Genomic DNA, 115343 nt, shown 5'->3' with positions numbered 1-115343 from the left:
ATAATCTTGAATAATTTGGATGGCTCAATGCACTAAAATTAAAAAACTAAGATTTTAGAATAATGCAAATGACACCAAAAACACCAAAATAAAACCTACAGAAGCTACCAACAAATAACTTAAGTTTAGCAAAATAAATTTTAAAAAAGTTTTGATATAGCCTTGCTGATAAAATTTTTTCATTGCGATAAATAGGTAGAGCAGAAACAACAAAATAAAAATCCATATTTCAGGCCTGAGTGTGCATAATCTTAAAATAAAAAAGATAGAAAACAACATAAAAAAGACCGTTTGAATATGAAACACGAAAATAAGATGGTCTATATAAGTAAATTTTCTTCGGATATAATAAAACCTTAAAAACAAAGTAAAAAATGGAAGCAGTATAAAAAGAGCAATTGAACCATAAGACAAGGCCTGACTCAAAAACTGCTCTTTACTATCATCATCTTTTGTTATAGCGTACAAAGTTTTTGCTCTTGTAAACAAAAATCGATTGGTAAAATTTTTAGTCAATCCTAAAGAATCTAAAGCAACATCAGCTTTAGAACTCGGGTATTTTTTTACAAAAGAAGAAAGCCTGTCTAAATCTGTATCACCAAAATTAAAGTTTACACCATTATTTTTAGTTTTGGTAGTATCTTTTGCGTTTTTTTCTACTTCTTCTAAAATCTTTTTTCTTGCAGATTCTGGGATAAATGATTTTTTTAAATCCTTATCTAGTTCATTTTTTATAGAATCTAATTCTTGTACTGTAGGAATTTTCTTCTCCTCTATTACAGAATCTTTCTGTTCTTCAACAGCTTCTGTTTCTGCATAAGAATCATGTGTTAGCGCTTCGTATTTTTCAATGGTTTTTGTTAGCCCTACTATTAAGAAAAAAATAATTGAGACTGTTAAATAGAATCGAAATGGGTTAGAGTATCGTTGTCTTTTTCCATCAATATAATCTCTAGAAACTTTACCCGGATTTATTAAAAGCGGTATGATTGTTGTCCAAAACTTAGCCTCAAAATTAAACAAACCATTAAAAACCTCATGTACAAAACTCCAAAAAGTAATTTTGTTTCCTTTATTGGCTTGCCCACATTCTGGACAAAATTTTTCAGCGCCAAAAAAAGGATGCCCACAATTTAAACAAGAGGGGTCTTTAATTTTAGCAACTTTATTTTTCTTTTTTATTAGTTTGATAAGATTGGAGTTGAGAGTTGAAAGGTAGGTATAACAACGTTAAAGTTTTCTAAAGTAGTTAGGTTTTTCATTATATAAAAACCTTTCATTGCTCCTATAGTTGATTCTAAGAAACAACCCGAACTGTAAGAATAGGTGTCATTTGGTTTTAATACAGGTGTTTGCCCAACTACCCCCTCACCTTCTACAATTTCTGTTTTATTTAGTGAATCAAAAATCTTCCAGTAACGATCTGTAAGTTTTACGGTTTCTAAAGAGTGATTTTCGATAGTAATAAAATACGCAAAGACATAATATAACCTGTTATTTCTATAACTGGTTCCATTGTATTTTGTTTTTACAGAAATGCGTATTCCTTTTGTAATTTGTTCTACCATTGCTGGTAAATGTAGTTTTTTTGATTAAAAAACGCAAATCAAAAATTAATTATCTGTTTTGGTCAAAAAATGTAGTTCCAACACCTATTACTCTATCATACAAACCGCCAAAAGGCTTAAAATAAGTAATAACTGTATATTGATTTTCTGTTTGAAAAAAAGTACCAGTAATATCTTTCGTATTTACATTTCCATAATTATCTCTTGTTGCAAACGTATAATTGTAAAAACCTTGTTTAAACAAAATAGCAGCTTTATAGCTATTATCTTCAAAATCATAGTCCATTCTAGTTGCATCATCTACTGAAAAATTATTGAAGGCACCATATATAAATACTTCTTTCCCTTCAAAAGGTTTATCAGCATATAACGTAAAATGCATCATTGCATAGTCTGCTTCTGTATTTGCATCTGCACCTTCTAAGGTTCTAATTACAAATTGCCCATTGATATCTGGATTAAATCGATATGTTAAAAATGGGTTATAAGTATAAGGGTATAAATAGTGATGAAAAATATCTTTCATTTCTATCTTAACCACATTTAGACTTTTATTTCTGATGGATTTACTATCAAAATTTAAATATTCATTACCTCCCCAAAAATTAGTTTTGTTGGTATACGTATATTTTAATTGGTTTGGTTTAAAAAAGGTTGGTTGTAAATCTGTAATTTTTTCGTTCCAGTTTTCGTTTTTTAACAATACAACATTTACTTCTTGTGATGGATTATTGATACGCAAATTAGGATGATTAACAGTAAATTCTACTGTTTGTTGGGTATTTACTGTTTTTGCATTTCTACTTCTGGATACTTGCACACCTATTGTTGCAGCATTTTCATAAAGCACAAATTTTCTAGTAAACAACACCTCATCATTATCATTTAAAACAGATAATAAGTAATTACCACTTTTGGTTATGATAGTATTTACATTAGGAATTCGAACTGAATAATGTGTATAACTTTGAAAAGTATTAAAAGAATTGGTAACATTAATAATGGTGTTTTCATCAAAACCATCTATAAATTGACTGGAAAGCAATCTGCTTTTTTTCCAATCATGTGTCATGTGCTCAATTCTATACGCATAATCTTTACTATCAGCATCTAAATCATCAAATGACAATTCTAACACAGTGCCTAAAGGTACTATCGTAGAAAAATTATTTTCTTGTAAAGGTCTTAACTGAACCGATTTTATATTTTGAGCAAAAACTTCTAATGTAATCAGAAAAAAGAAAGATAAAAATGTTTTAAGCATTTCACAAAAATAGGGATTCATTTTTAATGATAATCAAAATTTAAGCCAAAAACAAACCACTACAACGTTTTCCTTATTTTTAATTATTTATAATGATTATAAATAAGATTCTTTCGCAAACATATCAGAAGTTTTATGTCTGAAATATTTGCTAAAAGCCGTAAATTTGCTTGATTTTTTTAGATAACTAAAATTCCGAATTTACTATGTCAAAAGACATTCGTATTAAAAAAGGCTTAGATATTAAGCTTGTTGGTATTGCAGAAAAAACCACTACATCTAGTACTTTGAGTAGTGTTTATGCAATTAAGCCAGAAGACTTTCACGGAATTACACCTAAACTTGTTGCCAAAGAAGGTACAGAAGTAAAAGCTGGAGAAACACTTTTTTATTCAAAAAGTGACGAACGCATTTTATTTCCTAGTCCTGTTGCTGGTAAAGTTTCTGAGGTAATTCGTGGAGCAAGAAGAAAAATATTAGCAATAAAGATTACTGCTGATTCAAAACAAACTTATGCTGACTTTGGTAAAAAAGATGCCTCAAAAATGACTGCTGAAGAAGTGAAAAATCACTTATTTAGTACTGGTTGTTGGCCTTTTATCAAACAACGTCCTTTTGATGTTGTTGCTAACCCAAATCAGGCACCAAAAGCTATTTTTGTTTCTGGGTATGCTAGTGCACCTTTAGCCGCTGATTTAGATTACACTTTGGCTGGTAAAGAGGCTGAATTACAAGCTGCAATTACTGCAGTATCTAAATTAACAGAAGGCAAAGTGCACATTTCTGTTGGTAAAGGAGGAAACTCTCCATTAGCTAACTTAGCAGGTGTAGAAATTCACCATGTTTCTGGACCACATCCTTCAGGGAATGTAGGTACGCAAATTGCCAATATAGACCCTATTAATAAAGGTGAAGTAGTTTGGATTGTAACTCCGCAAGATTTAGTAATCATTGGTGAGCTTTTATTGACAGGTAAATTTAATGCTGAAAGAACTATTGCTTTAACAGGTTCTCAATTTAATACACCTCAATACATCACTGCTATTGCTGGGGCTAATATTTCAGATTTAACAAAAGGGAATTTAAATACCGAAAACACTAGAGTTATTAGTGGAAATGTATTATCTGGAACTCAAGTAAAAGAAGATGGTTTTTTAGGGTATTATGACAATCAAATTACTGCAATACCTGAAGGTGATGATTATGAATTCTTTGGATGGAATAAGCCTGTTTTCAATAAAATCTCAACTTCAAGAGCATTAACATTTTCTTGGTTAAACCCTAAGAAAAAATACGATCTAAATACTAATACTAATGGTGAACATAGAGCATTTGTAGTTACTGGTGCCTATGAAGATGTTTTTCCTTTAGATATTTATCCAATGCAATTGTTGAAAGCATTTATGTATAAAGATTTAGATGAAATGGAAGCTTTAGGAGGTTACGAAGTAGCCCCAGAAGATTTTGCACTGACCGAATTTATTTGTGTATCTAAACAACCACATCAAAAAATTATTCGTGAAGGTTTAGATTTAATGAGAGAAGAATTAGGATAAGATTATGAGCTTAAAACAAAACTTACACAATTTAAAAGAGAAATATAAAGGCACAAAAATGGCTCCTGCGTTTAACGCAATCCATACCTTTTTATATTTACCAAATGAGGTAACTCATGGAGGAACTCATATTAAAGCAGCAGACGATTTAAAGCGTACTATGAATACAGTGATTATGTCTTTAATTCCTGTATTAATTTTTAGTATGTTCAATGCAGGTTTTCAGCATTATGCAGCAATCGATCCAAGCTTAAGAGCAGACGTTTTAGCAAACTTCTTTACTTGGGATAATTTATGGATTGGTATCATAAAAGTGTTACCATTAGTAGTTGTTTCTTATGGAGTTGGTTTAGCTGTAGAGTTTACTTTTGCAGTAATCAAAGGTCATGAAGTAGAAGAAGGCTATTTAGTTACAGGGATGTTAGTTCCGTTAATAGTTCCTGTAGATACTCCATTATGGATGTTATCTGTAGCTGTAATTTTCGGAGTTGTAATCGGAAAAGAAGTATTTGGTGGTACAGGAATGAATATTTTAAATCCTGCATTAACCATTAGAGCTTTCTTATTTTTTGCTTATCCTACTTGGATGTCTGGAGACAAAGTTTGGGTACATGATGCTGTAAATAGAGCTGGAACAGCAGATGCTATTTCTGGTGAAACTATTTTAGGTAGTTATGCTCAAAATCAAGAAGTAATCTATTCTACTTGGGATAAATTTATGGGTTTCATTCCGGGTTCAGTGGGTGAAACATCAACTTTACTAATATTATTAGGTGCTGCATTTTTAATCTTTACCAAAATTGGAAGCTGGAGAATTATCGTATCTACTTTTATAGGTGCTGCAGCAATGGGATTAATTTTTAACTGGGTAGCAAGCTCTGGAATTATTACTGATACTAGTAAATTTTACGGATTAATGAGCGCTCCTTTTTGGGAACATTTAATTATTGGTGGTTTAGCTTTTGGTGCTGTATATATGGCAACAGATCCTGTTACTGCCTCGCAAACTAATAAAGGAAAATGGATTTACGGATTCTTAATCGGTTTTATCTCAATTATGATTCGTGTATTCAATCCAGCATATCCAGAAGGAGTATTCTTAGCAATTTTATTAATGAATGTATTTGCGCCAACAATTGACCATTATGTGGTTCAAGGAAATGTTAAAAAGAGAATGAAACGTGCTAAACTTAAAACTGCCTAGTTATGAGTAAGAAAACAGATAGTAATGGATATACAATGATTTTCGCTGTAGTAATGGTGTTAATTGTTGGTTCTTTATTAGCTTTTATGGCTTCGTCTTTAAAACCTAATATCAAAGAAAATCAAAGAATAGAAAAGCAACAAAACATCCTATATGCAATGGGTGTAAATGAAAATGATGAATCAAGTGCAAATTTTGTATCTACAGATGTTGCTGGTGAGGAATTTAATAAATACATTACAAAGCAAATCGTTATTGAAGGGGATAAAATTTCTGAAAGCGAAGATGCTTATTTAATTGATATTAAAAAGCAAAAAGCCAATGCTAAAGCAGGTAAAACAAGAAAGTTACCTTTGTTTGTTGGCCAAAAAGATGGTAAAACATATTACGTAGCTCCTATTTATGGTAAAGGTTTATGGGATGCTATTTGGGGGTATATTTCTATGGATGAAAATATGGTAGTTCAAGGAGCTTATTTTGATCATAAAGGGGAAACTCCTGGTTTGGGTGCTAATATAAAGCAACGTTATTTTATGGATGATTTTTACGGAGAACATTTATTAACTGAAAACGGAACTTTTAAAGGCATTACTGTTGCTAAAGGTAATAACGATCCAAAAAATGAAGATAAAACAGATTACGAAGTAGATGCAATTGCTGGTGCAACAATTACTGGTGATGGTGTTTCTGCAATGATAAAAACTGATTTATCATTGTATGTACCTTACTTTAAATCATTAAAAAAATAATTTATGGGAATCTTATCAAAAAAAGATGCAGGTTTAATTAAAGACCCATTATTCGACAATAACCCAATTACAATTCAAGTATTAGGAATTTGTTCAGCATTAGCAATTACTGCAGAATTAAAAGCGTCTATTGTAATGGCACTTTCAGTAATGTTTGTGTTAGGTTTAGGTAATGTGGTTATCTCTTTAATGAGAAACATTATTCCATCAAAAATTAGAATTATTGTGCAACTTATTGTAGTGGCTGCACTTGTTATTATTGTAGACTTAGTTTTAAAAGCTTTTGCTTACGAATTAAGTAAAACATTATCCGTTTTTGTAGGGTTAATCATTACAAACTGTATTATTATGGGCCGTTTTGAAGCTTTTGCTTTAGGAAATACGCCTTGGAAATCTTTCTTAGACGGAATTGGAAATGCTTTAGGATATGGTGTTATTTTAGTAATCGTTGGTTTTTTTAGAGAACTTTTAGGATCTGGTACATTATTAGGTTTTAAAGTGTTAGGAGATCCTATTGAAAAAACAGGCTTGTATGCACTTGGTTATGAAAATAACGGCTTTATGTTATTATCACCAATGGCATTAATAGTAGTAGGAATCATCATTTGGGTTCAGAGAACTAAGAACAAAGCATTAATCGAAGAAGCATAGAAATTATGGAACACATTGAATTATTTTTTAAGTCGATTTTTATAGATAATATGGTATTTGCTACATTCTTAGGAATGTGTTCTTACCTTGCCATATCAAAAAAAGTATCTACATCAGTAGGTATGGGAGCTGCTGTTATCTTTGTATTAACAGTAACCGTTCCTTTAAACTGGTTATTAGATCAGTATATTTTACAAGAAGGCGCATTATCTTGGTTAGGTGAAGAATATGCAAGTTACGATTTAAGCTTCTTATCTTTTATCATGTTTATTGCTACTATTGCAACAATGGTACAATTGGTAGAGATAATTGTGGAGAAGTTTTCGCCATCATTATACAATTCTTTAGGTATTTTCTTACCATTAATTGCAGTAAACTGTGCCATTTTGGGGGGTAGTTTATTTATGCAATCTCGTGAAATACCAACATTTGGATTAGCTGTTACTTATGGAGTTGGCTCTGGAATTGGATGGTTTTTAGCCATTTTAGCAATTGCTGCAATTCGCGAAAAGATTAGATATTCTGCTGTGCCACCTGCATTAAGAGGATTAGGGATTACTTTTATTATTACAGGTTTAATGGCAATAGGTTTTATGAGTTTTGGTGGTATGTTAACTGGTGGTGACGAAGAGCAAAAAGAAACTCCAGCTAAAGAAGCTAAAACAGAGGTTAAAAAAGAGTTAGATAAAGAAAAGGATGCTAAAATTGTAGCAGACAATACAAATATAAATAATTAGGCAAATGATATTAGCAGCAGGTACAACAGGTACAGTAATTGCAACAGTAGCAGCTTTTTTATTAATTACGCTGATATTAGTTACATTACTACTATTCGTAAAACAAAAACTATCTCCTTCTGGTCCCGTTAAAATTACCATTAATGGAGAAAAAGAAATAGAAGTAGGTTCTGGTAGCACACTATTAACAACACTTGGTAACGAAAAAATATTCCTACCATCTGCATGTGGTGGTGGTGGATCTTGTATACAGTGTGAATGCCACGTGTTAGAAGGTGGTGGTGAAGCGCTACCAACAGAAGTGCCACACTTTACAAAAAAAGAATTAAAAGCAGGGGCACGTTTGGCATGTCAAGTAAAAGTAAAACAAGATATGAACATTACCATTCCAGAAGAAGTATTTGGAATTAAAAAATGGGATGCAGTTGTTGTTAGAAATTATAATGTAGCTTCATTTATCAAAGAATTTGTTGTTGAAATTCCTGAAGATATGGGCTATAAAGCTGGAGGTTATATTCAGATAGAAATTCCACCATGTGAAGTAAAGTTTTCAGAAATGGATATTACTGCACATCCAGAGGAACACGAAACTCCAGATAAGTTTCAAGCTGAATGGGATAAATTTGGTTTATGGCCATTAGTGATGAAAAATGATGAATTAGTAGAACGTGCTTACTCTATGGCTTCTTATCCAGCAGAAGGTAGAGAAATTATGTTAAACGTTCGTATTGCTACTCCACCTTGGGATAGAGCTAAAAATGGTTGGATGGATGTAAATCCTGGTGTAGCATCATCTTATATTTTCAATTTGAAAAAAGGTGATAAGTGTGTGATTTCAGGTCCTTATGGAGAATTCTTTATCAATGAGTCTGATGCAGAAATGTTATATGTTGGTGGTGGTGCAGGTATGGCTCCAATGCGTTCTCACTTATATCACTTATTCAGAACTTTAAAAACAGGTAGAAAAGTAACCTATTGGTATGGTGGACGATCAAAAAGAGAATTATTTTATTTAGATCACTTTTACAAATTAGAAAAAGACTTTCCTAACTTTAAGTTTTACTTAGCATTATCTGAACCAATGGAAGAAGATAACTGGAAAGTTAAAAAAGATATTGATGATGAAGGTGATGGATTTGTAGGTTTCATTCACAATTGTGTAATTGAAAACTATTTAAATCATCATGATGCTCCAGAGGATATTGAATTGTATTTCTGTGGGCCACCATTAATGAACAAAGCCGTTCAAAAAATGGGAGAAGATTTTGGTATTCCTGATGAAAATATTCGTTTTGACGACTTTGGAGGATAGCAAACTGTCATTCTGAACTTGTTTCAGAATCACATCAAACAAAAAAAAACAAAAACCGATTCAATTTAAATTGAATCGGTTTTTTATTTAAAATTACGAGTAAACAGGACGTAAAATATATTACGCCAAAAATGTTTCGATATGATAAACTGGTGTACCATTTTCTTGCTCAAAAAGTTTAGAATAATCCATAACATTATCAATGTTATCAAACTGACATAAAACATCTACTACAGCAGAAAGTCCATTGAATAATACATCATTTGATGTAGGATTTTTTGGTTTCTGATTATAGTGGCACAGAGGTGTTTTAAATCCACAAGCCTCTAAAAAAACTTTTTCAATATGTAATAATTCCTGTGGCGTATACCCATTAAAAGTTCTACCAAGATTTTGATGAACTTTACCAACATAACTTAATTCTAAAGATCCATGCTGATCTGATAAATGTTTCCAACTATCATAATTGTCTAAAATATTTCCAACTGCACAAGCTGTACAATCCTCTGGATTTAATCTATTTGTATGATATGCATTATATAATTTAATTAACGCTTGTTCTAATCTTTTTGTGGTTTTCATCATCAATTCATTTAAATTCAATCTAAAATAATGAAATATAATGATTTCATCAAATGAAACAACAAATAGCATCATTTTAGAATTAAAACAAATAAGATATCAGTTCGTTTTTTACTAAAGTATTAAATTGTATTTTTGATATTTAGAAGAGTAGATGATGAAAAGTATTGGTAAAAAACTTAAGAAAAAGAAATACGTTAAAATAAAGCTCAAAAAAATTGCTACAAATCATTTAGAGCTTAAGGCTAAAATTAATGGTGTTAAAGGGCATTTTATCTTAGATACTGGGGCTTCTAACTCGTGCGTTGGTTTAGATTCTATATCATATTTTAAATTAGATGCGAAAGATAGTGAAACCAAAGCAGCAGGAGCTGGAGCAATTGATATGGAAACTCAGCAATCTGAGAAGAATTTCTTAAAAATTAAGGACTGGAAAACGAAAGACTTTAATCTTGTTTTGTTTGATTTATCTCACGTAAATACAGCTTTAGTACAGCATAATGCAAAAAAAGTACATGGTATTATTGGCGCAGATATTTTACAAAAAGGAAAGGCCTTTATAGACTATAAAAATAAAATACTCTATTTAAAAAAAACAAAAAAATAATAAATTAAAAGTAATTCAATGAGTTTGCAAAAAGAAGTAATGGACAAAATGAAAGAAGCTATGAAAGCAAAAGATACGGTTGCTTTACAAGCTTTAAGAGCGGTAAAATCAGCTTTTTTATTGGCAAAAACAGAAACTGGTGCTCAAGTAGACCTTACAGCTGATCAAGAAATGAAAATCATTCAAAAACAGGTAAAACAAAGAAAAGATAGTGCAGCTGTTTTTATACAACAAGGTAGACAAGATTTAGCTGATCCTGAATTGGCAGAAATTAAAGTACTCGAAGGCTTTTTACCAGAAGCTTTATCCGAAGAAAAAATCGAAGAAGTTGTTAAAAATACCATTCAAAAAATAGGTGCATCTGGAATGAAAGATATGGGGAAAGTTATGGGTATTGTATCTAAAGAGCTTTCGGGACAAGCTGATGGCAAAACCATATCATCTTTAGTGAAAAAAAATTTAATGGCTTAAACGCTTTAATTAAATAGTAATTGGCTCCATAGTTCAACTGAATAGAATATCAGATTTCGGCTCTGAGGGTTGCAGGTTTGAATCCTGCTGGAGTCACTAAAAACTTACCTAAATCATTTGGGTAAGTTTTTTTGATTTAGTAATTAAAAGGCAAATTATTCTTAATAAAAAGAATTTTTAAAGTTTAACAACTTGAATTCAATAAAACTTATCTGGACAAAAATAGGTTTATTTGTACGATAATCTGTTTTTTGTTATTTAAAACGAAACGTAGTGTAGTTGAAAATTCTCAAAATTGGACTAAGATTTCTCAATTTCAGTCGAAATGACATTCGTTTCAAATAATAAAAAAACGTAATTAGTTACTAAACAGTATTTTTTAAGTCGAACTCACCTTAAATAAATTAACATGTTTACTAAGCAATAAAAAACCCGAGAAATTCTCGAGTTTACTTTAAATATTGTTTAATTGCTATTCTATGTTCGGGTTTACTTTTATCGTAGTTTTCTACTAGTAATTCTAGTATTTCAGGTGACTTAATCCCAATTTCCTTTTTGTTTACATATTTAGAAACATAAAGATTAAAAGTATCCGCATGTTTTTCAAAAATTAAAAAATGTGTGGCATTCAATTCTGAAAAAGCAATTTCATTACTAGAAAATGCATTTGATTTATCTGTAAAAAAATCAGAAAATTCATAATACTTTAGAATGTTTTCCATAGATTAAACCAATTCAGCAGATAAACCAAGTTGCAATAATTTAGAACATCGTGGTTCTAAATCTTTATACTCACCAGATTTTACAGTGCATTTACCTTTGTAATGCACCAAAATTGTACATTGTTCTGCTTGCTCTAAAGTATGATCGCACACACTAATTAAAGATTCAATTACAAAATCGAAAGTATTTACATCATCATTATGTAATACAATTTCATGTTGATGGGTTTCTTGCTCTAAAACGTCAACTTCTTCTTGTATTTTTTCTTTTGTGCTCATAGTACAAAATTACAACTTATTGTATTTCAATGCAACCCAATTGTTTCTTTCTATAGGTAAATCAAGTGTTAAATTATACTTTATAACCTCATTATTAATTATTGGTATATCTTCTTTATAAAAACCACTCAATAGTAAAACACCTTTATCGTTCAAACAGTTTGCGTAGATTTCCATATCGTTTAACAAAATATTTCTATTGATGTTGGCTATGATAACATCATAGGTTTTACCTTCTAATAAAGCTGCATCACCCTCAAAAACAGAAATATTAATGCAATTATTGCGTTCAACGTTTTCTAAAGAATTTTCATAGCACCAATTATCAATATCAATAGCATCAATAAGACTAGCGTTTTTCATTTCAGCAAAAATGGCTAAAATACCTGTACCACATCCCATATCTAAAACAGTTTTATGCGCTAAATCTAGTTGTAGTAAATGTTGAATCATCATGTGTGTAGTTTCATGATGCCCTGTACCAAAACTCATTTTTGGTTCGATTACAATATCGTATTTTAAATTTGGATTTTCATGAAATGGAGCTCTAATACTTACCAAATCATCAACCTGAATAGGCGTAAAATTCTTTTCCCATTCTGCATTCCAATTGGTTTGGGCAACTTCATTTTTACTGTATTCAATTGAAAATTCATCCGATTTTAAAATAAAAATATCCTCTAAAATTGTTTCGTAATGCTCTTGCTTTTGAACGTAAGCAGTAACGCCATTATCATTTTCAACAAAACTTTCAAATCCAACATTGCCCAACTCAGCTATTAAAATTTCAGTGGCAGGTTCTTTTGGCGATATTGTAAAATTGTATTCTATATAAATATTATCCATCATAAAAAAAGCGTCAAGAGTTACATCTCGACGCAAATTTATAGGTTTTATAAGTAACTTGTACTTAAATTGCTTTTATAATTGCAGAAAAATCGGTTGCTTTTAAAGAAGCACCACCAATTAAACCACCATCTACATCTGGTTTAGAGAAAATTTCTTCTGCATTGGTAGGTTTAACACTACCACCGTATAAAATCGAAACGTTATCTGCAATTTCTTGAGTAAAATTTTTAGCTACAACATTTCTAATAAATGCATGCATTTCTTGAGCTTGTTCTGGGCTTGCAGTTTCACCTGTACCAATTGCCCAAACAGGTTCGTAAGCTAAAACAACATTTTTCCAATCTTCTGCAGCAATGTGTAATATTGAGTTTTTTAATTGGCTACCAACTTCTAATAAATGGTTATCTGTTTTTCTTTCTTCTAACTTTTCACCAAAACAGAAAATTACTTCTAAACCATTTGCTAAAGCAGCATCTACTTTTTCTGCAAGAATTTCATCATTTTCGTTAAAGATAGATCTTCTTTCAGAATGGCCAATAATTACAGATTTAATTCCGATAGATTTTAACATGTCTGCAGAAACCTCTCCAGTATAGGCTCCGTTTTTAGTTTGATGCATATTTTGTGCAACAACTTCAATATTAGAATCTTCAGATTGATTTACAGCAGATTCTAAATTTACAAATGAAGGAGCAACAATAACTCTAGTGTTATCTAAAGGTAAGTTTTCGATTTCTTTTTTAAGGCCTTCAATTAAGGTTTTTGTTTCTTCTTTATCATTGTTCATTTTCCAATTTCCAGCTACTATCTTTTGTCTCATAATTATTGATTTATTTTACTGTAAATTTAAGAAATGATAGGTTAATATGCATCAGAAAAAAAAATAGTTACTAAAACGATTTATTTACTGGTTTTGCAAGGCCTTATGTAGTTTTTTATCGGATGCATCTGTAGCTTTAAAAAGTGAAATATCACCTTTTTTATCAATAACCATATACCTTGGAATCCATCCTAAATTAATAAAGTCTGCAAAATTTCCTTCGTTCATACCTTTTGGTAAATTGTAATGCTCACCTTTTAAGTTGTATTTTTTTATAGCTCTTTTCCATGAAGAATTGCTAATATCAACTGATAAAAAAAGAAATACAACATCTGGAAATTCTTGTTGTAAATTCTTTACTTTTGGGAAACCTACAATACAATCTTTACACCAAGAAGCCCAAACATCAATCACAATTTTTTTACCTTTATGTTGATGTAAAACTTCTCTTAAAGTAATTTTCGAATTATCAACACCCACTAACATTTCTAAATTTGCTGGTTCTGAAAATTGCTTAGGATAATTAGTCGTACATCCTAAAAAAATTATAAACAGGAATAAAAATATTTTTTTCATCTAAAATTAGTCTATTAAAAGAGAACAATCTTACAATGCTTACCCCTTAAAAATAGTATTTTTGCAAGACTGAAAACAAAAGTAATGACAACACAAGAACTTGTATCACAAATAAATCTAAAAAAATCGTTTTTATGTATTGGTTTAGATGTGGATTTAACCAAAATACCTCAACATTTACTTCGATTAAACGATCCTATTTATGAATTCAATAAGGCCATTATAGATGCTACTCATCATTTATGTGTAGCATACAAGCCTAATACTGCTTTTTACGAAGCTTATGGTATAAATGGCTGGCAATCATTAGCTAAAACCATCAACTACATTAACGAAAAGTATCCAGAAATTTTTACGATTGCTGATGCAAAACGTGGTGATATTGGAAACACATCTACCATGTATGCAAAAGCTTTTTTTGATGATTTGGCTTTTGATTCTGTAACTGTAGCACCTTATATGGGAAAAGATTCTGTTGAACCTTTTTTAGCCTTTAAAAACAAACATACCATTATGTTAGCTTTAACTTCTAACGAAGGTGCTTTCGATTTTCAAACCAAAAAGGTTGATGATATAGAAATTTATAAACACGTTTTAGAAACTTCTAAAAGTTGGAAAAATTCTGAAAACTTAATGTATGTTGTGGGTGCTACAAAGGCTGAATATTTTAAAGAAATTAGAAAAATTGTACCCAATTCTTTTCTATTAGTTCCTGGTGTTGGTGCTCAAGGAGGTAATTTACAAGATGTTTGTAAATATGGATTATCAGAAAATATTGGTTTATTAATTAATTCTTCGAGAGGTATTATTTATGCTTCTAACTCAGAAAATTTTGCATCTGCAGCAGCTGAAAAAGCAAAAGAATTACAACTACAAATGGAAATTTTATTGCAATAAAATCAATTGAAATAAGTGCCAAACAAATTAAAAATTAAAGTATAATTCTAATTTTCAAGACAGAAAACTGAATGATTTTATGCTATTGGTTCTCTTTCTAAATAACTTAATTTGTTTAATTTTTGCAAAAGCTTCATAGCATTATAAGCTGCCATATCACTTAATGATTCATCTAAATATCTATAATTATCTGATAATTCTATTAATTTAAGATATTGGCTTTGCAAGCGTTGTTTGAATAATAATGACTTTTTATTGTAATACATAATTTTGAGGGAGATTATTTTTTAAATTTAAGTTATTTATTTGTAATTAACAAAAAAATAAAAAAAGTTGATATTCCCTTTTATCACTCAAAATAGCACAAAATTAGTATAGAAGGTTTAATGTTTAAAATTGAATAAAGAAGTACCTTATAGCACTATCTATTATCTTGTAAGGCAAAAACTTTTTGCAACAATGCTGTATTTCTAAGTCCTACTTTTTCTCTAATTCCTTTTTCCTCTACTTCAATCATTGTAAAAACACCTTGTAAAGCTTGTTCTGTAACATATGATGTTAAATCTGGATTTACATTTTTTGTAAATGGAATGGCATTGTATTTTGTGATTAAATTACTCCAAATTTTATCTGCACCAACTTTTGAAAAAGAAGAATTGATTACAGGACGAAAACTTTGGTACAATTTATCATTCGTTTTAGTTTTTAAATAACTGGTAGCCGCATTTTGTTCACCTAACAAAATATTTTTAGCATCATTAAATGTAATTTCTTTTACAGCATCAACAAAAATAGGAGTTGCCGTTTTTACAGCATCTTCTGCTGCCCTATTTAAAACTTTTATACCTTCATCTGCTAAATTACCCAAACCTATTTTGCGTAAACCTTTATCTACTGATTGTAATTCTTTTGGAAGCAAAATTTTAACCAATTCGTTTCTGTAAAAACCATCTTTTGAAGTTAATTTTGTTACTTGGTTTTGAATACCATTATCTAAAGCCTGTCGTAATCCATTACCAATTTGTTCTTGGGTTAAAACACCTCCTGCCCCATTTGGTAGTTGACTTGCTATTTTTTGTAATTCTGCACAACCTGTAAATTGCACTACCATTAACAATACTAAAACTCTTTTTATCATTTTTATTGATTTGTTTATTATTTTATATGACCCTAAAATACGTGAAAAGTCACTATTTAAAACTGTCTGTATTTTTATCGTAACCATAAGCACAATGTTTACAGCCACTTTTACAGCAATACCCTCTTTTTAGGTGATATTTTTCTGTAAAAACTTTGTAGCCTTGTTCATTTATATAAAAATCATCGGGCTCTAATTCTATTCTGTGTTTAAACATGAAGCAAAAATAGTTGATTTATTGAGAAGGTGTAGTGAATTTTTTTACACGTTTTAAATGCATTGCTTTAATCATCCAATTTGGTAGTGGTTTTTTAGGGTTTCTCTTCGTTAAATCTATATTTAAGCCTATTTTTTTTATCAATGGTACTTTATTGGTTTGTACAAATTCTATCAAAGTTCCATCTGCATCTTCTATGTATCCCCAATGGCCATTTGCTTTTCCCATATCAAAAGAAGGTGAACTCATAACTTGAAATGGAAGCTCGATTTCTTTACATTCTTTTGCCAATTGTGTAAGATTCTTAACATCAAAACAAAGGTGAATATATCCTAAATCTCCCCAAAATCGATTTTCAAATATTTTATTTGGTTTATTTTCTATGGCTTGAATTAACTCTATTTCACTTTCTCCAAATAAATTTGCGAACCCACCAACTCGTTTTTGAGAATGTGTAAATAAAATTCTTCTAAACTTTTTTGATCCATTATTTAAATTGGATAAATCTTTGAAAACACCTGTTTTATCATAAATAACTTTATTATAACCTAAAACTGTAGCATATAATTTTAGGGAAATATCGATATTAGAAACTCCAATTACAGCACCAGAAATGCCTGCTAAATTCCCTTTTTTTGCATAAAACTTTTCTGATTCTTTAATTTTTAAAATATTGTTAAATGGATCTTTTAGGTAAAATGATTTCTTATTATCAGGTTCAACTGTAATTTCAGATATAATACGCTCATTATCATATTTTAAACGAGCATAGGTTTTTTGAATATTTTTTGTTTTAATTGTTGGAAAATGAATTCCTAAATCACCTAATTTAAATTCGTTTATGGGTGCTGAAGGTGTTCTATCTTTATATTGCCAAATTTCATATCCTCCACCACCTTTTAAATTTAAAGCCAATAGAGCTCTCTTATTTCTAGGTTTTCCACCCATATATTTTGCCATATAGGTGGCTTCGTTACTATCATCAAAAATTAAAGCATCTGCACCTAATTTTGTAGCATACCATTTAAAAGCCTTGTTAGCATCTTTAACTCCAATACCTATTTGTTGGATGCCATAAATTAATTTCTCTTTCATTAAGATTTAATTTTTTTGCTTTAATTCTCTGCGTCTCATAGGCATTCCATCAATAATAGTAAATAACTTTTCTGTTGATAGCACATTATCTTGTTTTAGTTTTATGCCACCATCTAATCCTATTAACACAACTTTAAAACTTTCTGATTCCTTTTTGAAATTTTGAGTCTTTATAGTTTTTAATGACCAATCCGCCTTAAAATCAGTTGTAAATTCATCTTTCACAAATTGATAAATTTTCAACTTTCTTTCTATGAGTCCTTTTTTATCTTTTGATAAATTAATGATTTGTTGCTGTAACTTTTCATCGGTTTTATCATCAGAAAAAATTAAGAGTACTCTATTTTTCCATTGATATTTTTCCAAATCTTGACTGTTTGTATTTATGCCAAATAAAGAAAAGCATAATAATAAAAAAGTGGTTTTAATCATGCTTTAATTATACTAATCAATTGCCTGTTGAAGTGCTGTTATACCACCAACAATAGGAATGGTAATTGTTGTACTTTCTAAATCTACTGTTAATTCGGTTCCTGGTTCTGGCAACAAGGTGTAGTTATTATCAGAAGAAAAAATCATCAACCCAATTTGTTGCCCTTTTTTGATAATTTGATCATCTGGCTGTAAATTAAATGTCATTTCATAAAACTTGCCTGGTTGTAAAGGCTTACTTTCTGTTAACGATTTGTAATTTTGTAAATCTGCCCAACCACGAGTAATAATATTATCAGTTATTTTTGTTCTTCTACCTTTGTTCCATGGTAAAGAGACCAAATACACAGACAAATTTACGGCTTCTTTAGAGCTGGCTGCTTTTATGGTAATTGAAGAAACGCCAGAAATATGTACATCTTCTTTTAAAGTTGGTGAAACATATAACAATCGATGATTTGTATATTCTGCTTGTGCTAAAGCTTCTGAAGAAAACGAATAATTATCTACCAAAGTTTCCTTTCCTTTAGCATTTGAATTATCTAAAGATAACGCTCCAATTTTAGGAGCTCCTGGATTTAAAAAAAAGGTTACCTCTTTAGCTGCAGGATTTGGATAGTTTTCATAAGCTGTTGGTTCGCTTCTTTTGTCGTTTTCTCTAACAATCCAAGCTTTAGGGTCATTTTCTACTCCATTATCAATACCATGTAAAAAATGAGTAAACCAACGATTCATTATTTTCATAGGTGGGGGACCTCCATGCCCATTTTGGTGATAATAAATTTGTGTTTTCAAGCCCATTTCTGATGCTTTTTTGTAAATTCGATAACTATGTTCTGGCATTACATTCCAATCATTAAAACCATGAGACATTAATAATGCTGCTTTCATTGGTTTCATGTCATTCAAATAATCTCTCCCTGCCCAAAAATCATTATAATCTCCTGTAACCCTATCTAAACCTTTCGCCATTTCTGTATCTCGAACTGTTGCATTGGCATAATCTCTTTTTCTTATAAATTTCTTAGCATCACCATCTTTAAAAATACCTTTATTAGGAATCAAATCTTCACCTCCGCTATTTATAAAATCATACAAAACATCAATATCTTCACCTAAATAACCACCTGGAGAACGTACTAATCCATTTGATCTGTAATAATGATAATAAGATGTATTTGGGGCAACAGGAATTATAGCTTCTAAGCCATCTACACCTGTAGTTGCTGCTGCTAAGGGAATTGTACCATTATAAGAAGTACCTGTCATGCCTACTTTTCCTGTAGACCAAAATGCTTTTACTTCTTCATTTCCGGTTCTAGATTTGTATCCTTTTGCTCTACCATTTAACCAATCTATAACTGCTTTTGGGGCTAAAGATTCATTATCGCCACCAACTGTTGGAGCACCATCAGACAAGCCAGTACCTGGTGATGAGGAATGCACCACAATATACCCTCTTGGCACCCAAGTTTTAATTTGTGAGTTGGAAATAATGGGACGTTTTCCTCTTCTTTTTACTTCAGCGTGATTTCTTGGTTTTGGATTTTCGCCAAGTTCGTGTTTTACATCCCAAAAAATAGGTGCATTACCTGCAGTACCTGCATAATAAGGACTCGATTCATAAACTACGGGTAATTTTAAACCATTTTCGGTTTGTGCTGGTCTTGTAACATCTACATGCATTCTATCCATTTTTCCATCTCCATCTGTATCAAAAGAAGTTTCTACCCATAAATCATGACGAATCCAGGTATTCTCATCTTCAAAAGCCTTTACAATTTGTGCTTCTCCATTTTTAAAAACAGGTTTTGCATCTTGTGCATTAACTTGAAAAACCCATCCTAAAACTAATAATACTATAAAATTTCTCATTTTTTATTTATTTTAAAACTGAAAACTCAATACTAGAATCTGTAAAAACCGTGTGTGTTTGAGTTTTGAAATCATTTTCATCCGCTTTGTAAATATTAGCCACATATGTTTGCGGGTTTAAATCTATTAAAGGAAACCATGTACTTTGTACCTGAATTTGAAGTTTGTGACCTTTTTTAAACGTATGAAAAACGTCTTGTAATTTGATATTTACATCGGTTTTTTTGTTTGGTGTAAAAGGTTCTGGTGTTGAAAAACTATTTCTAAATCGACCTCTTAAAACCTCACTTCTTACCATTAAATGATAATTGCTCATTTTTAAATGATCTTGTAAGCCTTCGTTATCTTCTGCAATATCAGAAGGATGTACATCAATTACTTTAACAATCCAATCTGCTGCAGTACCTGTAGTTGCTACTTTAAGTTTTGCTAAAATATCTCCAGCTAATGTATAATCTTCAGTTAGCACATCAGTTTCAAACACCAAAACATCTGGTCTTCTTGCAGCAAAACGTTGATCGTCTGTCATATATTTTCTTGGCGTAAAAACCGTTTTTATATCTTCAGAGTAAGGTACAGGACGTTTTATATCACTTATAAATTTAATTGGTTCTATTTTATGTTTAAACTCTGTATTCTTATTTACAACTTGTAATTTTTGATTTCCTCTTAAGTAGCCAACTTCTTTAACCACATTTTTTGGTGGCCAAGAATCATAAGATTTCCATTCTTTTTTTCCTGAATCAAAAACATACGCTTCTGGTAATCCTGAATTTTTATCACCTTTACCTTTTAAGAAATGATTAAAAAACTTTGTTTCGATTTCTGATTGAAATTTTAACGAAATAGAATCGCCAAAATAATAATTCCCTACTGTATTTTTCACGGTATTTCTTGCCCATTTTCCATGATCCCAAGGGCCAAAAACCATGGTATTGTAGTTTTCTTTTCCGTTTTTTTCGATTCCTTTATACGTTTCTAAAGGTCCGTATAAATCTTCAGCATCAAACCAACCCCCAACAATCATAGTAGCTACAGAACTTGGCACTTTGTCCATATGCTGAATAATGCCTTTGCTTTGCCACACAGAATCGTAATTTGGATGTTCTACAATTTCTTTCCAGAAAAAATCATCAATCTTATCTTTTGATGCAGTTGAATTTACATCTAACTTATCATATTGAAAATATTCGTTTAAATTCTTTAAAGGTCCTTTGTCTAAGAAAAATTGATACTGATCTTGAGAGTTCATCTTTGGAAAAGAATACCAAGCAGAATCTGTTGGTGTGTCTTTATAAGTTCCGAAAAGTGAAATTGCTCTAAAATAACTTAATAAAAACGCTCCATTATGATGAAAATCATCAAAGAAAAAATCGCCAATACAAGCTTGTGGAGAAGCTGCTTTTAAAGCAGGATGCGCATCTATGGTAGAAACTGTTGCATAATGTCCTGGATAAGAAATTCCCCAAGTACCCACATTTCCATTATTGTTTGCTACATTTTTTACTAACCAATCTATAGTATCATAGGTATCAGAAACTTCATCAGACTCATTTTCTTTTTTATTAGGAATGTAAGCACGCATATTATCATACACACCTTCACTCATCCATCTACCTCTAACATCTTGGTAAACAATAATATTACCTTGTTTCATTAAATGTACATTTGGGCCAATTCTCGTTTTCATTCCTGCTCCATAAGGTCTAGAACTGTAAGGTGTTCTTTGCATGATAATTGGGTACTCTTTTGATGTATCTTTTGGAGAATAGATAGTTGTGTGGAGTTTTACACCATCTCGCATTGCAATAGCTACTTCTTTTTTGGTGTAATTTTCTGCAACATAATTTGACTTCTCTTGAATTTCTTTAGTCGAATTTTTATCACAATTCATCAATAGAAAACAAACACAAAAAGTAGTGATAATATATTTTTTCATTGGTAAGTTGGTTTAAGTTGATGTTAAATCTACGAAACTAAAAAGAGTTGGTAAAAATTCTTTTGTTAAAATGATTTTAACCTACTTCTAAAAATCAATTTAATCATTCAAAAACCTTTTTTTACAAACATCTTTTTAAATTTCTAATCATATTTGGGATAAATCAGCTTCCATTGATAATTTCATCGTTGCACAATCTTTAGCAAGTGGCTTAGGTATTTGTTGAAATTTGAAAACTATCCATCGTTTTATTATCAATGAAATAATTCACCACAATTTTTGGCATTCTTTTTGTTAAAGAAATGTTAATCAAAATCAACTACCTAAACTTTAAAACCTTTTGATGTTTTATCAAAAGAAAACATTTTATAATTTTTAAAAACTAGGTACTATGAGTAGAAAAGAATCTCCAGAAATTAATGCAGGCTCAATGGCAGACATTGCATTTTTATTGTTAATCTTCTTTTTGGTAACCACAACTTTGCAAGTTGATTCAGGAATTAACAGAAAAATTGCTGAAAAACCAAGGGAAAATACAATAATGGATATCAAAGAAAAAAACATTTTAGAGGTACACATCAACTTTAAAAATGAAATTTTTGTTGATAATGAAATCGTGCAACTAGACAATTTGAAACAAATTGCTATTAATTTTATAGATAATGCTGGTGGTTTGGATAACAACCACAAACCTTGTGATTGGTGTGAAGGCAATAAATTGGCAACTTCATCAGATCATCCTTCAAAGGCACTCATAGCAATTAAAACAGATCGAAACACCAATTACGAAACTTACATTGCTACTTTAGATCAACTAAATGCTAGTTATACATTTTTAAGAAATAAAATAGCTGTAAAATTATACCATCAAAATTATGAGAGTTTGTTAGATGCTTACAAAAGTTCGAATAACAAAAACAAAACGTTGCTAAACAAAATAAAAATTGTTCGCGAAAAATACCCGCTATTATTATCAGATGTTGATATCCAAAACTGATGTGGTACTCACAAAATTTATTAGTACTTTTACCTAAAATCATAAGCTATTTTTATGTTAGATTTTGTGCCTTTTTCTATTTTAGATGTGCTAGATATTTTATTGGTAGCCATATTACTTTACTATATTTATAAACTACTAAAAGGCACAGTTGCCATTAACATTTTTATTGGTATTGCACTTATTTTTTTAATTTGGAAAGTTACTCAGGCTTTAAAAATGGAAATGTTAAGTGGTATTTTAGGTTACTTGCTTTCTGGTGGAGTTATTGCACTAATTATTGTTTTTCAGCAAGAAATCAGAAAGTTTTTATTGATGATTGGTACCACAAACTTTTCTAACAAACGAAGTTTTTTAAAGCAATTAAAGTTTTTACAAAATGAAATTGGTTCTGAAGTTGAAGCCGAAAAAATAGTAAAAGCCTGTAGTAATATGTCTAAAACCAAAACTGGTGCTTTAATTGTTATTGAACGTACCAATAGTTTAGATTTTTTAATTAATACTGGCGACCAAATGAATGCTTTAGTTAATGAGGTTATTTTAGAAAGTATCTTCTTTAAAAACAGTCCTTTACACGATGGAGCCACAATTATAAGAGATAATTATGTGGTAGCAACAAGAGTAGTTTTACCTATTTCTGATAGCACAAAAATACCTGCACGCTTTGGTTTAAGACACAGAGCTGCTATTGGAGTTAGTGAAAAAACAGACGCAATTTGCTTATTAGTATCTGAAGAAACTGGAGAAATTTCTTATATTAAAGATGGTGAATTTGTGTTATACACTACTCAAGATGAATTGATTGAAAAAATAAAAAAAGATAGTGTTTAATGTAAAAAAAAGCTCCCTAAATTAGAGAGCTTTATTTTTTATAAATTTTAGAACTTATATAGATTACTCTTCTATATCTGCTTCAATTTCTTTTACTGTTTTATTTATTTTATCTAAAGTTGCTTTATAAGACGCCTTTGCATCAGCTCCTAAATTTTCCATAAACTTTTCACTTTCATCAGCAAATTCTTTGGTTTCCTTAGCAAACTCTGAGTTTTTTATATTTTCTGCACCTTTATCCATTTGTGTTTTAACATAAGCTAAATAAGATTTTAAGTGTGCTTCTGCTTCTTCATCATCAAATTCTGGAATTGAAATATCTTTGAAGGCAGATTTTACTTCTTCTCCAAATTCATCAATCTCCTTTCCGGCTTTGTTTAAACCTTCATTGATTTCATTGCCAATTTCAGTAGTTTCTTCTTTCACCTCTTTTTTTGTCTCGTTTTTACAAGAAGTTGCTATTAAGGTCGTTATTAGTACTATTAATAATCCAAGTTTTTTCATAATTTCTATTTTTATTAGTTCGTAATTTGTTGTACTACAAAAATAGATTTATGCTAGCTTGCATCGTATCTCTAAAAATTGTTTTCTTAACTCTTTTGCTAAGTTAAGTTAGTTTTTAAGATTTTTTAAATGGAATTAAGAAGCAACGTCTAGGCTAAATTGCTTGTCATATAAGTTTTTATAATAGCCACTTTCTTTTTCTAACAATTCTAAATGAGAGCCTTTCTCTACAATCAAACCTTTATCCATCACAATAATTTGATCGGCTTTTTGTATTGTGGCCAATCTGTGTGCAATAACAATTGAGGTTCTATCTTTAGTGATTGTATCTGTAGCATATTGCATCATTTGTTCTGCATGTGCATCTACAGATGATGTAGCTTCATCTAAAATTAAAATACTCGGTTTGCTTACATAAGCTCTTAAAAAGGCAATTAATTGTCTTTGTCCAGAAGATAACATGGCTCCTCTTTCTTTTACGTTATAATGATATCCATTAGGAAGTGTCATTATAAAATCATGGATACCAATTTGTTTCGCTGCCTGTTCTACCTCTTCTAAAGAGATATTTTCATTTTTTAGGGTGATGTTATTTAGGATAGAATCTGAAAATAAAAAAACATCTTGTAACACTATGGCTACTTGATTACGCAAACTTTCTAAAGTATATTCATCTACAGAAACACCATCAATGGCAATAGTACCTGAATCAATTTCATAAAAACGATTAATTAAATTGATAATGGTAGATTTACCTGCTCCAGTTGCACCAACAATTGCAATAGTTTGACCAGACTTGACATCTAAAGAAACACCTTTTAAAACTTCTTCGTCTTTTATGTAACTAAATCTAACATCTTTTAATTTAATATTACCCTGAAGATTCTCGGCTTTTATGGTGCCGTTTTTAGCGATACTACTATCTGTATCTATCACTTTAAAAACACGTTCGCCAGCCACAATGCCCATTTGCAACTGATTGAATTTATCTGCAATTTGACGCAAAGGTCGAAACAACATTTGTGCAAATTGAATGAACCCCATGATCATACCAATGGAAATTCCTGAATCTTGAATTACTTGTCCACCACCAAACCAAACAATTAAACCGATACCAATTGAAGATAAAATTTCTGCAATGGGAAAGAAAATTGAAAAATACCAAATGGTTTTGATATTTGCATTTTTGTGTTTGTCGTTAATTTCTTTAAAATTTTCGTACTCAATTTTTTCTCTGTTAAAAAGTTGCACAATTTTCATACCTGTAACTCTTTCTTGTACAAAACCGTTTAAATTGGCTACTTGATTTCTAACTTCTTGAAAAGTGGCTTTTATGGCTACTTGAAATAATTTTGTGGCATAAATTAAGATGGGTAAAATTGCCAAAGTAATTAGTGCCAACTTCCAGTTTAACACCAACATTACCACAGTAACAGCAATCATTTTTAGTATATCACTCAAAATAGTAAATACACCATTGCTAAAAAAGGCTGCAATTGTTTCAATGTCAGAAACTACTCTTGTAACTAATTTACCTACAGAATTATTATCAAAATAAGTCATTTTAAACTGTAAAATATGTCTAAATATCTTAGCTCTTATGTCTCTAATAATATGTTGCCCTACCCAATTTGCAAAATATATAAATGTAAATTGTAGCAAAACCTCTATCAATAAAATGCCTAACATTAACAAAGTATAATTTAACAATCCTTGTTTATCGTTAGATAAAATATAATCGTTTACGGTATTAATGAGCACCAAAGGCGATAATACCGAAAACATGGCCAAAAGTATGGTTGAGGAAGCTGCAATAAAAAAATACAAGCGATAGCGTTTTGCAAAAGACATGAGTCTTTTAAAAATTTGCATATCGAAAGCATTTCCAGTTTTTTCTGCCAAAATTTAATATTTTATTTTTGTTAAAAATAAGCCTTTTGCAGGAACTGACAGCCCTGCATTACTTCTATTTTTACTTTCTATAATTTTTCGAAAATCTTCTATAGATAATTTGCCTAAGCCCACATCTACTAAAGTACCTACTATAGCTCTTACCATATTTCTTAAAAAACGATTTGCTGAAATATGAAAAGTTAACTCGTTTTCTTTTTGTATCCAATACGCCTCAGTAACCTCACAATTAAAGGTATATACTTCTGTTTTTACTTTAGAAAAGGTTTGAAAGTTTGTGTATTCTAATAATAATTTAGCAGCTTCATTCATTAAATTTACATTCGGTTTTTGTGAGTGAATTTGCCAAGAAACATCTAATAAAAACGGATTTCTACCCAACCATATTTTGTACTCATAACTTCTAGAAATGGCACTGAACCTTGCATGTTTTTCATCATCAACTAAAAAAACATTTTGTACTGCAATATCATGTGGTAAAATTGAGTTTAGTTTGTAAGCTATATTATCATCGAGATTTTTATCGATATCAAAATGTGCAAACATTTGTGTTGCATGTACTCCAGTATCTGTTCTTCCAGCACCAACAACTTGAATTTTTTCTTGTAAAATTGTGCTAATTGCATGATTTAATTTTTCTTGTACAGAAACTGCATCTGGTTGAATTTGCCAGCCGTGATAATTTTTTCCATGATAAGAAAGTTGTACAAAATATCTCAAGAAAATTCATTTTATTGAAGGATTCAAAATTACATAATTTATTTTGTTATCATTACTTTTGATATAAATTGAGACGTTAAATTTTTCTTATTCTTTCTATGAAGAAAATCTTACTATTATCTGATACACATAGTTATATTGATGATCAAATTTTAAAGTTTGTAAAACAAGCTGATGAAGTTTGGCATGCAGGTGATATTGGCAATTTAAAAGTAACAGATGCTATTAAAGCGTTAAAACCTTTGCGTGCAGTTTATGGCAATATTGATGATGCAGTTGCTAGATCAGAATTTCCATTAGACAATAAATTCTCTATTGGAGATGTTTCTGTTTGGATGACTCATATTGGCGGTTATCCAAATAAATATAACCAAAGAATTCGTGAAGATATTACTAAAAATCCTCCCAAAATTTTTATATCTGGACATTCTCATATATTAAAAGTACAGTATGACAAAACTTTAAACTTGTTGCATTTAAACCCAGGGGCTGCAGGGAAACATGGTTTTCATAAAGTAAGAACCATGCTTCGACTACAGATTATAAAGGGGGAAATTAAAAATTTAGAAATTATAGAATTGGCTAAACGAGGTTGAGTTCTTCTATTTCTGATACTGGTATTTCCACAGAAATAGTAGTTCCGTTATTTTTAGATGACTTAATATGAAATTTGCCTTTCATCATTTGTATTCTTGCATCTATTTGGTTTAATCCTAAGCCGTCTTTTGTATGAATTTTTGTTTTATCAAAACCTACTCCATCATCAGAGATCGTGATAAAAAGAATTTTATTTACTTCTTTTAACTGTATCAGTGCATTATTTGCTTTGCTATGCTTTATAATATTGTTTACAAACTCTAAAATAATATTGTGTACCTTAATTTCAAAATTTTGAGAATATCTTCTAATTGCATTGATCTCTGTATCTATAGTTAAATCTGAATTAGAGAATTTTTCTGCAAGATCTCTAACAGCAAAATTTAAACCAAACTTTAACAAAACAGATGAAACTAAATTGTGAGATAAATCTCTTACTTTATGAGATGCCTCTTGAATAATCTGTTGTGTTTTTTTTATTTCTATTGGAGTATCACCATTAAACTGTTTTTTGGTAGCTTGTAAATGCATATTTGCAGACGATAATAATGCACTTACACTATCATGCAAAGTTTCTGCTATTTGTTTTCTTTCTGATTCTTTACCATCAATAGTCGCATTTAAAATTATTGCTTGTGATTCAGCTTTTATTTTTTCGATTTCTTGATTTCTCAATAATTCAGTTTGGGATAATTTAAGTCCTAAATTTTTTTGTTTTAATTTGTTTAGGCTAATGATATAAACTAATGATAAAATAATTAACAAGGCGATAACCCCCACAAACCAAAAGGTACGTTGTTGTTTTAAACGTTTATTTTCCTCTCTCTCTAATAAAATTTCTTTTTTTGAATCAAAATCATATTCTGCATTTATTTTTTTAATTGCACTTCTATATTCACTGTCTCTTAATTCATCTTTAATATCATAAGAAATTTCCTGATAATCATAGGCTTTATAATCCTTTAAGTTTCTTAATGCCCAAGCTAAATTAAAGTATAAACTAGATTTGAACCTTACTCCATTTGAGGTGGTATCATTTTTTATCAATTCTATACCTTCTAAATATGTTTCTTTTGCAAGTTTATATTTTTTTTGAAGCAAATAAATACTAGCTAAATTACCCATTGCTGCAGCCTGATTTACTTTATCGTTTCTTGACTTATGAATATCAATTGATTTATTTGCAAATACTTTTGCTTTATCATAAAGAGTGTCATTAATAAAAAATGCAGCTAAATTATTATATGCTATTGCTTTTTGATCAAGTATTTCTGAACTTAAACCTCTAATATTTACTACTTTTTTGTAGAAAAAAAGTGCGCTATCTTTATAACGTTTGATGGTATCAATTTCCTTTAATTTGTGATATGAGCTACCGAGCTTTAGTAAATTTTGAAGATGAGAAATATTATTTTTTACTGATAAATTGTTGTTATTTTCTAATGGTATTGTATCTCTAGAAATTATATTAATATTTCTTCTAAAGTACTTGATTCCATTTTTATAACTAGATGTTTGATAAAATATCTTACCTATTAAAAAATTCAACTGTAGTTCAATAATAATATTATTATCATCTAAACCGTCTAAAATTTTAAAAGCTTTTGTCAAGGCCTTATCAAATTTCTTTTGCTTAATCAATAAATTTATAGAACTCAGTTCTTTTTCAAAGATACTATCTTGGTTGCTTGAACTTATAGTTGATTGTATAAAAAAATTTAAGTCATATCTTTTCAGTATAGGATAAGCCTGAAAAGATATGACTAAAAAGAATAGTAGCAAGAAAAGTTTAAAAACTGATCTCAATAATATTAATTTATAATTACTTCTGGTTTTCTTGTAACGAGGAATCCTTCTGCATCAAGAGACTTAGCGTTGGTGTTTATTATTCGATCATAATTAACAAAAACAATCTTCAAAGGTTCTCCTTCTAATTTTTCTAAGGTTTTAGTAAATGTCTGTTTAGCACCTGTACCATATTTTAAATGTGCTTCATAAGTTTTGATTTCTTCATTATAGACAAAAGAGACATTTACGTCTTTTCTTACTTCAAAATTTAAATTGAATGTAACATCATCAATACTTTCAACACTGTATGACTTTAATTTACTTTTTATTGCTTTACTTTGAAAATCAACATTATCATCACTTACACTAACTGAATATGTTTTACCAATATTACCATCAATAAAGCTAATATCTAGTTTGTTATTTTTAATTGAAAGATTTTGTGAAGTATTTTTCTTTGATGCAAAATTCGAAGAACTAAATAAAAACTCATTGTAATTATTAGATGTATTTACATTCTTCTCAATTTTAGTGTTTTCTGCAAATTCAAAATCAACTGAATATGCTCCTGTAGCATCTCTTTTCAATTGATAAGTTTTTAACAAGCTAGATGGATTGTTATCTATTGTATTTTCTTCGTTAGAACAAGAAGAAAACACTAGCGAAACTGCTGCTACCAATGCAAATACATTAATTTTTTTCATGACTTTTTTAATTTAATTATAGTTGGGTTTGTAATTAATCTCATTAAAAGTAGGTTTTACAGTGCATACAATAAAGCTAGATAATATTGGGGAAAACTTATCAAATCTTTTAGGGATTAACTAAAAAAATAGTCAAAGTTTTGAAATAATAATTTAGACGATTTTGTGTTTTACTGCATACATTGCTAAACCTACTGAATTTTTTACTTTTAGTTTTTTTAATAAATTTTTTCTGTGTGAATCTATTGTGCTAACACCAAGATTAAGCAAATCTGCTATTTCTATAGTATTATACTGTTTTGTTATTAATTTTAATACTTCTAATTCTCTATCAGTTAAACTTTCTATCAAAAATTTATCTGGCAAATCACCATCTGCAACTTTTTGTCCTGATAAAGCTTTTATTAATTCCTTTTGAATACTTGGAGTAAAAAATTGTTCTCCTTTCATCACAGCTTTTATAGCATCAATTATATATTCTCCAGCATTATTCTTTGTTATATAACCATTGCAATCAAGATTTATCATTTCTTGAACAATTTTAATATCGTCATAACTAGAAACAATAATAACGTTTTGATTGATTTTATTATTCTTAAAATATTCTAACACTCCAATACCATCAACTATAGGCATTGTAATGTCTAATATCAAAACATCAGCTTTATTTTCTGGATTAGTGAACCAATCTAAAACTTGTTTACCAGTTAAAGAATATCCATTAACCTCTATGTCTTTATCAGTATTTAATATAGCTTTGATACCATCTATAACTATTTTATGATCATCAGCTACGTGAACGTAAATCTTTTCTTTCATTGTTACATTACAAATTTAGACTACTTATTTCTATTACACAATCCCCATTTATGGGGAAATTTTTCTCTCCCCATAAATGGGGAGAAGCCTCCCCATTTATGGGGAGAGCCAATTCTTAAACACCTAAATATCAGAATATTAAAAATACGTAAAATTTCTCAATTTTAGTATTATTTTTAAAATTTTTAAACTTTACTATTTTTAAAAACGCAAAAAACCGAGAAATTATCTCGGTTTTTTTCGCACTAAATATACTATTTGTTAGTTTTATCGCAATCTATCTACAGATTTTACAAGATCTTCATCCTTCTTAATAGCTTTATTTGCCAAAACAATAAGCAAAATAACTACAATTGGTAAAAACATCCCAATACCTTTCTCTGAAACCATGGTTTCTCCAGATACGTTTAGAGACAAATAAATCAATAATCCTAATAAAAAAAGATTTATCAAAATAATAATGCGCCCAATAACAAATTGTAACTTTCTATTTTTAAATAAAAATATTGATACAATTGATAAAATAGCGGATATAATGAACATAAAAGGGATTACTTTTAACGTAAACACCTCTTTCGAAAACAAATTTACAACAAATATTTTTTCTTTAACTGTATTCCATAAATTAAATACAAAAATTAGACCTCCAGAAACTATGGAAGCTAAAAACAAATAAACCGTTTGTATTCTCTGAATCATAAATATGTTTTGTGAAACAAAAGTAGAATTTCTTTTTCAAAAAAAGAAAAGTTAAAAGTGAAAAAAAAAGTATATATTTGTCACACAATAACCGCACAACAATATTGTATAGTACTATATACAATACTATAAATTCAAAACAAACAATTTTTAAACGATTTAAGTGTTTAAGATTTATTATAACTTAATTAATATATAAATGTTCGAAATTTCTGAACTAAAAGCAAAAAAACTTACTGATTTACAGGTAATTGCAAAATCAATTGGTCTTTCAAAAATAAGCCAGTTAAAAAAATTAGATTTAGTATACCAAATACTAGACAAGCAAGCTTCTGACCCTTCAGCTGCAAATAACACATCAACCACTGAGGAGAAAACCAAGGTAGAAAAACCTAAAAGAAAGCGGGTTGTTAAAAAAGCGTCTGCGAATACAACTAAAGCTGTTAAAGAAAATTTACCAGAAGAAACTACAACAGCAAAGAAACCTGTAGTTAAAAAAACAATTAAAAAGGAAGTTGTTACAGAACCTAAAGCTGAAACTAAAAAAAACACTGAAGTTAAAAAAGAAGCTAAAGAACAAAAACCTACTCATAACAACAACCAACAACGTAATACTACAAGTAAGAATCAACCAAGAAATAACAATCAACAGAAAAATAAAAATCAACAGAATAAAACCAACAATAATAGAAGTCATAACAAATCTAATAACAGGTATAAAGACCCGGATTTTGAATTTGATGGTATTATTGAAAGTGAAGGGGTTTTAGAAATGATGCCTGATGGGTATGGTTTTTTACGTTCTTCTGATTATAACTATTTATCATCTCCTGATGATATTTATGTATCTCAATCTCAAATAAAATTATTTGGATTAAAAACTGGTGATACTGTTAGAGGTAATGTAAGACCACCAAAAGAGGGGGAAAAATATTTCCCTTTGATTCGAGTATCTAAAATAAACGGATTAAATCCTAATATTGTTAGAGATCGTGTTTCTTTTGAGCATTTAACTCCTTTGTTTCCACAAGAAAAATTTGATTTAGCTGAAAGAGGTAGTTCTTTATCTACAAGAATTATTGATTTATTTTCCCCAATTGGTAAAGGACAAAGAGGTATGATTGTTGCCCAACCAAAAACAGGGAAAACTATGCTTTTAAAGGATGTTGCCAATGCAATTGCAAAAAATCATCCAGAAGTTTATCAAATAGTTTTATTGATTGATGAACGACCTGAAGAGGTTACAGATATGCAAAGAAGTGTTCGTGGAGAAGTTGTTGCTTCAACTTTTGATGAACCTGCAGATAAACACGTTCGCGTTGCTAACATTGTTTTAGAAAAAGCAAAACGTTTGGTAGAATGTGGCCATGATGTGGTAATTTTATTAGATTCAATTACACGTTTGGCAAGAGCATACAACACTGTTGCTCCTGCATCTGGTAAAATACTTTCGGGTGGTATAGATGCAAACGCTTTACACAAACCGAAACGTTTCTTTGGTGCTGCCAGAAATATTGAAGGTGGTGGTTCTTTAACTATAATTGCAACTGCACTTACAGAAACTGGCTCTAAAATGGACGAAGTTATCTTTGAAGAATTTAAAGGTACTGGTAATATGGAACTGCAATTAGATCGTAATATTTCTAACAGACGTATTTATCCTGCAATCGACTTGATTAAATCTTCTACAAGACGTGATGATTTATTGCTAGATGATAAAACCGTTCAAAGGATGTGGGTATTGCGTAAATATTTAGCAGATATGAACCCTATAGAAGCAATGGAATTTATTAACGACAGAATTAAATTCTCTAAAAATAACGAGGAGTTTTTAATTTCTATGAATGGTTAACAAATAATTTAATTTGTATAAAAAAAGCCTTTTTGAAAATTCAAAAAGGCTTTTTTTATTGCATCTTATTGATATCGTTTTAAATAAACCAATTCCAAACTAACCCAAAACGCACTGTAAAATCTCTATATGGGTAATTTGGTGCTGAAAAGTAATTCTTTTTAGTAAACGAAGATGTTACATTATCTACCTTAAGATACATTCTTGTTCTACGAACTCTTGCATTAAAAAACACATCAAATGTAGGAAAACCGATTTCTTCTGTATTCTGTATCGTAAACTCTCCCAACAAAGGATTATAAGCATTTGCAAAATACTTAGTAAAATATTTAAATGTAATTCCAATATTTACCAACATGGGTTTACCTTCAAACCAATCATCAGTATAATAAAACGTATTTCTGGTTACCAATTCTGGAACTCTAAAAACAGAACTTCCACTGCTCACGTTTTGATACATTACAGTATTATCTAAAGCTAATTTCCAAAACTTAAATTCTCGATTCACTTTTGCCTTTACATATACAATTTGGTCTTCAAATTGCTCTGGCGTATTGTTTGTATTAAAATAAGTAAAATTATCTATATTCGTTAAATTAACATCAGCATTTATCCATTTAGAAGTTAAAGAAAAACCTAAATCTCTAGTATTAACGTTACTAAAAGCATCATTTACCCAATTGTAATTATCGTAACCACTTTGGTGTAAAAGTGTATTAAAGTTTGGTGACTTAGAGCTGATTAATACACTACCTTTTAACGCAAAAATACTATCTTTTTCATACACTGCTTCTCCTTTTATGTAATTACCAGATAATCTACCTGAACCTGGAGTTATAGAGGCATCTGCATTTAACTGAAAGTTTTTAATTTTTGCATTCCAATCTGCTCCAAATGAAATCGCATTTCCTTCTAATTTTAATTTATCAATTTTTTCGCTTCTGTTTAAAATTGTATCATATCCATAAGTATAACTGGTGATGTTTGCTTTGGCTTTAAACTTCCCAAAAACATATTTGGAGTTAAACTCTAAATTTAACTCATTATTGGTAATTGTACTTTTAGCGGTTCTATCTACATCACTTATTGCATTAGAGGCACCAAAAATTGAAGTTGTTATAGTGGATTGATCAAAACGATAACTTTTGTTTTCATTGGTAAGAACATGACCTACTTTTAAGTTGCTAAAATCTTTATTGTTAACTGTATCTTTGCTTGCAATTAATTTATAGCTGTGCTCTAAATATATTCGGTTACTATCAAACTGACTTTCAGCATCTGTTAAGTTTACATCTAACCGAGAACGTTGCACAAAGTTCTCGTCTTCATTTATAAAGTTTTCTAACATTTCTGGGATTAATCCCCCATTTTCTTGATGAAAAAAATCTTGAGAAGCATAATGTCCTCTCACTTCATATTGATTGTTTTCTGTTCTATAATTAAACGTTCCTCTAAAATTACCATTACTTACCAAGGCTCTTCTGTAAGCCCCTTGAGATCGTAATCCTTTATAAGACATAGAAAAATTTAATCTTCTCGAAAAATTTACAGTAAAAATGGCATCTACCACTTGCCCTTGCTGCAAACCTGTTCTGTATAAAATTTCGGTTGTTGGTGTAGGTACTTCAAAATATTTAATATCATCAACCTCTAAATAACTTACCTGTTTGGCACTATATCCAATATCTGGCAAACTACTTAAATCACTAAAAGTATAACCTAATTTATTATGGGTTTGCCCTTGATTATGAAATTCTAAAAACTCAAAATTATCTTTTCTTAAGTAATTAAATTTATATTCTTTTTGTAAAGTAAGTGTTGTATCAATATAAGTGGTGTCTCTTTTATGAGAAATTACCTTATAATCTGTGTACTTTGTTTTACCGGATAAAATTACTTTAGTTTCTAAAGAAAGCGTATCATTTTTTCTACCAGAAGAAAAACCACCACCTCCAGCGCCTCTTATTTGCTGAGAAAACAAAGTATTATTTGCAACAAAAAGTACTAAAATAAATAAAAAATAATGTTTGAACATAGTAAAAATCTGCGCAACAAATGTAAAATAATAAAACGAAAAGAGTCGTTAATAAAACGAATGAAATCTGTTAATTATTCTACAGAATTATCATCAAAAAAAAACAAACCTAAACAAAACTTTCTTTTCTTTGTAAAATGTTGCAACTCAATTTTAGCGGGTTTTCTTTAGAAGCAGGCACAGATGAAGCAGGTAGAGGCTGTTTGGCTGGGCCAGTTGTGGCTGCTGCTGTAATTTTACCAGAAGTTTTTTCACATCCTTTTTTAAATGATTCCAAACAGATCTCTGAAAAAAAGCGAGATGAATTAAAACCCTTTATAGAAAACAATGCACTTGCTTTTGGAGTTTCTTTTGTTTGGCAACAAGAGGTAGATAAAATTAATGTTTTACAAGCATCGATTACTGCCATGCACAGGGCAATTGATGCTTTAAAAATTACGCCCGAATTTATTATTGTTGATGGCAATAAATTTAGAAATTACAAAAAAATCCCTCATCAAACTATTGTTAAAGGAGATGCAAAATTTAAAAGTATTGCTGCTGCCTCTGTTTTGGCGAAGACCTATAGAGATGCCTATATGGCAAAAATTCATCAAGAATACCCCATGTACAATTGGCTAAAAAATAAAGGTTACCCAACAAAAGAACACAGAAATGCCATTCGCGAATTTGGTGCCACAAAATACCATAGAAAAACATTTAAGTTGTTACCAGAACAATTAAAATTGAAGTTTTAATTTTTTTAGAAGCTATTTCCTGCTTTCACTACTCGCTTTTTTTGCTCAAAAAAGCAAAAAAGAGCTCAAACAAGTCGTTCAATCAGGGCTAAGCTTGTTTGCAAACTTTAGCAAATAACTTAGAATTATTTAAAAAGTTCAACTATTTTTACGCTCCAAATTTTCTAGATGATGATTAAAAAAACAAGAGCAGAAATCACAAAATGCATTTTGCACAAAGTCGCTAATAAATTTAATAGTGGGCAAAATGTATTATCTGAAGATTTAATTCGTTTTGACCAAGAAAGTTACGACTTAATGAAAGGTTTTTTATTAAAACCTTTTGGCAGTTTAACACAGAGTTATCGATTTTCTCATCATGCAGATGTTCGTTTAAATGAACTAAACAATTATGCTTCTGAAGTTTTTAAAGATGAAAATACGTTTGTAGAATATTCTAAAAATATCGTAAATCACTTATACGAACAATCGAACTCTGCACAAATAAAAACAGGAGATGTTATTGTTGTTTTTATTGAAGGTATTGAATATAAAGATATTTTAACAGAAGCTGTTGGTGTTTTTAAAATTGAAAATAAAGTTGATTTTTTTCAAACCTATTTAGATGATAACGAAAGTTTTGATGTGGTGGTTCAAAAAGGAATATCAACCAAAAGAATCGATAAAGGTTGCTTAATTTTAAATACAGCAGATACTGAAGGAACTGTTGTTTTTTCTGTAGATAATAATAATTATGATGCGCAGTATTGGATTAAAAATTTCTTATCTGTAAAACTAGCAGACGATTACAATTCGCACACACAAAACTATTTAGAACTTTGTAAAGAGTTTTCTGAAGAAGTGATAAAACCTGAATTTGGCAAACATGAGCAAGGTAATTTTTTAGCAAATACTGTAGACTATTTTAAGGAACATGAAGCTGTAGATTACCACGATTTTAAAGACGAAATTTTTCAAGAAGACAAACACAAAGATTTGTTTGAAGATTACAAAAAACATTATGAAACGTTAAATGATGTTTTAATCAGAAATAATTTTGATGTTTCTGGTGTGGTGTTAAAGAAAGAAAAAAACAAATTAAAAACAGAAATAAAGTTAGATACTAACATCAGCATAAAATTAGATATTGATGCGCCAGATGCTGCTTCAGAATATTTAGAAAGAGGTTATGATGAAGAAAAAAAAATGAAGTTTTACAAAGTATATTTTAATGAAGAAAAATAAGGTTTTTGGTAATTGGTAGTTAGTTCTTAGTTGTTAGTTGTTAGTTGTTGAAAATGTTAATTTCTATAAAACCATTAACTATTAACCATAAACCACAAACCACAAACCACAAACCAAATCAGCCAATTACAAACTCATCAACCTCAAAAAGGGTTTTAAAGTGTTTTATAATTTTAGTTTTCACCTCTTCTAAATCCACTTTTTCGCCCAATTCAGCTTCCATAGAAGTTACTGCTTTTCCACGTATTCCACAAGGAATTATATTATCAAAATAGCCTAAATTCACATTTGCATTTAAGGCAAAACCATGCATGGTTACCCAACGTGAAGAACGGATACCCATAGCACAAATTTTACGAGCAAAAGGTGTTCCAACATCTAACCAAACACCTGTTTCGCCCTCGCTTCTGGTGCCTTTTATACCATATTCAGCAATTGTTAAAATAATTGTTTCTTCTAACAGACGTAAATATTTATGAATATCAGTAAAGAAATTTTCTAAATCTAAAATTGGATATCCAACAATTTGTCCAGGACCATGATATGTAATATCTCCACCCCTATTTATTTTATAAAAAGTGGCTCCTTTTTCTTTTAGTTGATGCTCATTTAATAACAAATTTTCTAAATCTCCACTTTTCCCTAAGGTATACACATGTGGATGCTCAACAAATAAAAAGTGATTATTAGTAATTTGTTGTTGGTTATTTCTTCTATTAAAAATTTTAACAGCTACAATTTCTTGTAATAGTTCGGTTTGATAATCCCAAGTTTCTTTATAATCTTTAAAAGATAAGTCCTCTAGTAGTATATTTCTATTCATAATTACAAATACAAAGGTAAATATTTCATTATATTTGAAACTACAATGTATGTTAAATACACTTTTATGAAAAATAAATCACCCCTTTTTCTTTTACTAGGACTTATTTTTTTTAGTCAACAAATAGTGTTTGCGCAAAAATCATGGACTAAACAAAACAAAACTAATTTTGCCTTCTCAAAAAAAGAAATTTATCCCAAAGAAAACTTCCCAACAGAGTATGAAGTATTAAGCTTAAATCAAAAGATTTTTGAGAAAAACATCCGCAGTAAATCATCCAAAGAAAAATATATAACATTACCAGATGCTCATGGCAATTTATCTCATTTTACAATTAAAGAACATTCAAATTTTAGCTTAGGTTTACAAAAAAAGTATCCAAATATTAAATCGTATACTGCACAAAGTATAACTGATGCAAATACAGTGGCTAAAATTAGTTTGGGTACAGATGGTTTTCATGCGGTTTTATTTTACAAAAATAAACCAAACGTTTATATAGATCCTTACACAAAAGACAATCAAAATTATATTGTTTACCAAAAAACAAGTTTACCGAAAGCTGATCAAGATTTTAAGTGCCTTGTTGAATCTACTAGTAAAATGGAATTTTCATCTAACTATCAGCAAAAATCAAATGATGGTAAACTAAGAACCTTTAGAATGGCTTTAGCCTGTACAGGAGAATATGCACAATTTCATTTAGGGCCAAACCAACAAAACATTGCAAATTCAGCAACTGACCAAGAAAAAAAAGCAGCAATTTTATCTGCAATGAACACCTCAATGACAAGAATTAATGGTGTTTTAGAAAAAGAAATATCTATAAAATTAGAGTTGATTGACAATAATGATGCAATTATTTTCTTAGATGCAGAAACTGATGGAATGACTGATAGTTCTACAGGAACACTTATTAACGAAATACAAGCTATTATAGATACAAATGTTGGTGCAACTAATTATGATGTTGGCCATGTATTTAGTACTGCTGGTGGTGAGTTAGATGGTGCTGCGATTTTAGGAAGTGCTTGCATCACTAATCAAAAAGCACGAGGGGTAACTGGCTTAGGTTCTCCTGTTGGAGATGCTTATGATATTGATTTGGTAATCCATGAATTAGGACATCAATTTGGTGCTACACATACACAAAATAACGATTGTAACAGAACGGATGCTACTGCTGTAGAACCTGGAAGTGGTTCTACAATTATGGGATATGCTGGAATTTGTTCTCCAAATGTGAAATCTGGAAATTCAAATGGAAATAGTGACGATTATTTTCATGCAGTAAGTTTAGCTCAAATGTTAAATCTTTTAGATACATCTGCAAATTGTGCTGTAGTAACAAACACTAATAACACAGCACCTACAGCAAATTCAGGCAGTGATTTTTCAATTCCTAAATCAACTCCTTTTAAATTAACTGGTACTGCCACAGATGTTGATGGTACAAGTTCTTTAACGTACAATTGGGAACAAATCGATAATGAATCTGCTACAATGCCACCAGTTTCTACAAGTGCCATTGGTCCACTTTTTAGATCTTTACCCCCAAAAAATGTTCCTACAAGATATTTTCCAGATTTAGCGACTATTGTTGCTGGTGAAACATTTACAACTTGGGAAGTTTTACCTTCTGTTGCTAGAGACCTTAATTTTGCATTTACTGTTAGAGATAATGATACCAGAGGTGGAAACACTGCTAGAGATGACCTAAAAATTAACGTTATTGATACTACACCTTTTTCGGTTACTACACCTGCTACTGCTGTAACTTGGAATACAGGTTCTACTCAAACCATTACTTGGAATAAAGGTAATACAGATACAGCACCCATTAATTGTGCGCTAGTGAATGTTAAATTATCTGTAGATGGTGGCTTAACTTTTCCAATCACCTTAAAATCGAATACACCAAATGATGGTACTGAAGAGGTATTTATACCAGACAATGCTACAGAAAAAGCAAGAATAATGGTAGAAGCTGCTGATAATATTTTTTACAATGTTAATGCTATAAATTTCACAATACAATCTAGTGCTGCCACATTTGTAATGAATAATACTGATGGAATTCAAACTGCTTGTAATTCTGGAAACCAAAGTGTTACTTACAACTTAAATTTTGATTTTATTAATGGTTTTTCACAAACAGTGTCACTTACTGCCACTGGCCAACCTGAGGGTACTGAAATTTCATTCAGTTCATCCACAATAAATACTGATGGAGATATAAGTATGACAATTTCTAATCTAAACGAAAAAACAGTTGGAGATTATGAAATAAATGTTGTTGGAACATCTACAACTGTCACACAAACTTTAGGAGTTGATTTTAAACTAATTTCTAGTGAATTTAACATTTTAACGCTTACCTCTCCTTCTAATGGGGATACTGATACAGAATTAACAGAAGCTTTAATGTGGAACATAGATAATAACGCTACTTCTTATGATGTTGAAGTTGCAACAGATGCTACCTTTTCTACAATTATTTCATCTGGAAACGTTACATCAAACGCTTATATCCCTGATAATATTTCGAGTGTTACTCAATATTTTTGGAGAGTTAAACCAAAAAACAAATGTGGTGAGGGCATTTTTTCTGATGTATTTACCTTTACTACAAAACAAGGCATATACTGTTCATCTAATTTTACAGATGAGGAAGGTGGTTCTGAATATATATCAAATGTAACTTTTGGTGGTATTAATAATGATTCTGGGAATGATACAGAAGATGGTTATCAAGATTTTACATCAATAAACACAGTACTTGTTCAAGGTCAAGAAAAACAAATAAGCGTTACTTTTGATACTGCTGGTTTTCAAGACCATTGCTATGTTTTTATAGATTGGAATCAAGATTTTGAATTTGATAACGAAACTGAACGTTACGATTTAGGCACGAGAACAGAAGATGTTGTTACTGCCACTTTAAATATAACTGTACCTAACACTGCAAGAACTGGTAAAACAAGAATGAGAGTTGTTTTAGAATATGATGACCCAAATGATGGTTTTGGTGAGGGTGCATGTAATGCAGACCATTTAACAGAATGGGGAGAAACTGAGGATTATTCAATCACCATATTACCAATTATAGGCGATAATAATTTTATAGTAGCATCAACTTCTGAATCTTGTCAAAATAAAAATGATGGAACGATTTCAGTAAATATTATTGAAGCAACCTTAAGCTACACCTTAAAAATTACTGGCCCGAACACAAATTTAGAACAAAACATTTCTAGTGTAGGTTATAAACTTACAGATTTACCTCCAGGAATTTATAATCTCTGTATAGAAACAGCAGTATTAAACTCAATACATTGTTATGAAGTTGTAATAGAACAAGCCCAACAAATAGATTTAAAAATAGCCGCTAAAAACGACTCAAACACGTATTCTTTTGAAATTCTTGAAGGTACAGCACCTTTTGAGGTATTTTTAAATAACGAGTTAATAGGCGTTTCTAGCAACAATAATTTTGATTTAAATATTAATGAATCTGGATTAATAACCGTTAAAACAGCAAAAGAATGTGAAGGTGTTTTTGAAAAAAATACAGACGATTTATTGTCTACGGATTATCTTAACCAAAAAATTAAAGTAATTAAAAATCCTGTAAAAGATGTTATTGAACTGAGGTTACCTGCTAACATCACGAATCAAAATCTAGAAGCAACAATTTTTGATATTACTGGTAAACTTGTTTATAAACAAAATCATACAATAACATCAGAAAGCTTAACAATTCCGTTTCGTGATTTTACAAAAGGAATCTATATTTTAAAATTATCTAATAATGCTACACCAATTAAAATTTTAAAACAATGAAGCAATTAAAAAACAATATACTTTTAAGTTGCCTTTGTTTGTTAGCATTTCAATGTTCAAAGAAAGTAAGCAACCAAGCACCAACTGCAGTTTCACTTATTTACCCAACTGAAAATTTATTGTGTATTGATAATAATATTACTTTTAATTGGACTACTGCAATTGATCCTGAAAACGATGAAGTAGAATACAACATTATTATAGCAAAAGATAGAGCCTTAACCAATATTATTGAAAATAGAACAATTTCTAACACTCAAGTTAGCATCAACCTAGAACAAGAAACTGCCTATTATTGGAAAGTTGATGCTTTAGATGTAAACAATAATCAAGGCACAGCTTCTGAAACCTATGCCTTTTTAACTCAAGGTAATATTATTGAAAATTATGTACCCTTTACAGCTGCTTTGTTAACCCCTGAAAATAATAGTCAGATTAATTCTGGTACTGTAAATTTAACTTGGGATGCTGCTGATGCTAATTTTGAAGACACATTAACCTATGAGGTTTACTTTGGTGAAGAAGATAGCACTACTTTACAAGATGATAATGTTGCTACTAAATCCTATTCAGTTTCAGTTGAATCTGGTAAAACCTATTCTTGGCGAGTTGACGTTAAGGACCAAAATGGAGCAAAATCGATTGGTCATGTGTGGACGTTTAGTGTAAACTAAACATAACTTTATTAAAAGCTACTTTGTATTTTTCATCAGCAAAAAAAAGAACATAAAAACGTGAGTTCAATTTAACTTCTCTAGCTTAAAAATGTTTATTTCTATGAAAATCACATTTTTTTGTCATTTCGACCAAAACACAGGGTAGTTGAGAAATCTTAAATTTAGACTAAGATTTCTCCATTTCAGTCGAATTGAGATTCGTTGCAAATCATAAAAAAGTAACTAGCTTCTAAACCCTATTTTTTAAGTAGAACCCGCGTTAAAATCAAGTTACATTTTTTAAGTTTACGCTAATATTTATGAAGTAAGTTTTTATTTCGGTGGATATTTTTCTAAAATCTTTTTGATAATTTCTTGAAAATGAGCTTCTTTTATTTCAGGTTTTCTATTTTCTTTTACCACAGAATTTAATACTCCTACCCAAATAATTTCGTTGGTTTTTGCATTTACAAATTCAATACTAAATTTCTCCTGTAATTTTTCACCACCAATTGGTATTCCACCAGAAATATTAAAACCTCCATTATTAGTACCAGATCCAATACCAATGCCTATGGTATTATTTTGCGCTTTAGAAAATTCAGCAATTACATTAATGTAAAAATCAGGATTTTCGGTTTCAGAAAAGCCCTTTTCTTGAAGTTCAAAGTTTAACCATTTTACAACTCTTTTTGCATCAAACTCATTCAATCCTTTACCAATATCGCTGTAAAAATTATAAGTTGTAAATTGTGTAAAGTTAATTTTAGTATCATAATCTATAATAACTTTTGATGATGAACAACCCATCAACAAAAACAAAAAGAAAAACTTTAACGTTTTCATTTTTTATCTTTTTTCTTCTTCAATCACTACTCTAGTTGGTGTATCTATACCATCAATAATACTTTTTGTGCCTTTAGCTACTGCCTGTATAGTTTGTGTTACCACAGTCATATTTAAAGTTTCAGCTTCATCAGAAACTTTATGATAATCTTTATCAACATCAATTGGAGTTGTAGAAAACGTATGAGAAGGTACGCCCAAACGCGCTAAAGAAGCATTATCTGATCTAAAAAATAAATTGAATTTTTTATAAGGATCAGGAAACAATTGATACCCAGAACCTTCTAAATTCTTTTGAACAATTTTACCAAAATCAGAACGCTCAAAACCTGTTAACCAAGCTGTATTTGGGCCAAAACTTGGTATTTTACCAATCATTTCTAAATTAATACCAGCTACAAATTTATCAGCATCAATACCTTTACCAAAGTAAGTAGAGCCAATTAAACCCATTTCTTCTGCAGTAAACGCTGCAAAAACAATAGTTCTTTCATTCCCCACTTTTTTAAAATATTCTGCTAAAGCCAAAACACCAGTTACCCCAGAAGCATCATCATTGGCACCATTATAAATTTTGTCTTCTCCTTTACCTTGGTTTCCTAAATGATCGTAATGTGCAGAAATAATTACATATTCATCTTTTTTACTTTTTCCCTCTAAAACACCAATAATATTGGCAGAAGTAATTTCTTCTTTACTTCTTCTGGGTGTAAAATTAAAAGTTTGTCTGTACGAATCTAAATTTTCGAAAGTGGTTAAACCAATTCTTTTAAACTCACTTTCAATATATTTTGCCGCTTTTTCAATACCAGAGGTTCCAGCTTTTCTACCTTCCATATCATCAGCAGCTAGCGTATACAAATGTTTTCTTACTGTTGTAGAATCAATAAAAAAAGAAGGTTCAACCGTTTTTGCTTTGGTAATTTCTTTTGATGATATTCCTGCTACCCCATCTTTTCCATCAGCTCCTTTTTGAACAATTTTACAACTGGTTAGTACAAATACTATTATTAATGTAATTATTTTTAATGATTTCATTTTGGCTTTATATTTTTTCTGCCCTAAATATACTTAATTAAAAGGGTTTAAATTAATTTCATCATCTTAAAAAAACACAACATCTTTATCGTTCAATTTTTCTGTATTTTTGTGTAAATTTATATCAAATGATACTATCTGAAATTCCGAATATAAAACACACTAACGCTAATAATTTCTTTTTACTTTGCGGCCCTTGTGCTATTGAAGGAGAAGAAATGGCATTAAGAATTGCTGAGAAGGTAATTACAATTACTGATAAATTACAAATACCTTATATTTTTAAAGGAAGTTTTAAAAAAGCAAACCGAAGCAGAATTGATAGTTTTACAGGAATTGGAGATGAAAAAGCACTGAAAATTTTACGTAAAGTTTCTGAAACTTTTAACGTACCAACAGTTACAGATATTCATGAAGTTGCTGATGCTACAAAAGCTGCAGAATATGTAGATGTTTTACAAATTCCTGCTTTTTTAGTTCGTCAAACAGATTTAGTCGTGGCTGCTGCAAAAACAGGTAAAGTTGTTAATTTAAAAAAAGGACAATTTATGAGTCCTGCTGCCATGAAACACGCCGTACAAAAAGTAAAAGATGCAGGTTCTGACAAGGCTTGGATTACAGATAGAGGCACCATGTTTGGCTACCAAGATATGATTGTAGACTTTAGAGGCATCCCAGAAATGCGCCAATTTGCACCCACTGTTTTAGACGTTACGCATTCTTTACAACAACCCAATCAAACTGCGGGTGTTACTGGTGGACGACCAGAAATGATAGAAACCATTGCTAGAGCTGGAGTGGTAAATAATGTGGATGGTTTATTTATAGAAACGCATTTTGACCCTGCAAACGCAAAATCAGATGGAGCTAACATGTTACATTTGGATAATTTAGAAAGTCTATTAAGTAATTTAGTTGCCATTCGTAAAACCATTAATAGTTTATAAAAGAACTCATTCCAACATTTTAAAACAAATAATAATTTGGGCGTTTTAACGGGCTTTCCATTATATCTTTTTTCTGAAAAAGAAAAAAGGATGCCATTGCAATCCCTAACGCACTTACTCAATATGCAAAAAAAATATGCAAACCCTTTAGGTTTTAAAAAACAGAAGGGTTTCTTTTCAATTCACAAAAAAGGGTACAATATTTGGTTTATAAAGTTCTTTAACACTTTACTATGAAACAAGTTTTGTTTTTTTTGTTTATATCTACAGCGCTCTTTTCACAAAACTATGATAAAGTAGATGCTAAAGTTTTAAACTATCCTAGGTTTTCTAATGTAGAAGAATTGGCAAAACAAATAGACAACGATTTTACTTTGGATGCTGAAAAAGCAAGAGCCGCCTTTTTTTGGTTGGCTAAAAACATACGTTATAATCTTAAGGAATATTACAATCCTAAGCAACGTTATTACAGTTTTCGCTATTCATCTGAAGCTGAAAAAGTACAAAAATTACAGGCTATAAAAGACAAATTAGTTGAAACAACATTTCGCAATAAAACTGGTGTTTGTGAAGAATATGCACAATCTTTCAAAAAAATATGTGATTTATTAGGCATTGAATCGCAGGTGATAAAAGGTTATGTTAGAAATAGTGCCAGAGAAATTGGACAAATACCAAACACCACAAACCACGCTTGGAATGCAGTTAAGCTCAATGAAAAATGGGTGATTTTAGATGCCACTTGGGCTGCTGGATTTGAGAGAAATGGAAAATGGATTCGCCAATTTAACAACTATTTTTTTGATATGCCAAAAACCAAAATCTTTAAAACTCACTTTCCTGATGATAGCATTTGGGTGTTGCGTTTTGGCAGAATGACACTTCAAGAATTTTACAAGCAACCAATTTATGATGATTCTTTTTTACAACGAAACACTGAACTTCTTACACCTAAATCTGGAATTATCACCCTAAAATCATCTGAAAATATCGTATTAAAATTTAAAAATCTAAATACTGAAAACATCATATTCTATACACTTAAAGGCAATCGATATTCGCAAAAACCAATCATTACCACTAAAAATGGAATTACTACTTTAAACATAATAAACCCAAATAGAAATTCAGATTTAACCTTATACATCAATAAAGAAAGTGCTTTGCGTTTTAAGATTAAGACACAATAATCTTGTAATATGTTACTATTTACTTACACAACACCTTTCAGGTTATTAAAACCTAAAAGGTCTGAATATATCAGTATTTATCATGGTTATTTACCCACATATTATCTATTTTTTTTATAAAACCCTTTATCTTTCAATTGATGCGCATCTTTTAAAACGGTCAATAAAATATCTTCATTAATGTCTTCTAGTTTAAAATATCGCAAAGATTTTACTACTTTTCTATTTTCAGTAATTAAGTATTCGTTGTATTTTGTTAAATGTGCAGATACCCAAAATGCTACATCTACATAGCCTTTCTTTTTAGACGGATTCAAGTAACAAAAGGGTTTATCATCTAAATAATAAAAAGGAATTTTCCATTTAAACTGCAAATCTACTTCAGTAAAAGTACTTTCTATTAAAATTTGTAAATGCAACAAAATAGACTTAAAAGGTTCTGGTTGATTTAAAATGTAGGCTTCAGCAGGTTTCATTTTTTTGTATATTAGCGAAAGTTACATAATTTATGAGTAAACAAGATAATCTTGAAATTAATTTTTCTTTAAAAGGAAATGCAAGCATTCAAATTGGCATCTATCTTTTAATTGCTGCTTATTGTATAAAAAATATCCTCGATGGTTTTTTAATTGATGACAATGTCTTTGGAATGTCATCATCTAAACTTATGGAAGTATTAGTGGTTATCATTACCTTTTTCACCTTTCTGCTTTCTGGTTTCGCTTTATATTTTAAAGGTAAAAGAAAGGCAAAAAAGCTTGAATATCAACTATGGAACGCCAAAACAAAAAAATTGTTTTGGTTCATGTTTTTTAGTTTTCTGGGTATTTTTATTTTACTTTTATTACTCTTCAACTTGGGCTTTATTGACATCCTTACCCCTACTTTTTTATTGTTGTACGGGCTTTTAATATTTCTGAATAAAAATAAAAAACGTAAAGATTTATTGATATTAACTGGTGTTTGTTTGCTTTTGGGTATTATAACAATATTAATACCAAGCTATTGGTATTCATCGCTTTTTATTTTAGGTATTGCGCACATTACTTATGGAGTTACTATCAAATAAATTTTAAGTAATGCAAGGTTTTATTTTCTTTTTATTTATCAACCTTTAACAGGGATTACTAAAATTGGTGTTTTAGCGTTTTTTACAATTTGAGCAGCAATATTACCCATTAATACATCTTCTAAAAAGCTGTGACTATGTGTACCTATTACTAAAAGATCTGCATTATATTCTTCAACAAAAGTTAGAATTTGATGCTCTGGATCACCATTTAAAACCTTTATTTCTGTTGATGGTTCTCCTAAAAAATTTGCTGTAGATTCAAGAAATTTTATTGCTTCTTTTTCTAAACTTTCTACAATCTCAATATCTCTATTTATTAAAAACCCATTATAATTCATTATCGGGTTATAACTATTTACATAAACTCCAATGTGATTAACTACATGAATCAATACAACTTCTGATTTTAGCAATTGTGCATAATTAAATCCTATTTTTGCTACTTTTTCTGCAGATGGGCTTGTATCTAAGGCAATACATATTTTTTTCATAATTATATTTTTAGATGAATACTTACTTTTTATAATTTTTTAATGACAACAATTTGTTTAAAATATAATTATTAATTTTTAAAAATCAAAATAAAAACCCCTTTTCCTTAAGTTAAAGACCACAACATCAAGTTTTTATTTTTTAAAAAAAATAATTTGTATAACTAAAAAATAAATACTTACTTTGCCTTTCAAAGTTCTTTATATGAATTCAAAAGATTATTTAAAAGACCTATCAGAAATTAAAACACTCATGAGTAAATCATCTCGATTTATATCTTTAAGTGGTTTGTCTGGTATTTTAGCTGGCATTTATGCTTTAATTGGTGCTGCTGCAGCATATTGGTTATTTTCTTTAAAAGGCGATGAATATGTTGTTATAGATAGTAACATTTTTAGGTTTGTAATTTTAGACTTATTAATTGTGGGTGTGTTGAGTATTGGCACTGGTATTTTTTTAACAACAAAAAAAGCCAAAAAGAATGATGAAAAAATTTGGGATGCATTAACCAAAAGGCTTTTATTTAGTTTTATTGTGCCTTTGATTGCTGGGGGAATTTACACCCTAATCATTTTAAGTCAGCAAAAATACGGGCAAACTGGCGCTTTAATGTTGTTATTTTATGGTTTAGCACTTTTGAATGCATCAAAATATACTTTAGGGGATATTAAATATTTAGGGTATACTCAAATTGTATTAGGACTAATATGCGCACTCTATCCTGCTTATGGATTTTGGTTTTGGGTGCTAGGTTTTGGATTTATGCATATTATTTAGGGGCTGCTATGTACTATAAATATGACAGAAAATAGCGTATTTTTACATTGTAAATACAGTAATTGAAGAATATAATTTTAAATATCAACAAAGCATTTGATCATAGAATACGACTGGGAATTATGTCTGTTTTAATGGTAAATGAACATGCAGATTTTAATACCTTAAAAGAGTTATTAGGAGCAACTGATGGTAATTTAGCAAGCCACACTAAAGCTTTAGAAAAAGTTGAATTTATTAGAGTAGAAAAACAATTTATAGGTAGAAAACCAAATACTAAATATATTGCTACAAAATTGGGAAAAAAAGAATTTAAAAAGCATATTGATGCACTCGAAAAACTGATTAAAAACAAATAAAAATATTTTTTTACACTATTACTTTGAATTACAAAGTACTTTAATATGATAAAGAAAATCATCTATTGGCTGTTTGAACATTCACAAAGAATGTACATCAAATTTAAAAACAAGAAACCTTGGAATATTAGTGCCAAGGAGCTCCTAACCTATCCTACTGATAGTTTGGGGTATCATTTAGGCAAACTATTATTTGAAAATAATTTTGAATTATTACCAAAAGTAGAAAGACACGATTTTTATCATTTATTAACAGGTTATGGAACATCAGTTGAAGATGAAATTGCTTTGCAATTTGTTTGTTTTGGAAACGGAAAACGAAGTCCATACTTATTAGGCGTACTCATCATTGGGTCATTTTTACTACCTGAATATTACAAATATTACATAAAGTCTTATCAATTAGGTAAAAATTGTAATCAATTCCATCATTTTAACTACAGGAATTTACTTCACTTTTCTTTTCAAGAAATAAGAGAAACCATTTTTAATACACAACAAATACTACAAATTCAATAACTATGGAAACAACCAACCAACAACAAGAAAAATTTGGGAAATGGAATAACCTTATCATCATTATTCCATCTTTATTATTTAGCCTTTTATTTTATCAACAAAATATTGGAATCAACTTTCTACTTTTTTCAATAATTACCATTATTCTGTTAGCTATCCAAAATCATAAATGGTTTTCTAAAAGTGATATTTTATTAAAAAGCGTTGCATTTTTTATTACTGGAGTTGCTATATTTTTATACCACTCTACTTTAACAATCATCACAAATCTGCTTTTATTTTTCACCTTAGTTGGTAGTTTTCACGAAAAAAAATCGTCTTTATATATCAATTGGATCAATGGAATCTATACCACACTTGTAGCTGTATTTACATTGTATTTCGAGAAACTACATACCGAAACGAAAAACATCAAAAGGAAAAAAACAAACTATTTCTATTGGATTAAAATTATAGGAATTCCGTTAATTATCGTTTTAATATTTGTCAACTTATATAAAACTGGGAACCCAAAATTTGATGCCCTACTATCTCGAATAAATTTTAGTTTTACCAACTTTCAATGGATGTTATTTACAGGTTTAGGGTATTATTTATTTTACAATATCACACATCCTATAACCATTGAGCCTACAACAAGTTTAGATTTTCAGACCAAAAATGAATTAAAAAAAGAAAGTTTAGAATTTATCAACATCAAAAAAATAAAAAGTGAAATTCACCTAGGTGTGGTTCTTTTAGTTGCTCTAAATATTTTAATTGTATTGTTTTTAGTAACAGATGTTTTGTATTTGTCTGAAATTCATCAAATGAGTGCACCACAACTCTCTGAACAAGTGCATACGGGTGTTAATGCGCTAATCATTTCTATTGTATTAGCTATTGCAATTATTCTTTATTTTTTTAGAGGAAATATCAACTTTAGCGAAAGCAATACGATTCTGAAAAAATTGACATTTATATGGATTTTTTTAAACCTATTGATGATTTGCATCACAGCTATAAAAAACATCGAATATCTACATTCGTTTGGTTTAACTTACAAGAGAATTGGTGTGGTATTCTTTTTATTATTTACAGCAATAGGATTAATAACCACTTATGTTAAAGTAATTAAGATAAAAAATTTATGGTTTTTATTTCGAAAAAATTTACAAATTGCTTTTGCTGTACTTATAATTTCATGCACCTTAAATTGGGATAAAATAATAACCTTTTACAATATTAATTATGCTGAACAATTAGATTTAAATTACCTTATAGATTTATCTCATAACAATACTTTTTTATTAAAAGATTATGTTGAAAAACATAAGATTACAAACCAATTAGCTGTAAAAATCAATATAAAACACAAAAATTACCTCAGAGATTTAAAGAATAATTCTTGGCAAGAATTCGTATTTGATAATTTTAAAATTCAATAATGGAGAATTCAAATAATGTAGGAATTACAATTGTAAAATTAACAGCAATAACCACAGTAATTATATGGTCTTGTATCATCTATGATGGATTTGATATTGGAATGACTCCATATATATTTTTGTCAATAATCATAATCTTCATTTTATGGTCACTAATCATTTTATGTACAATTATGCCTTTCTTTTGGTTTGGAGGAATAAAGAGTGATAAAAAACTGATTTTTAAACGATATTTTCCTTTTTACACTATTGCTGTATTTCTATTTTTTTTATCAATAATCATAGCTTCTGATTTTGAAACAATCGCATTTATGTTCTTTATTCCAGTTTTTTTTGGGTTGATGCAATCTTGGGTTTGGTTATGTAAACCAGATAATATAAATAAAAAAATAAGTTCGCAATTAATTGATTAGAGCAAGACTCTATTTCATTATTCTGAGGTTTTACTCTTCTAATAAATTAAAAAATGAGGATACAATTCAATTTAAAATATTTTATAATTTTTCTAATACTATTACTATCTGAAATAAGCATTGCTGCATATGCAACAGGTTTTATTAGGCACACTTTTGGTGATTATTTATGTGTAATACTAATCTATAGTTTTATTAAAAGTATTTTTAAAATAAATGACATAAAAGTGGCAATTTTTGTTTTATTGTTGGCGTATACAATAGAATTTTTACAATTATTAAATCTTCAAAAGTGGTATCCTTTAGCTTATAAAAAGCTATTACAACTTATTTTAGGAACTTCTTTTAGTATTGCTGATTTAGTTGCTTATACTTTGGGTATAATCACAACATTACTAATTGAAAATAAATTAATTACAAATGAAAAATCTATTTAATACTTCTACAAGCTACCTTTTATTAGCAACCTTTTTTTGTTTGTTATTATTGATTTTAAGAATAAAAATTACAAATTCATTGTATATGGTATTTCTAATTTGGAATTTATTCTTGGCCTTTATTCCATATTTAATTTCTAAAACTTTAAACAAACGAATTCAAAAAACATCAAAATTTAAACTAATACTTGCGCTTTTTGTTTGGCTCTTATTTTTACCAAATGCACCTTATATCATTACAGATTTTATTCACTTACAGCATTCAGTTGAAAACCTAGTTTGGTTGGATATTTTTATACTTTTCTCATTTTCATTAACAGGAATATTTTTAGCAATCACCTCATTATTAGATATTCATAAAATAATACAACAAAAATGGAATTCAAAATTAGCAAACTTATTTTCAATATTAGCTACGTATTTGTGTGGCTTTGGCATATACCTTGGCAGGTTTTTAAGACTCAATTCTTGGGATTTTTTTACATCTCCATTAAAAGTGATAAAGCAAAGTTTAGTAAGCACAAATGATATAAAAACTTGGTTTATCACCTTTAGTTTTGGGTCATTTTTATATATACTTTTTTTAGGCTACCAACGTTTAGAAATCAAAAAATAGTTACCCCCCTATTTTAAAATCACCAATTTGAAAACCCGGCTTTTTGTAATCTTTAGGTTTATTTTTTGGTGGTACTGTTAAATCGTTTCCATCTCGTACAGCATTATAGTGAGGTGATAAAATTTCGATTCCTGCTTCATGTAATTCATTTTTAATATTTTCATGTAAATAAGAATAAATTACAGCTCCTTTTTCTGGATTTTTGGTGTGACAATTGATTTCGTAGTTGATATAAAAATCATCTAAGCTTTTTACCAATACAAAAGGTTCTGGTTTTTCTAAAATCATTTCTGTGTTTTTAGCACCTTTTATTAATGCCTTAATCACATCTCCACTTGGTACATCATAACCAATAGTTACAGAAGTATGTAAAATAACACCCGTTTTTTCGGCTGCATTTTTACTAAAATTGATAATATGATTGCCTAAAATGGAAGAATTAGGAATGGTGATATCTAAATTTTTAATAGTTCTTACTCGGGTTACTAACAAACTACGTTCTGTAACATCACCAATAGTGTCTCCAATTTCTACACGATCACCTAATTTAAATGGTCGCATATACGTAATTACAATACCTGCAACAATGTTAGAAATTGCTGATGTTGAGCCTAAAGAGAACAAAACACCAAAAAAAATAGAAACCCCTTTAAAAGCATCTGAGCCTGAACCTGGTATGTAAGGAAAACAAATAATCGCAGCAAACGCAATGATTACAATGCGCACTAAATTAAAAGTAGGTTTTGCCCAATCTGCATGAAAACCTTCTAAACGAACGGCTTCTTTTTCAAGTTCTATTGTTAGATATTTCAGAAATTTCAATAAATATTTTGTAAGAAAAATAATAACAAGAATAAAAAAGAAACCAGGTAAAAAGTCCAAAAAACCACCCACCAAAAAATGAACAGGTTTCATTACATATTCAAAAATAGTATCTGCAACTTCTTGTGTTTCTGGTATAAAACTAAATACAAAAGGCAAGTAAATAACTAAAAACAGCAATCCTATTGCTATTCTTAACGTTCTGGTCGCAAATTTTAAAATATGTTTTTCTCTTCTTGGCGTTATAAACCGAAAGAGTTTGGCAACTTCTTTATTTCTGAATAAAACGTTTCGATCTAAGGTATCTAATTTTGCCTGTAATTTTTTAAAGATTTTTTTTAGGATGAAGAAAAACAGAAAAAGCCCCAGCACTGCAAATCCAAAATACACATATTTTAAAATCATAATTAATTTTGATAATTTATTAGATTAAGAGTAAATATATGTATTTTTTAGAAAGCCTATAATTTAAGTATACTCTTTTTGAATTTTCTTTATGATGTCTTCTAATCCATTTAATTTAAGTTCGTAAACCAACTCCATTTGTTTTCCTAATTTTCCATTAGGAAATCCTTTGTTTTTATACCACACAATATAATGTTCGGGTAAGTCTATTAAAAACCGACCTTGAAATTTTCCAAAAGGCATTTTAGCTTTTGCTAACTCTACTAAAAATTGATGCTTATTTTCCACTAACAACTAACAACTAACAACTAACAACTAACAACTAACAACTAACAACTAACAAACTTATTCTTTTCCGTCTACGTAATCTTGTAAATAAGAAAAACGTTTGGTTAATTTTCCATTTTCTGTCATTTTTGCACGTTCTAAAACTCCGTCTTTATCATTGTTAAAAAAAGCAGGAATCACATTTTCTAGAAACATTTCCCCAAAACCTTCGCTAGCATCTTTAGGTAATTCACAAGGTAAATTATCTACAGCCATAACAGTTATTGCCTTTTCATCTGTATAAGCAACTTCAGATTCTTTTTCTGGGTGATACCCATAAATAGGGTCTGCAATTGTAGAAGGGCGAATAGTTGATGCTACAGGACCATCAATATCACAAGAAATATCAGCTACAAATTTAATTTTAAAGTCTGGGTGTTTTGCATCTTCTCTAGTGAATAAATATGGAGATCCATCCCCAAAAAAATGCCCAGCAATAAAAAAGTCGGTCACTTTTGCAAATCTAAAAAAGTTAGATTCATAGTTTTTAGGATTATCGTAAAAGTCGAAATTATCTAAAACCTGACCATCTTTACGTTTGTTATAATCTAAAACATCTGCCAAACAATACACAGTTTCATCATAATTATTTGATAAAAACTCGTCTACAGTAACTTGTTTAATATTCATGGCATCTAGCATTTCTTTAGCACCGTAAGCTACTTTTCCATTACCTGTTAGCAAAATTTTAAAGCCTTTTGGCAAAGTGATTTTTTTTAATTCGGTAATTAACTCTTTTTGGCTATCTAAAGTTTCTGCTTTGGGTAAATTAAAATTTTTATTCTTTAACCCTATTGCTTTAAAACCATTGTAAGCCCCTACAATACCTGCATATCTTCCAAACCCAATTAAACGTAATCCGTTTTCTTTGGTAATCGTTTCATGATCGTACAATTCGATGTTTTTTGCTAAAATAGCTTTTAACAAATCGCGATTGTAAGGTTGTTTTTTAATGGTGTGACTAAAGAAAAAATACTTTTTATTCGGTAGTAATGCATCAATTGGCACTTCTTTTACGCCAAGAAGCACATCACAATCTGCCATATTTTCAGTAATTTCTATACCTGCTTGTTGATATGCTTCATCTGAAAAAACTCGAATATCTGAAGTTTCTACTTTTAGTGAGGCATTAGGATACTGATTTTGAAACTCTTGTAATTTTAAAGGTGAAAAAACAACTCTTTTGTCTGGTGGATTTTTGCGTTCTTTGATAATTCCGAATTTCATATTTATTGTTTTTTTAACGCTAAATAAAATTTAGCACACGTGGTATAATATTTGCTCGAAGATATTGGAATTTAAAGAGATTAACAAGGGTATTTTTTTATACTTTTGCAATTGCGTTAAGGATTGAAGTGGCATCCTTTTTTGCTTTTTCTGCAAAAAAGATATAACGTAAAGCCTGACTTTATTGCCAAATGCTTTTGGCAAAAAGTAACGCCCAAATTGGTATTATTTTTGATACTATATTTGTGTTCATTGAAATAGATAGAATGAGAACGGATGAGTTCCCGAAATAAATTTGGGATTAATTCGATTACGTAAAACGAGTTTTGCAATCTCATTAAGGGGACGACTGGTTTTGACAGCAAGGTCAGAGAATTTGTAAGCATATCAAGGAATGAAATTATTCTTGTAAAACTTATTTCAACTTTATAAACGGCGAAGATAACTACGCTTTAGCTGCATAATCTGAATTACAGTAAGATTAGCCTCGGCTCACTAGGTGAGCAAGCTTTATGTCCACGAAAAGCCTTGGTTTATGGCGTTTCACTTTTGGGCATCGTAAAAATAAACATAGGAAATGTATTGCTTCGTTATATTTCCGAAATTAAAGAAGCTAAGTGTTTAGTGGGTTGTTCTTAACCAGCTTTACATCGAAAACTAAGAAAGAACTAAATATGTAGAAAGCCAATTTGCTGCTTGTTTGGACCCGAGTTCGATTCTCGGCGTCTCCACTTTTAACCCTGTAAATACTTTATTTACAGGGTTTTATATTTTTAGGTGTCAGTATAGGTACTGATAATTATTGTCGATTTTTATTACTTTTCTTCTAACAGTTTAGCTCTATAAAAATGGATTATCTTTTACATGAAAAGCTTTTTACACTACTGTTTATGACTTTAAATTATTATTATTTAAATAAACTAGAAACATATCATATCCTAAAATAGTGGTTCCCTAAAACATAGTTGTATGTGCTATTTACCAATAAGTTCTACATTTCTATTTCCAGATTTATCTGTATACCAATCCTTATAGTCTACACCTCCAGATTCTGCCCAAACACTGAAGTAATTATAGGCATCAGTAATTGCTACTTTTTCTTTTGGAACTTTAAAATCATGAATAATACTTATTGCCCAAGGGTATCCATTATCTGAGATATAATTTCCATCAGAATCTTTATTAGTGCCATCAAATGTTGTACTCTTTTTACCTAAACTTGTAGGGTTTGCATAGGGCAAGTGTATTTCTTTTTCTCGATCACTATTTACAATTAAGAAAGGGTTAAAAGGTGCTACACCAAGTTTTGCAGTACTAATTGGTGTTGCAAAACGAATTGAAATTTTAGTTTCATTTAAAATATTATCTACATCATCAGCTAAAATAATTACTGCTTTTTCTTGGTTTGCCTCTGTTCCGTTTTCATTTAGTGTAATAAAACTTTGAGATAAAACAGAACCTGTTACACTTGCTATATCTGAAGGTGATAAGCCTTCTATCTGGAAACCAATACCATTGGTAATACCTGCGCCATTTGCTTTAATGTTACACGTAAAATCTAACTGAACTGCTAAGTTATCTGAGTTTAACAAAGCAATAGCTTGGTAAGTTAAAGCTGCATCATTAAAGTCGTAATCTCCTGTAGTTGGCCATAAATCTTCAAAAGAAACTGTACCTTTTCCATATTTACTTGGCGTAAAAAACTCGAAAGCAATTTCTGCATCATCTGGGTAAGCATCATCTTGATCTAAAATTCCATCACCATCAGAATCTGTTTGACTTACATTATCAGGAAAAACTCTAAACGTAGTTAAATCGTTTATGGTTCTTCCAAAATCTGTATTGTTGTTTGCATTAATTCCATATTGATACTGCCAACCACCAGTTTGCGTGTCCATAATAATTAAGTCACTAGAAGACGCACTATTTGACAACCATAGATCTTGATTTGAGTCAAAGGTCATAGAAGTTGGTTGAAAAGGTAAATTATCTGCGCTTATTCGTGTGCTTTGGTAAACGTTATTTGCATCTAACTCTAATCTATACAATCCAGAAAATGAACATAAATATAAGGTTCCATCTTCTGCGAAAGCTAAATCACCACCACCTTTAATATCAAGCCCAACAATATCCCAAGTATTTAAATTTGCCCCATTTTCTGGATTAAATGTGTATAATTTATCACTTTTAGAAAAATAAAGTAATCCATCATTTTTATTATAATCTAATCTGGGACCACCAATGCCAAGATCTGCAATAGTTTCCCAAGCATCATTTTCTATTGAATATTTCATTAAGGGATGAGGGCTTTTTCTACCAATAGAATATAGTTCTTTTTTTTCTTGATCAATTGCACATGTATAACTCCCCATTGGCATTTGAGATAAATCTGTAAGTGAACCTGTTAAAGGATCAACTTGAAATAATTGTCCTGATCCATTTACACAATATAAATAATCTGTTGCATTTTTAAAACTGCTAGATTTTACTAAAGTTTTAGCTTCTACTGCATTGTAATTTACTTCTTGATTTATAATTTCTTTAATAGTAGAGGTAAATTGTAGGCTTTCATTTCTACGGATGTAAACTTTATTATAAAATTTAGGTAGGTTGATGGTTTGTTGTAAAGTACCATTTTTAGCAACTCCAGAAAAGATTAGTTTTTCTAAAACATCTGATTTATAAACAGTTTCTGTAACAGTTTCTCCAGATTCGTTTTCAAAAGTTTCTGTACCAGCATCATATAATTCATCTGAAAATGCATAAATATCATATTTTGCATAATTACCATTGTCAACAATATTAATTTTTACATCATGGTATGTACTAAAGTCAAAATCATCAGGAATTGATAGTACTGCACCAGATTCTTCAAAATTGATTCTTTCTTCAGGTTCAGAAAAACTACAACTCCCTAAAATAAATAAAAATAAAATACTAACTAAAAAAGAAATTATTGAGGGTTTCATTATATGGGGTTTTTGGTTAATTAAAATCATTTCAAATTACAAAACATAGCGTTACAATTTACTTTTTTTAAAAAAAACTATTTACTAAAATCATGAGATATGTAACAATCTAAGATTTCTTGACAAATGTAAAAAGAACTAGATTTAGAAAAGGCTATAAATTGATGGTCTAAATTTTACTATCGATAAATAGTAAAAAAGTAATGTTAATAGGCAAAATAATAGTTTATCTTTTTTAAGATTAGCCCCTAAAATTGTTGACTTAGTATTTATATATCAACAAAAAGTAGGAAATTTGTAATACTTTACTTTATCCTTTATGTTAAGAATATTCTATAAATTATAATATAATACTACTATAAAGTACAAGCATTTATAAATAAGTTAAAATTTAGAGCAGCAAAAAACCTCAACTAATAATACATCAATTGAAGTTTTTTCGGGGGAATATTTAGAAATTTTAGCGTCCTCTTCTTCTACTCATTCTATTGTTACGCATTTCTAACATTTTTTCTTGCACTATGGATACATAGCTATCTTTGGTAGTTTCTGTACCTTTTTCTGGAGCTACAATTTTTACTTTTTCTTGCGGATTTAAAACCAATTCTGTACATAATAATGTAGTATTATCTGCACTAACTTCTAATATTAAACCTGGTAAGCCCCAAAATTCTGCTGGTCCTTGAGCTACAGGTATTTGTGGAGAGTACCAAGCTTCTACAACAGTCATGTTTTCTTCAGGGTTCTCATCACCTGATTCATTATCGTTCTCTTTTTTTCTTAAATCACTCCAAGAAAAACTAAACCATTTTAGTTCTGAAGTTGGTACAAATGCCTTGGCTTTGTAACAGGTATAATTACCAATTTTCTTAGTTTCTGTGCCCATTTTCCAATCAATTTTGTATAAATTATCTTTGATTAAAAAACGTTTACCGTAAAATTCTTGACTTTGAGTTAAGGTAGCTTCTTTTACATTTTTGTACTGATCTCCTCTAGAAAAATAGCCTCCCCAAGAATCTGTAGCACCAGAGATTGCATCTATTTTTTCCTCTTCTAAAAACATAGATTCTTGCATATTAAAGGTAAGCGTATATGTTTTTTCTAATCTATTTTTTAAACGAGCTGCAACCTGCTTTTTTTGTTCTTCACTCATTCTTGCGCCCCAACTACCTAAATTCATTTTAGATTTAGACATATATGTGGCTTTTCCTTGAAAATTTTGGGTTTGTACTGATAAAGGAATGAAAAATATCACTACTAGAAGAAAAAATTTTGTCGGTAGGTTTTTCATAGTTCAGGCATTTATTGTTTAACAAATATATAAAAACGTTAAACAATTAACATCTAGCATAAAATTTTTAACAAAATTTTAAATAAATTAAAAAAAATAATAGTGCCAATCTAAATTGTTTGTCCCCTATAATATTCTAGTACTTTAACTCTTAAAAAATAATCATATTTTGCAATTGATAAATTAATTTTAGCATTCTCTAAATTATTTTTACTTGTAATGTATGCTAAGAAATTAGAAACGCCATTGTTAAAACGTGTTTTATTGATTTCAAAAGATTTTTGAAAAGCGGCTACCTGTTTTTGTAAACTTTGATATCTTAAAAATGCGGCTTCCATATCAAAATGTACTTGTTGTATAGCATTTTGTATCTCAAATTGAGTCTGTTCTAAAGCAATTAACGATTCCTCTACCCTAACTTTTTCTAAAGCAACATTATTTTTTGCTCTAAACCCATTGAAAATTGGCACTCTTAACGACACACCAATTACTGAATTTAAGTTGTTGTCTAATTGATTTAAATAATTAATTGGATTGGCTTGAAAAGAAGTTTGATTTGTTTTTACGTTGTAGTTTTGATTATTAATGGTAATAAAATCTCCAGTTTCTACAACAGATGTTCCTGTTTCAGAAAACGTTTGGGCTGCACTAGAATAATTAGTATTTAGTTGGCCAAATAAAGATATTTCTGGAATATATTGAGCTTTTGCAACATGTACAGATTGTTTAGCAGCTTCAACTCGTAATTCACGTGCTTTAAAAGTTGCTAAACTTTGTAGGGCATCATGATATACTTGATTTGATGTAAATTTATATTTTTTTACACTTAACAGTAAACCATCAGTATTGATAGCTACATCATCTTTTATATTTAATAAGGTACTTAAGTTCAGTTTTGCATTATTCAATGCTATTTTAGCTGATAAGATAGAAGTTTCATCTGATGCTTTTTGCCCTAATAAATCTGTGTAATCTGCAGGATTTTCTCTTCCTTCATCAAATAAATCTTTTTGAATTTTAAGTTGATTATTAGTAACCATTAAACGCTGCTCATTTAAACTCAATACATCTTGACTGTTTAAAACCTGTAAATAGGCTAGGGTTATGTTTAAAATTAAATTTTGTTTTTCTTCTGCTACTTCAAGGTTTGATGCTTGTAAATTTAGTTTTTGTTGTTTTAACGAATTCAGCAGTCTAAAACCATTAAAAATAGTTGCATTCAAACTTAAATTTGCACTTGAAAAGGTTAATTGTTGATTGATAAAATCATTGGTAAAAGGGTCTATACTTCTACCATTGTTTACACCAACATTAAAGCTTCCGTTTAAATTAGGTAATAAATTAGCCTTTGCTTGTTTAAAATTTATTTTTGCTGATTTTTCAGAGTTTTTAGCTGATTTTAAACTCAAATTATTAGCTACTCCTATTTCAATACACTCCTCTAAAGTGTAAGTTTTTACATCCTTATTTTGAGAAAATGTGAAAAGTGACATCATTAAAAGACTACCAAAAAGAAAAATTTTTATCATTTTTATTTATTAAGATTATACAATTCTACCATCTAAAAGGTTCTTAATTAAAGAACCTCAAAAAGAATTTACTCAGTTCTTAAAGATTCCACTGGGTTTGTTATTGCTGATTTTATAGCTTGGTAGCTTACAGTAAGCAAAGTAATAAGAAGTGCCCCTGAACAAGCAATTACAAAAACTGACCAAGAAATATTGGTTCTGTAAGGAAATTTCTGCAACCATTTTGTCATCATATAATAAGCGATTGGCGAACCAATAATGAGTGAAATAAGGACTAATTTTAAGAAATCTTTTGAGAGTAACAACCATATTTGACCAACAGATGCTCCTAATGTTTTACGCACTCCAATCTCTTTAGTACGCTGCTCTGCCACAAAAGAAGCCAAGCCAAACAAACCTAAACAACTTATAAAAATTGCTAAAATGGTAAATACTTTAGATAGGTTAGCCACCCTTTCTTCAGCCCTAAATTTACGCCCATACTCCTCGTCTACAAATTGATAAGTAAAAGGCAAATTAGGAAAGTTAGCTTTAAAAACGCTTTCTACAACTTCTAAATTTGTACTTACACTTTTTTCTGGATTCAATCTTAAATTGTAATAACTAAAGTTTCCATCAGCATCAAAAACGTACATAGCTTGTTTAACTGGTGTGTAAGGAGATTGTACAATCATATCATCTATAACACCAATAATTTTTAAAGTTGGTGCAGGGTTATTTTCACTATCATCTCTAATTAGTTTTCCAATTGGATTTGTAAGTCCCATATACTCCACAGCTGTTTTGTTTAAAATTACTGCTGTAGAATCTGAAGCGAAATCTCTTGAAAAACTTCTACCTTCAATAACTTTTAATCCTAAAGTTTCCACAAAATCATAAGAAACAGAAGTGTGCGCAAAATCTTCTTGAAAACCTTCTGGTTTTCCATCCCAGATATAACCACTTCTGTTAGACCAAACTTGAGTTGTTGGACTACTAGTGGTAGCCATTTGAACTACAGCTCTTGATTCTAAAAACTGGTTTCTAATCGCATCTGTTTTTCCATTAAAATCTTGACTAAATGTTGGTATTTGTATTAACCCTTCTTTTTCATAACCTATAGGTCTGTTTTTTGCATAATCAATTTGATTAATAACTATCATAGTACCAATAATTAAAGCAATAGAAACTGCAAATTGGGTAACTACTAAGATTTTTCTAGGTAAAGAAGCATATCGTCCTGTTTTAAAAGTACCTTTTAATACGGTTACTGGATTAAAAGAAGATAAATATAAAGCGGGATAACTACCTGCTAAAAGTGATGTGATTATAATAAAAATTAATGATATTGACCAAAAACTAATGTCCAACCAAGGAAACTCAATTTTTTTACTGGCTAAATCATTAAATCCATTTAAAAATAAAAGTACTAAACCAATAGAAACCACAAAAGATAAGAACACAATTAAAAAAGATTCACTTAAAAATTGCGCAATTAGTTGGCCTCTTTTAGAACCAATAGATTTACGAATACCAACTTCTGTGGCTCTTTTTTCTGACCTAGCAGTACTTAAATTTACAAAGTTGATACATGCTAACAACAAAACAAAAACCCCAATAATACCAAAGAGCCAAACATTTTCTATTCTACCACCAGTTTGCACTCCATTCTCATAATTAGAACGCAAATACCAATCTTTCATTGGCAATAAGAATATTTGTGGGTTAAATATAGCAACATCTTGATCTGCATTCTTTTTTACATCTACAATTTTGGCATTAACAGCCTCCATTGTGGTATTTTCATTGATTTCTGCAAATAATTGAAACGAATTGTTACCCCATTGTGTTTTAGAACTCTCTACCCATTGATGAGCAGTTGCATAAAAATCCCAAGAAGCTAAAAACTGCAAATCATAAAAAGAAGAACTTTCTGGTAAATCCTCATAAACCGAAATAATAGATAAGTCGTCTCTATTATCTAACTTAATAATTTTACCAATAGGATTCTCATTATTAAACAATGCTTTCGCAGCAGACGATGAAAGCATAATTGATTTTTTATCTTTTACGCCTTCTTTTGATCCTTTAATAACTTTAAGTTGCAACATATTAGAAGCTCCTTCTTGCATAAAATAACCATTAAAACTTAAATTAATATCCCCATGTTGCAGGTATCTACTTTGATTCCAAGAAGACATAATGAGATGTTTAAAATTGTCTTTATAATCTTTTCTTAATGCAAATTCTAAAGGTCTAGGAATTGCAGGAGAAGTTCCTGTTTGACCATTTATAGTTTGATGCTGCCAAACTTGCGCAATTGTTGCTTTATTTTCAAAATAATCATCATGACTCAACTCATCGTTTATCCAAAGTGCAATCAAAATTGTAGCTGTCATTCCTATGGCTAAACCAAGAATATTGATTAAAGAATACACTTTATTTTTTAATAAATTTCTCCAAGCTATTTTTATATAATTTTTAAACATTTTTATTTTTTTTGTATTTTTATTCAGATCGTAGTGAATGAACAGGGTTTGCTGTTGCTGCTTGTATTGTTTTTATGCTTATTACTATTAAAGCAAACAAAATCATTGCAAAACCACTCAGTAGAAACACCCAAAAACTTATCTGGGTTTTGTAAGCAAAATCTTGCAGCCAATTATACGTACCATACCAAGCAATTGGGGCAGCTATAACAAATGCAATACCCACTAAAACTAAAAATTCTTTGCACAACAGTGTATTTATTTCAAATAAAGAAGCTCCTAAAACTTTACGAATACCAATTTCTTTTACACGCCTATTTGTGGTATAAATAACAAGGCCAAACAAACCTAAAAAGCTAATGAGAATAGATAAGCCTGTTGCCCAATTTAATAATTTAGATATTTTTTGTTCTCTTTTATAAAAGTTAGTAATAGTTTCATCAATAAAATCGGCTCTATAATCTTCAATTTCGGTATACACTGTTCCATAAGCGGACTGTATTTTATCCATAACAGCATTTAAATTTGACGATTCAATTTCTTTGAACGCAACATGAATTGCTTGAAACCTACTGTAAAATTGTCTGTACCAATCTCCAGACAATGCCATTGGACGAATCCCTGATTTTAACGAACGTTGATTAAAATCATTCATAACACCTACTATTGGTATTTTATCACCACTAATTTCAACCATTTTACCTATGGCATCATTTGGTGTTGCAAAGCCATAAGTTTTTCTTGCTGTTTCATTGATAATTAATTCTTTTATAGTATCATTTAAACGCTTTCTACCTGCTAATAATTTCAGCTCAAAAACACTTGCATAACTTGTATCTCCTGCAATCATTTGTAAATCAGTTTGAACATTTTGAACACCATCATTATACGTAGTTGTGGCAATATTTGTTGATCTTGATGCTGGTGGATAACCACCTATACTTACTTTTTCTACTGCTGGAATTTCTTTTATTTTTTGGGCTAAAAGCTGTTTCTTTTCTAATTGAATTTCACTTCTTGGGCTATAAATCGATACAATTGCGTTGGTTTTAAAGCCCATATCTTTTTCAAGCATAAAATTGATTTGCTTACTCACTAACAGTGTAGCAATTATAAAAACCTGAGCAATGGTAAATTGAAATATGGTTAAGAATTTTCTAAATTTTACTTTGTCTTTACCAACATTTACTGTGTTTTTTAAAACAGTTACAGTGTTAAATTTTGATAGTGATAATGCAGGATAATAGCCAGATAAAAAAGTAACCAATACCAATAAAATTAAAATAGAAATAATCATTATAGGAGACTTTAAAAGCTCTAAACTTATATCTGATGCAATAAAATCTGAAAAAACATTCAACAATACATTTGATACTAACAAAGAAAGTATTGTGGCTATCAATACCAAGACAAACGTTTCTCCCATAAACTGACTAATAATCTGGGCTCTAGAGCTACCTAATGTTTTACGAACCCCAATTTCTCTTGCTCTCTGTGATGCTATTGCTGTGTTTAAATTGATGAAATTAATACAACCTAGCACTAATAAGAATACAGCTACCAAAACCAAATTTTGAAGTAAATCTTTACTGGCTTGTTCTTTTTCCCAATTATAAATTCCATAATCGTTGTTAAAATGAATATCATTTAAAGGCTGTAAGATAAATTCTCTTTTTTGATTGTATTTTTTAGAATAATCATCTATGTGTTCTGTTGCTATGGCTTCAAAACGTTGTTGTATACTTTTAAAATTACCTGCCTTACTCACCTTTACAAAAAGCTGTGAGCTAGAGTTGGTTGAGTTCCAGTTCTTACTTAAAAATTCTTCTCTGAGACGTGTATTTAAAGCGGTAGGTGTAGATAGAAACTCTTGAAACACAAAATCTGTTCTACCTTTTAAGTTGGCTACAATTCCGGTTACTTTAACATTTACAGAATCGTTATAGAGTAAAGTTTTACCAATAATTTTTTGAGGTGATAATTTGGGAAAATACTCTGCAGCTCTTTGCGTTGTTAAAATTACACAATTAGGATTTTTTAAAGCCAATGTTTTATCACCAGCTAAAAATTTATATTGAAAAATATCAAAATAATCCTCATCTGTATAAACAACGAATTTAGGCCATTTTTTTTCAATATTTAAGGCAACATTTTCTACTTTAGAGGGTCTTTCAACATAAAACCCACTTACGGATTCAAAATTAGAATTATCTCTAATAGCATCTTCTAAAGCTAATGTTACTCCAGAATTGTAAAATTTACCTTCTGGACTTGTAAAATTAGAGACCACCCTATAAATTCGATCTCCATCTTTATGAAAATTATCAAAAGTATAATCATAATACACCATTAAACCAATAATAAACGAGGCACTTAAACCAATGGTTAACCCAATAACATTGATAAAAGAAAACACTTTATGTTTTGCAATATTTCTTAACGCTATTTTAAAATAATTTTTAAACATTTCTTTGGCTCTTAATAGGTGGGTATGACTAAATCAATATATTTTCAGTTACTTTTTGTCCATCCAACATTCTAATAATTCTATGGCTGTATTTTGCATCGTGTTCACTATGCGTAACCATTATTATAGTTGTACCAGCTTCGTTTAAATCGATTAACAAATCCATTACTTCATTACCATTAGTACTATCTAAATTTCCTGTTGGCTCATCTGCTAAAATTAATTTTGGATTATTTACAACAGCTCTAGCCACTGCAACTCTTTGCTGCTGACCACCAGATAATTGTTGCGGAAAATGATTACGCCTATGCATAATTTGCATTTTTTCTAACACTTCTTCTACCCGTTTTTTTCTTTCTGATGATTTTACACCTGTATAAATTAAAGGCAATTCTACATTTTCAAAAACGGTTAATTCATCAATTAAATTAAAACTTTGAAACACAAAACCGATGTTATGTTTTCTCAATTGTGCACGTTTTCTTTCGTTATAACCAGATATTTCTTCTCCATTAAATAAAAAACTTCCACCATCAGGATTGTCTAATAAACCCAAGATGTTTAATAAAGTGGATTTTCCACATCCTGATGGTCCCATAATTGCTACAAACTCTCCTTTTTTCACCTCGAAAGACAATTTGTTTAAAGCAATTGTTTGCACTTCTTCTGTTTTATAATATTTCTCTAAATCTTTAATTTGTATCATTTTTTTTGGCTTTATGCCTTTAGCTATTAGCTATTGGCTTTAGGTTTTTAACTGTAAATTATTTTTTAATCTTTTGGTATTAATTCTTACCACTTTTATCTGTTTTCTTTATTCTATTTCCTCTCGTTTATAGTCTAACTACTTTATAATTATTTGCGCTATTTCGTTAAAAGAATCGTAGCTAGAGGTAATTACTTTATCACCTTCTTTTAAACCACTTATTACTTCGTAATATTTAGTATTCTGACTTCCTAATTGAATATCTACTTTGTAAGCCTCACTTTCATCTTCAGTCAATTTAAAAATCCAATTTCCACCAGTTTTTAAGAAAAAACCTCCTTTATCAACTAAAAGTGCCTGTTTTTCTGCACTTAATGCTACTTGGATTTGTAAGTTTTGTCCTCTTCTAATTCCTTTTGGAACTTCATTATCAAAAACCATATCAACCTGAAAACGTCCGTTTAAAACTTGGGTATAAATCTTTTTAATCACCAAAGTGTATTCTTTATTATTCAACTTGAATGTTCCTTTTTGACCTGTATAAATTCTAGAAATGTAATGTTGATCAATATCAACTCTAACTTTAAAAGCTGTTATGACATCAATTTGTCCTAATCTTTCTCCTTTATTTTTAGATTGCCCAATTTCTGCATCTAAGGAAGTTAATTGCCCATCAATTGGAGCTCTAACTATTAAATCCTCTACTTTTTTACGCATTAATTTTAAGGCACTTTGTGTTCTCTTATAGGAATTTTTAGCTTGTTCTATTTCTTGTTTACTAGAAATTGAATCTTGTTGTAAAACTTCTTTTGTCAACTTCATTCGTTGTTTTTGGTAGTTGTAATTGTTTACCGAAGATTCATAATCTTGTCTTCCTATTGCTCCTTTTTCATACAGTTTGGTATTTAAATCATACAAACGTTTCGCTTCAATTAAACTATTTTCTACATCTGTAAATTGATTTAACCTGTTGATTGTATTTTGTCTAGCTGCATTTTGAGAAATTTGCATTTGCGTTAATAAATTATAAACAGAAGTTTCTTGGTTGATTAAACTCAGTTCTAAATCCGTATTGGATAATCGTAAAATTGGTTCCCCTTTTTTCATTAGGGCTCCATCTTCTACAAATTTCTCTTCAACTCTACCTCCTTCAATAGCATCCAAATAAATAGTAGTAATTGGTAAAACAATTCCACTAACTGGAATATTTTCTTGAAACACTCCGTTTTTAATAGTACTAATAGAAATTCGTTCTTTATTTACAGCTAATTTTGAACCTCCAGAAGTAGCGTAAATCACATATATAATTAAGAATAACAGCATTGTAATTCCACCAAAAGTGATAATTTTTGATTTTGAAAACTTCTTTTTTTCAATTTGTATATCCATTATTATAATTTTAATTCAAGTTATAGTTAGTAAAGATGATGCCAAAAACAAAATAAACTGAATATCAATAACTTATGTTAATTTTCGAATTTTAAAGTGTTCGGTTTTGATACACTTTCTGTTCGGTTTTGATACATAAATATATACCTTGAAATTTTTAGTTTATCATTTTTAAATCTTGAATAGAATATTGTAATATTGTAATTATGGTTTTGAAAAAAGCAAAAATCTTAGTAATTGATGACGATGTTGATGTGTTAACAGCAATCAGGTTATTGCTAAAACCATTGGTTAATGAAATTGTTGTTGAGAAAAATCCAAATAACATCAACCTACAAATTGAAAGTAAAAAGTTCGATTTAATTATTTTAGATATGAACTTTAATGGTTTGGTGAATACAGGAAATGAAGGGATTTTTTGGTTGAATAAAATCAAAAAATTTAACCCAAATATTGCTGTAATTTTAATGACTGCTTATGCTGATATTGATTTGGCTGTAAGAGGTTTAAAAGAAGGTGCATCTGACTTTTTGATAAAACCTTGGAAGAATGAAAAAATCATCAATACAATTATTTCTATTTTAAAATCAGAAAAAAAGAAAGAAACCTCAAAAAATCATTTTTCTGCAAATAGTTTATCAATTATTGGTGAAAGTGATGTAATGCAAGATGTTTTTTTAAAAATTAATAAAGTTGCACCAACTGATGCCAATGTGTTGATTTTAGGTGAAAACGGAACAGGAAAAGATTTAATTGCAAGAGCATTGCATGAAAATTCTAATAGAAAAAACAAACCTTTTGTAAAAGTTGATGTTGGTTCTTTAACAGCTACACTTTTTGAAAGTGAACTGTTTGGGTATAAAAAAGGAGCTTTTACAGGCGCAAATGAAGATAGAAAAGGACGTTTTGAAACGGCAAATGGAGGTACGCTTTTTTTAGATGAAATTGGCAATATTTCTTTAGGTCAGCAAGTTCGTTTGTTAACAATTTTACAAAACAGGCAAGTAACTCCTTTAGGCTCTAATAAGCCCATTGATATTGATATTCGTTTAATTTGTGCTACCAATGAAAATCCATCTGTTTTAGCTGATGAAAAAAGATTTCGAAAAGATTTAATTTACAGAATAAATACGGTTGATATTACTGTACCGCCTTTAAGAGATAGAAATACAGATTTCAATCTATTAACCAAACATTTTGTAACTATTTATGAAGAAAAATACAACAAAGGTCCTTTTGAAATCAACCCTGATTTTCTAAAAAAACTAAAAAAACACGACTTTCCAGGTAATGTAAGAGAATTGCAATATGTATTAGAAAGAGCAATTATTATGGCAGATGGAAATCAATTAAAATCAGAAGATTTAGTTTTTTCATCCATAGAAAGACCTACTCAAAAAACCAATCCACAAACTTTAAATTTAGACGATTTAGAAAAAAATGCGATTTTAACAGTATTAGAAAAGCATAAAGGAAACATTTCTAAATCTGCTAAAGAATTGGGAATTACAAGAGCTGCATTATACAGAAGATTAGAAAAATATGAACTATAAAGGCTACATCCTTAAACTTTTCTTCAGAATTTTTATTCTTGTAGCACTTGTTTTAGGACTTATTTACACCATTCTCGAATACAAAACAACCTACTTAGTTTTGGTAAGTTTTGGGATTTTATTTTCTATAATTAATTTGTATAACTTTATTAAAAGACGTTTTGCTGCAATTGATGATTTTTTTCAAGCCGTAAAATACCGTGATTTTTCAAGATGGTTTCCAGAAGATAGAGGCCCAAAAGATATTCGTTTTTTGTACACAGGTTTTAATGAAGTAAATAGAACCATTAAAGAAATCAACAAAAAAAATGAGGCACAATATATCTATCTTCAAAAGATTTTAGAAATGGTAGATATTGGAATTATCGCCTATAATTTAGAATCTGGAGATGTGCTTTGGATGAACAATTCTTTCAAAGAAATTATAGATTTTCCCGCTTTTAAAAATATAAGTTTTGTAGAAAAAAGGAAACAAGAATTATACAACACTATTTTTGAAACTTACAATAGAGTACCAAATTCCATATCACTCGCCTTACAAAACGAGCGTATTAAAGTCTTAATTTCTGATACTATTTTCACTATTGATGATAACTCTTTTAAATTGATTGTTTTACAAAATATTGACAATACGCTTAACAAAAACGAATCTGAAGCTTGGAAAAAATTACTAAGTGTAATGACCCATGAAATTATGAATTCTATTGCACCAATTTCTTCTTTAGCTGATACCTTGCAAAGATCTATTGCGTTGAATATAAATCAACCAGAAGATTACACAATAGAACCCGAAGATTTAAATGATGGTTTAAAAACTATAAAAAATCGGAGTCAAGGTTTGTTGAAATTTGCAAAAACGTATCGAAGTTTAAGTAAAGTAACGCACCTTAACCTCACAAAAATTAACGTAAACGATTTATTTAAAAATATAGAATTATTAATGGCTCCTTCAATGCAAGCTAAAAATATTCACATCTCTTTTTCTGTAGCTTCTAAAAGATTAGCTTTAGAAATTGATACTCATTTAATTGAACAAGTGCTCATTAACTTAATTTTAAATGCAAAAGATGCTTGTATGAATATGAAAAATCCTAAAATTAGAATACAAGCATCACAAAATCAAAATAGAGATACCATCATTAAAGTATTTGATAATGGCTCAGGAATTCCGAAAGAAATCATGGAGAATATTTTTGTTCCGTTTTTTACTAGTAAATCTGCTGGAAGTGGCATTGGGCTAAGTCTTTGTAAACAAATAATGTTATTACATAAAGGTAGAATTTTGGTAAACAGTAAAGAAGGAGAAGGCACTGTGTTTAGTCTTATTTTTTAACACCTAAATCATAAAGTTTTGTTAAAGATAGTTTTCTGTGCAAGTTTTTGTAAAAAAATACGTCTTAATTAACGTGATAAGTTTTCACTTATCATTCTTTTTCATAGCAATTTCCCACTTCTCATTGAGGAGTGGGTTTTTTATTTTTATATTGATGTGGTTTTTCTGGAATTGCTTTTTTAAATATTTTTCTAACAGTGCTTCTTAAATTATTATACCCTATGTTTCATAAAAAATAAACCAATGTATCGTATAATTAATTTAAGTTTATATATTGCAAAAAATATTTTTTTTGAAAAAAGTTATTGTTTCTGTTACCAATGATTTAACTACAGATCAAAGAGTAGCCAAAGTTTGTAACACCCTTTTTAATAATGGTTTTGATATTTTATTAGTGGGTAGAAAGTTGAAAGACAGTTTACCAATACAAAGAAATTATCCAACAAAAAGAATTTCACTTTTTTTTAATAAAGGCTTCTTATTTTACGCTGAATATAATTTTCGTTTGTTCTTTTTCTTACTTTTCACTAAAAAAAATATTTTATTGTCTAATGATTTAGACACCCTTTTACCCAATTATTTAGTAAGCAAATTACAGCACAAAAAATTAGTTTATGATAGTCATGAACTTTTTCCAGAAGTTCCAGAACTTTTACACAAACCATTTGTAAAAAAAACTTGGATTACCTTAGAAAACTTAATTTTACCCAAACTTAAAAACAGTTATACCGTTTGCAAAAGTATTGCCGATTTTTATAATAAAAAATACAACGCAAATTTTAAAGTAATTAAAAACTACCCTTACTCAAAAAGTGTTGAAAAAGGGGTTTTACCTTTTCATCACAATCAAAAAAAAATCATTTTGTATCAAGGTGCCATTAATTTGGGTAGAGGCTTAGCTTTAATGATAAAAACAATGCAATTTTTACCCGATTTTACATTTGTAATTGCTGGTAAAGGAGATATTGATTGTGAGCTAAAAGCACTAGTAAAAAAACTAAACTGTAAAAACGTAAAATTTTTAGGCAAACTTGCCCCTTTAGAGCTACAAAAAATAACACCTCATGCAGATTTAGGTATTAGTTTAGAAGAAGATTTAGGCTTAAACTATAGGTTTGCTTTGCCCAACAAAATATATGATTACATTCATGCAGAGGTTCCTATATTAATCTCTGATTTGCCTGAAATGAAAAAAATAGTTCTAAAATATGGAGTTGGAGAAATTGTAAAAAGCAGAACACCAGAAAGCATGGCAAATCAAATTAAACAATTGTTAGAAAAAGATTTTTCTAATCAACTTAAAAAAGCAAAAAAAGAGTGTATTTGGGAGGATGAGAAACTAGTCCATATTTTTAAAAATTTAAACTAATGGTATATAAAATTTGCTTTTTTTACGTTACACTTTTTAAATACAGCGTTATTAAATTAAATGAATAAGAAATTACACATTGTTTCTTTTGATATTCCTTACCCCCCAAACTATGGTGGTATCATAGATGTATTTTACAAAATAAAAGAACTTTATAAATTAGATGTAGAAATTTACTTGCACACTTTTGTGTATAATGGTAAAAAAAAACAAGATCCATTAAAGAAGTATTGTAAGGAAATATTTTATTACCCAAGAAGAAACAGTTTTACTTCTTTATTTTCTAATTTACCTTTTAGAGTAATCAGCAGAAAAAGCAAATCTTTAAACAATAATTTATTAAAAACAGAGGCTCCTATATTATTTGAGGGTTTAAATACCACTTATTCCCTTTATAAATTTAATCTTAAAAACAGCTATGTAAGAACTCATAATATAGAAGACAAGTATTTTTTAGGTTTAGCGAAAAGTGAAAAAAATTATTTTCTAAAATTGATGCATTATGTAGAGGCAATAAAGCAAAAACAATATGAAGATAATTTAAAAAAAGCGTCTGGTTTGTTTACCATCTCTCTGTTTGAACAAGATTATTTCTCTAAAAAATTTACTAATAAAACGCATTATATCCCCGCTTTTCATGATACCAAAACAATTACAAATCACTCAAAAAAAGGAGATTATATTTTATTTCATGGAGATTTAAGAGTAGCTGATAATATTAAAGCATGCTTATTTTTAATTGATGTTTACAAAAACACAACGTTTAAATTTGTTGTTGCCACTTCTTTAAAAGTTTCTCCTGTAATAACTGAAATTAATAAACATAAAAATATTGAATTAGCGGAATTCGAAACCCAAAAAGAATTGGATGTTTTATTAAAAAAAGCGCATATTAACACTTTATTTTCTTTCCAAAAAACGGGTATTAAACTAAAACTACTCAACACACTACACAAAGGTAAATTTATCATTGCAAACACACCTTTAATTGAAGATACTGGTTTAGAAGATGTTTGTGAAATTGCAAACACTAAAGAAGAAATTCTGCGAAAAACCGCTACACTTTATTGTAAGGATTTTGAAAAATCAGAAATTGAGAAGAGAGTAGAAATACTAAAACAATTTTCTCCAGAAAAATCTGCAAAGCAATTGGTACAAATAATTTTTAACCAAAACTAATTAATTCACTTCGTATAACTCACCAGCTTCTACTTTTAAAGTTTTATGTTTAAACTTTACGATTAACTGATAATCATGGGTTGCCATTAAAATAGTTTTTCCACTTTTATGAATATCATTTAACAATTCCATTACCTCTAAAGAAGTTTTTGGATCTAAATTACCTGTTGGTTCATCTGCTAAAATTAACTCAGGATCGTTTAACAAAGCCCTTGCAATTGCCACTCTTTGTTGCTCACCTCCAGAAAGCTCAAAAGTTTTTTTATAATGTTGAGATTGCATGCCAACTTTTTCTAATACCTCGTTTATTTTGGTTTTTATTTCTTCTTTATTTTTCCAACCTGTTGCTCTTAATACAAATTCTAAGTTTCCAAAAATAGTTCTGTCATTTAATAATTTAAAATCTTGAAAAACGATTCCTATTTTTCTTCTTAAAAACGGAATCTCTTTTTCTTTTAGTTTTTTTAAATCAAAACCAACAATATTCCCTGTTCCACTTTGCAATTTTAAATCGCCATACAAGGTTTTCATCAAACTACTTTTACCACTACCTGTTTTACCAATTAAATAATAAAAATCACCTTTATGAATCGTTAAATTAACGGTTGATAATACCAAATTATCTCTCTGATAAATAGCTGCACTTTCTAAATTTAAAACTGGTTTTTCCATAAAAATAGTCGTTTTTACAAACTTATTAGTTTCTGGCGATTTTAACATCTAAAATTTCAATTATTCTTAGATTTAATAATAATTATTTTAATATTTTTTTGCTGTTTCATCCAACAAATTCAAAAAATATTCGTTTATTAGAATACAACAAATACTATGATATGAAATTTCGGTTGTACAGAAAACTTATTTTAATATTTACTTTTACATTATTTGGCTATCCTGTTTTTGCACAGCAATCAATTGTTGATGTTAGTACAACATCGGACTTTAATAATGCTCTAAAATTATATCAAAATAAAGCCTACAAAGCTGCACAAAAAACTTTTGAAAAAGTAAAAAAAGAAGCAGTACAGAATTCTAGCTTAAAAGCAGATGCTTCTTATTATGATGCCATGTGTGCTGTAAAATTAAACCAAACCAATGCCGATGAAAAAGTATTGACTTTTGTTGAAGAAAACCCAACCAGTAATAAAAAAAATAAAGCTTTTTACAACGTTGGTAATTATTATTTTGCAAATAAAAAGGCAGCATATGCTTTAAAATGGTATCAAAAAGTAAATACTGACTTAATATCTGAAGAAAACAGAAAAGAGCTCAATTTTAAAATGGGCTATGCTTTTTTGGTGGCAAAACGATTAGATTTAGCCAAAAACAAATTTTTACCTTTAATTAATGATGCTAAATATGGAAATGATGCCAGATATTATTATGGTTATATATCGTACAAACAAGAAGATTATGGCATTGCAACCTCTACACTAAAAGAAATTGCAGACAACAAATCTTACAAAGCAGAAATTTCGTATTATTTATTAGACATTAGTTTTAAATCTGGTCAATTTGAGCGTTGTGTAAATGTTGGGCAAGAATTACTAAAAACTGCCAAGAAAAAAGATATTTCCGAAATTTCTAAAATTATTGGTGAGAGTTACTTTAACCTGAAAAAATATGAAGAAGCGATTCCTTTTTTAAAAGCTTATCAAGGCAAACGAAAAAAATGGAACAATACAGATTACTATCAATTAGGGTATGCTTATTTTAAACAAAACGATTTTGAAAATGCCATTAGCTACTTTAATAAAATCATCAGTCAAAAAAATGCGGTTTCGCAAAACGCTTATTATCACTTAGCAGAATGTTACTTAAATATTGATAAAAAAAGTGAAGCTTTAAATGCATTTAAAACTGCTAGTGAAATGTCTTTTAATACTGAAATTAAAGAAGATGCTGCCTTAAATTATGCCAAATTGAGTTATGAAGAAGGCAATCCTTTTGAAAGTGTTTCTGATGTGCTCCAAAATTATTTAAAAAACTATCCAAACTCTAATGCTTATAACGAAATAAATGAGTTAGTGGTTTCTTCTTTTATACATCAGCAAGATTATCAGGGCGCTTTAAACTACTTGAAAAAGAAAAAATCTCCAGAAAACTCGGCTTTAACTTTTGAGGTTTCTTTGTATAGAGGTATGCAGTTATTTAACGAACAAAAATTCTCGAAATCACTTTCTTATTTTGTTACTTCTCAATTTGCTATTGATAACGCAATTGTACAAAAAGGAAAATACTGGGAAGCAGAAACTTTATATCGATTAGAAAATTACGATCAAGCTTTATCCAAATTCATCAATCTAAACAATACTTTACCAACAAATAATTATAATGATTTTCCTTTGTTGCCATACAATATTGGTTACACTCATTTTAAGTTAAAAAACTACGAAAAAGCAATACAAACCTTTTTAAGCTTCTTACAGAATCGCAATATTGAAAATGATATAAAAAATGATGTTTATGTTCGTTTAGCTGATAGTTATTTTGCTACTAGAAATTATAAAGAAGCTATAAAAAATTATAAAATCGTTATTAAGAACGCAGGTGCTGAAGCTGATTATGCACAATATCAATTGGGTATGAGTTATGGTTTTAGAAATGAGAGTGATGCTAAAATTAAAGCTTTAACCAAAGTGATTAATGATTATGAAAATTCAAACTTAAAAGATGATGCTTTATATCAATTGGCAAATACCTACACTAAAATTAAAAACAATAAAAAAGCCCATGAAGCTTACGATCGTTTATTAAGTAAACATCAAAGAAGTGTTTTTTTACCAAGAGCTTTAGTACGTCAAGGATTGTTATATTATAACGAAAATAAAAATGCAAAAGCTTTAGAAAAATTTAAACTAACAGTGCGTAAATTCCCTAATTCTCCTGATGCTTTAGAAGCGGTTAGAAACGCAAAAAATATTTATATTGATGAAGATAATTTAGATGCTTATGTAACTTGGACAAAAACGTTACAATTTGTAGATGTTTCTGACAGCGAACTAGAAAATTCGTCTTTTGCAATTGCACAACGCAAATATTTTGAAGGCAAAAACAATAGTACGATACTCAGTTTAAAAAAATATTTACGAAGTTTCCCTAATGGAAAAAACAGTTTAAAAGCAAACTATTATTTGGCAGATATTTTGTTCAAAGAAAAACTATTTACACAAGCCATAGAAAAATATCAAGTGGTTTTACAAGCTGGGCAAAGTGAATTTAGTGAAGATGCTTTGGCTAAATTGGGTCAAATTTATTTACAAAACAAAGATGTTGTGGCTGCCATACCTTTATTACAACAATTAGAAAAAGAGGCATATGCTAGTGAAAACATACTTTTTGCACAAAGCAATTTAATGAAAGCATATACAACAACAGAAAACTATGATGCATCTATTACTTATGCTAAAAAGATTTTAGCCAAAGATAAATTAGATGAAAATTTACGTTTAGATGCTAAAAAAACCATGGCTAGAGCTTCTTTTAAAAACAATGAATTAGATGTAGCTGAATCATATTATGCTGAAGTTGAAGAAGAAGCTAAAGGAGAGCTAAAAGCTGAGGCACTGTATTATAGTGCGTATTTTAAAAACATAAATAAAGAGTATGAAGCATCTACAAAAGTAGTTCAAGAATTAATTGCAAACTATTCTACCTACAAATATTGGGGTGTAAAAAGTTATGTAATTATGGCAAAGAATTATTATAGTTTACAAGATGCATATCAAGCCACTTTTATTTTAGAAAATATTATTAAAAACTTTACACAGTTTAATGATATTGTAAAAGAAGCGCAAATTGAGCTGAATACCATTAAAGCCAACGAAGCTAAAACTAATAATTCTGTAAGCCCTCAAAATAAAAATTAATGAAAAAAAGTGTTCTTATATTTTTAATTTTCTTTGGTTTTTTAAGCAGTATTGCTCAAGAAACAAAGCCTTTAACTGCAAAAGACACAGTTAAAACAGAGGTTGTAGAAGTTATTACAACCTACAATCCCGAAATTGCAGATGCTAATAAAATCAAGAGAAATCCAACCATAAAACTATCTGATAAAAACAAAAAGAAAAAATTAACTTACAGTATTTTTTCAGCACCAGTTGCATCTACATTTATCCCAAAAAGTGGTGTTGTAAAAGGTATTGATGTGGGTGTAAAAGAGCGTATTTATGATAATTATGCAGCACTTGGATTTGGCAATTATAAATCTACATTAGCAGAACTTTACATACATAATTATACGCGTTTTCAAAGCGAATACGGTATTTCATCAAGATATCAAATTTCCCAAAACAATATCAATAACACTTTATTAGACAGTGATTTTTCTAATTTTTTAGCCACCCTCTTTTACAAAAGAGAAGAACGTTATTTCGATTGGAAAGTTTCTTTAAATACTGAACAGAACAGTTATAATTGGTATGGTTTGCAAGAAAACACTTTTGCTCCAAATATTATTGATAACATAGACGAAAACCAAAAATACAGCTATTTTAATGCTACAGGTGAAATTGATTTTTTAGATGCTTACTTAGATAAAAGTACACTTTCTCTTTCTTATTTCACAGATGATTATAGCAGTAGTGAATTCTTAATTAACTTAAACACCAATTTTGATTTCCCTATTGATTTTATCAGCAGACGTTTAAATAATTTAGAAGTGCAGACAGGTTTAGAATATTTAGGAGGTAATTTTGCAACAAATTACGCCAATGAAAATGAATTGAACTATTCTATTTTCACGGCTAAAATACACCCAAAATATCAAGATACCTTTGGTGGATTTAATTTGCAAATTGGTGCAAAGTTGTTTGCTTCTTTTGATGATGAAAATAGCACAAATCACTTTTTAGTGTATCCAGATGTTAAATTGCAACAAGCTATCATCAAAGAAAAATTAACTATTTACGCTGGTGTTTTTGGTGATTTTCACACCAATACTTATAAGAATTTTACAGAAGATAATCAGTTTATTTCTCCCACTCAATTTATTACACAAACTGCAGAAAAATACAATGCTTTTTTAGGTTTTAATGGTGTGGTTAATAATGATTTTACGTTTAACATTTCAGCAAGTTTTAAAGAGGAAGAAGACAAAGCGTTGTTTGTTAGAAACAATTCAAAATCTAGTGGAGTAAATAATAGCCTTAATGGTGTTGCTTTAAAAGGTTATGAATATGGTAACTCATTTTCTTTGCTTTATGATGATGTGAAAACAACTTCTTTTCTCGCAGAATTAGAATACGATTTAACCAAAAGAATAACGCTTTCTACCAATTTTCAGTTCGATAATTTTACTTTAGCAACACAAACTGAAGCTTGGAACTTACCCGCTATTCAAGGAGAATTTACGGCAAAATATAAAAACACAAAATGGTATGCCACAACAAACATTTTTTATGTAGGCGAACGTAAAGATGTTTTATATGCTGGTATTTTTCCATCCAATGTAAATGCAATTCAGACTTTAGATGCATTTTTAGATGTAAATATTAATGGTGGTTATCATTTTAATGATAAATTTTCCACATTTATACGATTAAACAATATTTTAAATACAGACTACCAACGTTTTGCCAATTTTACAGTACAAGGTTTTCAAGTTTTAGGTGGCATTACTTATAAATTCGACTTTTAAAAAAAGTTGTTTAACGATACATCAACTTGAAGTTATCTAAAAAAGAGATTATATAAAATCACTTTTTTCATATATTTACAACCTATGTTGTATTATTTGCTGATTGCTTTTCAAGCCTTTTGTATTTTTCATGTATACAGAACTAAAAACGATTATTACTGGTATATTCTAATATTTTTTTTACCAGTACTTGGTGGTGCTGTTTATTTGTTTACGCAAATACTGAATAAAAAAAATATGGATAATGCTCTTGATTCAATTAATGCTGTTGTTAACCCAACTAAGAAAATTAAAGATTTAGAACAAAAACTTTCTTTCTCAGAAACTTTTCAAAACAAAATAAATCTTGCAGACGAACACCTGGAAAATCAAAATTTCGAAAAAGCTATTGAATTTTATGAAAAAGCGTTACAAGGTAAATACAAAGAGCATCCTTACACTATTAACAAAGCATTAAAATGCTATTATAAAATTAAAGATTTTAAAAAAGTAATAGAATATGCTGGTAAAATAGACCTTGAAAAAACATTTAGAGATTCTCTGTGCTTTTATGCCATTGCTTTAGAAAAATGCAATTTTTTAGATGAAGCTGAAATTCAGTTTAAGAAAGTAGATAAAAGGTATTCCAATTATCCTGAACGTTTAGAGTTATCTAGATTTTTGATTAGAAGAGATAAGAAAGAAGCTGCAAAATCTGTTTTAGATGATATAATTATGGAAATCAATAATATGATTGAAACTAATAAAAGAAAATACAAATACATCTATAAAGAATCTAAGTTATTGATACGTGATATTTAGATTTTTAAAACTCCTATTCCACTTTACCACCACATTATTATTGACAATACTAACCCAAGTTGGTGGAATAATTTATATAATTTCTCTAATTAGTTTCAAAAAATCTACCCCAAAATATAAAATTAAAAGATTTCTTTTGTTTTTAGTTTTATATGTTTTTGCTACGTTTTTAATCATTCCTAATATTGCTCCTTTATTTGGTAGAGTTAAGATTGATAACAACCATAGCATACACACACATCATTCTTTTACAATTTTATTGAATAGAAATTATGTAACCCATAAAATGCACGAAACTTTAACTGAGGTTTCTCTTCGATTTCAAAAAGAATATCCCAATCTAAAACTTTTTTATTTAGATGCAAATTTTCCTTTTATTGATGGTTTTCCACTACTCCCTCATTTAAGTCATAATGATGGCAAAAAAATAGATCTTTCTTTTATTTATAAAGATAAAAAAGGAAACATAACTAACCTAAAACCTTCAAAAAGTGGTTATGGTGTTTTTGCTGAGCCTCAAAAAAACGAAATAAATCAAACCCAAATTTGCAAACAAAAGGGGTATTGGCAATATGATTTTACAAAAAACCTAACATTTGGCACAAATTATAATTTAAAATTAGCTACAAAAGCTACAAAAAGCCTCATTGAAATCCTAATAGAAAACAAAAAAGTTAAAAAAGTATTTATAGAACCTCATTTAAAAAATAGATTTCAAATCAATAATTCTAAATTAAGGTTCCATGGTTGCCAAGCTGTAAGACATGATGATCATATTCATTTTCAAATTCAGTAATTTGTCAACTCATTTTTGTAATTTTATAACATCTAACTATCTTACCATGAAAAAAATCATACTTTTATTTTCAGTAACACTTTTTATAACGTCTTGCCAACAAAAAAAAGTTAATCAAAAAGAACTTTCAAATACCTTATCAACCTTAGAAAAAAAAGACTCCACAAATATAAAAACGCTCTTTAACACTGCACTAACTCATGGTAAATCTTATGAATGGTTAAGAGATTTGACTCAAAATGTGGGTGGTAGATTATCAGGTTCACCAGAAGCCCAAAAAGCTGTAGAATGGGGAGAACAATTAATGAATGAAGTAGGTTTAGACTCTGTTTGGTTACAACCAGTTATGGTACCACACTGGGTTCGTGGTGAAAAAGAAGTGGCGACTTATACTGTAAATGGTTTACAAAAAAATGTACCAATTTGTGCTTTAGGCTTTTCTATTGCCACTCCAAAAGAAGGCATTTTAGCTGAGGTTATAGAAGTTAAAAGTTTAGAAGAAGCTAAAGCTTTAGGTACTAAAATGAAGGGTAAAATCGTTTTCTTTAATCGTCCTTTTGATGATACCTTAATTAACACATTTAGAGCTTATGGAGGTTGTGTAGATCAACGTGTAAGAGGTGCAACTGTTTGTGGAGCGTTTGGTGCAAAAGGTGTTATTGTACGCTCAATGACAAACAGTATAGATGATTATCCACATACAGGAACCATGAGTTATGGTGATTTACCTAGAGAAAAATACATACCTGCTGCTGCCATTAGTAGTTTAGCTGCCGAAAATTTAAGTAAAGATTTAAAAGCAAATCCAAACTTAAAATTTTACTTTAAACAAAGTTGTGAAACCTTACCTGATGCACCTTCTTTTAATGTTGTTGGTGAGATTAAAGGTGCTGAAACACCTGAAAATATTTTTGTTGTTGGTGGACATTTAGATTCATGGGATTTGGGTGAAGGCGCTCACGATGATGGTACAGGCATTGTACAATCTTTAGAAGTGGCTTATTTGTTTAAAAAGAACAACATCAAACCAAAAAATACTATAAGAGTTGTGTTTTTTATGAATGAAGAAAACGGAACAAGAGGTGCAAAAAAATATGCTGAATTGGCAAAACTGAATAAAGAAAATCACATAGGTGGTTTAGAATCTGATGCTGGTGGTCATACCCCTAGAGGTTTTTCCATTGATGCAAATACCGTAAATACTGAACTTTTACAAAGCTGGAAAAAACTCTTATCACCTTATGGTTTGCATGATTTAGATAAAGGTGGTTCTGGCGCAGACATAAGCCCTTTAAAAGGTGACAATGTAACTTTAGTAGGCTATAGACCAGATTCTCAGCGTTATTTCGATTATCATCATACAAGTAGAGATACTTTTGATAAAGTAAACAAACGTGAGTTAGAATTAGGGAGTGCTTCAATGGCTAGTATTATATATTTAATGGATAAATATTTATATGCAGATACACCAGTAAAACCTTAATATTTTGAATACTTTAGTACTAATTTTACAAATAATTTATGGAGGATTTTTCTGCTTTGCAGGGATAATGCACTTCATAAAAACGGACCTCTTTAAGCATTTTATACCTAACTTTTTTAATAAGAAACTGGTAAATTATGTTGTTGGTTTTATAGAATTAGCTTTAGGATTAGGAATGTTTTTTTCAAAAACAATAAAAGATGCCTCTGTAGGTATCTTTATTTTATTAATGTTGCTTTTGCCTATTCATATTTGGGATGTAACCAAAAAAAAACCAGCTATAGGCTCCAAAAAAATAGCCATTATTAGAATCCCATTTCAATTCTTATTAATGTATGGTGTATATTTTATATTCAAAAACGCTTAATTAAAATGAAAAAAAACCTCCTCTTTTTAGTGATTTTTTTGTCTTTAATTTCATGTGGACAAAAACATGCAGACTTAATTGTATACAATGCAAAAATTTACACGGTAAATGAACTTTTTGACAAAGCACAAGCTTTCGCTGTTAAAGATGGTAAATTTATAGCAATTGGTACAAATGATAACATTTTTAATGAATATAGTGCTTTAGATACCATTAATGCACAAGAAAAAATTATAGTTCCAGGTTTAATTGATGCCCATTGTCATTTTTATAGAATGGGCTTACAACAACAAAAAGTATCTTTAGAGGGTACAAAAAGTTATAATGAGGTTATTAAAAGAATAGACTCTTTTCAAAAAGTAAAAAATACAAATTATATAACTGGTCGTGGTTGGGATCAAAACGACTGGAAAGTGAAAGAGTTTCCAACAAAATACAAGTTAGATTCTTTATTCCCAACAACTCCTGTAGCTGTAAGAAGAGTTGACGGACATGCATTACTGGTTAATCAAGCTGCAATAGATTTAGCAGGAATTACAAAAGACACCCCTGTTTCTGGTGGAGAAATTATTGTTGAAAACGGAAAGATGACTGGTGTTTTAATAGATGCTGCAATGGATTTTATTAAAATACCTGAACCCACAAAACAAGAAGCTATTCAAGGTTTATTAGATGCACAAAAAATATGTTTTTCTTATGGCTTAACTACTGTTGATGATGCAGGTTTAGATAGAAGCACAATTGAATTAATTGATGAACTTCAGAAAAAAAATCAGTTAAAAATGCGAATTTACGCCATGGTTTCTGGCGATAAACAGTCTCAAATTGATTATTATATCAATAAAGGAATTTATAAAACGGATAAATTAAATGTGCGTTCGTTTAAAGTTTATGGTGATGGTGCTCTAGGTTCTAGAGGTGCTGCAATGCGCAAGCCATACTCAGATAGAGAAAATCATTTTGGAGCTTTAATATATCCTGCTGAGCGATACAGAGAAATCGCCAAACAAATTGCTGCATCAGAATTTCAAATGAATACACACGCTATTGGAGATTCTGCTAATACTTGGATGCTTAAAACCTATAATGAAGTTCTAAAAAATAAAGAAAATAGAAGATGGCGAATTGAACATGCACAAATAATATCATCTAAAGATTTTAGAAGTTTTGATAATATTATGCCCTCTGTACAACCTACACATGCAACCTCAGATATGTATTGGGCTGAAGAACGAATTGGTAAAGAACGAATGAGAGGTGCATATGCCTTTAGAAATTTGTTAAATAGATATGGAAAAATTGCTTTAGGAACAGATTTTCCTGTAGAAAAAGTAAATCCATTTTTAACCTTTTACGCAGCTACTTTTCGCAAAGATTTAGAGGGTTTCCCTGAAGGTGGTTTTCAAATGAATAATGCACTTTTTAGAGATCAAACCTTAAAAGGAATGACAATTTGGGCAGCATATTCTAATTTTGAAGAAGAAGAAAAAGGCTCTATTGAAGTTGGTAAATTTGCTGATTTTGTGATTTTAAATCAAGATATTATGACTATTTCAGGACATAAAATTCCAAATACTAAAGTACTTGCCACCTATGTAAATGGTGAAAAGGTGTATTAAATACTTGTTTTGTTTTAGAGTATTGCAGTTACCAATCTCTCATTTCTAGACTTTCTCTGATAAGTTATAAATATTAAGTGATTTTAATTGTAAATAAAAATCATCTCTCCTTATATAATTAACCTTAAAACAAAAAGAACCCTACAGATTTTAAAAAAATGTAGGGTATAAATATTTTAGTTTATTAAAAAAACTAGATTTAATATAAAACTCTAAACTTAATAGTTCCTTCAACAGCTCTTAGCTTATCGATAACTTCTTTATTGTATTCTTTATCTAAATCTGTAATTACATACCCAACTTTTGGATCTGTAGATAAAAATTGCCCGTTTATATTCAAATCATATTTTGCTAAAATCTTATTAATCTTAGCCATAACACCAGGTACATTTTTATGAATGTGTAAAAAACGGTGCGCATTGGTTTGTCTTGGTAAACGAATATTTGGGAAATTTACAGCATCAACAGTATTACCAGAATTAATGTATGCCATAATTTTACTTGGTACAAAATCTGCAATATCTCTTTGCGCCTCTTCTGTACTACCACCTACATGTGGTGTTAAAATTACGTTATCTAAACCTTTTAATTCGGTATAAAACTCACCATTTTTTCTTGGCTCTGATGGATATACATCTATAGCAGCTCCAGATAATTTTTTAGATTTTAAAGCACTTACTAAAGCAGGAATATCAACTACAAAACCACGTGCTAAATTAACTAATACAGCCCCATCTTTCATCTGAGCTATTTCTTTTTCTCCAAAAAAGTTTTGGTTTGCAGGGTTATCATCTACATGCAAACTAACTGCGTCAGAAATAGATAATAATTCATCTAATGAGCTTACTTTTGTTGCATTTCCTAAAGCTAGTTTATCTTCAACATCATAATAATACACATCCATTCCTAAGGCCTCTGCTAATACAGATAATTGTTTACCAATATTTCCATAGCCTACAATTCCTAGTTTTTTACCACGAACTTCTCTAGAACCAGCTGCTGTTTTTTGCCATTGTCCATTATGTATTTCTGTACTTCTTTGAAATACAGACCGCATTAACATAATAATTTCTCCAATAGCCAACTCAACCACAGAACGTGTGTTGCTGTAAGGTGCATTAAAAACTACAACACCTTTTTCTTTACAAGCCTCTAAATCAATCTGTTTAGTACCAATACAAAAAGCACTAACCACCATTAACTTTTCAGCAGCATCTACAACTTTCTGAGTAACGTTTGTTTTAGAACGAATTCCTAAAACATGTACGTCTTTAATTTTTGCTATCAATTCGTCTTCAGACAAACTTTTAGAAACGGTTTCTACAGAAAATCCATCAGATGACAATTTTGTAAAAGCATCTGGATGTACATTTTCTAATAATAAAATCTTAATTCTGTTTTTTGGGTAACTTATATTTCTAGGCAACTTGTTTACGTATAAAAATTCATCTAAATTTGGTGCTATATGATCTGCGTTTTCTGTAGTTTTATGTCTTGAAACATTTTCTGTGTATGCAAAAAACTTATCTGCTACACCTGCTTCACGAGTTACATAATCGCTGTAACCATCACCAATTACTTGTATTTCTCCCTCAAGGTTCATATCTTTTAAACACTTGATTTTTCCATTGTGTTGAGATAGTGGGTTTACACTATCAAAACTCACAATTTTTCCATTTTCATCAAATTCAAAAGTATTGGCGTATACTCTTTCTGATGGAATATTGTATTCAGCTACAATAGGATCTATAAATTCTTTAAATCCACAAGAAATCACATAAATATCATCTGCAAATTCTTCAAAAAACTCTTTATTACTTTCTATGGATTTTGATACTTGCTTTTTTAAAGCAGCAACCAAAGCTTCTAAATCAGATTTATTAGCTTCTAACAACTTAATTCTACGTTCTAAAGACTCAGTAAAAGAAATTTCGCCATCAATACCTAAATTGGTAATATCAATGATTTCTTGAATAATTGCATCTTTCTTCGGATTGTTTTTTAGCGTAATTTCAGCTAAAACATCCAAAGCTTCTACACGTGTTAATGTGCTATCAAAATCGAAAATATAATTTCTTTTTGTGGTAATCATTTATCTTTAAATCTTGGTTGATTTTAAGTGGGTAAATCTACAAATATAGTAGGGATTTAAGAAGTCTTTTTAGAGTTTTGTGATATCTGTTTTATTTATTCTCATTCTTCAAAAAGTTGATAATAAAAACAAATTTACTCACTAAAAATTATGAATTCCTAAATGAATCAACCACCAAATAACAGGTAGTGATTCTACCCAAAAGGAGCTGTAATACTTAGTTTGTTCTGTTTTTGCTCTCATTAAGAATATAATAACCATAAAAAAGAACAACATAAATGGAGTTTGCATAGCATTATTAACAGAGACTAAATACTCTAAAATCAAACAAAAAACCATTAACATTAGCCCTAATCGTTTGGTTTTTTCTACTCCAATTTTTCTTGGAATTGTTTGTAATGCAATCGCATCATATTTTAAATCTCTAATATCAAAAGGTAATATTAATACGATAACAATTAAAAAACGTTGCACCAAAATTAAATAGGTTTTAAAAGTAAATTCTAAGCCTGCATCAACTAAAGGAATTAAAACTGTAAAACCTGTCCAAACTAAGGCAACTACAACAATTTTTAAATAACTTACTTCTCTTAACGTTTTATCAAATCCACTTAAAAAAGGAATACCATACAAGATGGTTAATAGTATAAAAGGAAAAGATACAAATAAAGTTGATAATGAAATTTGAAAAGCAAAATAACATAGAGCTAAAAAACAGAAAAATGAGAAAATTTGAATAACTTTTAGACGTTCTGTTAAGCTTCTGTGATGCAATTTGGCTACACCTGCATATTTTACAAAATTGTAACCTGTAATTGTTCCAAAAAAAATAAAATAATTAAGATTTTTACGATAAGGTATATCAAAATAAATTTCTGTAATTCTCAGTAAAGCATAAACCGCTAAAGCAACATGTATGCTTGAATTAATGTAAAAGTTAAAAACAGCCTTTAGAATCTTCATCACACAAAAATAACCTATTGTTTATAATTATTCTATTTAGTTAATAATTAAATGTTTTGCGGTGGTATTATCATCAAAATTAAAACAAAGAATATGTATTTTTGCAAAATTAAATTACATATTGATAGGTTAGGTTTAATTAAAAGTCTAATAGAGTCAATTGAATTTATTCTAAATAAAAATCTATTTAATGAACACAAATTCGTTTCAATTAAGACATATTGGTCCAAATAAAGAGGATCAAAAAAGAATGCTACAAATTATCAAAGCTGCTAGTTTAGAACAGTTGATTACTGAAACTGTACCAGATAATATTCTTTTAAAAGAAGATTTAGATTTAGCACCTGCAATGAGCGAATATGAATATCTAAATCATATCAATGAACTTGCTAATAAAAATAAAGTTTTTAAAAGTTACATTGGTTTAGGATATCATGAAGCTATTGTGCCTAGTGTTATTCAACGTAATATTTTAGAGAATCCAGGTTGGTATACTGCCTACACTCCTTATCAAGCAGAAATTGCACAGGGGCGTTTAGAAGCCTTGCTAAATTTTCAAACCATGATTTGTGATTTAACAGGAATGGAATTGGCAAATGCTTCTTTATTAGATGAAAGTACTGCTGCTGCAGAAGCAATGGCGTTGTTATTTGATGTTAGAGAACGCGCAAAGAAAAAAGCAGGTGCCAATAAGTTTTTTGTTTCTGAAGATATTTTACCACAAACTTTATCTTTATTATTAACAAGATCTGAACCAATTGGTATTGAATTAGTTATTGGAAATCATAAAGAGTTTGATTTTGCTGATGCGTATTTTGGAGCCATTTTACAATATCCAGGTAAATTAGGACAGGTTCACAATTACGAAGACTTTGTTGCAAAAGCAAATGAAAATGATATTAAGGTAGCTGTGGCTGCTGATATTTTATCGCTTGTAAAATTAAAAGCACCTGGTGAATTTGGGGCATCTGTAGTTGTGGGAACTACGCAACGATTTGGAATTCCTTTAGGATATGGAGGTCCTCATGCAGCTTATTTTGCTACCAAAGAAAAATACAAAAGAAGCATACCTGGACGAATTATTGGGGTTACTAAAGATATGAATGGTAAACGTGCTTTACGAATGGCGCTGCAAACTAGAGAGCAACATATTAAACGTGAAAGAGCAACATCTAACATTTGTACAGCACAGGTTTTATTAGCAGTTATGGCTGGTATGTATGCTGTGTATCATGGTAAAAAAGGTTTGCAGTTTATTGCGGATACTGTGCATAATAAAACAAAACTAGTTGCAGATTATTTAGATAAAGCTGGTTTTAAACAACTAAACACTTCTTATTTTGATACGCTTTTAGTTGAAATTGATGCAAACCGTTTAAAACCAATAGCAGAATCTTTTAAGGTAAACTTTAATTACGTTTCAAATAATTTGGTTTCAATTTCTTTAAATGAAGCTACTACTCAAAAAGATTTAATGACTTTATTTACCATTTTTGGGCAGTTAAAACCACGACCAAATCCTTTAAATGATGATTTTAGTGGAAGTTTTTCTCAAATTTTAACGGAAAAACCTTTCCATTCAAACTTTAAAGTTATCACTGATAATGTAGCAAGAAATACGCCATTTTTAGAAAATGAAATTTTTAACACCTATCATTCAGAAACTGATATGATGCGTTATATCAAAAAATTAGAGCGTAAAGATTTGGCATTAAATCATTCTATGATTTCTTTAGGATCTTGTACTATGAAATTAAATGCAGCTTCAGAAATGTTGCCATTGAGTAATCCACAATGGGGTAATATACATCCTTTTGTACCTATAAATCAGGCAGAAGGGTATCAAGAAGTATTGCAAAAATTAGAACATCAATTAAATATCATTACCGGTTTTGCTGGTACTTCTTTACAACCTAATTCTGGAGCTCAAGGTGAATTTGCTGGGTTAATGACGATTAGAGCTTACCATCAATCTAGAAACGATTCGCACAGAAATATTTGTATTATTCCTGCTTCTGCACATGGAACCAACCCTGCATCTGCAGTTATGGCTGGAATGAAAGTTATTGTAACTAAAACTGCTGAAAACGGAAATATTGATGTTGATGATTTACGTGAAAAAGCAGAAATGCATGCAGATAATTTAGCTGCATTAATGGTAACTTATCCTTCCACTCATGGCGTTTTTGAAAGCGAAATTCAAGAAATCACCAAAATTATTCACGACAATGGAGGTCAAGTTTATATGGATGGTGCCAATATGAATGCTCAAGTTGGTTTAACAAATCCTGCTACGATTGGTGCAGACGTTTGTCACTTAAACTTACACAAAACCTTTGCCATTCCTCATGGAGGTGGAGGTCCAGGAGTTGGCCCAATTTGTGTTGCGCCTCAATTAGTTCCGTTTTTACCAACAAATCCAATTATTGAAACTGGAGGAGAACATGCCATTAATGCAATTTCTGGAGCTCCTTGGGGTTCTGCTTTAGCTTGTTTAATTTCTTATGGATATATTACCATGTTAGGATTTAGAGGATTGACAAACTCGACAAAAAATGCCATCTTAAATGCAAACTATATTAAAGAGCGCCTACAAGGTCATTATGAAACTTTATATACTGGCGAAAAAGGTCGTGCAGCACACGAAATGATTATTGATTGTAGAGGTTTTAAGCAACAAGGTATTGAGGTTGTAGATATAGCAAAACGTTTAATGGATTATGGTTTTCACGCACCAACAGTTTCTTTTCCTGTTGGAGGCACTATGATGATTGAACCTACAGAATCTGAATCTATTGCTGAGTTAGATCGTTTTTGTGATGCCATGATTGCTATTCGTGAAGAAATTAAAAACGCAACATCAGAAAACACAAATAATCCGTTAAAAAATGCGCCTCACACACAAGAACTTTTAACTGCTGATGATTGGAATTTTCCTTACACAAGAAAACAGGCTGCTTTTCCTTTAGACTATATTGCTGACAATAAATTTTGGCCTACAGTTAGAAGAGTTGATGATGCCTTTGGTGATCGAAACTTAATTTGCTCATGTAACCCAATTGAAGATTATATGTAGCCGATTACACCTACAAATACCTATAAAAACCATTTGAAAATAGTGGTGATTATAAATACTAAAAAAAAGCTCTCGAAAATTCGAGAGCTTTTTTTTAGACACTTATTTAAATTAAATGACTAGATATGCTCTGCTAACCAGTCTCCAACTTCTTTCGTTCCGTAAGCTTTTCCTCCATCAGCTAAATCTTCGGTAACAATACCCTCTTCTAAAGCTTTGTTTACAGCTTCACGAATTGCTTTTCCTTCTGCTTGTAAACCAAAGTTTTCAAACATCATTGCTGCAGATAAAACTGTAGCCATTGGGTTTGCAATATTTAATCCTGTTGCTTGTGGATACGAACCGTGAATTGGTTCAAACAAGCCAATATTAGCTCCTAAAGAAGCACTTGGCATTAATCCCATAGAACCAGAAATTACAGAAGCTTCGTCTGTTAAGATATCTCCGAATAAATTTTCTGTGATTAAAACATCATAACTATTAGGCCATTGTACCAAACGCATTGCAACTGCATCTACAAACTCATAAGCAACTTCCACTTCTGGATAATCTTTTTCCATTGCTTGTACAGTTTCTCTCCATAAACGTGAAGTTTCTAATACATTTGCTTTATCTACACAACATAATTTTTTGCCACGCGTCATTGCCAATTCAAAACCTTTTTTAGCTAAACGTTGTACTTCTGCTCTTGTATAAACACAATTATCAAATGCAGTTTCACCTTCTTCTCTTCTTCCCTTTTCACCAAAGTAAATTCCACCTGTTAATTCACGTAAAAAAACCAAATCAGTTCCTTCAATACGTTCTCTTTTTAAGGGTGATTTATCTAATAAACTTGGAAATGTAAATGTTGGTCTTACATTGGCAAACAAACCTAATTTTTTACGCATTTTTAACAATCCTTGTTCTGGACGAACTTTTGCGGAAGGATCATTATCAAAACGTGGATGCCCAATTGCACCAAACAAAACAGCATCCGAAGATGCACAAATTTCGTGAGTTTCATCTGGATAAGGTTCACCAACTGCATCAATGGCAGCTGCACCAGTTAAGGCTGGTTTCCAAGTAATTTCGTGGTTAAATTTTTTTGCAATTGCATCAGATACTTTTACAGCTTGGTCTATGACTTCAGGACCAATTCCATCTCCTGCTAATAATGCGATGTTTAGTTTCATTTTTTTATTTGTTTACAAAGTTGTAAAGTTCATAAAGTTGTAAAGTTGTTGGTTTTAAATTCAGATTAGAACTTTTAAACTTTCAACATTTTAACCTTTAAACTATATTATATTTAACATTTTTTCTGTGGCTTTAATTGCAGATACTGTTTGATCTGAATCTAAACCATGAGTTAAAAATTCTTTTTTATCTTTTTTCCAAGTGATAATTGTTTCACACAACGCATCAGAATTACTTCCTGGAGGAATACGAACAGCATAATCTACCAAAGCAGGTAAATCCTTTTTACTATGTCTTTTATATAGTTTTCTTAAGGCATTCATAAAGGCATCAAATTGCCCATCTCCTTGAGCTTGCGCTTCATAAACAACCCCTTCAACTCTTAACTTTAAAGTTGTTGATGGTTTTAATTCTTTAGAATGTGTTAACACATAGTTTTCTACAACTACACGTTTTTCTATCGTATCAGAATCTAAAACATCAGAAATGATATAGGGTAAGTCTTCTTGAGAAACTACTTCTTTTTTATCTCCTAACTCTATAATTCTTTGTGTAACTTTTTTAAGTTCATCATCATTTAAACTGATACCTAAATCTTGTAAATTCTTTTGAATATTGGCTTTACCAGAGGTTTTACCTAAGGCATATTTACGTTTTCTACCAAAACGTTCTGGCATTAAATCGTTAAAATACAAGTTATTTTTGTTATCTCCGTCTGCGTGAATTCCTGCTGTTTGTGTAAAAACATTTGCGCCAACAACAGGTTTGTTTACAGGAATTCGAAATCCTGAAAATGTTTCTACCAACTTACTTACTTTATGTAATGCTTTTTCATTTACTGTGATTTTTACATCACTTAAAAAATCATTAATTACAGCAATTACGCTTGCCATTGGTGCATTTCCTGCACGTTCTCCCATTCCGTTTATGGTTAAATGCAAACCATTTACACCTGCCTTAACAGCTTCCATTACATTAGCAACTCCTAAATCATAATCATTATGACCGTGAAAATCTAAATGTAATTTTGGATATTTTGCTCTTACTTCTGTTATAAATAAAGCGGTTTCATTATGTGTTAAAATACCCAAGGTATCTGGTAATAAAACACGATTTATTTTTTGGGTTGATAAAAAGTCTAAATATTCAAAAACATAGTCTTTGGAATTTCGCATTCCATTAGACCAATCCTCTAAATACACATTGGTTTTGATATCATTTTTTGCAGCTAGTTCAATAGTTGCTTTGATATCATCAAAATGTTGTGCTGGAGTTTTTTTAAGTTGATGTGTTAAGTGATTTAGAGAGCCCTTGGTTAATAAATTCTGAACTTTTGCACCAGCTTCTAACATCCAATCTATCGATTTTCCACCATCAACAAAAGTTAACACCTCTATATTTTCTAAAAAATTGTTTTCTGCAGCCCAAGCCGTAATTTTTTGAACCGCCTGCAATTCACCATCAGAAACACGAGCAGATGCAATTTCTAAGCGATCTACTTTTAGTTCTTCTAATAATAATTTGGCAATGGTTAATTTTTCGGAAACCGAAAACGACACTCCTGATGTTTGTTCGCCATCACGCAGTGTCGTATCCATTATTTCAATTTTTCTTTGGGTCATTTTATCAACTTGAAAAGAAATCTTTTTTTGGATTCCCGTTTTCACGGAAATAACATTTAGAAAGGTCTTGTTTCAGCAAACGCAGAAATTTCATCTTCCATGTTTTTTAAGTAGTCGATATCATCAAAACCATTTAACATATTATCTTTTTTGTAAGCATTTATGTCAAAAGATTCAGATTCACCAGTTGCTACTAAGGTTACAGTTTGATTTGGTAAATCTACTTTGATTTCTGTTTTAGGATCTGCCATAATTGCTGCAAACAAAGTGTCTGCAAATTCAGCAGAAACTTGTACTGGTAAAACCCCTACATTTAAACAGTTATTTTTAAAAATATCTGCAAATGCTGATGAAATTACACAACGTAATCCAAAATCGTACACAGACCAAGCTGCGTGTTCTCTAGAAGAACCAGAACCAAAGTTTCTACCTCCTACTAAGATTTTAGAACCCGCATAAATTTCTTTGTTTAAAGGAAAATCTGCTTTTGGTGTTCCGTCTGCATTGTATCTCCAATCACGGAAAAAATTGATGTCAAAATCTTTACGCTCAGTCGCTTTTAAGAAACGAGCAGGTATAATTTGATCTGTATCTACATTTTCGATTGGTAATGGGTATGCTGTACTTGTTAGTACGTTAAATTTATCGTAAGCCATTGTTTTTAATTTGTTTATAAAGTTGAAAGTTTAAAAGTTTTAAAAGTTGTTCGTTTCAAAAACAATATAAACCATCTTACTTGTTAACTTTTCAACTTTTATACTTTATAAATTTTACACTAATAACGTTCTTGGATCTGTAACTACACCTTCAACTGCAGATGCTGCTGCAACTAATGGAGAAGCTAATAATGTTCTAGATCCTGGTCCTTGTCTTCCTTCAAAGTTTCTGTTTGAGGTTGATACTGATAGTTTTCCTGATGGAATTTTATCATCATTCATTGCCAAACACGCAGAACAACCTGGTTCTCTTAAAACAAAACCTGCGTCGTCTATAATTTTATCTAAACCTTCTGCTTTAATTTGATCTACAACTTTATGCGATCCTGGAACTAACCAAGCAGTAACATTGTCTGCTTTTTTGCGTCCTTTAACAATAGAACAAAATGCTCTAAAATCTTCAATTCTTCCATTGGTACAAGAACCTAAAAATACAAAGTCGATTTCTTTACCAATCATAGCATCGCCTTCGCTAAAAGACATATAACCTAATGATTTTTTGTAAGTTTCTACACCACCTTCTACAGTTTCTGCATTAGGAATCGATTTTGTTACGCCCATTCCCATTCCTGGGTTTGTACCATAGGTAATCATTGGCTCAATATCTGCTGCATCATAATTAAATTCTACATCAAATTCGGCATTATCTTCTGAATATAAGGTTTCCCAATATTTCATGGCTTTATCCCAATCTGCTCCTTTAGGAGTCTGAGAACGTCCTTTTAAATATTCGAATGTTTTTGCATCTGGAGCAATCATTCCGCCTCTAGCGCCCATTTCTATAGACAAATTACAAACGGTCATTCGTCCTTCCATAGACATATCTTCGAAAACATCACCTGCATATTCTACGAAATACCCAGTAGCTCCAGAAGTTGTTTGTTGTGAAATAATATATAAAGCCACATCTTTAGGTGTAACTCCCAAACCTAATTTTCCGTTTACGTTAATACGCATCGATTTTGGTTTTGGTTGCATAATACACTGTGTGGACAATACCATTTCTACTTCACTTGTTCCAATTCCGAATGCAATTGCACCAAAAGCTCCATGAGTAGATGTATGTGAATCTCCACAAACAATCGTTGCTCCAGGTAAGGTAATTCCGTTTTCTGGCCCAACAACATGTACGATTCCATTATTCTCATCACCTAAACCCCAATGCGAAATACCGTGTTTTGCAGCATTTTTTTCTAAAGCATCTAACTGATTTGCAGATAATGGATCTTCTACAGGTAAATGTTGATTTATTGTTGGTGTATTATGATCTGCAGTTGCAAACGTTCTTGCAGGATAAACAACCTTGTTTCCTCTACTTTCTAATCCTAAAAATGCTACAGGACTTGTAACTTCGTGAATAAAATGACGATCTATAAAAAACACATCTGGTCCGTCTTTAACTTGACGCACAACATGCGAATCCCATACTTTGTCAAATAATGTATTTGCCATTTTTTTATGCTTTATTTCTTGATTATTAAAATCTAAATTCAAAAGTAAGGTATTATTCCTTTTTTGGAATTGCTTAAACGATTCACTGCATTATATCCAACTGTTAAAAGAACACTTATTGTTTTGTTTTTTAGCCTTTTACCTTGTTTTAAAATACGATGTCTATTTAATTTGTAGGGATTGTTTTTTTGAAGGGTTAATTTAAAACCCAATTATTCTGACATAGGTATTTGCAATTTTTAGATGGATAAAATTTAAAATAGATCTTGTTTACTTCACATGACATTATTTGAAAAATCATGATTATTAAAGTTTTAACTAATTATAAAATTTTAATTAAATCTAACGGATTTTCTAAAATAAATTTTGCGCCACTTGAAATTAATTCCTCTTTGGTTCTGTAGCCCCAAACTACGCCAACAGGATGCATATTTGCCTTTTTAGCGGTTATGATATCTACATCTGTATCTCCTACAAAAATTAATTGTTCTGCAGGTATGGCTAACTTTTCACTAATTTCTAGAGCAACAGTTGGGTTTGGTTTTTTTAAGGCTTCTAATTTTAACCCTTCTACAACTTCGAAATTCCATTTAGAAAATATTGCTTTTACAACCTTCTTAGTAAGTTCATCTGCTTTATTAGAAAATACAGCTAATTTTAGATTACGAGCCGTTAACTCATCTAGTAAATTACTAATATCAGGATACATAGCTGTTTTAATTGTGCAATTGTCTCGATAAACTGCCAACATTTCTTCAAAACAACGATTGATCCATTCTTCATTCTGATTTTCTTTAGGCAAAGCTTTTACCACCAAATCTCTAACACCATGCCCTATAAAACTTTTACACTCCTGAACGCTAATTGTTGGAAAGTTATGTTTTTTTAACACTGTATTTATTGCATTGGTAATATCTCCTAGAGAATTAACAAGTGTACCATCTAAATCAAAAATTACTCCTTTAAACATGTTCTTTTATTTTAATAGGCTATAAATTTATAGATTATTATTGCATTGGGTGATGTAATTAATTTTATTTGGGATAAAATCTAGCTTTATGTTGGGTTTTGTTGATAAGTTGGGATAAATGTTTTTAAGTTTGATTTTGATTTTTGGTACATTTATGAAAATTAATTCTTCTGTGATATTAACAATAGTTTCTATCCTGAAATGATTAATAGGATTGAGTAAAATTATCAAAAAAATGCTTAAAAGATTAATAATATTAAACTCTGACATATACTCAAAAGCGGATATTGAATTAGACAATTGCAATTCCCTTCAAATTGTAGGACCAAACAACATCGGAAAAAGTACGCTGATTTACGCTCTAAACTTTCTGTTTATAATTGATGGAAGAGAAATGACTTTTAGCGGAAATCGAACAGGAGACAAAGCTACTTTCAATCACTATTTTCCTTCAATAAATTCTAGTTTTATAATCTTTGAAATTTTCAAAAATCGCTACTACTCTATTTTAGTAAAGAAAAATGCCGAAGGAAATTTAGATTACTATAAAATTGACAGCGAGTACAAAGAAGAACTTTATTTTTCAGAAACTGCTAACGGTCAAAAAATAAGAAAATTTGACTCGGTATTATCTGAATTTACTACAAATGGAATAGAACATAGCAAGTTTTCAAATCGTAGAAACGTTTTTAATTTTGTTTACCAAAAAGGAAAAAGAAACAATGGAGTTGTTTGGTTAAATCAAAATGTAAATCAAGATGGACGTGGAATTAGTAATAATTTTTCTAAAATCTACAAGTACTTAATAAATTCAAAACTAATCAACAACGATTCACTTAAAGAATCTTTGATTATTGCCGACAATAAAGAAAACGAAAGTGTTTCTTTTTCAAAGAAAAATCAAAAAGACATTCAAACTTTATTAAAGCATAATCGAGAGATAAAAATTATTAAGAGTATTAAACGCAGCTTTAATGATTTCAAAGAATTGGTAAATCAATACAAAGGAAAAAGTGCAATCCTATCTGAATTAATTTTTGCCTTTAATCAACAATATTCTTCTTTATACTCTGAACTTGGCACTTCCGTTTCTAAAATGAAAATTAAAAAAAATGAGAATACACTTGAATTAAATGAAAACCTAAACCCTAAATTAAAATTAGTTTTTGAAAAAGTAGGTGGATTAAAAATTGAGATAAGTCAGAAACAAAAAGAAATAGGCGATAAGGAAAAAGTAGTTACGGAAATTAAATCTTATGAAAGTTTAGAATTCTTAAACCAAGCATTTTTAAATTTAGAAAAAGAAAGGAAAGATATTGAATACAAAATATCACAAATTGAGAACCAAAAACTAAGTAGCAAAGAAATTGAAAGCAATATTCATAAAGCTGAATCTGCCATTTTGAGAATTACAAACCAAGTTGAAAATTATTCTGCCCAATTAATTCATAGAATTTCAGATAACCAAGAAAATAAAGAGTTACTCAATAGAGTCCTTTCAACAGATATAACAAGTTTATCTTCTGACAATATTTCAGAAAAAATCAAGCAAACTGATAACTTGATGAAGTTATTTGATGGCGCAATAAATTTACCAAATGATTTAAAAGGAAAACCAATAGAATCTATTGAAGAGTTAAAAAAGCAAATCAAGAAACTAGAGCAAGAAAAGGCAAATAATGAAACACTTTTGCCGATTGTAAAAGATTTAGAAAAACATCGTAAAAATCTAGTTGAAATAAATGCCCAAATCAAGATTATAAATATCAAAATTGAAAAATTACAGCAACTTCCAACTTTAGAAAAAGCACTTGAAACATTAAATATAGATTTCAAAACCTTATTAGAGCAAAAGGAACAATCAACTAAAGAGACCAAGTTAATTGAGGAAGAAATCAGAAAAGTTTCTGAAACTATCGAACAACTAACTAAAGATATTCTAACAAAAGAGAATAGGGTAGAAAATATCCAAAAATGGAAAGTCGAACTAGAATTATTTGGCATTAAACCAGTAGAGTATCAATCAACCGATTCTTTAGATAATATATACTCAAATATAAAAAGGAATCATCTAGAACGAGAACAGATTAAATATGACAAGAATAGACTTTTTGATAAATTAAAAAATAAAACAGAGAGAGTTGAAGCTGACGAAAGAGAGTTTATAAAATATATAGAATCTGAACTTGTAACTTTAGAAGACAAACAAAAAGCAATTGATGGTTTGCTTAAAAATATATCAACTCAATTTGCAAATCCTTGTCGTACAATTTATTCAAGATTTGAAGAATTTAATTCATTTATTACAAATCAATTTAACTCGAAAATTAAGAAAATAAAAATCTCTGATATTGATACCTTAAAAATTGAGATTGTAGAGAACGATAAACTTATAAAGGACTTAAATAAAATCATTCAGATTAGAGATTTAACATCAGAACTAATTTTTGATGACCAGTCAGAAAACCTAAACGTACTGAATAAATATTTAGATAATCAAACCACAATTACGTTTAATGATTTATTTGACATCAAACTTCATTTACATAAAAAAGGACAACACAAAATTGTTGACCTAAAAAATCAAATTGAATCTGATGGCACAGATAAAATGATTCGATTGGTTCTAATTATGTCTATCATTAATCAAATAGTTGTAAAAGATGATGAAAATAAAATTGTCTTATTTGTTGATGAAATAGGAACTATTGACGAAGCAAACAGAATTGAAATATTGAACTTCTGCAAAGAACATAATTTCATACCGATTTCAGCTGCACCACTTCATCCTTATGATGGTTTTGATAAATACTATCTAGTGAGAAGAAACAAGGGTAAAATCGTTGTTAGTGAGAAGAATGGAAATGTAATATTAAGAAAACCGATTGAAGCATAATGAAAGAAGTTGACTTCAAAACATATAAATTATTATTAGAAAGTAAATCGGTTTCAAAATCCGCAATTCCAAAAAGCATTTTGAAATCTGATATTTTTCAAAACTTGCTTCGTGCCGAAATTTTAGAATCATTAAAACTTGGAAGAGGTTTCAAAATTGAAGTTTGTAAAGAAAATGAATTTGAGAAATTTTTTAATACATCTTTTCCAGAACACAACGTTAGTAAAAGTAAATCAGGAAACATTAAAAAATATAGAAACTCAAAAGCAACAAAAATTGACAATAATCCAATTTTCTTGTTCAGAGGTTTTAATTCTTTTCAAATCAATAACCATCTTGTAGATATTGAAAAACAGACTCTTGATTTTGGTTTATTTTCTGTAATTCCAAATTCAATTATCGCTGATAAAATCTGTTTTGTTGAAAATTTAGAAACTTTTTTAAATGCAGAAAAGCTATTAGGAGTCAATTATCTATTTGTACACAAATACGGTAGAATAGGAAAAGAATCTATTTCTATGATAAATGCAAAGGAAGTTTTAGTTTTTGTCGACTATGACTTTAATGGACTTGATGAATATTTAAGAATAAAAGAAGTCTTTGCCAATGCTCAATTGTATTTGCCAACAAATTACTACGAGCTTTTCGACAAACATTCAGCATCATTAAAAGGAAACAAGGCTAAAATGAGTAATCTTGTAAAAAACTCAAAAGATTCAATTGTTGTTCAAATTAGAGAACAAGTTGCTCGGACAAATAGATTTTTAGAACAAGAAATACTAATCAATGTTTAAGTCAGAACCAAAAACCATATTACAATTTTTGGCAACTCATTTTGACTTGCTAAGGCAACTTTTTGATATACAAGTCAAGAATGAAACCATCTTAAAAAGTCAGGTTTCTGATGCACTTAAAGAATTTGGAAGTGATATTGAAAACCAACTTTTTGAACACAAATTACTTGTTGAACAAAATGACGATTATGTAATTAATGAACCTTATTTCGTTTTGTTTGAGTTTGTTCTTCAACAATTCAAACCTTTACTTCCAGAAGAGATTGAAAAATTCGGTCAATCTATAAGAACATTATTTCTTGAAATAAAAAAAGAAAATAACGATAAAAATCTTCTTTTGGCTAGAATAGAAGCCCTTTCCAAGGAAATAAATCAGTTTAAAAATGCAGTAACAAATAATACAATAAGCCTTTTAAATGAAAGTAGAGAACTAAAAGCAAATACTCGAAAAATAGAATATCAAGAGAAAGTCCAAAAAGCGAGATATTTAATTGATAACTATATTATTCCATTAAATAATATTTTAGATGTTAACCATTCTCAATCAATATATAATGAACTGTTGAGTATCTCTCAATTTTCAAATAACAAACGTTTTGATTACACAGACGAAAGTATAAGAAGACAGTTCGAAAAACTTTATAATATATTGAGGCAAATAGAGAAAGATATCTCTAAACAATCTAATATATTAACAAATGAACTTTTACCACTTATTGATAGAATTAGAACAGAAAGTGAATATTTACAAGGTTTTCACTTATACTTAACAAACGGAAATTGCTACAAAGAAATTAAACCACCAGAGCTTTTTAATACAAAAAGAGATAATCTCTATAATCCTTTTATTTACGAAAACACGAAATTGTATTTTGACCAATTTAAAAATGAAGAAGATGTATTTATTGAAGAGGAAACTGATATTGTAGAGCAATGGATTTTCAATAAAAGCGAATATAAATCTCAGCTAAACTCAAAACTTCCAGTTGACGACTTTTTTACTTGGTGTAAAACATCATTAGAAAACGAAAACAAAAACTTTGATTTTGACAACTATTTTATGGTTACAAGCTTAATCTTTGAAGAAGATTATGAAGTACAGCAAGACAAAGAAAACCGAAATATTTCGTTTAGAACAGAACAAGGAGAGTTAATAATGCCAAAACTAAAAATCACTAAAAAAGAAAATGTATCCGAATAAACACAAACAAATAGTTACATCTTTTATGGATGGGAGATTTATTACCATTGATGATTCTTACTTTGATATTGTAAAAGAGTATCAAGATTTCTATACTGAATTTTTTAATAAGTCGTTTGGTTTTGAATTAAAGAACACTCAAGAGTTTTATTATCTAATTTCAGAAGAAACAAATGAAAACACTTCTCGTGATATAAGCATATTCTTCTCAATCTTCTGCTATGAACTAGACAAAGATGGAAAGAATTTTATGGATGAATTAGGGTTTTCTGACTTTCACATTGACGAAATAGTCGGTTATATTAAAAACAGTTCTTGGACTGATATTGTAAAATCAAACAAGCAATTGAATGATGCAGATAGTATCAAAAGGTTAGTAGGTTCTACTATGGTAAAAAGGAATATAGCTGTTAAACATTCAGATGACAACTATTCATTTACAAAAGCATATAAATTATTTATTGATTTTGCACGTGAATTGATAAAGTCAGATATAAAAGTATAATTAATTAAAAACCACTACCTTTGATACTATCAAATGATAGTATCAAAATGCAACCACCTTATTCTATAACTCCCAAAATATTACAATTGGTAAATTCAATTTCAGAGAAAATTGGAGCTATGAATGCCAATTATTTAAACAAACCCAAAGCTGAGTTAAGAAAAAAAGCATAAAATTAAAACCATTCATTCTTCTTTACAAATAGAAGGAAATCTCTAAATTTTTAATTGTCATCATTTAGATTTCTGCAAAAAATTTAAAACTCAATGATTTGACTTGCTGCAAAAATAAAAAACCTCAACAAATCAATTTGAAATGTTGAGGCCTGATCTTAAAATTTTGAAAATTTTACAATCTACTTAACAAATCTGTTTTTTTATTTTCGAATTCTTCCACACTTAAAATTCCTTTGTCTTTTAAAGCCGCTAATTTTTCTATTTTTAGAAAAATATCTTCTTCAAAAACATCAGTCCCATTTTTATTATGAACAGGATCCTGCACAATTTCCTCAGGCTCATTTTGAACAAAGGGATTATTGTTATTATTTGCTAGATTTGGCTGTGGTTTATCTTCTCCACCTGAAATAATTGGCAAACTATTTAAATCTACAGTGCCATATTGGCTTGTAAAAGTTACAGCATACGTACCTCCTTGTTGTTGACCTGTACCCCCAATTTGATGATCTAATGTATCAAAAATTGTTACTTTTCCATTCTCTTGAATCGCCAAACGATTTATCTGAGAAAAAATAGCGTAACTGGTGTTGTTCTGACTTCCTGTGGAATTTGGGAAACCTAAATCTCCCCACCAATTTCCAGCATTTCCAGCCATAGCTCGATTTTGATTTTCTACTTTTGGCAATGGTTTATACTGTATACTTCCCTGATTAATCATATTAGAAAGTTCACAACACAAGCCATCTACAGTTGCTTTTAAGCCATTGTTAAACATATCACCAACCATGGTCATACCTCCTAACATCCATTGGCCTCCACCACCCAATTCTGGGATATTAAACTGCGCCATTGTTCCACCACTTTGCATTAATGCTTGTGTTAAATCCAAAACTGCATTTATACTAATTCCATAACGATTTGCTACATTCATCATATTTTGAAAACTAGCCTCTGTATATATTGTATTCATTTCTTTTATCTTATCTATTTAAAACCTTTGGTTCAAAAATTTTGGCAAAGGTAGTCTTTAACGTTTCAAATAAGGTGCTTTTAAGTAGATGTTTCTCATTAAAACAAATACTTTAACATAAGGCTGTTAATATGCTTTTTTATGAGATGTTTGATATCAATACAACTGAGATAATATTTTTAGCTATTTCTATAGCATACTTATTAAAATATAAGTCTACAAACCTCTATTTCTAAGATTTTATAAATTTAAAAGGATAACATAAACAAGTGAAATGTAGTTTTAATAAACCAACAAAAAAGAAAAAGGAGTACTGTATTTATGAACCTCTAAATTTTTCTTTGGTTATTTCATCTACACGAATGGGTGCATCTTCGTAAAAATGCTCAAAAGTTTTGTTTGTAGTGTATTTATCTTTTAAAACTCGGTAAACCATGATAATCACAAAAAATTGACCCAAAACGGTTAAATAAAAAATCCAACTAAAGGAATAATTTAATGCACTAAGTATGGTTACAAAAAATAAGATAAACGTCGTGATTGCAATGTATACAAATGGAGAAATTTTCATTTTTTTATTTTTGTTTAAAAATAATAAATATTAGTTAAACAAAATAAATTTTAACGAACTATAACATTTTTAACCCCCAATAAACTGACTATAAGTAGTACACTACTTCTTGAACCTTTCTTTACATTAACAAACCCAATAAAAAACCTGTTTATAAGCTATTAATGAAAATATATTTAAAAAAAAGAGGTTTAAAATAGTGCTAAATTTCATCATTTTAAGAGCGATTTTTAAAAAAATTTTGGTAATTGCTTGTTATCAAAATAAATTAAATATCTTTTTAAAGTTGATACAAAAGTTTTCTATAACTTTTATAAAGCATCTATTTAAATGTAAAAAAACAGGGTTTTTCCTCTGTTACAAAATTTTGATGTTTCATAAATTTGTAAAAACAAGAAACTGTTTTGCAATTATTTGAATAGTTAAAAACTTCATTCGTTAAAAGAATGAAGTTTTTATTTTTAGTTTTTACAATATGTCTAAAAGTTTTTAGAAACCAAAATTATTATCAATACAAGTACCTGGAATTGGTGTTTCAACACAAGTTTGTCCTCCATTTCCATCAGGATAACAGTTTCTTTTGGTTTCACATGTGCTTTCTTGTTCGCAAGAATTTAGTAAAACGAACATTCCTAAAAGGATAATTTTTCTAAAAGTTTTTTTCATTAATGCTACTCTTAGCGAATTAATTTTTTGTATTTGATACGCTTTGGCATTAAATCTCCACCCAAACGTTTCTTTTTGTTTTCTTCGTAATCAGAGAAAGAACCTTCAAAGAAATACACTTGGCTATCGCCTTCAAAAGCTAAAATATGCGTACAAACCCTATCTAAAAACCATCTATCGTGAGAAATTACAACAGCACAACCTGCAAAATTCTCTAAGCCTTCTTCTAAAGCACGTAGTGTATTTACATCTAAGTCGTTTGTTGGCTCATCAAGTAATAATACGTTACCTTCCTCTTTTAAGGTCATGGCTAAATGCAGACGATTTCTTTCTCCTCCAGAAAGTGTTGCTACTTTTTTGTTTTGCTCACTTCCTGAAAAATTAAATCGACTTAAATACGCTCTAGAATTGACTTGTTTGCCTCCCATCATCACTAAATCTTGTCCATCAGAAAAATTCTCCCAAATGGTTTTATCAGGATTAATATCTGAATGTGCCTGATCTACATACGCTAATTTTGCTGTTTCTCCTACTTTAAAACTTCCTTTATCTGGAGTTTCTTCTCCCATAATCATTCTAAAAATAGTTGTTTTACCAGCTCCATTTGGTCCAATAATACCCACAATACCTGCTTGTGGTAAATTAAAGGCTAAATCTTCATACAGTAATTTATCTCCATAAGCTTTAGATACTCCTGTAGCTTCAATTACATTCGTTCCTAAACGTGGCCCATTAGGAATGTATATTTCTAGTTTTTCATCTACTTGCTTTTGATCTTGACTCATCAACTTTTCGTAGTTCTTTAAACGTGCCTTTTGTTTGGTTTGACGACCTTTTGCGCCTTGACGAACCCAATCTAACTCTCGTTCTAAAGTTTTTTGACGTTTCGAAGCTGTTTTGCTTTCTTGTGCCAAACGTTGCGATTTTTGATCTAACCAAGATGAGTAATTTCCTTTCCAAGGGATGCCTTCTCCTCTATCCAATTCTAAAATCCAACCAGCCACATTATCTAAGAAATATCTATCGTGTGTTACTGCAATTACAGTACCTTTATATTGTGCTAAGTGATGCTCTAACCAATGTACAGATTCTGCATCTAAATGGTTGGTAGGTTCATCTAACAATAAAATTTCTGGTTCTTGTAGTAACAATCTACATAAGGCAACACGCCTTTTTTCACCACCAGAAAGTACACCTATTTTCTTATCAGAATCTGGTGTACGCAAAGCATCCATGGCTATTTCTAATTTGGTATCTAATTCCCAAGCGTTAGCCGCATCAATTTTATCTTGCAATTCTGCTTGTTGGTTCATTAATTTCTCCATTTTATCTGCATCAGAATACACTTCTTCCAAACCAAACATATCATTGATTTTGTTGTATTCATCTAAAATGGCCACAGTTTCTGCAACACCTTCTTTTACAATTTCCAACACTGTTTTTTCAGGATCTAGTTGTGGTTCTTGCTCTAAGTACCCAACTTTATAACCAGGTGAAAACGTAACATCTCCTTGAAAATTCTTTTCTACACCTGCAATAATTTTTAGCAAAGTAGATTTACCTGAACCATTTAAACCTAGGATTCCGATTTTTGCTCCATAAAAGAAGCTTAAATAAATATCTTTTAAAACTTGTTTTCCTGTGGATTGATAGGTTTTAGAAACCTTATTCATCGAAAAGATAACTTTCTTATCGTCGCTCATTTACTGTACTCTTTAAAATAATTAAACTGAAAAATACTACCGAATTTGTAGCCTTTTTAAACTCTACCTTTTAAGGCATTAAATACCCAAGCAATGCAGAAAAAACCAATACCAACTGTTGCAAATCCCCAACCAGCAACATCTTCGTATCTGGTTGCGCCCATTAAAATTAATATGACGCCCATTGCAATCATTAACATTGTAGCCCAACCTAGGACCGTATTTTTATTCATTGCCATAATCTGTTTTTAAATTAGTTGAACTACAAATATCAGAAAAAATAGGGATATGAGCTATACAAAATTACGAATGATTATGATTTGATTTTTTTTGAGTTGATGTATTTTACATCCTTAAAACCTTTCAACTATTCGTGTTCAATGTTGCAATGTTCTATTATTATTTTGAGGTCTTTGAGGTTTTAATTTGTCTTTTTGACTTTTTTGGAGTTTTAGCCATTTTTTATTTTGCTTTTCGGATAACAAAGTAGCTAAGGTTTTATTTAAAACGACCTCGTTTTCTATAATTTCTTGTTTAACAGGTCGTATAATTTTGATGATTTTTTGTCTAAAATCATTTGGGTTATCTTTTGGATTCGTATTAGCATTCGAAGACTTTACTCTTGACCTTATTCGTGAACTCATTAAAAGATCTAAAGCTTTAAAATTATCTGCATTACGTAGCTCTATTTCTTTCGTCTTAAAATTGTAGTCTTTGAGTGCTTTAACTACTGGAACTTTAAGCTCTTTATCTTTTACCCTAATTTTTTTCAATACCGACTTTACATCATAATAAAAAATACCAGCAAGATTTGTGGACTTAATCTCTTTTGGTTGCCTGTTTACTATAATAAGTCTGTTTTGGTCTTGGGGTGATCCTAGACCTCCAACTCCATTTGGTCGCTATCCATAAATAAGAGTTGTAAATAGTAAAGAAATAAATAATAGTCTATTTTTCATAACAAAAGAGCTTTATTTGATATAATTTTATTTTCTAAAAAACCGCTTAAAAGTAATAAATTTTACTTACAATTTTGCAGCTAATCTTGCTCCTTGATTAATAGCTCTTTTGGCATCTAATTCACTTGCAAAGTCTGCGCCACCAATAACATGCACTTTTTTACCTAAATCTAATAATGGTTGATACAATTCTTTATACGGAGTTTGACCAGCACAAATCACCACATTATCAACTTCTAAAACTTTTTGCTCCTCATTTTGAATGTAGTGTAAACCCTGATCATCAATTTTAGTGTAGGAAACTTCACCTATAAATTGCACTTTTTTCTTTTTTAAATTGGCTCTATGAATCCAACCTGTCGTTTTTCCTAAATTTCCACCAAATTTACCTTTACTTCTTTTAAACATAAAGATTTCTCTTGAAGCTTGATGAAAATCTGTTTGCATCCCTTCAATACCACTTCTAGATTTTAAAGATTTATCGATTCCCCATTCTTGCAACCAGGCATCAATATTTTGCGAAGTTGATTCTCCTTGATGCGTTAAATATTCTGAAACATCAAAGCCAATACCTCCAGCACCAATAACAGCTACTCTTTTTCCTACTGGTTTTTTATGTTTTAAAACATCAATATAACTTAACACTTTAGGATGATGAATCCCATCAATTTTTAATGTTCTTGGTTGAATTCCTGTAGCTATAATAATTTCGTCAAAATCTGAATTTTGCAAATCATCTACACTAATTTTTGTATTTAGTTTTAAAATAACATTATGTAATTCTATTTGTTTTTGAAAGTAACGAATGGTTTCAAAAAACTCTTCTTTTCCAGGAATTTGTTTTGCCATATTAAACTGGCCACCAATTTTTACATCTGCATCAAACAAGGTAACAACATGTCCTCTTTGAGCAGCAATCGTTGAGGCTGCCAAACCTGCTGGCCCTGCACCAACAACAGCTATTTTCTTTGGATTTGAAGTTGCATTATATTGTAATTCTGTTTCATGACAAGCTCTAGGATTTACCAAACAACTTGCTACTTTTTTCTGAAATGCATGATCTAAACACGCTTGATTGCAAGCAATGCACGTGTTAATTTCGTCTTCTTTTTCTTGCTTGGCTTTATTTACCCATGCTGAATCTGCTAAAAAAGGGCGAGCCATAGAAACCATATCTGCATGACCTTCTGCTAAAACTTTTTCAGCAGTTTCTGGCATATTTATTCTGTTAGAGGTAATTAAGGGAATTTTAATTTCTTCTTTCATTTTTTTAGTTACCCAAGTAAATGCGGCTCTTGGCACTGAAGTTGCAATTGTTGGAATTCGAGATTCATGCCAACCAATACCAGTATTTATAATGGTAGCTCCTGCTTTTTCAATTGCTTTACCCAATTGCACAATTTCATCCCATGAACTTCCTTTCTCAACCAAATCTAACATTGACAATCTGTAGATGATGATAAATTTTACTCCAACAGCTTGTCTAATTTTGGTTACAATTTCAATGGGAAGTCGCATTCGGTTTTGATAACTTCCACCATAATTATCAGTTCTATTATTTGTTCTTTTGGCTATGAATTGATTGATTAAATACCCTTCAGAGCCCATTACTTCAACTCCATCGTAACCAGATTCTAAAGCCAATTTTGCACAGTTTACAAAATCTCTAACTGTTCTTTTAATTCCTGATGATTTTAATTTAAAAGGTTTAAAAGGATTTATAGGTGCCTTTATTTTTGATGCACCAACATTAAAAGGATGATATCCATAACGTCCTGAGTGTAAAATTTGCATGCATATTTTACCACCTTCTGCATGCACAGCTTCAGTAACTTTCTGATGATTTTTAACTTGTTTTTTAGAACTTAGCCTTGCTGAGAATGGGGCTGTCCACCCTTGAATATTAGGTGCTATTCCCCCTGTAACAATTAAGCCCACTCCACCTTTTGCTCTTTCTGCAAAATAAACAGCCATTTTATCATAGCCATTTTTTTCTTCTTCTAAACCTGTATGCATAGAACCCATTAAAATTCTATTTTTTAGGGTGGTAAACCCTAAATCTAATGGTTCAAAAATGTGCTTGTATTTCATAATTCTAAACTTAAATTTATTATGCATGCATAACAACTGCAATATAAACTTATTTTATGAAATGTAAAAACTGAAAAAATAGGTTGATTTGAGCATGTAAAAATGCCTTATTTTTTACTCTTGTTTGGTGTGTGTTTAGTGAAATTTGTACTATTAGTCCTAAAGATTTTAAAATAGTTTATACTTATTCTTTTACCATTTTATTTTTTTAAAATGCTTATTGCCAAACCACCACCTTCTGCTAAAGTAAATTTTATTTTAGAGGTTTTTGTAACTTCTATAGTTTCTATGTTGATATCTAAAGGATTATCATTCCAATGTGCATTTTTGCCATCTTTATAAATGATTGCCTCATATTTCTGATTTTCATCTAAAAAGCTAAAATCTACTTCGATTTCTCTTGCATTTTCATCTGTTATACTCCCTAAAAACCAATTTTCGGTTTTTCTTTCCTTTCTTGCAATGGTTACAAATTCCCCTACTTCTCCATGTAAAACTTTGGTTTCTAGCCAATCTACACCTACATCTTTTATAAATTGTAAAGGTTCTGGATTTGCTTCATAATGCTCAACTAAATCTGCTACCATTTGAACAGGACTATAAATGACCACATACAAAGCTAATTGTTGCGCTAAAGTTGTATTTACTTGATTGCTGTCTTTATACTCATTAAACTTAATATTAAAAATACCTGGTGTAAAATCTATAGGACCTGCTAACATTCTTGTAAAAGCTACAATTGGTAGGTGTTCTGGCGGATTTCCACCATCACCAGACCAAGCATTAAACTCTTGCCCACGCAAACCTTCTCTAGAAATAATATTAGGATACGTTCTACGTAATCCTGTTGCTTTTATTGGTTCATGCGCATTTACAGCTACTTGATATTTTGCCGCTTTTATAGCTGCATTATTGTATTGATTTACCATGTAATGCCCATGATGAAATTCACCTTTTGGTAAAATTTTACCCACATAACCAGATTTTACTGCATGCATTCCATATTTCTGCATCAATGCATACGCTGTATCTTGTTGCTTTTCGTAAGTTTCTGTAGCCGCAGAAGTTTCATGATGCATAATAATTTGAACTCCTTTAGATTTCGCATACGATGTTACTTCATCTAAATCGTAATCTGGATATGGAGTGATAAAATCGAAAACTCCTTCTCTATCTTCAAAACCAATCCAACGTTCCCAACCTGTATTCCAACCTTCAACTAAAACACCACCAATGTTGTTTTTTGCAGAAAAATCGATGAATCGTTTTACATTTTCGGTAGTTGCTCCATGTTTTCCATGAGCTTTCCCTGTGTCTTTCCACTTGCCATCTACTAGCTCCATACCATAATCCCAAGAAGATTTTCCCAAATGCATTTCCCACCAAACTCCAGTATATTTCATAGGTGTAAACCAAGAAACATCACCTAATTTATTGGGTTCATTTAAATTGACAATTAAATTTGATTGAATTAAATCTGGAGCATTATCTGTTATTTGAATGGTTCTCCAAGGTGTTTTAAAAGGTGCTATTCTTTTTACTTTATAATCTGTATTGTTAGAACCCACCAAATTACTTGTAAATCCTAAGTTTTTAGTATCCACTTTTAAAGTCATTCCAGCATAATCTACTAAAGCTGCTTCATGGAAACTTAAATGAATTCCATCTTTACCAACTAACGTTACTGGTGTGTTTACGGCATTTTCTGGGATACTTGTTTGTGCCAAAGCACCATTAACTTTATAATTTAAAGCATCTATTTCAGACAGTTTTGTTGTACTATATAAATGCTCATAAATGTCCCAATCTCCAGGAATCCAGAATGTTTTATAATCTTCTGTTAAGTTAAATTCTGTATTTTCTTCAGAAATTAAAACCTCTTTTAAATTCTCTTGTTCAGGAAATTCATATCTAAAACCAACTCCATCATTATAAACTTTAAAAACAATATTTAGTTTTCTTTTTAATTCTGATTTTTCTTGAAGTTCAACCCGTAATTCATTGTAATGATTTACAACATCTAACTGTTCTCCCCAAGGCATTTGCCAAGTTTCATTAAATGTTATTATTGATGAATTTGCGATTTCAAAATCATCAGAAAATGATGTAGTATTCTCAAAATCAAACCCTAAAGAAGATTTTTTAATGATTGATTTATTCTTAAAAAGTACTTCATAAACAGGTTTTCCTGTTTCACTCAAAGAAAATTCTAAAAATATATTTTCATCAGGTGAAACCAAAACCGTTTCTGGTTCTGCCCAACAAGAAGATAAACATACACTAATGACAATCAATAAAAAACGAATTCTCATAACTTACTTTTTTTCTAATAAAACAACTGTGTCTTTTGATGTAAAACTTACTTTACCGTCTTTAACTTCTATAGTTTGATTCGAGTAAAAGTCATTTATTTCTTCACCATTCTTAAAGATTGAAGAAACTTTAATTTCTTTATTTCCTTTAGGTAAATTAAGTCCGATTACAACTTTATCATCTTTTCTAACTCTAGAAAAAACCAATCCATTTTCTTCTGAAATCACTTGATGCTTACCTGCACCAACAGCCATATGATTGGCTCTAAACTGACCTAATTTTTGCCAGTGTTGCATAATTTTCTGAGTTTCTGCATCAGCATCAATAGCATCCCAATTCATCGTAGAACGTAAAGTGGCATCACCAACAGTTCCTTCAATTATTAAAGGTCTTGCAGATTCATCACCATAATAAACCTGTGCAGTTCCTGGTGTTAAAAATAGCATGGTTGCTGTTTTGTAAGGTAATTTTCTTTCTTTATCAAAAGGTTGTCCATCATCATGAGAAGTCATGTAGTTTAAAACGCCATATCCTTTTAAATCATTTTGTAAAATACTGTCGTATTTCTTAAAAACAGCGGCAGCTGGCATTTGTTTGGCATTCCATTTAATTTCAAAATTGATTAAACTGTTGAAAGCATTGTCAAAATAATTGACTTTTTTATCACCAAAATCAAAAGCTTTTCCGTGAGAAATTGCATAATTATACACTTCACCAACTAGATAAAAATGGGTATCATCTAAAATTTTATCAGGATTATTTTTCTTGAATTCCGCGAAAGCAAAATCACATGCTTGCTTAAATTCTTGCCAAACATATTCTTCTGTGTGCTTTACAGTATCTACTCTGTAACCATCAATTCCGAATTCGGTTATATAATCTGTCAACCATTTCATGATGTAAAAACGCGGTGCTCTTGGATGCCCAGTTCTTGCAAAGAATTCATTTAATTCTTTAACTTCTTGCTCATAACGTCCTTCTGCTTTCCATTTTGCAACTAATTGCGGAGGTAAATCTACAGTTTCATTACTTTCTGTTTTAATATCTGGCAAGTTGTTTACCAAAGTACAACTAATGATATTTTCGTAATTATTGTATTCGCATTTTGGTTCTGTTCTTACCCAATTGCTTGGCCAAACAGGATCTTTTTCGGTAACAGGCCCTGTGTGATTGATGACAGCATCTAACAAAATTCTAATTCCGTTATTATGTGCAATTGCAACCAACTCTTTTAAATCTTCTTTTGTACCAAAATTTGGATCGATTTTGGTCCAATCTTTGGCCCAATAGCCATGAAAACCGTAAGAAACGCCTGTTCCTTCGTCTGTGCTTCCGTGAATTTGCTCAACAATAGGAGTCATCCAAATGGCATTGATTCCTAATTTGGTAAAATAGCCTTCTTTAATTTTTTGGGTAATTCCTTTGAGATCTCCACCTTCAAAACCACGTAGTTTTCCTGTTTCTTTGGTTCTATTAAAGTTAATATCATTTTTTGTATCACCGTTATTAAAACGATCGGTTAACAAGAAATAGATATTTGCTCCTTCCCAAACAAATTCTTTTTGAGTCGATTTTTTATCATCTTTTTTTTCTGATGTAGCACAACTATAAAATGCTAGTAGACTTAAAAATAAAAATATTTTTTTCATAATTATATGGTGTAAATAGTAGAACTTTCAGCTTTCTAAAACCTGAAAGTTACTTATAGGTATTATTGAAGTTTTAAAATAAAAGATTCCAAAGGTTTTATATCTATCCTAACTTTTGCTTGATTGTTTTCTACTTTTAAAGTTGATGAATATTCGTTATACAATTGGTCTTTTAATTGATATTCACCATCCTTTAAATTCCATTTTGTAATGATATCACCTGGTAAACTCAACTCGAAACCATAGGTGTTTTCTGCATTAAAATTAGCAACAATAATCAATTTTTCATCACCTTTATAACGCACAAAAGACACTACTTTATCATTGTACCATTCTGTATTGTATCTGTTATGATGATGTATGTCTTGGTATTCGCCCATCAATGCATCACTTTGTAATGTAAAGTTTAGCAATCTTTTGTAAAAATCTCTCAAGTCCAATTCTTCTTGGGTAGATTGTCCACCATCAAATTGCTTGTTGTTGACCCATCTTTGTAGAGATGGCACTCCAACATAATCGAAAATAGATGTTCTAGAAGGCGTTCCAAAACCGGCATTTTCAGAACCATCTTCTCCAAATTCTTGACCAAAATAAATCATGGTTGGTGCTGTAGAAATAGTGGCAGAAACTACCATGGCTGGTTTGGCTTTTAATGCATTGCCTGCAAATTCTGGACTTGCAATTCTTTGCTCATCATGATTTTCTAAAAAATGCAACATGTGATGTTCTATATCTTTTAAATCGTATTGAATTGGCGCAATATGATCTGTAGAACCACGACCTTGCATGATGTTTTTAAGGGTATCATACAACTGTACTTTGTCGTATAAATAATCCATTTTTCCTTTTTTGATGTAATCTCTGTATAAATGCGGTTGATATACTTCTGCCAATAAAAATGCATCCGGATTTTTCATTTTGATAGATGAGTTCATATAACTCCAAAATTCAACTGGCACCATTTCCGCCACATCATAACGGAAACCATCGACACCTTTAGCCGTCCAATACAAAGCAATATCCTTGAATTTCAACCAAGAACTAGGAACTGTTTTACCGTTCCAAAACTCGTAATGCTTTTTATAATCTTCATTGTCGAAACCATCTGGTAACTCATCAAAATCTTTTTGACCTTCGGGTGAAACTCCGTAATTGACTTTTACTGTCTCATACCAATCATTCATATCGGGTTGCGATGCTCTAGAACCATTGCCTGTCCATTTTGCAGGAATTTCTTCAAACTTACTATCTGCTAATGGATGCTTCTCACCTCCTAAAGGCTGATAGCCATGTTTCCATTCTGGCACTTTAAAAGCCTCTCCTGGATTATAGTAAAAATTATTATTAACGTCGTAAGTTTTTGTTTTATCGTCTTCGGCGCCAAAATCTGTGGTCCCTTCAGGATTGGTTAAACTTTGGTAATTACGCGCCACGTGATTGGGAACGAAATCTATAATCACTTTTAATCCGGCTTTATGGCTACGTTCAATTAAGGCTTCAAATTCTTCTAATCTGTTGTCCACGTTAACCGCTAAATCTGGATTTACATTGTAGTAATCTTTTACAGCGTAAGGAGATCCTGCTCTACCTTTTACAACATCTGGATCGTCATTTGAAATGCCAAATTTTGTATAATCACGAATCACAGCATGATGTGGCACACCTGTATACCAAATATGCGTAACTCCTAAATTTTTAATTTCTGTTAATGCTTTGTCTGTAAAATCATTGAACTTCCCTACTCCATTTTCTTCAATGGTTCCCCAAGGTTTATTGGTGGTGTTTGTATTTCCAAACAAACGCGTAAAAACCTGATAAACCACTGCTTTTTTCTTTACACTAGGATTTTTCATTTTTTTATCTGATACTTTTTCTGATGTACAACCAATTACAATTGATAAAATTACAGCTAATGCATACGAATGTATTTTTTTCATAATTGATTTATTTTAAGGATATTTTAATTTTTAATTCTTTTTTAGGATTCCATTTTAACGGAATTGTAAGCGTGTTTTCTTTTGATGAAATTCGTGCTCTTTTTCCATTTACTTTTATTTTTTTAGGGTTGTGATGAATGTTATGAACAATCAATTTAATTTCTTTTTCTGACGGATTCCAGTTTTCTCCAAATTCAGCTTCAAAATCTATTTCTAAATATCTTTTTTCGAATTCAGCTTCAAACTCTAAAATTTCAAATTCTCCTTTTTCGAAAGCATTGGCAGTTAAACCATCATCATTATAATAAGTTCTTTCTGTTTCTTGTTTTGAATTATTGTAATAATAATGAACTTCTAATTGATCTGCTTTGTAATTGTCTGTACTTTGCACTAGATCCGTCATTAAAATAAATGCGCCTTCTCTTACATAAGTAGGAATGGAATTTTCTTGAACTTGAACACTTTTTGTTTGTCCTCCTTTAATTTTTTCATCCGTATAAAAATCAATCCAATTGGCAGTTTTAGGAAAATAAACTGCTTTTGTTTTTACGGAATCTTTTAAAATAGGTGTGATTAAAAAATCTTTTCCCCATAAATAAGTCGTTGAATTTGACATCAATTTAAAATTGTCTTCTTCAAAGAAAATAGGACGCATTAAAGGCATTCCTTTTTGATTATTTTCGAACGCTAAATT

102 protein-coding genes, 1 tRNA gene, 1 other RNA gene and 1 pseudogene (1 of these 105 running past the window's edge) are annotated in these 115343 nt (G+C 30.0%); 47 read left to right on the top strand and 58 right to left on the bottom strand.

The genetic code is table 11. The annotated features are described in order from the left end of the window. Nucleotides 1–14: the 3' end of an NRDE family protein gene (locus ACTG3V_RS02005; protein ID WP_439130448.1), read on the top strand. The gene continues 688 nt to the left of window position 1, outside the view; only the last 14 of its 702 coding nucleotides appear in the window; the start codon falls outside the window, past its left edge; the stop codon is at nt 12–14. A 40-nt stretch (nt 15–54) separates the two neighbouring features. Here the strand turns inward: ACTG3V_RS02005 and ACTG3V_RS02000 are convergent, their stop codons facing one another. The 3 genes from ACTG3V_RS02000 to ACTG3V_RS01990 form a co-directional block, all read right to left on the bottom strand. Then, the gene (locus tag ACTG3V_RS02000) at nt 55–1023 is read right to left on the bottom strand and encodes a DUF3667 domain-containing protein (protein WP_439130447.1); all 969 of its coding nucleotides are present in this window, start codon (nt 1021–1023) and stop codon (nt 55–57) included. 158 nt (nt 1024–1181) lie between these two features. Beyond that, the gene (gene apaG, locus ACTG3V_RS01995; protein WP_439130446.1) at nt 1182–1568 is read right to left on the bottom strand and encodes a Co2+/Mg2+ efflux protein ApaG; all 387 of its coding nucleotides are present in this window, start codon (nt 1566–1568) and stop codon (nt 1182–1184) included. Between the two features lie 49 nt (nt 1569–1617). Then, complete coding sequence (locus ACTG3V_RS01990) at nt 1618–2853, bottom strand: DUF5103 domain-containing protein (RefSeq protein ID WP_439130445.1); 1236 nt, start codon at nt 2851–2853, stop codon at nt 1618–1620. A 185-nt stretch (nt 2854–3038) separates the two neighbouring features. Between ACTG3V_RS01990 and ACTG3V_RS01985 the strand changes: the two genes are divergently transcribed. The 6 genes from ACTG3V_RS01985 to nqrF are packed head-to-tail and all read left to right on the top strand — an operon-like array spanning nt 3039 to nt 9041. After that, the gene (locus ACTG3V_RS01985; RefSeq protein ID WP_439130444.1) at nt 3039–4388 is read left to right on the top strand and encodes a Na(+)-translocating NADH-quinone reductase subunit A; all 1350 of its coding nucleotides are present in this window, start codon (nt 3039–3041) and stop codon (nt 4386–4388) included. 4 nt (nt 4389–4392) lie between these two features. Continuing rightward, entirely contained in the window at nt 4393–5592 is a 1200-nt protein-coding gene (locus ACTG3V_RS01980) for an NADH:ubiquinone reductase (Na(+)-transporting) subunit B (protein WP_439130443.1), read from the top strand. A gap of 2 nt (nt 5593–5594) precedes the next feature. After that, nucleotides 5595–6341 (top strand): Na(+)-translocating NADH-quinone reductase subunit C, encoded by a 747-nt coding sequence (locus tag ACTG3V_RS01975; RefSeq protein ID WP_439130442.1) that lies wholly within the window; start codon nt 5595–5597, stop codon nt 6339–6341. Between the two features lie 3 nt (nt 6342–6344). Beyond that, nucleotides 6345–6992 carry an NADH:ubiquinone reductase (Na(+)-transporting) subunit D gene (locus tag ACTG3V_RS01970; protein WP_439130441.1) on the top strand — a complete coding sequence of 216 codons (648 nt, stop codon included), beginning with the start codon at nt 6345–6347 and terminating at the stop codon, nt 6990–6992. Nucleotides 6993–6997: 5 nt separating this feature from the next. Then, nucleotides 6998–7729: an NADH:ubiquinone reductase (Na(+)-transporting) subunit E gene (nqrE, locus tag ACTG3V_RS01965; RefSeq protein ID WP_439130440.1), complete on the top strand. Its 732-nt coding sequence runs from the start codon at nt 6998–7000 to the stop codon at nt 7727–7729. 4 nt (nt 7730–7733) lie between these two features. Continuing rightward, a complete protein-coding gene (nqrF, locus tag ACTG3V_RS01960) occupies nt 7734–9041 on the top strand; it encodes an NADH:ubiquinone reductase (Na(+)-transporting) subunit F (RefSeq protein WP_439130439.1) in 1308 nt (435 codons plus the stop codon). A gap of 120 nt (nt 9042–9161) precedes the next feature. Here nqrF and ACTG3V_RS01955 read toward each other — a convergent pair whose 3' ends face one another. Continuing rightward, a complete protein-coding gene (locus tag ACTG3V_RS01955; protein ID WP_439130458.1) occupies nt 9162–9623 on the bottom strand; it encodes a Na(+)-translocating NADH-quinone reductase subunit F in 462 nt (153 codons plus the stop codon). A gap of 157 nt (nt 9624–9780) precedes the next feature. Between ACTG3V_RS01955 and ACTG3V_RS01950 the strand changes: the two genes are divergently transcribed. From ACTG3V_RS01950 to ACTG3V_RS01940, 3 genes are all read left to right on the top strand, one after another. Then, nucleotides 9781–10230 (top strand): retropepsin-like aspartic protease, encoded by a 450-nt coding sequence (locus ACTG3V_RS01950; RefSeq protein ID WP_439130457.1) that lies wholly within the window; start codon nt 9781–9783, stop codon nt 10228–10230. Between the two features lie 18 nt (nt 10231–10248). Beyond that, nucleotides 10249–10701, top strand: a complete 453-nt coding sequence (locus tag ACTG3V_RS01945; protein WP_439130438.1) for a GatB/YqeY domain-containing protein — start codon at nt 10249–10251, stop codon at nt 10699–10701. A 22-nt stretch (nt 10702–10723) separates the two neighbouring features. Continuing rightward, nucleotides 10724–10797, top strand: a tRNA-Arg gene (locus ACTG3V_RS01940). A gap of 353 nt (nt 10798–11150) precedes the next feature. Here the strand turns inward: ACTG3V_RS01940 and ACTG3V_RS01935 are convergent. From ACTG3V_RS01935 to ACTG3V_RS01915, 5 genes are all read right to left on the bottom strand, one after another. Then, nucleotides 11151–11423, bottom strand: a complete 273-nt coding sequence (locus ACTG3V_RS01935; protein ID WP_439130437.1) for a hypothetical protein — start codon at nt 11421–11423, stop codon at nt 11151–11153. Nucleotides 11424–11426: 3 nt separating this feature from the next. Next, the gene (locus ACTG3V_RS01930) at nt 11427–11702 is read right to left on the bottom strand and encodes an ATP-dependent Clp protease adaptor ClpS (protein WP_439130436.1); all 276 of its coding nucleotides are present in this window, start codon (nt 11700–11702) and stop codon (nt 11427–11429) included. Between the two features lie 9 nt (nt 11703–11711). After that, nucleotides 11712–12548: a 50S ribosomal protein L11 methyltransferase gene (gene prmA / locus ACTG3V_RS01925; RefSeq protein ID WP_439130456.1), complete on the bottom strand. Its 837-nt coding sequence runs from the start codon at nt 12546–12548 to the stop codon at nt 11712–11714. Nucleotides 12549–12612: 64 nt separating this feature from the next. Next, nucleotides 12613–13371, bottom strand: coding sequence for a triose-phosphate isomerase (tpiA, locus tag ACTG3V_RS01920; RefSeq protein ID WP_439130435.1), 759 nt, complete (start codon nt 13369–13371; stop codon nt 12613–12615). A gap of 84 nt (nt 13372–13455) precedes the next feature. Next, entirely contained in the window at nt 13456–13947 is a 492-nt protein-coding gene (locus ACTG3V_RS01915; RefSeq protein ID WP_439130434.1) for a TlpA family protein disulfide reductase, read from the bottom strand. 84 nt (nt 13948–14031) lie between these two features. Between ACTG3V_RS01915 and pyrF the strand changes: the two genes are divergently transcribed. Beyond that, nucleotides 14032–14844, top strand: coding sequence for an orotidine-5'-phosphate decarboxylase (pyrF, locus tag ACTG3V_RS01910; protein ID WP_439130433.1), 813 nt, complete (start codon nt 14032–14034; stop codon nt 14842–14844). Between the two features lie 77 nt (nt 14845–14921). Here pyrF and ACTG3V_RS01905 read toward each other — a convergent pair whose 3' ends face one another. The 7 genes from ACTG3V_RS01905 to ACTG3V_RS01875 all read right to left on the bottom strand — a co-directional run bounded on the left by ACTG3V_RS01905 (nt 14922) and on the right by ACTG3V_RS01875 (nt 21540). Beyond that, a complete protein-coding gene (locus ACTG3V_RS01905; protein ID WP_439130432.1) occupies nt 14922–15110 on the bottom strand; it encodes a hypothetical protein in 189 nt (62 codons plus the stop codon). 155 nt (nt 15111–15265) lie between these two features. Continuing rightward, nucleotides 15266–15982: a DUF4197 domain-containing protein gene (locus ACTG3V_RS01900; protein ID WP_439130431.1), complete on the bottom strand. Its 717-nt coding sequence runs from the start codon at nt 15980–15982 to the stop codon at nt 15266–15268. A gap of 52 nt (nt 15983–16034) precedes the next feature. Beyond that, on the bottom strand, nt 16035–16199 hold the full coding sequence (locus ACTG3V_RS01895) for a DUF5522 domain-containing protein (protein ID WP_439130430.1): 165 nt from the start codon (nt 16197–16199) through the stop codon (nt 16035–16037). Nucleotides 16200–16217: 18 nt separating this feature from the next. Next, complete coding sequence (locus ACTG3V_RS01890) at nt 16218–17294, bottom strand: VOC family protein (protein WP_439130429.1); 1077 nt, start codon at nt 17292–17294, stop codon at nt 16218–16220. 6 nt (nt 17295–17300) lie between these two features. After that, on the bottom strand, nt 17301–17660 hold the full coding sequence (locus ACTG3V_RS01885) for a DUF4174 domain-containing protein (RefSeq protein WP_439130428.1): 360 nt from the start codon (nt 17658–17660) through the stop codon (nt 17301–17303). Between the two features lie 78 nt (nt 17661–17738). Then, nucleotides 17739–19601 carry a Xaa-Pro dipeptidyl-peptidase gene (locus tag ACTG3V_RS01880; protein ID WP_439130427.1) on the bottom strand — a complete coding sequence of 621 codons (1863 nt, stop codon included), beginning with the start codon at nt 19599–19601 and terminating at the stop codon, nt 17739–17741. A gap of 7 nt (nt 19602–19608) precedes the next feature. Continuing rightward, a complete protein-coding gene (locus ACTG3V_RS01875; RefSeq protein ID WP_439130426.1) occupies nt 19609–21540 on the bottom strand; it encodes a CocE/NonD family hydrolase in 1932 nt (643 codons plus the stop codon). A 391-nt stretch (nt 21541–21931) separates the two neighbouring features. Here ACTG3V_RS01875 and ACTG3V_RS01870 point away from each other — a divergent pair, with 391 nt between their 5' ends. Beyond that, nucleotides 21932–22537, top strand: coding sequence for an ExbD/TolR family protein (locus tag ACTG3V_RS01870; protein ID WP_439130425.1), 606 nt, complete (start codon nt 21932–21934; stop codon nt 22535–22537). 54 nt (nt 22538–22591) lie between these two features. After that, complete coding sequence (gene cdaA / locus ACTG3V_RS01865; RefSeq protein WP_439130424.1) at nt 22592–23368, top strand: diadenylate cyclase CdaA; 777 nt, start codon at nt 22592–22594, stop codon at nt 23366–23368. Between the two features lie 63 nt (nt 23369–23431). On the opposite strand, the gene ACTG3V_RS01860 is transcribed toward cdaA, so the two are convergent. The 3 genes from ACTG3V_RS01860 to truA form a co-directional block, all read right to left on the bottom strand. Beyond that, nucleotides 23432–23872 carry a hypothetical protein gene (locus tag ACTG3V_RS01860; protein WP_439130423.1) on the bottom strand — a complete coding sequence of 147 codons (441 nt, stop codon included), beginning with the start codon at nt 23870–23872 and terminating at the stop codon, nt 23432–23434. Nucleotides 23873–24007: 135 nt separating this feature from the next. Further along, entirely contained in the window at nt 24008–25774 is a 1767-nt protein-coding gene (locus tag ACTG3V_RS01855; protein WP_439130422.1) for an ABC transporter ATP-binding protein, read from the bottom strand. Nucleotides 25775–25777: 3 nt separating this feature from the next. Then, nucleotides 25778–26503 carry a tRNA pseudouridine(38-40) synthase TruA gene (gene truA / locus ACTG3V_RS01850; RefSeq protein WP_439130421.1) on the bottom strand — a complete coding sequence of 242 codons (726 nt, stop codon included), beginning with the start codon at nt 26501–26503 and terminating at the stop codon, nt 25778–25780. A gap of 98 nt (nt 26504–26601) precedes the next feature. On the opposite strand from truA, the gene ACTG3V_RS01845 reads away from it, so the two are divergent. After that, complete coding sequence (locus tag ACTG3V_RS01845) at nt 26602–27099, top strand: metallophosphoesterase family protein (RefSeq protein WP_439130420.1); 498 nt, start codon at nt 26602–26604, stop codon at nt 27097–27099. Here the strand turns inward: ACTG3V_RS01845 and ACTG3V_RS01840 are convergent. The 4 genes from ACTG3V_RS01840 to ACTG3V_RS01825 all read right to left on the bottom strand — a co-directional run bounded on the left by ACTG3V_RS01840 (nt 27086) and on the right by ACTG3V_RS01825 (nt 31110). Beyond that, a complete protein-coding gene (locus ACTG3V_RS01840; protein WP_439130419.1) occupies nt 27086–28741 on the bottom strand; it encodes a tetratricopeptide repeat-containing sensor histidine kinase in 1656 nt (551 codons plus the stop codon). The two genes, ACTG3V_RS01845 and ACTG3V_RS01840, sit on opposite strands and share 14 nt — an antisense overlap. 170 nt (nt 28742–28911) lie before the next feature. Then, nucleotides 28912–29592, bottom strand: a complete 681-nt coding sequence (locus ACTG3V_RS01835) for a hypothetical protein (RefSeq protein ID WP_439130418.1) — start codon at nt 29590–29592, stop codon at nt 28912–28914. Nucleotides 29593–29745: 153 nt separating this feature from the next. Then, complete coding sequence (locus tag ACTG3V_RS01830; protein ID WP_439130417.1) at nt 29746–30411, bottom strand: response regulator; 666 nt, start codon at nt 30409–30411, stop codon at nt 29746–29748. 267 nt (nt 30412–30678) lie between these two features. Next, complete coding sequence (locus ACTG3V_RS01825) at nt 30679–31110, bottom strand: DUF4293 domain-containing protein (RefSeq protein WP_439130416.1); 432 nt, start codon at nt 31108–31110, stop codon at nt 30679–30681. A 199-nt stretch (nt 31111–31309) separates the two neighbouring features. On the opposite strand from ACTG3V_RS01825, the gene rho reads away from it, so the two are divergent. Continuing rightward, nucleotides 31310–32962 carry a transcription termination factor Rho gene (rho, locus tag ACTG3V_RS01820; protein WP_439130415.1) on the top strand — a complete coding sequence of 551 codons (1653 nt, stop codon included), beginning with the start codon at nt 31310–31312 and terminating at the stop codon, nt 32960–32962. 79 nt (nt 32963–33041) lie between these two features. Here the strand turns inward: rho and ACTG3V_RS01815 are convergent, their stop codons facing one another. After that, nucleotides 33042–34997, bottom strand: a complete 1956-nt coding sequence (locus ACTG3V_RS01815; RefSeq protein WP_439130414.1) for a putative porin — start codon at nt 34995–34997, stop codon at nt 33042–33044. 137 nt (nt 34998–35134) lie between these two features. Here ACTG3V_RS01815 and ACTG3V_RS01810 point away from each other — a divergent pair, with 137 nt between their 5' ends. Both ACTG3V_RS01810 and ACTG3V_RS01805 read left to right on the top strand, forming a co-directional pair. Then, a complete protein-coding gene (locus tag ACTG3V_RS01810) occupies nt 35135–35734 on the top strand; it encodes a ribonuclease HII (RefSeq protein WP_439130413.1) in 600 nt (199 codons plus the stop codon). 171 nt (nt 35735–35905) lie between these two features. Further along, complete coding sequence (locus ACTG3V_RS01805) at nt 35906–36958, top strand: nucleoid-associated protein (RefSeq protein ID WP_439130455.1); 1053 nt, start codon at nt 35906–35908, stop codon at nt 36956–36958. Nucleotides 36959–37076: 118 nt separating this feature from the next. Here ACTG3V_RS01805 and lipB read toward each other — a convergent pair whose 3' ends face one another. Beyond that, entirely contained in the window at nt 37077–37781 is a 705-nt protein-coding gene (gene lipB / locus ACTG3V_RS01800; RefSeq protein WP_439130412.1) for a lipoyl(octanoyl) transferase LipB, read from the bottom strand. A gap of 66 nt (nt 37782–37847) precedes the next feature. On the opposite strand from lipB, the gene ACTG3V_RS01795 reads away from it, so the two are divergent. Continuing rightward, complete coding sequence (locus tag ACTG3V_RS01795) at nt 37848–41624, top strand: reprolysin-like metallopeptidase (RefSeq protein WP_439130411.1); 3777 nt, start codon at nt 37848–37850, stop codon at nt 41622–41624. Continuing rightward, complete coding sequence (locus tag ACTG3V_RS01790) at nt 41621–42298, top strand: hypothetical protein (protein ID WP_439130410.1); 678 nt, start codon at nt 41621–41623, stop codon at nt 42296–42298. The genes ACTG3V_RS01795 and ACTG3V_RS01790 overlap by 4 nt, the downstream gene beginning before the upstream one ends. Nucleotides 42299–42613: 315 nt before the next feature. Here the strand turns inward: ACTG3V_RS01790 and ACTG3V_RS01785 are convergent, their stop codons facing one another. Both ACTG3V_RS01785 and ACTG3V_RS01780 read right to left on the bottom strand, forming a co-directional pair. Next, nucleotides 42614–43126, bottom strand: a complete 513-nt coding sequence (locus ACTG3V_RS01785) for a DUF4136 domain-containing protein (protein ID WP_439130409.1) — start codon at nt 43124–43126, stop codon at nt 42614–42616. Between the two features lie 3 nt (nt 43127–43129). Further along, a complete protein-coding gene (locus ACTG3V_RS01780) occupies nt 43130–44164 on the bottom strand; it encodes a M28 family peptidase (RefSeq protein ID WP_439130408.1) in 1035 nt (344 codons plus the stop codon). Nucleotides 44165–44292: 128 nt separating this feature from the next. On the opposite strand from ACTG3V_RS01780, the gene kdsA reads away from it, so the two are divergent. After that, entirely contained in the window at nt 44293–45111 is an 819-nt protein-coding gene (gene kdsA, locus ACTG3V_RS01775) for a 3-deoxy-8-phosphooctulonate synthase (protein WP_439130407.1), read from the top strand. 233 nt (nt 45112–45344) lie between these two features. After that, entirely contained in the window at nt 45345–46301 is a 957-nt protein-coding gene (locus tag ACTG3V_RS01770) for a transglutaminase domain-containing protein (protein WP_439130406.1), read from the top strand. Between the two features lie 101 nt (nt 46302–46402). Here ACTG3V_RS01770 and ACTG3V_RS01765 read toward each other — a convergent pair whose 3' ends face one another. After that, entirely contained in the window at nt 46403–46777 is a 375-nt protein-coding gene (locus ACTG3V_RS01765; protein ID WP_439130405.1) for a DUF1801 domain-containing protein, read from the bottom strand. 32 nt (nt 46778–46809) lie between these two features. Here ACTG3V_RS01765 and ACTG3V_RS01760 point away from each other — a divergent pair, with 32 nt between their 5' ends. Next, nucleotides 46810–47370, top strand: coding sequence for a hypothetical protein (locus ACTG3V_RS01760; RefSeq protein WP_439130404.1), 561 nt, complete (start codon nt 46810–46812; stop codon nt 47368–47370). A 38-nt stretch (nt 47371–47408) separates the two neighbouring features. Here ACTG3V_RS01760 and ACTG3V_RS01755 read toward each other — a convergent pair whose 3' ends face one another. Beyond that, on the bottom strand, nt 47409–47864 hold the full coding sequence (locus tag ACTG3V_RS01755; RefSeq protein WP_439130403.1) for a universal stress protein: 456 nt from the start codon (nt 47862–47864) through the stop codon (nt 47409–47411). A gap of 205 nt (nt 47865–48069) precedes the next feature. Between ACTG3V_RS01755 and ACTG3V_RS01750 the strand changes: the two genes are divergently transcribed. The 7 genes from ACTG3V_RS01750 (at nt 48070) to ACTG3V_RS01720 (ending at nt 52413) form a co-directional block, all read left to right on the top strand. After that, on the top strand, nt 48070–48642 hold the full coding sequence (locus ACTG3V_RS01750) for a hypothetical protein (RefSeq protein WP_439130402.1): 573 nt from the start codon (nt 48070–48072) through the stop codon (nt 48640–48642). A gap of 62 nt (nt 48643–48704) precedes the next feature. Then, a complete protein-coding gene (locus tag ACTG3V_RS01745; RefSeq protein WP_439130401.1) occupies nt 48705–49001 on the top strand; it encodes a winged helix-turn-helix domain-containing protein in 297 nt (98 codons plus the stop codon). Nucleotides 49002–49046: 45 nt separating this feature from the next. Beyond that, on the top strand, nt 49047–49520 hold the full coding sequence (locus tag ACTG3V_RS01740; RefSeq protein WP_439130400.1) for a Coq4 family protein: 474 nt from the start codon (nt 49047–49049) through the stop codon (nt 49518–49520). Nucleotides 49521–49522: 2 nt separating this feature from the next. After that, nucleotides 49523–50947 (top strand): DUF4153 domain-containing protein, encoded by a 1425-nt coding sequence (locus tag ACTG3V_RS01735; RefSeq protein ID WP_439130399.1) that lies wholly within the window; start codon nt 49523–49525, stop codon nt 50945–50947. Beyond that, on the top strand, nt 50947–51360 hold the full coding sequence (locus tag ACTG3V_RS01730) for a hypothetical protein (RefSeq protein ID WP_439130398.1): 414 nt from the start codon (nt 50947–50949) through the stop codon (nt 51358–51360). Before ACTG3V_RS01735 ends, ACTG3V_RS01730 begins: the two co-directional genes overlap by 1 nt. Nucleotides 51361–51413: 53 nt before the next feature. Further along, entirely contained in the window at nt 51414–51797 is a 384-nt protein-coding gene (locus tag ACTG3V_RS01725; protein ID WP_439130397.1) for a DUF2809 domain-containing protein, read from the top strand. Continuing rightward, nucleotides 51781–52413: a DUF1361 domain-containing protein gene (locus tag ACTG3V_RS01720; RefSeq protein ID WP_439130396.1), complete on the top strand. Its 633-nt coding sequence runs from the start codon at nt 51781–51783 to the stop codon at nt 52411–52413. The genes ACTG3V_RS01725 and ACTG3V_RS01720 overlap by 17 nt, the downstream gene beginning before the upstream one ends. On the opposite strand, the gene ACTG3V_RS01715 is transcribed toward ACTG3V_RS01720, so the two are convergent. The 3 genes from ACTG3V_RS01715 to ACTG3V_RS01705 form a co-directional block, all read right to left on the bottom strand. Further along, nucleotides 52414–53640, bottom strand: coding sequence for a mechanosensitive ion channel family protein (locus ACTG3V_RS01715; RefSeq protein ID WP_439130395.1), 1227 nt, complete (start codon nt 53638–53640; stop codon nt 52414–52416). 63 nt (nt 53641–53703) lie between these two features. Continuing rightward, on the bottom strand, nt 53704–53928 hold the full coding sequence (locus ACTG3V_RS01710; protein ID WP_439130394.1) for a DUF3820 family protein: 225 nt from the start codon (nt 53926–53928) through the stop codon (nt 53704–53706). A 57-nt stretch (nt 53929–53985) separates the two neighbouring features. After that, nucleotides 53986–55194, bottom strand: coding sequence for an NAD(P)-dependent oxidoreductase (locus ACTG3V_RS01705; protein WP_439130393.1), 1209 nt, complete (start codon nt 55192–55194; stop codon nt 53986–53988). A 341-nt stretch (nt 55195–55535) separates the two neighbouring features. Here ACTG3V_RS01705 and ssrA point away from each other — a divergent pair. Then, nucleotides 55536–55928, top strand: a transfer-messenger RNA (tmRNA) gene (ssrA, locus tag ACTG3V_RS01700). 240 nt (nt 55929–56168) lie between these two features. Here the strand turns inward: ssrA and ACTG3V_RS01695 are convergent. The 7 genes from ACTG3V_RS01695 to ACTG3V_RS01665 form a co-directional block, all read right to left on the bottom strand. After that, entirely contained in the window at nt 56169–58163 is a 1995-nt protein-coding gene (locus ACTG3V_RS01695) for an LruC domain-containing protein (protein WP_439130392.1), read from the bottom strand. 460 nt (nt 58164–58623) lie between these two features. After that, complete coding sequence (locus tag ACTG3V_RS01690) at nt 58624–59454, bottom strand: GLPGLI family protein (RefSeq protein ID WP_439130391.1); 831 nt, start codon at nt 59452–59454, stop codon at nt 58624–58626. A 110-nt stretch (nt 59455–59564) separates the two neighbouring features. Continuing rightward, the gene (locus ACTG3V_RS01685) at nt 59565–60983 is read right to left on the bottom strand and encodes a TolC family protein (protein ID WP_439130390.1); all 1419 of its coding nucleotides are present in this window, start codon (nt 60981–60983) and stop codon (nt 59565–59567) included. Between the two features lie 68 nt (nt 60984–61051). Further along, complete coding sequence (locus ACTG3V_RS01680) at nt 61052–63451, bottom strand: ABC transporter permease (protein ID WP_439130389.1); 2400 nt, start codon at nt 63449–63451, stop codon at nt 61052–61054. Between the two features lie 19 nt (nt 63452–63470). Further along, a complete protein-coding gene (locus tag ACTG3V_RS01675; RefSeq protein WP_439130388.1) occupies nt 63471–65918 on the bottom strand; it encodes an ABC transporter permease in 2448 nt (815 codons plus the stop codon). A 28-nt stretch (nt 65919–65946) separates the two neighbouring features. Beyond that, nucleotides 65947–66624 carry an ABC transporter ATP-binding protein gene (locus tag ACTG3V_RS01670; protein WP_439130387.1) on the bottom strand — a complete coding sequence of 226 codons (678 nt, stop codon included), beginning with the start codon at nt 66622–66624 and terminating at the stop codon, nt 65947–65949. 138 nt (nt 66625–66762) lie between these two features. Continuing rightward, entirely contained in the window at nt 66763–68013 is a 1251-nt protein-coding gene (locus tag ACTG3V_RS01665) for an efflux RND transporter periplasmic adaptor subunit (protein WP_439130386.1), read from the bottom strand. Nucleotides 68014–68219: 206 nt separating this feature from the next. On the opposite strand from ACTG3V_RS01665, the gene ACTG3V_RS01660 reads away from it, so the two are divergent. The 4 genes from ACTG3V_RS01660 to ACTG3V_RS01645 all read left to right on the top strand — a co-directional run bounded on the left by ACTG3V_RS01660 (nt 68220) and on the right by ACTG3V_RS01645 (nt 73447). After that, entirely contained in the window at nt 68220–69566 is a 1347-nt protein-coding gene (locus tag ACTG3V_RS01660) for a sigma-54-dependent transcriptional regulator (protein WP_439130385.1), read from the top strand. Next, entirely contained in the window at nt 69556–70899 is a 1344-nt protein-coding gene (locus ACTG3V_RS01655) for a sensor histidine kinase (protein ID WP_439130384.1), read from the top strand. Before ACTG3V_RS01660 ends, ACTG3V_RS01655 begins: the two co-directional genes overlap by 11 nt. 292 nt (nt 70900–71191) lie before the next feature. Continuing rightward, nucleotides 71192–72268, top strand: coding sequence for a glycosyltransferase (locus ACTG3V_RS01650; protein ID WP_439130383.1), 1077 nt, complete (start codon nt 71192–71194; stop codon nt 72266–72268). A gap of 60 nt (nt 72269–72328) precedes the next feature. After that, the gene (locus ACTG3V_RS01645; protein ID WP_439130382.1) at nt 72329–73447 is read left to right on the top strand and encodes a hypothetical protein; all 1119 of its coding nucleotides are present in this window, start codon (nt 72329–72331) and stop codon (nt 73445–73447) included. Here the strand turns inward: ACTG3V_RS01645 and ACTG3V_RS01640 are convergent, their stop codons facing one another. After that, nucleotides 73448–74119 (bottom strand): cell division ATP-binding protein FtsE, encoded by a 672-nt coding sequence (locus tag ACTG3V_RS01640; RefSeq protein ID WP_439130381.1) that lies wholly within the window; start codon nt 74117–74119, stop codon nt 73448–73450. It lies immediately after the preceding gene. A 161-nt stretch (nt 74120–74280) separates the two neighbouring features. Here ACTG3V_RS01640 and ACTG3V_RS01635 point away from each other — a divergent pair, with 161 nt between their 5' ends. From ACTG3V_RS01635 to ACTG3V_RS01605, 7 genes are all read left to right on the top strand, one after another. Then, nucleotides 74281–77316 carry a tetratricopeptide repeat protein gene (locus tag ACTG3V_RS01635; protein WP_439130380.1) on the top strand — a complete coding sequence of 1012 codons (3036 nt, stop codon included), beginning with the start codon at nt 74281–74283 and terminating at the stop codon, nt 77314–77316. Next, the gene (locus ACTG3V_RS01630) at nt 77316–79085 is read left to right on the top strand and encodes a hypothetical protein (protein ID WP_439130379.1); all 1770 of its coding nucleotides are present in this window, start codon (nt 77316–77318) and stop codon (nt 79083–79085) included. The genes ACTG3V_RS01635 and ACTG3V_RS01630 overlap by 1 nt, the downstream gene beginning before the upstream one ends. A gap of 237 nt (nt 79086–79322) precedes the next feature. After that, nucleotides 79323–79886: a hypothetical protein gene (locus tag ACTG3V_RS01625; protein WP_439130378.1), complete on the top strand. Its 564-nt coding sequence runs from the start codon at nt 79323–79325 to the stop codon at nt 79884–79886. 136 nt (nt 79887–80022) lie between these two features. Beyond that, nucleotides 80023–80682 (top strand): hypothetical protein, encoded by a 660-nt coding sequence (locus tag ACTG3V_RS01620; RefSeq protein ID WP_439130377.1) that lies wholly within the window; start codon nt 80023–80025, stop codon nt 80680–80682. A gap of 46 nt (nt 80683–80728) precedes the next feature. Further along, on the top strand, nt 80729–82165 hold the full coding sequence (locus ACTG3V_RS01615; RefSeq protein ID WP_439130376.1) for a M20/M25/M40 family metallo-hydrolase: 1437 nt from the start codon (nt 80729–80731) through the stop codon (nt 82163–82165). Nucleotides 82166–82169: 4 nt separating this feature from the next. Then, a complete protein-coding gene (locus tag ACTG3V_RS01610; RefSeq protein WP_439130375.1) occupies nt 82170–82532 on the top strand; it encodes a DoxX family protein in 363 nt (120 codons plus the stop codon). A gap of 5 nt (nt 82533–82537) precedes the next feature. Further along, nucleotides 82538–84151: an amidohydrolase gene (locus tag ACTG3V_RS01605; protein WP_439130374.1), complete on the top strand. Its 1614-nt coding sequence runs from the start codon at nt 82538–82540 to the stop codon at nt 84149–84151. A gap of 199 nt (nt 84152–84350) precedes the next feature. Here the strand turns inward: ACTG3V_RS01605 and serA are convergent, their stop codons facing one another. Further along, the gene (gene serA, locus ACTG3V_RS01600) at nt 84351–86243 is read right to left on the bottom strand and encodes a phosphoglycerate dehydrogenase (protein ID WP_439130373.1); all 1893 of its coding nucleotides are present in this window, start codon (nt 86241–86243) and stop codon (nt 84351–84353) included. Between the two features lie 141 nt (nt 86244–86384). Beyond that, nucleotides 86385–87206, bottom strand: a complete 822-nt coding sequence (locus ACTG3V_RS01595; protein ID WP_439130372.1) for a hypothetical protein — start codon at nt 87204–87206, stop codon at nt 86385–86387. A 190-nt stretch (nt 87207–87396) separates the two neighbouring features. Here ACTG3V_RS01595 and gcvP point away from each other — a divergent pair, with 190 nt between their 5' ends. After that, nucleotides 87397–90282 carry an aminomethyl-transferring glycine dehydrogenase gene (gcvP, locus tag ACTG3V_RS01590; protein ID WP_439130371.1) on the top strand — a complete coding sequence of 962 codons (2886 nt, stop codon included), beginning with the start codon at nt 87397–87399 and terminating at the stop codon, nt 90280–90282. 119 nt (nt 90283–90401) lie between these two features. Here gcvP and leuB read toward each other — a convergent pair whose 3' ends face one another. The 5 genes from leuB to ACTG3V_RS01565 form a co-directional block, all read right to left on the bottom strand. Beyond that, the gene (gene leuB / locus ACTG3V_RS01585; RefSeq protein WP_439130370.1) at nt 90402–91457 is read right to left on the bottom strand and encodes a 3-isopropylmalate dehydrogenase; all 1056 of its coding nucleotides are present in this window, start codon (nt 91455–91457) and stop codon (nt 90402–90404) included. Nucleotides 91458–91559: 102 nt separating this feature from the next. Next, complete coding sequence (locus ACTG3V_RS01580) at nt 91560–93080, bottom strand: alpha-isopropylmalate synthase regulatory domain-containing protein (RefSeq protein ID WP_439130454.1); 1521 nt, start codon at nt 93078–93080, stop codon at nt 91560–91562. A gap of 56 nt (nt 93081–93136) precedes the next feature. Next, entirely contained in the window at nt 93137–93736 is a 600-nt protein-coding gene (gene leuD / locus ACTG3V_RS01575; RefSeq protein ID WP_439130369.1) for a 3-isopropylmalate dehydratase small subunit, read from the bottom strand. A gap of 114 nt (nt 93737–93850) precedes the next feature. Then, on the bottom strand, nt 93851–95248 hold the full coding sequence (gene leuC / locus ACTG3V_RS01570) for a 3-isopropylmalate dehydratase large subunit (RefSeq protein ID WP_439130368.1): 1398 nt from the start codon (nt 95246–95248) through the stop codon (nt 93851–93853). Between the two features lie 322 nt (nt 95249–95570). Next, nucleotides 95571–96218 carry an HAD family hydrolase gene (locus ACTG3V_RS01565; protein ID WP_439130367.1) on the bottom strand — a complete coding sequence of 216 codons (648 nt, stop codon included), beginning with the start codon at nt 96216–96218 and terminating at the stop codon, nt 95571–95573. Nucleotides 96219–96432: 214 nt separating this feature from the next. On the opposite strand from ACTG3V_RS01565, the gene ACTG3V_RS01560 reads away from it, so the two are divergent. From ACTG3V_RS01560 to ACTG3V_RS01540, 5 genes and pseudogenes are all read left to right on the top strand, one after another. Continuing rightward, nucleotides 96433–99114 (top strand): ATP-binding protein, encoded by a 2682-nt coding sequence (locus tag ACTG3V_RS01560; RefSeq protein WP_439130366.1) that lies wholly within the window; start codon nt 96433–96435, stop codon nt 99112–99114. Continuing rightward, a complete protein-coding gene (locus ACTG3V_RS01555; protein ID WP_439130365.1) occupies nt 99114–99908 on the top strand; it encodes a hypothetical protein in 795 nt (264 codons plus the stop codon). The genes ACTG3V_RS01560 and ACTG3V_RS01555 overlap by 1 nt, the downstream gene beginning before the upstream one ends. Further along, the gene (locus ACTG3V_RS01550; RefSeq protein ID WP_439130364.1) at nt 99901–101109 is read left to right on the top strand and encodes a hypothetical protein; all 1209 of its coding nucleotides are present in this window, start codon (nt 99901–99903) and stop codon (nt 101107–101109) included. The genes ACTG3V_RS01555 and ACTG3V_RS01550 overlap by 8 nt, the downstream gene beginning before the upstream one ends. After that, nucleotides 101096–101614 carry a condensin complex protein MksE gene (locus tag ACTG3V_RS01545; RefSeq protein ID WP_439130363.1) on the top strand — a complete coding sequence of 173 codons (519 nt, stop codon included), beginning with the start codon at nt 101096–101098 and terminating at the stop codon, nt 101612–101614. Before ACTG3V_RS01550 ends, ACTG3V_RS01545 begins: the two co-directional genes overlap by 14 nt. A 47-nt stretch (nt 101615–101661) precedes the next feature. Further along, nucleotides 101662–101827 (top strand): annotated as a pseudogene (locus ACTG3V_RS01540) (Fic family protein); the annotation flags it as partial. A 135-nt stretch (nt 101828–101962) separates the two neighbouring features. On the opposite strand, the gene ACTG3V_RS01535 reads toward ACTG3V_RS01540, so the two are convergent. The 11 genes from ACTG3V_RS01535 to ACTG3V_RS01485 form a co-directional block, all read right to left on the bottom strand. Continuing rightward, nucleotides 101963–102760, bottom strand: a complete 798-nt coding sequence (locus ACTG3V_RS01535) for an SHOCT domain-containing protein (RefSeq protein WP_439130362.1) — start codon at nt 102758–102760, stop codon at nt 101963–101965. 319 nt (nt 102761–103079) lie between these two features. Beyond that, nucleotides 103080–103331 carry a hypothetical protein gene (locus tag ACTG3V_RS01530; protein WP_439130361.1) on the bottom strand — a complete coding sequence of 84 codons (252 nt, stop codon included), beginning with the start codon at nt 103329–103331 and terminating at the stop codon, nt 103080–103082. 489 nt (nt 103332–103820) lie between these two features. Then, nucleotides 103821–103997, bottom strand: coding sequence for a hypothetical protein (locus ACTG3V_RS01525; RefSeq protein ID WP_439130360.1), 177 nt, complete (start codon nt 103995–103997; stop codon nt 103821–103823). An 11-nt stretch (nt 103998–104008) separates the two neighbouring features. Continuing rightward, nucleotides 104009–105700: an energy-dependent translational throttle protein EttA gene (ettA, locus tag ACTG3V_RS01520; RefSeq protein WP_439130359.1), complete on the bottom strand. Its 1692-nt coding sequence runs from the start codon at nt 105698–105700 to the stop codon at nt 104009–104011. A 56-nt stretch (nt 105701–105756) separates the two neighbouring features. After that, nucleotides 105757–105939, bottom strand: coding sequence for a CAL67264 family membrane protein (locus ACTG3V_RS01515; RefSeq protein WP_397445867.1), 183 nt, complete (start codon nt 105937–105939; stop codon nt 105757–105759). Between the two features lie 138 nt (nt 105940–106077). Further along, on the bottom strand, nt 106078–106473 hold the full coding sequence (locus tag ACTG3V_RS01510; protein ID WP_439130358.1) for a hypothetical protein: 396 nt from the start codon (nt 106471–106473) through the stop codon (nt 106078–106080). A 252-nt stretch (nt 106474–106725) separates the two neighbouring features. After that, nucleotides 106726–108750 carry an FAD-dependent oxidoreductase gene (locus tag ACTG3V_RS01505; protein WP_439130357.1) on the bottom strand — a complete coding sequence of 675 codons (2025 nt, stop codon included), beginning with the start codon at nt 108748–108750 and terminating at the stop codon, nt 106726–106728. A gap of 200 nt (nt 108751–108950) precedes the next feature. Further along, the gene (locus ACTG3V_RS01500; RefSeq protein ID WP_439130356.1) at nt 108951–111062 is read right to left on the bottom strand and encodes a glycoside hydrolase family 97 protein; all 2112 of its coding nucleotides are present in this window, start codon (nt 111060–111062) and stop codon (nt 108951–108953) included. A gap of 3 nt (nt 111063–111065) precedes the next feature. Then, nucleotides 111066–112712, bottom strand: coding sequence for an alpha-amylase family glycosyl hydrolase (locus tag ACTG3V_RS01495; protein WP_439130355.1), 1647 nt, complete (start codon nt 112710–112712; stop codon nt 111066–111068). Nucleotides 112713–112774: 62 nt separating this feature from the next. Next, nucleotides 112775–114649, bottom strand: coding sequence for an alpha-amylase family glycosyl hydrolase (locus tag ACTG3V_RS01490; protein ID WP_439130354.1), 1875 nt, complete (start codon nt 114647–114649; stop codon nt 112775–112777). A 7-nt stretch (nt 114650–114656) separates the two neighbouring features. Beyond that, the coding region (locus ACTG3V_RS01485; RefSeq protein ID WP_439130353.1) for a DUF5110 domain-containing protein at nt 114657–115343 on the bottom strand (687 nt) is incomplete at its 5' end.

The sequence above is a fragment of the Polaribacter sp. genome (assembly GCF_965660385.1).
Classification (GTDB): domain Bacteria; phylum Bacteroidota; class Bacteroidia; order Flavobacteriales; family Flavobacteriaceae; genus Polaribacter.
The sequence above is the reverse complement of the archived record's forward strand: the minus strand, read 5'-3'. Positions and strand labels throughout refer to the sequence as shown.

Bases quoted from the DNA above. Each gene is read 5' to 3' on its own strand.
- apaG (WP_439130446.1), bottom strand. From the start codon at position 1,568: ATGGTAGAACAAATTACAAAAGGAATACGCATTTCTGTAAAAACAAAA.
- ACTG3V_RS01990 (WP_439130445.1), bottom strand. From the start codon at position 2,853: ATGAATCCCTATTTTTGTGAAATGCTTAAAACATTTTTATCTTTCTTT.
- ACTG3V_RS01985 (WP_439130444.1), top strand. From the start codon at position 3,039: ATGTCAAAAGACATTCGTATTAAAAAAGGCTTAGATATTAAGCTTGTT.
- ACTG3V_RS01980 (WP_439130443.1), top strand. From the start codon at position 4,393: ATGAGCTTAAAACAAAACTTACACAATTTAAAAGAGAAATATAAAGGC.
- ACTG3V_RS01975 (WP_439130442.1), top strand. From the start codon at position 5,595: ATGAGTAAGAAAACAGATAGTAATGGATATACAATGATTTTCGCTGTA.
- ACTG3V_RS01970 (WP_439130441.1), top strand. From the start codon at position 6,345: ATGGGAATCTTATCAAAAAAAGATGCAGGTTTAATTAAAGACCCATTA.
- nqrE (WP_439130440.1), top strand. From the start codon at position 6,998: ATGGAACACATTGAATTATTTTTTAAGTCGATTTTTATAGATAATATG.
- nqrF (WP_439130439.1), top strand. From the start codon at position 7,734: ATGATATTAGCAGCAGGTACAACAGGTACAGTAATTGCAACAGTAGCA.
- ACTG3V_RS01955 (WP_439130458.1), bottom strand. From the start codon at position 9,623: ATGAAAACCACAAAAAGATTAGAACAAGCGTTAATTAAATTATATAAT.
- ACTG3V_RS01950 (WP_439130457.1), top strand. From the start codon at position 9,781: ATGAAAAGTATTGGTAAAAAACTTAAGAAAAAGAAATACGTTAAAATA.
- ACTG3V_RS01945 (WP_439130438.1), top strand. From the start codon at position 10,249: ATGAGTTTGCAAAAAGAAGTAATGGACAAAATGAAAGAAGCTATGAAA.
- ACTG3V_RS01935 (WP_439130437.1), bottom strand. From the start codon at position 11,423: ATGGAAAACATTCTAAAGTATTATGAATTTTCTGATTTTTTTACAGAT.
- ACTG3V_RS01930 (WP_439130436.1), bottom strand. From the start codon at position 11,702: ATGAGCACAAAAGAAAAAATACAAGAAGAAGTTGACGTTTTAGAGCAA.
- prmA (WP_439130456.1), bottom strand. From the start codon at position 12,548: ATGGATAATATTTATATAGAATACAATTTTACAATATCGCCAAAAGAA.
- tpiA (WP_439130435.1), bottom strand. From the start codon at position 13,371: ATGAGACAAAAGATAGTAGCTGGAAATTGGAAAATGAACAATGATAAA.
- ACTG3V_RS01915 (WP_439130434.1), bottom strand. From the start codon at position 13,947: ATGAAAAAAATATTTTTATTCCTGTTTATAATTTTTTTAGGATGTACG.
- pyrF (WP_439130433.1), top strand. From the start codon at position 14,032: ATGACAACACAAGAACTTGTATCACAAATAAATCTAAAAAAATCGTTT.
- ACTG3V_RS01905 (WP_439130432.1), bottom strand. From the start codon at position 15,110: ATGTATTACAATAAAAAGTCATTATTATTCAAACAACGCTTGCAAAGC.
- ACTG3V_RS01900 (WP_439130431.1), bottom strand. From the start codon at position 15,982: ATGATAAAAAGAGTTTTAGTATTGTTAATGGTAGTGCAATTTACAGGT.
- ACTG3V_RS01895 (WP_439130430.1), bottom strand. From the start codon at position 16,199: ATGTTTAAACACAGAATAGAATTAGAGCCCGATGATTTTTATATAAAT.
- ACTG3V_RS01890 (WP_439130429.1), bottom strand. From the start codon at position 17,294: ATGAAAGAGAAATTAATTTATGGCATCCAACAAATAGGTATTGGAGTT.
- ACTG3V_RS01880 (WP_439130427.1), bottom strand. From the start codon at position 19,601: ATGAGAAATTTTATAGTATTATTAGTTTTAGGATGGGTTTTTCAAGTT.
- ACTG3V_RS01875 (WP_439130426.1), bottom strand. From the start codon at position 21,540: ATGAAAAAATATATTATCACTACTTTTTGTGTTTGTTTTCTATTGATG.
- ACTG3V_RS01870 (WP_439130425.1), top strand. From the start codon at position 21,932: ATGAGTAGAAAAGAATCTCCAGAAATTAATGCAGGCTCAATGGCAGAC.
- cdaA (WP_439130424.1), top strand. From the start codon at position 22,592: ATGTTAGATTTTGTGCCTTTTTCTATTTTAGATGTGCTAGATATTTTA.
- ACTG3V_RS01860 (WP_439130423.1), bottom strand. From the start codon at position 23,872: ATGAAAAAACTTGGATTATTAATAGTACTAATAACGACCTTAATAGCA.
- ACTG3V_RS01845 (WP_439130420.1), top strand. From the start codon at position 26,602: ATGAAGAAAATCTTACTATTATCTGATACACATAGTTATATTGATGAT.
- ACTG3V_RS01835 (WP_439130418.1), bottom strand. From the start codon at position 29,592: ATGAAAAAAATTAATGTATTTGCATTGGTAGCAGCAGTTTCGCTAGTG.
- ACTG3V_RS01830 (WP_439130417.1), bottom strand. From the start codon at position 30,411: ATGAAAGAAAAGATTTACGTTCACGTAGCTGATGATCATAAAATAGTT.
- ACTG3V_RS01825 (WP_439130416.1), bottom strand. From the start codon at position 31,110: ATGATTCAGAGAATACAAACGGTTTATTTGTTTTTAGCTTCCATAGTT.
- rho (WP_439130415.1), top strand. From the start codon at position 31,310: ATGTTCGAAATTTCTGAACTAAAAGCAAAAAAACTTACTGATTTACAG.
- ACTG3V_RS01815 (WP_439130414.1), bottom strand. From the start codon at position 34,997: ATGTTCAAACATTATTTTTTATTTATTTTAGTACTTTTTGTTGCAAAT.
- ACTG3V_RS01810 (WP_439130413.1), top strand. From the start codon at position 35,135: ATGTTGCAACTCAATTTTAGCGGGTTTTCTTTAGAAGCAGGCACAGAT.
- ACTG3V_RS01805 (WP_439130455.1), top strand. From the start codon at position 35,906: ATGATTAAAAAAACAAGAGCAGAAATCACAAAATGCATTTTGCACAAA.
- lipB (WP_439130412.1), bottom strand. From the start codon at position 37,781: ATGAATAGAAATATACTACTAGAGGACTTATCTTTTAAAGATTATAAA.
- ACTG3V_RS01795 (WP_439130411.1), top strand. From the start codon at position 37,848: ATGAAAAATAAATCACCCCTTTTTCTTTTACTAGGACTTATTTTTTTT.
- ACTG3V_RS01790 (WP_439130410.1), top strand. From the start codon at position 41,621: ATGAAGCAATTAAAAAACAATATACTTTTAAGTTGCCTTTGTTTGTTA.
- ACTG3V_RS01785 (WP_439130409.1), bottom strand. From the start codon at position 43,126: ATGAAAACGTTAAAGTTTTTCTTTTTGTTTTTGTTGATGGGTTGTTCA.
- ACTG3V_RS01780 (WP_439130408.1), bottom strand. From the start codon at position 44,164: ATGAAATCATTAAAAATAATTACATTAATAATAGTATTTGTACTAACC.
- kdsA (WP_439130407.1), top strand. From the start codon at position 44,293: ATGATACTATCTGAAATTCCGAATATAAAACACACTAACGCTAATAAT.
- ACTG3V_RS01770 (WP_439130406.1), top strand. From the start codon at position 45,345: ATGAAACAAGTTTTGTTTTTTTTGTTTATATCTACAGCGCTCTTTTCA.
- ACTG3V_RS01765 (WP_439130405.1), bottom strand. From the start codon at position 46,777: ATGAAACCTGCTGAAGCCTACATTTTAAATCAACCAGAACCTTTTAAG.
- ACTG3V_RS01760 (WP_439130404.1), top strand. From the start codon at position 46,810: ATGAGTAAACAAGATAATCTTGAAATTAATTTTTCTTTAAAAGGAAAT.
- ACTG3V_RS01755 (WP_439130403.1), bottom strand. From the start codon at position 47,864: ATGAAAAAAATATGTATTGCCTTAGATACAAGCCCATCTGCAGAAAAA.
- ACTG3V_RS01750 (WP_439130402.1), top strand. From the start codon at position 48,070: ATGAATTCAAAAGATTATTTAAAAGACCTATCAGAAATTAAAACACTC.
- ACTG3V_RS01740 (WP_439130400.1), top strand. From the start codon at position 49,047: ATGATAAAGAAAATCATCTATTGGCTGTTTGAACATTCACAAAGAATG.
- ACTG3V_RS01735 (WP_439130399.1), top strand. From the start codon at position 49,523: ATGGAAACAACCAACCAACAACAAGAAAAATTTGGGAAATGGAATAAC.
- ACTG3V_RS01730 (WP_439130398.1), top strand. From the start codon at position 50,947: ATGGAGAATTCAAATAATGTAGGAATTACAATTGTAAAATTAACAGCA.
- ACTG3V_RS01725 (WP_439130397.1), top strand. From the start codon at position 51,414: ATGAGGATACAATTCAATTTAAAATATTTTATAATTTTTCTAATACTA.
- ACTG3V_RS01720 (WP_439130396.1), top strand. From the start codon at position 51,781: ATGAAAAATCTATTTAATACTTCTACAAGCTACCTTTTATTAGCAACC.
- ACTG3V_RS01715 (WP_439130395.1), bottom strand. From the start codon at position 53,640: ATGATTTTAAAATATGTGTATTTTGGATTTGCAGTGCTGGGGCTTTTT.
- ACTG3V_RS01705 (WP_439130393.1), bottom strand. From the start codon at position 55,194: ATGAAATTCGGAATTATCAAAGAACGCAAAAATCCACCAGACAAAAGA.
- ACTG3V_RS01695 (WP_439130392.1), bottom strand. From the start codon at position 58,163: ATGAAACCCTCAATAATTTCTTTTTTAGTTAGTATTTTATTTTTATTT.
- ACTG3V_RS01690 (WP_439130391.1), bottom strand. From the start codon at position 59,454: ATGAAAAACCTACCGACAAAATTTTTTCTTCTAGTAGTGATATTTTTC.
- ACTG3V_RS01685 (WP_439130390.1), bottom strand. From the start codon at position 60,983: ATGATAAAAATTTTTCTTTTTGGTAGTCTTTTAATGATGTCACTTTTC.
- ACTG3V_RS01680 (WP_439130389.1), bottom strand. From the start codon at position 63,451: ATGTTTAAAAATTATATAAAAATAGCTTGGAGAAATTTATTAAAAAAT.
- ACTG3V_RS01675 (WP_439130388.1), bottom strand. From the start codon at position 65,918: ATGTTTAAAAATTATTTTAAAATAGCGTTAAGAAATATTGCAAAACAT.
- ACTG3V_RS01670 (WP_439130387.1), bottom strand. From the start codon at position 66,624: ATGATACAAATTAAAGATTTAGAGAAATATTATAAAACAGAAGAAGTG.
- ACTG3V_RS01665 (WP_439130386.1), bottom strand. From the start codon at position 68,013: ATGGATATACAAATTGAAAAAAAGAAGTTTTCAAAATCAAAAATTATC.
- ACTG3V_RS01660 (WP_439130385.1), top strand. From the start codon at position 68,220: ATGGTTTTGAAAAAAGCAAAAATCTTAGTAATTGATGACGATGTTGAT.
- ACTG3V_RS01655 (WP_439130384.1), top strand. From the start codon at position 69,556: ATGAACTATAAAGGCTACATCCTTAAACTTTTCTTCAGAATTTTTATT.
- ACTG3V_RS01645 (WP_439130382.1), top strand. From the start codon at position 72,329: ATGAATAAGAAATTACACATTGTTTCTTTTGATATTCCTTACCCCCCA.
- ACTG3V_RS01640 (WP_439130381.1), bottom strand. From the start codon at position 74,119: ATGGAAAAACCAGTTTTAAATTTAGAAAGTGCAGCTATTTATCAGAGA.
- ACTG3V_RS01635 (WP_439130380.1), top strand. From the start codon at position 74,281: ATGAAATTTCGGTTGTACAGAAAACTTATTTTAATATTTACTTTTACA.
- ACTG3V_RS01630 (WP_439130379.1), top strand. From the start codon at position 77,316: ATGAAAAAAAGTGTTCTTATATTTTTAATTTTCTTTGGTTTTTTAAGC.
- ACTG3V_RS01625 (WP_439130378.1), top strand. From the start codon at position 79,323: ATGGATAATGCTCTTGATTCAATTAATGCTGTTGTTAACCCAACTAAG.
- ACTG3V_RS01615 (WP_439130376.1), top strand. From the start codon at position 80,729: ATGAAAAAAATCATACTTTTATTTTCAGTAACACTTTTTATAACGTCT.
- ACTG3V_RS01605 (WP_439130374.1), top strand. From the start codon at position 82,538: ATGAAAAAAAACCTCCTCTTTTTAGTGATTTTTTTGTCTTTAATTTCA.
- serA (WP_439130373.1), bottom strand. From the start codon at position 86,243: ATGATTACCACAAAAAGAAATTATATTTTCGATTTTGATAGCACATTA.
- ACTG3V_RS01595 (WP_439130372.1), bottom strand. From the start codon at position 87,206: ATGAAGATTCTAAAGGCTGTTTTTAACTTTTACATTAATTCAAGCATA.
- gcvP (WP_439130371.1), top strand. From the start codon at position 87,397: ATGAACACAAATTCGTTTCAATTAAGACATATTGGTCCAAATAAAGAG.
- leuB (WP_439130370.1), bottom strand. From the start codon at position 91,457: ATGAAACTAAACATCGCATTATTAGCAGGAGATGGAATTGGTCCTGAA.
- ACTG3V_RS01580 (WP_439130454.1), bottom strand. From the start codon at position 93,080: ATGACCCAAAGAAAAATTGAAATAATGGATACGACACTGCGTGATGGC.
- leuD (WP_439130369.1), bottom strand. From the start codon at position 93,736: ATGGCTTACGATAAATTTAACGTACTAACAAGTACAGCATACCCATTA.
- leuC (WP_439130368.1), bottom strand. From the start codon at position 95,248: ATGGCAAATACATTATTTGACAAAGTATGGGATTCGCATGTTGTGCGT.
- ACTG3V_RS01565 (WP_439130367.1), bottom strand. From the start codon at position 96,218: ATGTTTAAAGGAGTAATTTTTGATTTAGATGGTACACTTGTTAATTCT.
- ACTG3V_RS01555 (WP_439130365.1), top strand. From the start codon at position 99,114: ATGAAAGAAGTTGACTTCAAAACATATAAATTATTATTAGAAAGTAAA.
- ACTG3V_RS01550 (WP_439130364.1), top strand. From the start codon at position 99,901: ATGTTTAAGTCAGAACCAAAAACCATATTACAATTTTTGGCAACTCAT.
- ACTG3V_RS01545 (WP_439130363.1), top strand. From the start codon at position 101,096: ATGTATCCGAATAAACACAAACAAATAGTTACATCTTTTATGGATGGG.
- ACTG3V_RS01535 (WP_439130362.1), bottom strand. From the start codon at position 102,760: ATGAATACAATATATACAGAGGCTAGTTTTCAAAATATGATGAATGTA.
- ACTG3V_RS01530 (WP_439130361.1), bottom strand. From the start codon at position 103,331: ATGAAAATTTCTCCATTTGTATACATTGCAATCACGACGTTTATCTTA.
- ACTG3V_RS01525 (WP_439130360.1), bottom strand. From the start codon at position 103,997: ATGAAAAAAACTTTTAGAAAAATTATCCTTTTAGGAATGTTCGTTTTA.
- ettA (WP_439130359.1), bottom strand. From the start codon at position 105,700: ATGAGCGACGATAAGAAAGTTATCTTTTCGATGAATAAGGTTTCTAAA.
- ACTG3V_RS01515 (WP_397445867.1), bottom strand. From the start codon at position 105,939: ATGGCAATGAATAAAAATACGGTCCTAGGTTGGGCTACAATGTTAATG.
- ACTG3V_RS01505 (WP_439130357.1), bottom strand. From the start codon at position 108,750: ATGAAATACAAGCACATTTTTGAACCATTAGATTTAGGGTTTACCACC.
- ACTG3V_RS01500 (WP_439130356.1), bottom strand. From the start codon at position 111,062: ATGAGAATTCGTTTTTTATTGATTGTCATTAGTGTATGTTTATCTTCT.
- ACTG3V_RS01495 (WP_439130355.1), bottom strand. From the start codon at position 112,712: ATGAAAAAAATATTTTTATTTTTAAGTCTACTAGCATTTTATAGTTGT.
- ACTG3V_RS01490 (WP_439130354.1), bottom strand. From the start codon at position 114,649: ATGAAAAAAATACATTCGTATGCATTAGCTGTAATTTTATCAATTGTA.